The following is a 95,056-nucleotide window of genomic DNA, read 5'->3' as shown; positions in this document are numbered from 1 at the left end:
ATCTTGCCAGTATATCAGTGAACTTATTCGTTGTTGCGGGTGCAAAAGTAGCACCTTTATTCAGTTCTACAATACCTTTCACAAACTATTTTTGCTCTTTTTTAAAACTTTTTCTTAACACTCTGATAACACAAAACTTAGCATACCAACTTTTTTAACAATTCTCAGAATTTTCCGTAGTCAAATAGATTTACTCTAATTTCATCACAGTAAAACCTGCCAGTTTTAGCAACTTTGCATCTTTTTAGCACTCTTTATCCAGATCTTTATACCTTATATAAGGAAGACTCGTCACCCTTTTTAGATGATTGAAAACATAAAGCAACCACAGAGGGTGCTTTTAGACATTCTATGGACCTGAATACTCAATAAAGCTCTCATAAAAAACATACCAACCCAATCTCGATAGTAATAAAAACCCTTCTGCAACAAGGCTTGACACAGATGTGAAACGAACAACAGGAGTAAACTCATAATTACGTAACCTGAATTCCTAAAAAACTTTGACTTCTTATCCAGGTAAAAATTCGATACATATTATATCTACTCAAAAAAGAATCCGCCAGATTACTAAAATCTGGCGGATTGTATATATCTAATAATATAGCCTCAGTTAATCGAAACGAATAGCTTTTACCGGAGAAATTTTTGTGATTATGTAAGAAGGAATCAGCAACACAATAAAACAAACTGTAACAGTAAGCAAATTCAACAAACCAATATAACCCCAGTTTAAATACACAGGAGCCTGGTTCACATAATAGTTTTCAGGGTTTAAATGCACCACTCCAAACTGCTGTTGAATAAGAAGCAATGCAATACCAATCAAATTCCCCCAAAACAATCCGCGAACAATAAGATAAAAAGCATTATAAAGAAATATTTTTCTAACCGCCCAATTATTCGCACCTAATGCTTTTAAGATTCCAATCATCTGGGTACGCTCTAAAATAAGAACTAATAGAGCGACCACCATATTAATAGTAGCCACTAAAATCATGATTGCAAGAATTACAACAATGTTAAAATCAAAAAGCTGCAACCAATCGAATATATAACTGTATTTTTCTACGATTGTTTTTGTATCTAAATTCGATGATGTTTGTTCATAAATTTTATCTCCTGTTGCCTTTATCTCATCAAAATCTTTTACAAAAACTTCAAAGGCTCCAATTTGATCCGAACTCCATTTATTAATTCTTTGTATATGACGAATATCTCCCAATATATAGGTTGCATCAAAATCCTGAAATCCCGAACTAAAAATACCAGCTATTTTAAATCTACGACTATTAGGCATTTTCCCTTGTTCCTCTTTAATAAAAAAGGTATTAAAATAATCCCCAACTTTAAGATTAAGTCGATTCACAAGAAATCTGGAAATTACAACATCTTCATTAAGGGAATTAGAAAAATCAGGCAGTTTACCTTCAACCAGATACTCTTGTATGTTTTTCCATTCGTAGTCTGCTCCAACTCCTTTAAAAACAATTCCCTCAAAAGCATTTTCTGTCCTGATAATTCCAGCCTTTGTTGCGATTGCTTGTATATGACTTACTTCTGGAACTGATTTAAAATTGGGATAAAAATCCTGTTTCTTAGAAATTGGAGTTAATGTAACCTCTGAATTGTTATTATCATAATTTGATATTATAACCTGACCATTAAAAGCAGAAACTTTATCGCGTATTTTTTTTTGCAATCCAATACCGGTTGCAACTGAAATTATCATCATAATAATTCCGATCGCAATCGCCGAAATAGCAATCTTAATAATAGGAGCCGAAATACTGCTTTTAAAATCTTTGGCAGTAATTAATCTTTTAGCTATGAAATATTCTAAATTCAAGTTTTTATTTATCTAAATATTATTAATGAGCTTTTTCATTTCTTTTTTCGAATCAAAAATACGTTTAAAAAAGCAATAAAGAATCAAAACCTTATCCCCTACAAAGGCAGTTTCTTTTTCATTTCTTCTACTATATTAAATGCAGCCGGACAAATTGCGACATTTTTCAAAGTAAGATCAGCAATTTGGTGAAATTTTTTACGATCTGTATGCGGAAATTCTCTACATGCTTTTGGCCGAACATCATAAATCATGCAATAATTCTCATTATCCAAAAAAGTACAGGGCACACTTTTTAGAACATAATCTTTATCTTCATCAATTCTCAAATATTGTTCGATAAATTGCTGTGGTTTTTGCCTGAATGATTTAGCAATTCTTTCTATATCTGCCAAAGTAAATAACGGACCGGTGGTTTTGCAGCAATTCGCACACTGTAAACAATCTGTTTTTTTAAATTCAGCATCATGCAAATCCTGCATCACGTAATCTAAATTCTTAGGTTGTTTCTTTTTGAGCTTATCAAAATACTTTTTGTTTTCGATATGCTTATCTTTGGCTAACTTATTTAAGTTATTTAAAATTTGTTTCAAGTTTAAAATTTAAAGTTGATCTGCAAAATTAAACAACTTTAAACTTGAAACCTTAAACTTTTGAACTAAAATACAATGAAAGATCTTTTTGGAAAAGCGATGTTCGATTTTCAGACCAATAACTCGCCGGAGGATATTATAACAGAAACTTCTATCTCTGAAGAGGATGAAATGAGTATTGATTATCTATTTCGTTCCTATGACGAAATGCCTAAGATAGAACAAAAAGCTCTTCAACTGACCATTGGAAAAACTCTTGACATAGGCTGTGGCGCAGGAAGTCACAGCTTGTCTCTACAAAATGATCGAAATTTAGATGTCATTTCTATTGACATCTCACCAAAAGCAATTGAAACCTGCAACCTTCGCGGTGTAAAAAATGCTAAAGTAGAAAACATCTTAGATTTTGAAGGGGAAAAATTTGACACGATCCTATTATTAATGAACGGAACCGGAATATTTGGAAAACTAGAAAATTGTAACATTTATTTATCTAAATTAAAATCTCTTCTAAATCCTGAAGGACAAATCTTACTAGATAGTTCTGATATAATTTACATGTTTGACGAGGATGAAGATGGCGGAAAGTGGATTCCGTCCAGTAATAATTATTATGGAGAACTCGTTTTCAATATTTCGTATAAAGGAGAAAAAGAAGAACCTTTTAATTGGCTATATTTAGACTTTAATACTCTTCAGAATGCTGCTATCGCAAATGGTTTAAAATGTGAGCTGATTTTAGAAGGAGATCATTACGATTACTTAGCAAAACTTTCCATATTATAAATTTCACTATCATGAATGCATTAGAATTAGAGAATTTAAAATATCCTATTGGAAAATTTAAAGCTCCAAGCGAGTACACTTCTGAATATATTGTTAGAAGTATTAAAACCATAGCCACTTTTCCTGAAAAACTAAAAAATGAAATAATCCATCTAAACGAGGAACAATTAGACACTCCTTACAGGCCAGACGGATGGACAGTTCGCCAGGTAGTTCATCATTGTGCCGATAGTCATATGAATTGCTTTATCAGAATAAAGTGGGCTTTAACGGAAAACAATCCTGTTATTAAAGCATACGATGAGAAATTATGGTCTGAATTGCCCGACAATCTAACAATGCCTATTCAACAAACATTAATTTTATTAGAAGGATTACATTTTAGACTAGCCTATATCATGAAAAATTTATCAGCTTCTGATTTAGAAAAATCTTTTATTCATCCTGAAAATAATTCTGAATATCGTATAAAACAAATAATCGGGAGTTATGCCTGGCATTGTGAGCATCATTTAGCCCATATTACTAATTTAAAAAAGTATAAAAACTGGAAATAAAAAGCATTTAACCTATAATAAACCGCATTTGTAAATAAAAAAAAATCTCTTCATATGAAGAGATTTTTTTTATTCAAATTTTTAAGGAATATTTAAATACTTATGCGTTTGTAAAGAAACTCTCCATTTTGGATTATTCATTACATAATCTACAATTAGCGGTGTCATTTCTTCTTTTTTACTCCATTCTGGCTGAAGAAACAAAATTGCTTTATCATTTACTAACTCTGCCTGCTCTTCTGCAAAAATAAAATCGTGCTTGTTGTAAATAATCACTTTTAACTCATGAGCATTATCATATACTGTTTGAGTTGGTAACTTATTCTTTTTTGGAGAAAGACAAATCCAATCCCAAACTCCTGTTAACGGATATGCTCCCGAAGTTTCGATATGTACTTTTAAATTCTTGTTTTTTAATTCCTGAGTTAATAGACTCATATCCCAGGTTAAAGGTTCACCTCCTGTAATGACAACTGTATCTGCCTGACTTGATGCATTATCTACAATTAAATCAATACTTGTTGGCGGATGCAATTCTGCATTCCAGCTTTCCTTCACATCACACCAGTGACAACCAACATCACAACCCCCAATTCGTATAAAGTAAGCAGCAGTCCCTGTATGAAAACCTTCTCCCTGAATCGTGTAAAACTCTTCCATCAAAGGCAACATTGCTCCTTTATTTACTTCTAATTGTATTTCTTTTGATAACATTATTTTAATTTAAAGTGCAAAGATAGTCAATTAAATACGGAACAAAAAAAGCCGATAGTTTTTTGAAACTATCGGCTTTTTATTTAATAAAATTAAATCTTATTTTAAAGCTTTTACAGATTGCAAAGCATAAGCATTTGCAGGATCTAAAACCAAAGTTTTATTAAAATACTCAATTGCTTTTGCTTTATCAGTATTAGCATAACTAGCTCCAATACTATTGTAAGCTTCTATAACTTTCTTAGCAGTAGCTGGCTTAGCTAGTTCCTCTGCGCCTTTTGCTGTAATTCTTGTAACGTACTCTTCGTAGTTTTTAATAATCAAATCGTCTTTTTCCAACAAGTTGTTAATTCTACCTTTGTACAAGTAAGCTTCATCATATGTTGGAGAAGCTTCTAAAATTCTATCAAAAGCAGCATCAGCTTTACCTAACGCAACAGGATCTGCAGCACCATTTGTTTTATTTGCATTTGCATAATAAAGCGAAATACCATAGTAAACGTTATCATCTAAATAATTTTTAGACTCTTTGTTACCAGTTCCAAGTTCAAAAACTGTAGCTGCCTGAGCAAATTGTTTTTTACCAAATAAAGCTTTTCCTAAATCAGCAAGTTCTTCAACGACTAAAGGCTCTAATTCAGTTGCTTTTTTAATATCTGCTATACCAGCATCAAACGCTGCCTGATCAACAACACCTTCCGCATTAGTTCCTTTTTTAATTTTTGATAAACCTAAATACAAATAATCTCTACCAATTACTTTATTTGAAGGCACCTTGATGTAATCTTCGATAGATTTAATTGCAACATCTACATTACCATTTTCATATGCAGCATACCCTAAATATCTATAAATTCTTGGATTTACTTTATCTTCAGCAATCATTTTGTTTGCTACAGATTCAAGATTTTTATAATCTTTAACCAAGATCAGGAAATCCGCATGACGCATTTTAGAATCTAATGAATAATCTGTTAGACTTAAGTATTTCTCATAGTTAGTAATTGCATTTTGCATATTAACTTTTGAAGTAGAAGGTTTATTTCTTCCCCATTTGTAATATGTTTCAGCTAATTCTCTGTAAACAGGACCATAATTAGCATTTAAAGCAATAACTTCATTAAAAGCTTTAATTGCTTCTTCGTAAGATTTAGCTCCTTTTAACAAAACTCCTAATTGCATTTTTGCTCTTAAAAGTGTTGGATCAGCAGTAAATGCATCACGGTATGCCTTATAAGCATCATTTTGATTGTTTGCCCCATAATACGCATCTCCTATTGCTAAAAGTGCATTTGCATTTTGCGGATCAATTAACAAAGCACGTTTTAAACTTGCAATTGCATTTGTATAATCCGGCGATGTTGAATTCATATAAGCTCTACCAATATAAACGAATTCGTCAACATCTTTACGTTTCATATCTTTTGTAGCCAAACCAAAATTAGCCTGAGCTGAAGCGCTATTTTTTGCATCAAGATCTAACTGACCTAAACCAATATAGTTTAAGTTTTTCTTGTCTGATGCCTGTAATCCATTTAAATAATAAATTTTAGCCGAATCAGCAATAGCCTGGTTTAAATACACATTACCTAAAACAAAATTAGCTTCTCCATCAGAAGGTTTTGCTTTGATGATTGATTTTAGCAATGACTTCGCTTTTTGAAATTGCTCAGCATCGATCGCTTTTTTAGCTTCTTTGATATCTTGCGCTTTTGCAACAGAAGCTGAAGCAACTAAGGCAAGACTAAAAATTTTAAATTTATTCATCTTTAATTGTAATTAATTTATTCTTTATCTCTAATAATTTGATTTCTAATTTTAAGTTTTCTTCCCGGAGTTCTCACTGGCAATAAACTTGATTTTAAAACGATACGCTGTCCGATATCACCGGCAATAAAAGAGGCAAATCCCATTCCCAAACCTGTATATCCCTGACAGTTAATAATAAACAAATCACGTGCCAAAGGATATTTTTTCTCCGCAAGATCATTTTGAGTCGGGCTGTAATATTTATCATCATTCAAACCTTTAACACTCAAAACATGTATATTTTTAACAACATCTGCCATTGCCGGAGAAGGTTGTGAAAGCCAATTTACACCAACTACACCAATCATCCCATCATTTTCTGATACGAATTTAATAACTTCATCGTTAGTTTTAAAAGAAAAAACATTTTTTACAGGAACATCTTTTACTTTCGCCAATTCTTTCATGTATCGTACGGTACTTGAATTTGGATTATCAAACACAAGTCCTTTTATTCCTGAATCGGATTTGCCCTGCATAAAATCAATTACCGTTTTCAACGCAATTAATGTATCATTATTGCCTTTGTTTGAAATAAATGCGATTGCATCTGTTGCAAAAGGTGTTACTCTGGGATTGATTTTATTTTTTTCAAATTTAGCTTTTTCTTCTTCTGTCAGATCTCGTGCCGTAATTACAACCTTTGCCTTCTGGTTCAGTAAATCATTGATAAGTTCTGCCTCAGATTTAGGTTTTATTGTAATTTTAGCATCATAGTAAGTTCCTTCAAAAACAGCAACTTCATCCTCTACAATAGGCTTTATAGTTTCATCAACTGTAATATCAATTGCTCCTTTTAAAATTGTTTCTTTATCTGCTTCACTTTTGCTTTTTTGGTTACACATGGCAAACAAAAAAACAAAAACTACCAAACCTGCTATCTTACTATATTTTAACATTATTTATTCTGCGTTTGAATTAATTAATCTTAGAAAGCGTATACCGGAATAAACGATTAGCAATCCACCAAAAGCATATCTGTATTTTGGCTCCATATCTAATGGCAGTTTTTCCCAAAACATAATCATTAAACCTAGTACAAGATATATTAAAAAAAAGAGTATTCCTAAAACAAGAAGAAATCGCTCTTTGAGCGATTTCTTCTGAATATTATTAAGCATATCTTTTAACATTATTCTGCAGATTGAATAGTAATAGGAAGAGAGTAAAGTACTCTAACTTTTTTACCATTTTGCTCGCCAGGAGTCCATTTTGGACACTTTTTAAGAACACGAATTGCTTCTGCTCCTGTACCGTAACCGATATCCCTTAAAACTTTAATGTCGGTTAATGAACCGTCTTTTTCAACTACAAAAGTAACATAAACTTTACCTTTTAAACCTTCTTCTTCTGGAGTTTTATAATTGTTTCCTACGAATTTGTAGAATTTTTCAATTCCTCCAGGGAAATCTGGTTTTACTTCGATACCTGCAGTATTATAAACATTGTTATCTTCCTGAATGATCTCTGTAACTGGTCCTTTACCAACTGGCTCATCAACAGTTAAAACTGCATCTGGATCTCCTTTGATGGTTTCAGAACCAACTTTTTTATCTTTAAGTTCCTCAATTTTTGGAGGATCTTCTGTCACTTCATTTGCTTTTGCAACCACTGGTTTCACAAACTTAACCTGGTCCACTTTTGGTGGTGGTGGTGGTGGTGGTGGTTCATTAGGCTTTACTTCCTCTTTTTTAGGAGGTAATTTTACTGTCGCAATCTTAATATCTGTATTTACATCTTCTGAATTCGAATCTGGTAAAAAGCTTGCAATAAGAGGAGCTGCAACAGCAAAGCTAAAAATAACAGAACCTATGATAAGTGCTTTTACCGTAGTTTTACCGTTTGCTTTTCTTAACTCATATGCACCATATATCTTATTACGTCCTTCGAATACGATATCAAGCCACTGATTTTTGATTATATCTAACTTCATTTTTTTAGATTTTAGTGTATTAAAACAAAATTACTTTTGTTCAGGCTTATCTATCAATTTTGATTCCTCTGGAGTAAACTCAGGAACAATAGCATAAGTATCAACTCCTGTAATAGCCATCTCATCTAACATATCAACTAAATTACGGTAAGTTGATTTTTTAGTAGGTTTTATAATAACAATGATTCCATTTTTTGGTTTCCCTTTAGAAGCAGAATATTCTAAAACTGATTTCTTTCTTTTAAGCAATTCTCTACGAATTCCATCTTTACCATATGCAATATCTTTAGGACCAGCAATAGGAGTCGCTAACAACCCCATGTAGTAAACCAATTTATTATCTGCCCCCATCATAACAGTCATTGTACGATTCTCATCAACCTTTACAGGAGGAGTTTTATCTATAGGATCTTTATCTGGCAATGACAAATCCATCGATTGAGGTTTTGACAACGATGTGGTTAACATAAAGAACGTGATCAATAAGAATGCCAAATCCACCATTGCCGTTAAATCGACCTTCGAATTCTGCTTTTTACTTCTTACTTTACCACCTTTTCCGCCACCACCGTCGCCGGTATTTAATTCAGCCATTTTAGTGTATCTTTTTTAATTAAAAGTCTTTTCCTCTCATCCCTGTAACTAAGTTAAAGGAATTGATTTTTTGATCTTGTAAAATATCCATAATCTTTTTGATTTGTGGATATTGTTCTTTAGCATCACCTTTTATTGCAATTTGCAATTCTTTGTTATCAAGGTCAATCGCAGCTCTTCTTGAAACCAAAAGCCACTCTTTTAATTGATTATCTAAAGAATCAATTGGAATTCCAGGTTGATCCGCTTTAACTCTATCAGAAGCTTTCATTCCAATGATTTGCTTCAAATTTGCTAATGGCACACCAAAGTCATCCATTAATGCAAATTTAGTTTTATCATCTTCTGAAAAAGTCACACCTAATTTAGCTCCCATTCCTTCAAGACTTCTTTTACGAATCTCTCTTCCTTTGATATCGAAAAATACTTTACTTTTTCCGTCTTTTCCTTTACCTATTGTAATAATAGCTAAATCTGTATCAGGTAATTTACTTTGAACAGTAGAAGAAGGCATATCTACAGGAAGTGCTTCAGGCACCTTAGCAGTAGCGGTCAAAATAAAGAACGTAAGCAAAAGGAACGCAACATCACACATGGCAGTCATATCTGTCGATGTTGACTTTTTTTTCATTTTTATTTTAGCCATTCTCTTTTATTTTATATTTTGATATAATTAATTGTAATTATTAATATCAAAAATTAATTATTGTTTCAAACTCCCTCTGAATCTTCTGTAAGTATTCACGATTGTAGTACCAGCCTCATCGATAGAGTAAGTTAAATCGTCAATTTTAGCAGTAAAGAAGTTGTAAGAAACGATCGCTAAGATAGAAGTAGAGATACCTGTTGCAGTGTTGATAAGTGCCTCAGAAATACCTGTTGCAAGAGCAGCCTGGTCTGGAGTTCCAGCAGAAGCTAACGCACCAAACGCTTTAATCATACCAGATACAGTTCCTAATAATCCTCCTAAAGTTCCTAATGATACTAAAGTAGAGATAATAGTCATATTTTTTTCTAACATTGGCATTTCTAATGAAGTTGCCTCTTCGATTTCTTTGTGGATTACTTCTGAAGCTTCTTCACTATTGAAACCTTCTTTTTTAACATCTTGATATTTAATCAAAGCAGATTTAATTGCATTTGCAACTGAACCTTGTTGTTTGTCACATGAAGCGATAGCAGCCTCGATGTTTCCTTCTTTAATACTTCCTTGTACATTTTTCATAAATGCATCTAAGTTAGCTTTACCAGCAGCTTTACCGATAACGATAAATCTTTCAATAGAAAAAACAACAACCATTAAAAACATACCTAATAATACTGGTACAATAAAACCTCCTTTATATACTTGACCTAATGTATTGATCGGGTGACCTGTTTCTGGATTACCTCCCTCGAAGTTAGATGAATCCCCCATGATTACTTTCCAAATAAACACCCCAACTAAGATACACGCTACAATAATGATTCCTGTAATCATTCCTCCTCCATTTGAAGTGCTTTCTTTTTTAACTTTAACGTTTGCCATTTTTTTTAATTTTAATAGTTTTAAATAATTTTTATTTTTTAGTTATATTTAACTTGTAGAGGAGCAAATTTATACGTTTAGTTTAAATAAAAAAACTTTTTTTAATTTTATTGAAGGAAATTTAACGTCAATTTAAAAAATATCTCATTAAATTGCCGACATCATTTTTTAGATAAAACAAAAAACAGGGCGATTAATGGGAAAATTACAACGTTTTAGTAAATATTCAAACATTCCTTTGATATCTTCTTAAAAAGTTGCGAAATTTTTTTTTATGTTTTTTTCAATCAAAAAAGGCTTTTTCTTACTAAAAAAAACGAACGTAAATTGTTAAAAAACCAAGCAATATTCTTATAATCATCTAAATTACAAATAAAAACATGAATAAAAAAGATAATTTCATTCAGGATATAAACAATGGTTATCAATCTAAGGGTGATAGTATAACCCTTGGAGGCGCTATGCTTGACGGGGAACCACTTGCTGAAGCTCATGTAAAAATCCCGTTAAAAACGTTAAATCGTCACGGACTTATTGCGGGTGCAACCGGAACAGGAAAAACCAAAACCATACAGGTTTTTTCTGAGCAACTTTCTAATGCCGGAATACCTGTTTTAATGATGGATATTAAAGGTGATTTTAGCGGAATAGCTAAAGAAGGTAAAGAAGAAGCTTTTATTACAGAACGTCATGCTAAAATAGACATTCCCTATAATGTTGCTTCATTTCCTGTTGAATTAATGTCGCTTTCTAAACAAAATGGTGTTCGTTTACGAGCAACTGTTTCTGAATTTGGCCCTGTTTTATTCTCCAGAATCTTAGGTTTAAATGATACTCAGGCAGGTGTTGTTGCTGTTATTTTTAAATATTGCGATGACAGCAAAATGCCTTTATTAGATCTAAAAGATATTAAAAAAGTAATTAACTATATTACAGAAGAAGGTAAAGAAGAAATTGCTGCAAATTATGGCAAAATCTCAACTGCTACAACCGGAACTATTTTAAGAAAAATTATAGAATTAGAACAACAGGGAGGTGATTTATTTTTTGGTGAACTTTCTTTTGAAATTGATGATTTAATGCGAATTGATGAAAATGGAAAAGGATATGTAAACATCATTCGGCTTACCGATATTCAGGACAAACCCAAATTATTCTCCACATTTATGCTGAGTTTATTGGCTGAAATTTACCAGCAAATGCCAGAAAAAGGAGATGTAGCACAACCTGAATTGGTTATCTTTATTGACGAAGCACACTTGATTTTTAATGAAGCCAGTAAAGTTCTTCTGGAACAAATTGAAACGATTGTAAAACTGATCCGCTCTAAAGGTATTGGAATTTATTTTGTAACTCAAAATCCAATGGATGTGCCAAGTGGTGTTTTGGCTCAATTAGGATTAAAAATCCAGCACGCTTTAAGAGCATTTACAGCAAATGATCGCCAGGCGATAAAAAAAACAGCTGATAATTACCCAACTTCACCATATTACAAAACAGATGAATTACTGACCAGTTTAGGAATTGGAGAAGCTTTGGTTACAGCGTTAAACGAAAAAGGCATTCCGACACCATTAGTAGCCACTATGATGCGTGCGCCAATGAGCAGAATGGACGTTTTAACTTCTGATGAAATCGAAGCAATCAACAACAAATCTAAACTTGTTAAAAAATATGTAGAGGAAATTGATCGTGAAAGTGCTTACGAAATCCTGAACAAAAAAATAGCTGATGCTGAACAAGCCAATGCAGAGCAGGAACAACAAGCTCCGGCAAGATCTTCAAAGGCTGAACCAAGTACTACAAGTGTTGTAACAAAATCAGTCTTAAAAGTGGTGACCAGTGCTACTTTTATCAGAGGTGTTTTTGGAGTTTTATCTAAAATATTCAAAAAGTAAAAAACAGTTATAATGTCAAAAATCAATATCAATTACAAGAGTAAAAATTGTAATTGATATTGATATTATAATTGATATAAAATTATGCGTTTTGCAACAAATCCAAAATCTTATTTTCGACTTCGGGAGTGTTCCATATCCTTTCGATATTATCAAGTTTTAAAACTTCTTCCATAATTCCGTTCTGAAAATCACCAATAGCTAAAGCTTCGGCATAAGGACGATCACTAAAAGTTACACGGCTATATAATGGAATCCATTTATCCGGATATTTATCAGAAAATGCTTTTTCTATTTTCTTTTGCAACAAGAATTTTTCATCTGCCGTTTTGGTACTCATTTCCATGAAATTTCTATACGAAAGTTCAGCAATGGCATCGGCATTTGGTTTACGTGAGATTTCATATTCAGAAAAAATCTTCTTCCAGTCGTCTCCATATTTCTGAATCATTTCATACAAGACTGAAATATCTTCAAAACCTGCGTTCATTCCTTGTCCGTAAAACGGAACAATAGCATGACAGGCATCTCCGATCAAAGCAATTTTATTTTCATAAGTCCACGGAAAACATTTCATAGTTACCAGAGTACTGGTTGGATTTTTAAAGAAATCGTTTGCCAGTTCCGGAATTACCTCGATCGAATCCGGAAAATTTCTCTCAAAGAAATCCTCTACCATTTTACGATCTGTTAGCGAAGCAAAAGAGTTTTCACCTTCAAAAGGCATAAACAATGTACAGGTAAAACTTCCGTCTAAATTAGGAAGTGCAATTAACATATATTCACCTCTAGGCCAGATATGAAATGAATTTTTATCCAGTTTATGTGTCGCATCAGGGTTTGCCGGAATATTCAATTCTTTATATCCCATATTCAAAAATTCCTGCGAATAGTTGAACATACTCTGACGCTGCATTCTGTGGCGGATTCTCGAAAAAGCACCATCAGCACCAAAAACCATATCATACTTTACTTCCTCCCACTCGCCCCTTTCGGTTTCTCCAATATGAAGAGTTGCATCACTTAGTGTTACATCCCAGATTTTTTGTTCAAAATAAAATTCAGCTCCGGCATTTTCAGCAAGATCAATCATTTTCCGGTTCAGGGTACCTCTTGAAATCGAATAAATCGATTCGCCTTCCTGACCGTAATTCTGAAAATTTAGTTTGTCGACCAAATGAATCGCTCGTTTATCCATAGGAATTGCAATTTCACGAACCGCATCGCCAACGCCAACTCCGTCAAGAGCCTTCCAACCACGATTAGACATTGCCAGATTAATAGAACGACCCGAAAAATTAATTTTACGAATATCAGGGCTACGATCATAAACATGAACGGTATGACCTGCTTTTTTAAGGTAAATTGCCAACAGTGATCCTACCAATCCAGAACCAACAACAGCAATTTTTAGTGAAGTTTGCATCAACGAAAATCTAAATAATAAGATCGTAAAAATAAGTAATAATTCTACAAGAGCTTAAAAATAAAGGAAATATTTATGATTTATATGGGCATGTCCCGCCGAAAAAAGCGGGTCGGGCTATACACTATATTCCCGATTAACAAAAACTACGGCCAAAAAGCCTTGTTTTTCTAAATCGGGAGATACCGTTTCTATCCCTCATGCGACTCCGGTTTTCATAACAAATTTGGTTTTTAAATGATTTATTAGCAATCTGAAAAAGACTACTTTCGTTCGACAATAAAAAAGTATTTCACAGATTAAAACTGATTTGAAAATGATTTACTGTATCAAAAAAGACTTAATCAAAGTAGATTACACACAACTAACCATGAAAAGCGAACTACTACAATCTGATATCATTCTGGAAAACGAAAAAGTTTTATTAATCCCGTTTGAGAATGAAAGAAACATTGAACTAAAAGAAATAATTTTTGATGATGAAATCTGGAAATATATGGGAATGTATGTCCGAAACGATCAAGACTTTGAAAACTATATTCAAAATACTTTAAATCAAAAAGCAGCCGGAATTTGTTATCCCTTCCTTATTATAGACAAAGCCACAAACAAAGTTGCCGGAAGCACACGTTATGGTTATTTAAATTATGCCAACCAAAAATGTGAAATTGGCTGGACCTGGTACGGAAAAGATTTTCAGGGAACAGGATTAAATAAAGCCTGCAAATATGAATTATTGAATTTTGGTTTCGAAAATATTCAATTTAGAAGAATACAATTTAGTGCTGATCTTGAAAACAAAAAATCGCAAAGGGCAATTGAAAAATTAGGATCCGTAAAAGAAGGTATATTCAGAAACAACTATGTTGATTCTGAGGGAATAAGTAAAGATGATGTTTATTACAGTATTATTTTGGAGGATTGGAATCTGACGAAACGAGAATATTTCCATGAATTTATCTAAGACAAGCAGATATTTTTCATCCAAAAAAGCATTACTTTAGCTTATCTTAAAATATGATATTGCTAATGGAATTACAAACTATATATCAAAAAACTATAAAATTTGCAGCTAAAAAACACGCAGATCAAAATCAGGTAATTCCCGGAACTAATTTGCCTTATGTTGTTCATTTAAGTAATGTTGCAATGGAAATAATAATTGCTTCTCAGGAAGGCGAACATTTTGATACCGCATTTACAATTCAGGTAGCTTTATTACATGATATTCTGGAAGATACAGAAACTACATTTGACGAACTTACTCATAACTTTAATGAAGAAATTGCTGTGGCTGTTCTCGCACTGACCAAAAACAGCCAAATTCCGAAAGAAGAAAGAATGAGCGATAGCCTTTCCCGGATTAAAAACTTATCAAAAGAAGTTTGGTCTGTAAAACTAGCAGACAGAATTACTAATTTACAAATTCCTCCGGAGAATTGGAGTCCGGAAAAAATCAAAGAATACCATAAAGAGGCTTTACACATACTAAATTCACTACAAGGAGCTAATGAATATTTAGAAAAAAGATTGTCCGAAAGAATTCAAAACTATTCTAATTGTTATATTGCTAAAGAATAAATTAAAAACATTATTTAGGTACAAAGTCAATCCTTCACAAACCAACATAATAAATCTAAAATGCAATTATACTCAGAATATTATGTAAGCAAAAATTGCGAACGGTTTGTCAATAAAATTTGGTGTCTGGATAACAGCATCGGCGAAAGTCTGATCGAAAACAAACTCGTTTTACCCAATGGCTGTTTTAATATCGCCATTGTAAGCGGTAATGCCATAGAAGTTCACACCAGTAAAAGCAAATACGAAATGAACGAAGGATTTTACTTTTGTTCGCAAATGACCAATAAAGTTCTCGTGAATATTCAGCCCAGAACCAAAGTCACTATTATTCAGTTGCATGCCTGGACACTTTCGATGTTCCCTAATTACGATTTGAGCAATTTTACAGATGCTATTATCAGAATTAATTCCGGTGATTTACCTTTTAAAACAGAAATTAAAACGGATTTAAACAGTGATATTTCTATATTAGTTAACATCCTGAACTCTTATTTTGAGGAATTAAACACTGAAAATCCAAATAAAAATCTCATTGAAAAAATCTGTGACAGTATCAAACTGCATAATGAAGAAATTACGGTTTCGGAAATTGGAAAAAGTTTAAACCTGTCGCAACGTTTGTTGCAAATTAAATTTAAAATTGCAACCGGACTCACCATTAAAAACTACATTCAAATCCTGAAATTCAGAAAATCTGTAGATCAAATGGTACATTCTGATTTAGAAAAACTAAAATTGACTGATGTTGCACTTTACAACAAATATTTTGATCAGTCGCATTTTATCAAAAAGTTTAAGGATGTGACCAAAACTACTCCAAAAATGTTCAATTCAGATTCTTACTTTCTTTCTAAAAAAAGATAATATTCGCATTTATACAATTTTGTGAGCTTTGATTAAACTAATTTTGCGAAATCATTAATCATCAATCAATCACAAAATGAAAATCAACAAATCATTTTTCCGACTAAAAGTAATTTTAGTTGGAATACTACTTTTTCAATTCCATATTGGATTTTCTCAGGAAGAAAAAAACTCCGAACTGTACAAAACCATTATGTCAAAAGACAGTCTTCTCTTTAACATTGGTTTTAATACTTGCGATGTCAGGCAATTCGAAAATTTATTAAGCGATAATTTTGAATTTTATCACGACAAAGACAGCATTCAGGACAAAGCTTTGTTTCTAAAAAAAATTAGAAAAGGTTTATGTAGTTCTACCGAAACCTACCAGGCCAGAAGAGATTTAGTAAAAGGCAGTACAGAGATTTATCCGTTATCCAAAAATGGCGTTTTGTACGGCGCTTTACAAGTAGGGATTCATCAATTTTTTGAACCTGCTCCGGGAGGAAAAGATAAATTTGGAAGTACAGCAAGATTTACTCATCTCTGGATTCTGGAAAATGGAATCTGGAAACTAAGAAGATCTTTTAGTTATGATCATCAGGAAGTTAATACTGTAGGAACCAAATCAAGCATTTTTGACAATGATTCTGAAATCGAAAAATGGCTAAAACAAAATAATGTTCCCACACTTGGAATTGGTGTAATCGATAATGGAAAACTTCAGCAAATAAAGGTATTTGGTGAACTTAAAAAAGGAGTAACAGCACCATACAACACCATTTGGAATGTCGCTTCTTTGACCAAACCTGTAACAGCAATTGTCGCTTTAAAACTGGTAAGTTCCGGAAAATTAAATTTAGACGAACCTCTTTATAAATACTGGACAGATCCGGATATTGCAAACGATCCCAATACTAAACTTTTAACGGCAAGAATTATTTTAAGCCATCAGACCGGATTTCCAAATTGGAGATCTATGAATAAATCCGGCAAACTGGATTTTAAATTTAAACCGGGAACTAAATATCAATATTCCGGAGAAGGATTTGAATATTTAAGAAAAGCGCTCGAAAAGAAATTCAATAAAACATTAACCCAATTAGCAGATGAATTAATTTTTAAACCGTTAAAAATGTCGGATACCAAATTTGTCTGGAACGATATAACCGATGTTTCAAGATATGCTATTGACTATGATAATAAAGGAAATGCTTATGAACCTACAAAAAACAAAACAGCAAATGCTGCCGATGATTTACTGACGACAGTTCAGGATTACGGAACGTTTTTATGCAGCATTATGAATAGCGACGGATTGAGTAAAAAAGTTTTTGACGACATGATGGCACATCAGGTCGAAACAAAGAAAAACAAATATTTTGGATTAGGTTTTGAAATATATGATTTAGGAAATAACAATTTTGCCTTATCACATGGCGGAGCTGACCAAGGTGTACAAACCATTTTTTTATTACTCCCAAAAACCAAACAAGGTCTTCTTATTTTCACCAATGTCGACGATGGTTATAAGGTTTACGAGAAAATTGTTGCTCATTATTTGGGTGAAAATGGCAGAAAAATAATTGATATCGAAACAAAGGAAAACAATTAAAATCATAAGGAAAATGGAAACTAAAAAAGACAAAATCATGACACCTATGATTAATATATTAATACTTTTTATCCTGTTTTTAAGCAGAGAAACCTCTGCACAGTCTAATAGTTACGTTTTAAAAATGGACCTTTTAAAAAAGGAAATTATCAAAATGGACAGTTTGCTTTTTGATGTTGCCTTTAATCAATGTGACACGATACTTTTCAAAAAAATCATTGCTGAGGATATAGAATTTTATGATGATCGTTCGGGATTAAATACTTCTAAAACAAATGAGATAAAGTCTTTAATCTCAAAATGTGTGATGTCGAAAAAATTAATTCGAAAATTAAATTACTGTACTATTGATAAACTAGGTGATTTTGGAGCAGTACAACTAGGCGAACATACATTTTATTTTGATGGCAAACCAACAGGAACAGGAAGATTTGTTCATATTTGGGAACGAAAAGAAAAGGATTGGGTATTAAAAAGAATTGTTAGTTATGAGCATAGACCTATCAAAAAGTAATTTTTGGTCTGTGCTCTAATCTTCATTATTCCGATGAAATGAAAAAAAATGATTTTTCCTGAAACTTAATTTAAAAACAGTCGTCTAACAAAAGACGCCAATATAATCTTAACAGATTATAGAGTTTCAATCATCAATCAAAAATCAATCGTTATGAAAAAACCAATCAAATTACTTGTTCTTAGTATTATTTTTCAGTTCTTTTTCTTAAACATTTCGTTTGCTCAGGACAAAGCCAAACAAATTGACGAACTTTTAAACAAATACAATCAATACGGTCAATTTAACGGATCTGCTTTAGTCGCTGAAAATGGAAAAGTTATTTTAAAAAAAGGTTTTGGTTCTGCTAATATGGAATGGAATATCCCCAACAAACCTGATACTAAATTTAGACTGGGTTCTATTAGTAAACAATTTACGGCTTTCTTAATTGTAAAATTAGCCGAAGAAGGCAAATTAAAACTAGACGTTCCTATTACTACTTATTTGCCGGATTATCCAAAAGCGAATGGCGACAAAATAACAATTCATCATTTGCTGACTCATACTTCGGGAATTCCAAATTATACTTCTGCGCCTAACTTCTTTAAAGATAAAAGCAGAAATCCTTATACACCTGAAGAATTTGTAAAGACATTTTGGGATTTACCTCTTGAATTTAATCCCGGAGAAAAGTTCAGCTATAGTAATTCAGGATATTTTTTATTGGGTTATATCATAGAAAAAACAACAGGAAAATCATATGAGCAATATTTACAGGAAACCATTTTTACTCCTTTAAAAATGGTGAATTCCGGTTATGATCACAGCGATGTTATTTTAAAAAACAGAGCTGCGGGTTATGAGAAAAGAGGTAAAAAAATCGTCAACTCTCCTTATCTCGACATGAGTATTCCTTATGCCGCAGGTTCTTTATATTCTACTGTTGAAGATTTATATTTATGGGACCAATCACTTTATACAAATCAATTACTTTCCTCAAAATCTATGGAATCGTTGTTTAACTCTTACATTAAAGCCGGAAAAGGATTTTATGGTTATGGATGGTTTATAGAAGAGGCCAATAATGGTACATCAGGAAAGGTAAAAGCAATACAGCACGGAGGCGGAATTAATGGTTTTAATACTATCATTTATCGTATTCCTTCTAATAAAAATTTAATTGTTTTACTGAATAACACCGGAGGAACTGCTTTAGATGAAATGACGGAATCTATTCGTGCTATTTTATACCATCAGACTTTTACACCACCTAAGAGATCTTTGGCACTGGAATTACTGGATTCTTTTTCAGAACAAGGAATTACAAGTGGTTTAAGCCTGTATAACAAACTTAAAAACGATCCTACTTATGTTCTTTTAGAAGGAGATATGAATAGAGCTGGATATCAGCTATTACAAACCGGAAAAACAAAAGAAGCTATAGAAGTTTTCAAAATCAATGCGGAAACCTATCCAAAATCAGGAAATGTTTACGATAGTTTAGGCGAAGCTTATCTGGCAAGCGGCAATAAAGAACTGGCGATTACCAATTATAAAAAATCTATAGAACTTGATCCGAAAAACGAAAACGGAAAGAAAACTTTAGAAGAAATTTTAAAAAAATAAAAGACAAAAAGACAAACGCATAAGAGCAGTAATCTTTATCTTACCAACTCTGATAGTTCTGGTTTAAAACCAAAATTATCGGAGTTTTTTTATTTCAAAAACGTATTTCTGATTCCATATTTAGCATAAAAAAACTATTTTAGCACTGCCCAAAAAAAGAAGTATAAAATCCCAAATCAATCTAATTTACAGCCTTTAAAGGTGTAAATCATATTTAATAACCTATGAAAAAATTAAAGAAGCAATCTCTTTTAGTATTCTTATTATGCCTGTTAGTGCCAACAATTTGTTTTTCTCAAACAGCTGCAAAAACAGTTCCGATGCCTACCCAGCAAAATAAAATTATAATCGACAAAATTGTTGACGCTGCACATTACAAAAACTATGTGATCGATTTTTGCCTTGCTACTATAAACGAAGCTGCTTTAAAAGAAAAATGGAATGACCAAAAAACGGTCGAAATCACTGAAACTATTAATTACAAAAACTTTCGTGATGCAGTTTACAATATGTTTGCTTTTTACAACGAAGTAGAATTAGAAGCGTTGTTAAAAACATACAAAGAAGACACTGCTTATCAAACCACAAATGTTATGGTTACAAATGATGCTCTGGGTTATAATTTAGAGATTTTTGCCAATGATATTGTGCGTGGAAAGTATAAATAGGTTCTGAGGTACTAAGTTGCTAAGGTTCTAAGTTTTTATTAAATTTCTTGCTTAGGAAATCTTTGTCAAAGTTTAAAACTTTGACAAAGATCAAATAACGTTAGAATTTTTCACATATAGCTTTGCGAAAAACTTCGCGCACTTTGCGGTAAAACACACATGCCAAAAACCTGAAACTTGAAAACAAAAAACTACTTCTTAGCCGGTTTAAAAATCAGTTTAGTCGACGTTTTCATAATCTCATCTTTATTTAATTTCATTTTTCTGAATTGACCAGCATTGTACATTTCTGCCTGATCGTCATAATGTTTACTAAACGGATTTCCGGATTGTCCTGTTGGCAAAATACTCCAACTGTTTTCTATATCTGAAAAATCAACAATTCTTCTGGTTGAAGGCCCTCCTTTTACGTAATACTTCCCTTCATTATTAAGTCCGAAGAATTGATTGTTAATTACTTCATTTGCTCCCGGAGCACCAAAAGGTCCCACATCAAAAAGCTTACGCAGAGCGGCAATTTTCCCTAACGGATGTTCGTGTTCTACTGTATGTACTTTTCCCCAATTCCAATCGGCAACCTGATCGCCTAATTGTTTTTGAAGTGCTGCTACTGCTTCATGAAATGATTTAGAGACAATTTCGCTTCTGGTTTCTTTTACATTTTTAGTTTTAACATTATCCCACCAAACCGAGTTTTCGTTCTCAATTTGTCTGGCAATAACTTGTTTCCCAACAGATAATCCGAGAAATAAATTAAAATTATCCTCTCCCATTTCATCTTCAAAAGTATTTTTAAGATATAAATAAACCCATTTATTGTAAATCGTAGGTCCAATATCTTCAAGATTATTCGTTCCCTTCCATGCTTTTAAAGCTGCAATTACTTCTTTTTCTTTTGCCGAAAGACTGGCATTATTTACATTCGAAATTAAACTCTGAGCTACACCCGGAGAAACTGGCGAAGTATTATCAAAGATCATTTTACTTATTGCTTCTTTATCCCAGTCAGATTTTGCATCCATTAAACCTGAAATTCTTTTGGCACGATCTTCCGGCAAATAATATCCCGGATACAAATAACCGTCAATGGCTTCCGGCTGGTTATTGGCAGAATATACATAACCCCATTTTGGATTTTCGGCTGACGGATTTTTAGAGAAATCCAGATACTCAGCAATGTCATCTTTGCCACTTGCACCATCCAGGATTAAAAAAGAATTGACTCCTTTATTGTGCTTGTATAATTTTCCTGTAGCCCACCAACCAACATTTCCTTTGGCATCGCCATACATGACATTCAATCCGGGTGCAGCAACTAACTGAACCGCTTTCCTGAAATCGTCTTTGCTTTTGGCATGCGAAAGTCCATAAACCGCATCTAAAATCTGAATAGGCTGTTGCGTATAAATCCACGACATGGCAATAGGATTGTTTTTATCTAAACGCTCTAATAAATCATTCATAATTGGACCATGACGACTTGATTTAACCGTCAAAACTACATCTGATGTATCTTTTACTTTAATCGTTTTGGTTCTGGTTTCATATTTACCAAATCCTGCAGGTGTTGCATATTGGTTTGGATCTCCAACTTTATTTTTTTCCTGATAAAAATCAATATCGTCATTTTCAAACATCGTTAATCCGTAAGCATAATTACGATTGTGTGCCAATAAAGGATATGGAGTTCCTGCCAGATAACAACCATACAATTCAAATTCAGGCGTAATTAAATGTGCTTCATACCAGGTTGCCGGCTGTGAAAATCCTATATGCGGGTCGTTGGCAAAAATTACCTTTCCGTTTTTGGTTTTATTTGGTCCTGCTACCCAGCTATTGCTTCCTACAAATGGTGGAATTGGAGAATTATCCAGCAAAGCCGCAACCGATTTTGCAATTGTAGTATACTCTTCAATATTTTCTTTTGAACTTTTAATTTGCGTGGTATTGAACTCCCCTTCAATTCCTAAATCTTTCAAATATCCGGCACCATATCTGTTGCGAATATCTGTTAATAAAGGATCTGTTTTTTGAGCCATCGCAAAGCTAAAAGACATGTAGCCAAAAATGTTGTAAACGTCTTTTATTGTAAATTTTTCTTTTTTAACACCTACCAAAGTAAACTCAATCGGCGTTACTCCTTCTTCTAAATATTGATTAATACCGTCTAAATAAGCCATTGTCATTTTATAACTCTGACTGTTTTTATCTAATTTGGTAATGGCTTTCGCCGAAGCTTCTTCGATCCCAATTCCTGAGAAAAACTTATCATTTTTAAGCGCTACAGAACCAAAGATTTCAGACAATCTTCCCGGTGCGATTCTGCGAAGCAATTCCATTTGCCACAATCTTTCCTGAGCATGAACATAACCCAGAGCGGTCATAGCATCTTTTTCAGAATTGGCATAAATATGAGGGACTCCAAAATCATCAAAATAAACAGTGGTCGTGGCCTGAAGGTTTTTCAACTCTATTTCGCCTTCATATTTGGGTTTCAGATGAAAAATGTAGGCACATAAGCCTATTCCAAGAATAACAATCAACACAAATAAAACCAACAGGATTTTTTTAATTTTTCTCATATTCAAAAAAGTATAATGATAAATGATTCTGTAATGATGTAACTTAAAGATAAAATCGTGTAAAAAAACATCGCTTTTAAAACTCTAAATTTATGTATTTAAAATCAATACTATAAATGTCAATCTATAAAAAAATAGCGATCGGTGTAATTTCGGTGTTCCTTTTTGTAATTTTTATCAATATTGGTCTCAATTATTGGTTAAAAAAGCAACTCCCTATCATTATCAACGAGAAAAACAAAACGGCTTATCATATTAATTATGAGAAAATCGAGGTTTCGCTTATTTCGAGAAATATCTACGCCACGACTTTATTAGTTCATCCCAAAAATCAGCCTGAAAACAGCAAAACAAAAATTGGAATTTATTCTAAAATTGAATCTATTACCATTAAACATTTTAATATTTGGGATTTAGCTTTTCGCGATATCATTCAGGCCGAAAGCATTATCATCAACAAGCCTCGTGTAATCTTATACAAAAAAGGAGAAAAACTTCTGAACAATAGTAAAAGTATAAAAAGTGAAATTATCGAGCCGTTCCGAAAAATTGTTGCTGTTTCGAATATTTATCTGAACGAGGGAACAGTTGATGTTGTTTCCTTAAACACCAACAAACCAATTCTGAGCGTTAAAAAAATCATCTTAAAACTTGAAGGTATTTTACTTACTGATGCTACACTAAAAGAGAAAATCCCGATGCATTTCGAAAAATATGTTCTCGTTTGCGACAGTTTGTATTATAAGCCCAGCGTATTTTACCACATGAATATTGGTCAAATCAGTACCGAAAATAGTTTTTTAAAGATTAAAAACTTTGCCTATCTGCCCGAATTTAACCGAAAAGAATTTGTAAAAAAATTAGACAAAGAAAAAGACATTTATACCATCAAATTAGATTCGGCACACATTGAAAAAATGGATTGGGGATTTAAAAACGAACGCTTTTTCTTTAAGGCAAATGCATTAATAGCTAATCATGTTGATGCCAATATCTATCGTAATAAAATACCCAAAGATGATTTAAGTAAAAAATATCTTTACAATGCCTTATTGCGAAAAATTAAGTTTCCGCTAGAAATTGATACGATTCAGATTTTAAAATCAAAGCTGGTTTATGAGGAAGAAATTGATTTCTCTAAGGGTCCGGGAATTTTAAATTTTGATCATTTTAACATGCAGGTTACCAATATAAAAAGTGGTTTTGGTTTAAAAAAAACTGCCGATGTAAAAATCAAAGTCAATTGTCAATTCATGAAAACATCACCTTTAGATGTTAACTGGAGCTTTAATGTACTGGATCCAAAAGACAGTTTTCATATTCAGGGAACCATTTCAAATTTTAATGTTGTGGCAATGGAACGATTTACCAAGCCGTATATAAACACATCCTTCACCGGAAAATTCAATAAATACCATTTCAACTTCTACGGAAATGACAATACAGCCAAAGGAAATGCGTCTTTAAACTATGAAGATTTAAAAGTAAAACTGTTTAAAAAGAAACATCCGGAAAAAGAAGCCAAATTAAAAACTGCTGTTGCAAATTTATTGCTCAAAGATGATTCAGGGGAAAAAACAAAAACTGCCGATGTCGAATTAGAACGAATTCAGGAAAAGTCATTTTATAATTTTCTATGGAGAAGCATAGCAGAATCCTTAAAGAAGATTTTGATTTAATATATTATTCTCATGAAGTATGTCATTCCGAGGAACGAGGAATCTTCATAAGGGATTCTACAAAGTATTTCAAATTATTAATTGTAACAATTTATTCAAATTAATAATTGAGAAAATCTAAATCCGGATTAATAGTTTTGATTAATTCTATTTTCTTATTTCTGTTCCACCCTTTTATCTCCTTTTCACGGCCAATTGCTTCTTGAATCCAAGTAAACTTTTCATAATACAACAGAAATTCAACTTTATATTTTGAAGTAAAACTTTTACTCTCTCCTCCTATATTTTCTTTATGTTGACTTAAACGAATTCTTAAGTTATTCGTTACGCCAGTATAAAAAACAGTTTTTGATTTATTTGTAATGATATAAATATAGTAAGTATGATATCCTCCTTGTTTTTCCATTCATCCAAAATAAAAAATTTTAGATCAATCACAATTAAAAAAGAAAGATTATTCTTATTTTGTAAAATATAATTCTATTAGGATTAAAAAAGTCTTTATAATTAACAATACATACAGAGTTACTTGTTAAGATTCCTCGTTCCACGGAATGACAAGATTGAGGAAATAATAAACTGCAAACCTGACAATTATCAGTTTTTTTTAGGTTTTATTTTCCAACATTTGCTTTTATTTTTAATTTAAAAACAAATGACAAAACCACCTTTACACACTTTTCATATTCCTGTAATGGGGCTTGCTTATACTATTGACAGCCCAATTCGCGTGGCACAATATGGAATTTCATCTGTCGTTTCTATAGCTGATGATGATTTGATTGAAAAGATGCGTAATTTTTATAGCACCAAATTCAATATTCCGTATGAAGAAATAACCCAGAAATTTCACGATTATCGTGCAGAAAGAATTACTTCTTACCTGAACTTAGTTGACAAAATCGTAAAAGAGAAATTTGAAAGTTTTAAAACTGAATTGGCAGAAAGTAAAACCGCTCTGGAAAACTTCATGTCAATGTTACCCAATTCATCAGACATCAAAAAAGGTTTTCAGAATTTGCTGGAAGATGGAATCTCTTTTAAGGAAAACATTCAAAATTATATCGAATCACATCTTTTTCCCGGAGATATCGATGTGAATATCATGACCAAATTAGATAAAGATAATTTTGTCAAAAACGAACAGCTACCTCTGGAATTTAATGATGCCCACGCAGCTTTAAGGGGTTTTGCAAAAAGTAATCTTGAATCTTCGGTAGTACTTTCTGCCGGAATGAATCCGAGATTGTTTAGTTATTTTGAGAATTTTTCAGACTTTTTTCCTAATCTTAATAACGAATTAAAAAAGAAAATCATTTTAAAAGTAAGTGATTTTAGATCTGCAATGATTCAGGGTAATTTTCTAGCTAAAAAAGGACTTTGGGTTTCTGAATACAGAATTGAATCCGGATTAAATTGCGGCGGACATGCTTTTGCTACTGATGGACTTTTATTAGGACCAATATTAGAAGAGTTTAAGCAAAAAAAAGATCAGCTTGTGCAATCCGCACACGAACTGATGACTAAAGTTTTGCAGCAAAAACAAGTGCATACGCCAGAAAACCCTTTACCACTTAAAATTACGGTTCAGGGTGGTGTAGGAACTGCCGAAGAACATGAGTTCTTACTTGAAAACTATAAAGTAGATTCTGTTGGCTGGGGAACTCCGTTTTTATTAGTTCCGGAAGCGACATCTGTAGATCCAGTTACCCGAAAATTATTGATAAATGCTAAAGAAGATGATTTATATTTAAGTCATATTTCGCCATTAGGAGTTCCGTTTAATACTTTAAGAGGAACTACAAATGAAATTATAAAGCAAAAAAGAATCGAGGAAAACAAAGCAGGGAGTTCCTGTCCGAAGAAATTTTTAGCGCTAAGCAAAGAATACGATCCGCATGGAATTTGTACCGCATCGAAAAAATTTCAGGATATAAAACTGGCTGAACTGGAAAGTACAAAAGACTCTCTCTCTCCTGAGGCTTTCGAAAAAGCAAAATTTGCGATTACTGTAAAATCCTGTTTATGTGTAGGACTTGCCAATGCTTCGTATTTAGAGAATGATATTAAAATAAAAGGTCAGGCACAAGGTGTTGTCATCTGTCCAGGACCTAATATGGCTTATTTTGACCAGGAAGTTTCTCTAAGTGATATGTTAGGCCATATTTATGGAAATAAGTCTGTTTTAAGGACTAATAATCGCCCCAATTTGTTTGTAAAGGAATTAAAAATGTATGTGGATTATCTGAGAAATGAAATCGAAAATATTTCAGGGGAGATTACCAATGCACAACTTAAAAAATGGAATGCTTTTAAAACAAATATTTTAGAAGGAATTGAGTATTATCAAAATTTACTTTCTCCTGCTTTATACTTTAAAGACGATTTAAACACCATTAAAAAAGATTTTGATTTTTATAAATCAAAATTGTCCGAAATCAGGATTCCAACTTTAGAATTAGTATAAAACGCAAAACCCCGATTTAAATTTAAATCGGGGTTTTTATTTATATCAAAATTGTTTACTCTTTTTTCTTTTTACTATCGATAACAGCACCTGTTCCGGTTCCTAAAGCAGCACCGGCTAAACCACCAATAATGGCACCTTCACCTTTTTTCTTACTCACAATTGCTCCGGTTGCAGCACCAACTCCGGCACCAATTACAGCACCTTTAGCAGTTGCACTCCATCCTTTTTTCTTTTTGGTAGTTGTTGTAGTTGCAGTTCCGTCAGCTTGTTGATGTACTACCACAACTTTTTGAGATTCTATCTTTTGTTGCTCCACCTTTTGCTGTTCTTTCAGGTTTGCCATTTCTGTCTTCATTGAATCAATAACCCTTTGTTTATTAATTTCAACTTTCATCGAATCAATGCTAGCTTGTTTGGCTTTATTAATATCTTCTTTTCCCTGATTCTGACAAGAGATAATTGATAAAGCGGCGAATAATATATATAAGGCTTTCATGATTGTAGTTTTTTAAATTATTACACTACAAAGTAAAGAAGATCCCTTTTATTGAAGTTACATGATTTATACTAAAGGTTACAGAATTTAAAGATTGTGCCTCATTTGAGACGCGGATGAAGCAAGTGGATAAAAAGAATCCCGCAAAGACGCAGAGTCGCAAAGTTCTATTCTCCACAACTTAAAAAAATTAAAATGATTAAAAAATCAGCTTAAATCTGTAAAGTATGCGTGAAACACAAAACTAAGCGACTCTGCGTCTTTGCGGGATTAATATATTTTACTTTGCTAAAATTCCTTTTTTCAGGATTTGTCCAAAATCATACATATCTTCATAAGAACAATACAACGGAACTGGAGCCAGACGAATTACGTTAGGTTCACGCCAATCTGTAATAACACCACTTTTCATTAAATAATCGAACAAGCTTCTTCCTTCTCCATGTAAAAACACAGATAGCTGGGACGCTCTTTCTGTTGGGTTCGAAGGTGTAATAATTTCGAAATTACCTTTAACTTCTTTATCTATTTCATGTAAAATGAATTCTAAATAAGTGGTGATATGATCTCTCTTTTTTATTAAGGCATCCATACCAACCTCAGCAAACATTTCTACTGAAGCTAAATAAGGCGCTAAAGAAAGTACCGGTAAATTACTAATTTGCCAGCCATCTGCTCCATGAACCGGATCAAAATTTGGCTCCATTTTAAAACGGCGTTCTTTATTGTGTCCCCACCAACCTGCAAATCGAGGTAAATCCGGATTATTATGATGTTTTTCATGCACAAAACAACCTGAAGCATTTCCGGGTCCTGAGTTCATGTATTTGTAACTGCACCAGGCAGCAAAATCTACATTCCAATCGTGAAGTTGTAGTTTGATGTTTCCTGCAGCGTGTGCCAAATCCCAGCCTACTTTTGCCCCTGCTTTTTGTCCCGCTTCGGTAATGGTTTTAATATCAAAAACCTGACCTGTGTAATAATTTACTCCGCCAATTAAAACCAGAGCCAGTTCATCGCCCAATTCTTCAATTTTTGCCAGAACATCTTCCAGACGAATATTATGTTCGCCTTCGCGACGTTTGATTTCTACAATAGCATCTTCGGTTTTATAGCCATGAAAATGCACCTGACTCTGAAACATATACTGATCTGAAGGAAATGCTTTTTCTTCGCAAATAATTTTATAACGTTTGCCTTTTGGCTGATAAAAAGAAACCATCAATAAGTGAAGATTAACTGTTAAAGTGTTCATCACTGTAACTTCTGAAGGCAGGGCACCCACAATTTTACTTAAAGGTTCTGCAAATCTTTCCTGATAATCCCACCATGGTTTATCGGCATAAAAGTGACCTTCAACGGCAAGATCTGCCCAATCGTTCATTACTTCATCAATATATGCTTTGGTACGTTTTGGTTGTAATCCTAAAGAATTTCCGGTAAAATAGATTACGCGTTTGTCATTTACTTTAGGAAAAAGAAACTGATCCTGATAATGATTTAATGTGTCTTGCGAATCAAGCTCTCGTGCGAATTCGCGTGTATTTTGAAAAGTCATTGTGTTTTGTTTTGTCTGCTAAAATAACAAATTTTGTTTGTTTTGTTTCATGTCGATATGTTTTGTGTGATTTTTACCGCAAAGTTCACAACGAACGTCAAACTTGAAACCATTAAAAAACAAAAAACCCGACAGGTTTTAAAACTTGTCGGGTATTTTTATATAAGAAAAATCTAATTATAGAATTAACATCGCATCTCCGTAAGAATAGAATTTGTATTCTTCTTTGATTGCTTCTTCGTAAGCTCTTTTCATTAAATCATGACCACAGAAAGCAGAAATCATCATTAACAATGTTGATTTTGGTGTGTGGAAATTGGTAATCATACAATTCGCAATACTAAAATCGTGAGGAGGAAAAATAAATTTATTTGTCCATCCTTCATATGGATTCAATGTATTTTGAGAAGAAACAGAACTTTCGATAGCACGCATAGAAGTTGTTCCTACTGCGCAAATACGTTTTTTCTTTCCTTTTGCTTCATTTACAATATCACAGGCTTCTTGTTTGATGATCAACTCTTCAGAATCCATTTTGTGTTTTGATAAATCTTCAACCTCAACCGGGTTAAAGGTTCCTAAACCAACGTGAAGTGTAACTTCTGCAAAGTTTACTCCTTTGATTTCTAATTTTTTCAAAAGGTGTTTTGAGAAATGTAAACCTGCAGTTGGTGCAGCAACAGCTCCTTCTTCTTTTGCATAAATAGTCTGATATCTTTCAGCATCTTCAGCAGTAACTTCTCTGTTGATGTATTTAGGAATTGGAGTTTCTCCAAGTTCTGTCAATTTGTTTCTGAATTCTTCGTAAGAACCGTCATATAAAAAACGTAAAGTTCTACCACGAGAAGTAGTATTATCAATTACCTCAGCAACCAACGAATCGTCGTCACCAAAATAAAGTTTGTTCCCAATACGGATTTTACGAGCCGGATCAACCAAAACATCCCAAAGACGTTGCTCTGAATTTAATTCTCTTAACAAGAAAACTTCAATTCTTGCTCCTGTTTTTTCTTTGTTTCCGTACAAACGTGCAGGGAAAACTTTAGTATTATTAAGAATTAAAACGTCTCCGTCATCAAAATAATTGATAACATCTTTAAACATTTTATGTTCTATGGTTTGTTTTTGACGATCGATTACCATTAAACGAGATTCGTCTCTATTTTCTGCCGGGAATTCCGCTAAAAGTTCTTTCGGTAAATTAAATTGAAAATGTGATAATTTCATTTGAGAAAGTTATGAGTTATAGATTTAAGTCAGGATTATCTGAATCCCTGACTTTTAATCGTGTGCAAATATACGATTGTGAGATAGGCGTTGTCAAGTGTTTTGACGTTTATTTTCAAAAGTCGCTGATTTAGTGGAGTTTTGACAACATAAAAAATTGCTTTTTTACCATATAAGTGATATAAGTTCATTTAAATTAGAAATCTTTAAAAATTGCTGATGTTTTTATTTGGCTAAAGCCGAGCAGCTTGCGCATAAAAAAACCTCCAGTTAAAACTGGAGGCTATTTAAATTATGCTCATTTAAATGAACTTATATCACTTATATGGTTTAAGCCTACAATTCTGAAACCTGGAAGTTTAAAGCTTTTAAATCATTCCAGAAATCAGGATATGATTTAGAAACCACCTCGGCATCTTCGATAATAATAGGTACTTTTAAAGCTAAAGGCGCAAATGCCATTGCCATACGATGATCGTTGTAAGTTCCAATTTTTACATTATGGTTAATATTTTCTGAAGCCACTAATGTCAGACTATCATTAGTAACCGAAATATTGGCCCCTAGTTTTGTTAATTCAATTCGAAGTGCTTCAAGACGATCTGTTTCTTTAATTTTCAGCGTATGAAGTCCCGTTAAATGACATCCTATTCCTAAACCCAAACATGTTACCACAATAGTTTGTGCAATGTCCGGAGTATTGTTCAGTTCAAAATTTACGGTTTCGTATTTAAAATTGGCTTGTTTTACCAAAGTCATTTTATTATCCTGAAAAGTAGTCTGAACTCCTAGTTTCTCATAAAGCGAAACCAATTCTGAATCTCCCTGTAAGCTGTTCTGTTTATAACTGCTTAATGTTATTGAAGCTGTATCGGCTAAAGCCACTAAACTAAAAAAGTAGGATGCTGAACTCCAATCTGATTCTACAACCATTTCTTTTGAAACTACTTCTGCTTTTGGGAAAACTTTAATTACATTTCCTTCAAAACTGGTTTGAATGTCTAAATCATTTAGCAAAGCCAGAGTCATTTTGATATACGGAATCGAAGTGATTTCTCCTTCTAAAGTTAATTCTAAACCATTTTCTAATTTTGAAGCCACAAGTAAAAGTGCCGAAATATACTGACTGCTTACATTTGCTGCCAAAGTAACTTTTGAGGCAGTAACTTTTTTCCCTTTGATTTTGATTGGCGGATAGCCTTCTTCTTTTTCATAAGAAATCTCTACTCCTAATTGTCCCAAAGCTTCTACCAGAATCTTTATCGGACGTTCCTGCATTCTGCTTGAACCTGTCATTACAACTTCACGACGTTCATTTACTGCAAAATAAGCTGTTAAAAAACGCATTGCTGTTCCTGCATGGTGAATGTCTACAATTTCGTCATTACCAATCAGGGCTTTTTGCATTACTTCGCTATCATCAGAGTTTGAAGTATTCGCCAGTGTAATATTTGGAAATAATGCCTGTAACAACAACAAACGATTGGTCTCGCTTTTTGATCCTGTTACTGCAATTTGTCCTTGTAAATTATGTTGAGTTGTTTGTAGTAGTAAATTCATTTTTCTAATTGTAAATTGTAAATTTATGAATTAGGAATGGTTAGAAACGTAATTCGCCACGCAATTTACCACTCCACACTCATAATTCAAAATTCAAAACTCATAATTCAAAACTTATGAGTGATATTTCACAATTATTTTAATTTATCGTTGTTTTTATGACGATCCTTGTCCCTAACTGATTTTAAGTCCATTTTTTTATCAAAAGCAGCCTGTAAATCAATTCCGGTTTGGTTGGCAAGGCATAAAACTACAAATACAACATCTGCCAGTTCTTCGCCTAGATCTTTATTTTTATCACTTTCTTTCTCTGATTGCTCTCCGTATCTGCGGGCAATAATTCTGGCAACTTCTCCTACTTCTTCCGTAAGTTGTGCCATATTGGTCAATTCATTAAAATAGCGAACACCGTGTTCTTTAATCCAGGTATCTACATCAAGTTGGGCATTTTTCAAATCCATAGTTATATTTTTTTAAGAACAATTTTTTCATTTTGACTTGCGATCATTTTCTGGAAAAGGTCTTTTAATCCGTTGTACTGATCTGCTGCAAAAATACTATTGTTAATTTCTTTTGAACTACTTATTTGAATTTTGTTTCCCTCATTTGAAATATTTAAATAATAAATTATCTCTCTGTTTTCAGATGAAATCTTAACTACTTTAGGCAATGACTCTACCGCATACCCTTCGGGAATTTCAAGATTTATATTGAATTTCTCCAGGGTTGGATATCCAAAATAAACCGGCATTTGTCTTATTTCCTGATTAAAAGGATTTTTGCTTCTTGTAAAAAACAATAACGGATTTATAAAGATTTTACCTCCTATTGTTTCTACTCTATTGTCTGAGACTAATGAAAATGTTTCTACAACAGGATCAGAGAAATTCGTTTTTTGGTTCTCAATTTTGTAATCTGAAATCTTAAGATCTCCTAACCTTTCTTCTAATTTTTCAAGATAATTTTCCTGATTCTTACCTGCATTTTCAACTCTGAAACGATAAGCTTCATAATCTGTTCTTTGTATTCTGATTTTACCTTCGATTTTGCCTTGCTGATCTATTTTAACCAGCATATTCGAAAATTCTTTTGAAGCTGTAGCAGGTATTAGATTAATCTCTTGTGATGTTCCGTCATCTTTAATCAATCTACCTTGCCAGTTCAAAACATTTAAAGGTAAAATTCCCGGATATGTAAATTTATGTGTTGCGTCCAGTAAAATTTGTTTTCCATCAATTTCTGCTGCAGCAATTACATAATTAAATCCTGTTCTGGTGGGATAAACCGGCACTCCATTTTCTGTTGTGCTTACTAAAACCGGATTTACTTCTAATCCTGCCAGCTTTAGCATATTGATCAAAATAAAATTAATTTCGGCTACATTCCCGGTTTGATCTGCATAAGCTTTGATTACACCTTTATCTGTGTAACAATCTTTTTTCTCATTCCCGTTCATTTTGTTCTGAACAAACTTAAAAATGATATTTAATCGTTCTGTTTGCGACTCGACATTTGTCAGTAATCGTTTTACATCTTCCAGCAAAAAACTTTTTTCATTGAGTTCTTTTCCAAAATTTTTATCTTTAAAAATGGTACTCGCCACACCTTCCCAGGTCATAGCATAATCTTTTACAGGCTGATCCGGATAACGGACTCTTTCAAGCTCATGCTGAATTGAACCTTTGTAGTTATCCATGTTATCTACATAAGGTTCGTTTCTTAAAGCGGGAATATCTTTACCGGTATAAAAAGCACTGATTTGTTTGTATGAAATTGCCGTAGATCTGTTATAATCCCCTTCAAAACTTTGGCTTCCATTTGTTAGTTTTGAATCTGTGTCGATTTTGTGGTTGCCTATTAATATCGTTTTATAAATATAGTATTCGGGAATATCAGTTTTATATTCAAAATAATTTACCGGAATATTATACTGAAAATCAAAATCAGGAAGTTTTACAATATTCTCAGATTTTAGAACATATTTATATTCTATAACGGAACCAACTTTTACATTGGGTAATGTTATTGTTTTTTCGTTCCAGAAATTGTTTACTTTTTTCTTAAAAGTTCCCTGATTATCCAGTTTTGTCTTGACAATTGATCCATTTTCTAAGTTGTAAGTAACGGCGTTTGAAAACTCTAACCTATCTTCACTAAGCGTTTCATAACCGATATAAAACCGAACGCTCTGATCAGCCCATTTTAATCCTTCTTTTTTATAAATCTTGATTTTGAACTCATAAACATGATTAGCCGAAAACCCTTTGTCTTTATGAAAAGTAAAAAAGGTTCTTCCTTTTTTAAACAAAATTGCAGCTGCCGCAGTTGTATCCTGAGGATTTGCTTTTTCTTTTAATTCAGCAATAGTTACTTTTCCTAACTCATGATTTTGAGCTTTGGTTTTGTTTAACCCTATTAAAAGAAAAGCAACTATTACTAATTTTTGAAACCTCATCTTTATATTCTTTTTAAAACAATTTTTTCTGTTTCTTTTGCAATCATGCCTTTATAATATTCTTTAAGCATATCATATTGCTCTGTAGAAACAATTGCTTCATTGATTTGATGCTGAATATTAATCTGCAATACATTTTCGTTTGCAGCAATATTAAATTTAAAGCTTCCTAAATTATCCTGCATATTAATTACTACGGGTGCCGGTAAAACTTCTGCTGTAAATCCTTCAGGAATTTTTAAGGTAATATTGTATTTGTCTGTAAATGGAAATCCAAAATCTACCGGATATTCTCTTTCTTCCTGTTTAAACGGATTTTTTTCTTCTGTAAAAAACAACATTGGGCTTACATATATTTTTCCTCCAATTACTTCACATAAATCATTTCCTGTAAACGAGTAGGTTTCGATTGTTGGTAAAAGAACTTCTTTTTCATTTGTTCTGACATAATCACTTATTTCAATTTTTTTATTGTGATTTTCCAGTTTTTCTAAATATTCTTCTTCTTTCACTCCATCGATTCTGCCTCTTGTTAGCATGGCAACATAATCTGTACATTGTCTTCTTGTTTTACCTTTTACTTTTCCGTCAGGATCTACTTCATAGGTCATAAAAATAATATCATTCGAGGCTTTTTTAGGCATCAGATCTACTTCTTCCGAACTTCCGTCTTTTCTAATTAATCTTCCTGACCAGTTTAAGGCTCTAAAAGGTAAAATATTTGGCGTTGCAAACTTATCTGAGGCGTCTAATAAAACATTTCCGTTTGGTGTTTCAACCGCAGCAATTACATAATTAAAAGCAGTTCTGTTTGGAAAAATTGAGATTCCGTTAGAACGTGTACTTACCAAAACCGGATTTGCCGTTAGACCTGCATATCGCAACATTGCCGTAAGCATTAAATTAATATCGGCTATATTTCCTGTTTTTTCTTTATATGCTTTTTTAACTCCGTTATCACAGCTGTAACCTGTATAGTCGTTCCATTTTACATTTGTTTTAACGTGATTAAAAATCGTCATAATCTTTTCGTCAATCGTATTTTTATCTGCTAATAATTTTTTCAGATCTTCTTCAAAGTAACCTGTTTTATTTAATTCAGGCCCAAAATCATCATATTCGTAAATTGTTTTTACGACCGAGTTCCAATCTGTAGAATAGGTTTTTATTTGTGCATTTGGAAATTTTGTCATCGATAATTCATGCTGAATACTTGAGGTATAATTATCAATATTGTTTACATAAGCCTCATCTTTCATCGCTGGAAAATCGGTAGCCAGATAAGTCGTTTGTGTTTCTGTATAATCTATTTTATCTGTAGAAAATTCGGTTCTTGTGGTAGAAAATCCGCCTCCGCTAGATACTCTTTCTTTACTGCTAATCAGAATTGATTTTGGAGCTTTTTCAGTCGTAACTTTAGGAAAAACATACCCTTTTTGCTTTACATTAAATACATAATATTCCGGAACATAGGTTTTAAATTCAGAATAGTTTACAGGAATACTCGTTTGAAAATCCCATCCTCTAATCATTCTGTCACTGGGACTTCTCACCTGATAACTAAATTCTATAACAGAACCTTCCTTAACATTAGGCATTGTTATCTTTTTTTGTCCTCTAAATTTATTGACAACTTCATCAAACGTTCCGTCGCTTTTTAGCTTGGTTTTTTCGATTTTTCCATTTACGAGATTATAGGTTGCCGCATCTGAAAAACTTACCTTTTCTTTAAATCCGTTTGCATAATAATACCAGACTTTTTGGTTCGCCCAGTCATATCCTTCTTTTTTATAGATTTTAATTCTGGTTTCGACTTCTGTAACCGTAATAAAACCGTCGCTTGGATCGTATTCGATTCTGGAACTCCCTTTTTTGTATAATATTGCAGCAGTGGCAGATGAATCTTTTGGATGCACTTTTTGCTCTAACTCTGCAATAGAGACTTTCCCTAATTTAAATTCCTGTGCTGTCATCTTCGACATACACAACAATACAATTAGGCTTAAAATTTTGATTGGTTTCATTTGGTTAATTCTTGGTTAATATAATTTTGGCGTTATCATTTCTTGCTACCTGCTCCATAAACAAACGATAATCATCGTATTCTTTATTGGTATATTTTCCTTTGTATAAATATATAGAGCGTTTGTAGGTTAGTTTATTATTATCCTTTTTGATAATTTCAGTTTTATACTCTCCAAATTTTCCTTTTAACTCAAAGTTTGAAGGCAGAAATTCGATTGTAAAACCTGCCGGCAGATTAATTTCGATTTCATCTGAATCCAGATACCCTCGCTGAATCTGAAATGGATTTTTTCTGTTACGAATTCTTTTTACGTTACCGGAATTCTGATTGAATGCATCAACTATAAAAATCATTTTATTTCCTGAAATTGTGGCGTAATTTATAGCACTAAGCTGAATATCCTCTGTAAAACGAACATTTTCTTTATTGTTGGTAAACGTAATTTTCCCTAATTTAAGATTGTTGATATTATCCCAATATTCTTTATAATGTGCTTCTTTTTCTGTAGGCAATAAATGTTCTACTCTGGCTTTTGAACTGTATTGAGAACCTTCTGAAACTATTACAACCGAACCTGAAAAGTTACCTTTTTCATCAAGAGTGTAACTTCCTGTATCTTTTTGGGTATTGCCATTATCTTCATACACTTTTGTTCTCACAATTTCTCCGCCTTCGGGTTTGATTACGAGAACATCTCTGTCATCTGTAAAAGTTCCCTGATACCCAAAAGGATCGTCCTGACTTGTACATTCTAACCATGTATAATGATTTCCGTTTGGAATTGATAAAATCATATGATTTCCCTGCATCGAAACAAAATCAGATTCTATGTTCGTTTTATAACTATCACCATACAAAACGGTATTGTATGAAGGAACGTCGACTACCTGCAAAAGTGCTTTGGTATAATTGGTCAATGCTTTGCAATCACCATATCCTAATCTGTCTACATCTGTAGCCAGCATGGGTTTCCATCCGCCAATACCAACCTGAATGCTAACGTATCTTGATTTTTTTTGTACAAAATCGTAAACCAGTTTTGCTTTTTTTATAGGATCTTTTTCATCTCCAACTATTGCTTTGATTTTTGCCTTGGTTTCTTCCGGCAGGTCTGTGGTTCCGGCGAGTATTTTCTCTGAATACCATTTCCCAAAATCAGTCCAGTTTGTTGCGGTACCATCAACTCCTTCCAGATGAAAACGTTCCAGGCCCATCATAACTTTAGGAAAAAGGTCTTTATAAGCCGGACTGTAGTCTTCTTGCTTTTGTGCTAAAATATTCGTGGCAACATACGATAGTTGGGTACTGGTATCATTGGTCTTTTTTAGATTAAAACCAGAAAACTGAAATTCTTTCTTTTTAAAACCTAAATCTGCTGGGTAAGTAACATTTAAAGTTGCTTTTTCAATACTGGTATAAAAGCCTCTTAAAGGCATCCATCTTGGAATAAATGCAGTTGACGAAGTTTGGACTTCACTGGTAAATTCAACTGTAAACGGATAAGAAATTGGGGTATAATCTAAATAAATATATCTGCTTTCTGAAAAAAGTGTACTCCCGCCAACCACACTCTGATCTTTAAAATCTTTTCTTTTAATTCTCTTGATTTCCTTGCCAAAAGCATCATAAACTACTGCTTCAATATTTTTTACTGAGGTCGATTTATCATAAAACTCATAAGCTTCTGTAGCATCAAATCCTTTTTCGTTTAAAACAGTTACTGCGCGGCGATTTTTGATATTCATGCTTCGCTGTGAAAGAATTGCAATATCTGTCTGATCAAAACGAACTACGGCATTCGCATTTTCCTTAAGACTATCAGCGATCGTTGTGATAGCATATTCATTTTTCTGAGCAAAAGAAATAAGGGTAAATAGTAAAAAAAATAATACAGAGAACTGGTTTTTCATTAGTAAGTAATTTCGCCAAATATATATTATTTTTAGAAATACTTAACATTTGTTTAGGAAATTTTAGTCTCTATTTTTGCTGTCTATTAAAATAGTTACGGGGCCGTCATTTAGCAAGTTAACTTTCATATCTGCGCCAAAAATTCCGGTTTGTACTTTCTTATTAAATTCCTTTTCTAAAGATTGTACAAAATTCTCATACATGGGTATTGCAAAGTCCGGTTTTGCCGCTTTTATGTACGACGGACGGTTTCCTTTTTTTGTAGAAGCATGCAATGTAAACTGACTAACCACAATGATTTCACCATCGATATCCTGAACCGAGCAGTTCATAATATCATTTTCGTCTCCAAAAATTCTCATCTTAATGATTTTTCCAACCAGCCAGTCAATATCTTCCTGAGTATCGGCATCTTCAATTCCAACTAAGACTAATAATCCTTTTTGTATGTCGGCTGTTTTTTGTCCATCAACCGTTACTGATGCATGGGAAACTCTTTGAAGAACTACTTTCATAGAAATGGTGAATTGTAAATTATTAAATATTGATTTTTCCGGAAAAACGAAGATATTAAAATTGCAGCCAATTATAATTCATAATTAACCATCAACAATTCACAATTACTTTCTCGTTTCATCGCTTGCTGCACGATCCTCGCCATAAGTATCGGTGCGATAATGCTCCTCATCACCTTCGAGAATTTTAAGGTAGCTATTGTAACGTGACCATGCAATTTCATCTTTTTCTAAAGCTGCTTTAATAGCGCAATGCGGTTCTTCTTTATGCAAGCAATTGTTGAACTTACATTGGTCTTTTAATTTGAAAAATTCCGGAAAATAGCCGCTTATTTCTGATGGTTCCATATCAACGATTCCGAAACCTTTAATTCCCGGAGTATCAATAATGCGGGCATTAAAAGATAAGTCATACATTTCGGCAAAAGTTGTGGTATGCTGACCTTGTTTGCTTTGTTCTGAAATTACGGTAGTTTTTAAATGCAGACTTGGTTCCATCGCATTTACCAAAGTTGATTTTCCAACTCCTGAATGACCTGAAAACATACTCACCTTACCTACCATCATTTCTTTCAGCTGGTCAACACCCTTGTTTTCTGTAGATGAAATTCTGAGACATTTATATCCAATTTCGGTATAAATATGCTGTAAATACAACTGATCGTCTAAAGTCTGATCATTTAGCGTATCGATTTTATTAAAAATAAGAATAGCTTCGATTCCGTATGCTTCGGCAGTAACGAGAAAACGATCAATAAAACTTGTCGTTGTAGGCGGATTATCTATGGTTACCAGCAAGAATACCTGATCGATATTCGACGCAATAATATGAATCTGTTTAGACAGGTTAACTGATTTACGAACGATATAATTTTTTCTTTCGTGAATATTAAAAATCGTTCCGGTAACAGCATCTGAAGTTTCTTCGAGTTCATAATCGACTATATCGCCTACAGCAATAGGATTAGTACTTTTTATACCTTTCATCCTAAACTTCCCTTTCATACGGCACTCTATAAAATCTCCTTGTTCAGATTTTACAGTATACCAGCTTCCTGTAGATTTATATACGATTCCTGTCATTCTTTAATTTTAGATTGCTGATTTTAAGATTTTAGATTGATCCTCAAAATCCCTGCAAAGATAAATGAATAATTTTAAACATCCCCCACAGTTTTAACCGTAGGCTACATATTATTAAGAAACAAAAATCCCCATCACTTCTTTCAAAGTAACAGGGATTTTTTAAAAAACAATCTAATTTTAAATGTGTGATATAATAAAATTTAGCAGCAACTTTTAAGTTAACATCAAATTATCTTATATCACTTATATGGTTTAAAGAAAAATTATGCATTGAAAATTTTCTCCTGGTGACCAATACTTTCCTGGTGAATTGCTTTAAACATTCTTAAAACAAACTCTTCAGTAAGACCTTTTTTCTCTCCCTCAAGAATCATTTTTCCTAAGATTTCGTTCCAACGGTTGTTTTGAAGAATTGCAACGTTTGCATCTTTTTTCACCTGACCAATTTCGTCAGCTACTTTCATACGTTTTCCTAATAACTCTAATAAGTTAGCATCCAATACGTCGATGTTCGCTCTTAGTTTAGTCATTTTTTGGCTGTACTCATCTGTAGTATCATCTGTTTTTCTGATCGTCAAATCTTTAATGATTTGTTTCAAAGCGTCTGGAGTAACTTGTTGAGCAGCGTCAGACCAAGCGTTGTCCGGATCGTAGTGCGTTTCGATAATCATACCATCGTAATTCAAATCTAAAGCCTCTTGCGTTACTTCAAAAATCATTTTACGATCTCCTGTAATGTGAGATGGGTCGATGATTAATGGTAAATCAGGGAATTTATTTTGCAATTCGATAGCAATCTGCCATTCTGGAATGTTTCTGTATTTTGTTTTCTCGTAAGTAGAGAAACCTCTGTGAATAACTCCTAATTTCTCGATTCCAGCCATGTGTAAACGCTCAACACCACCTAACCATAAAGCTAAATCCGGGTTTACTGGGTTTTTAACCAAAACAATTTTATCTGTTCCTTTTAATGTATCAGCAATTTCCTGAACTGCAAAAGGGTTTGCAGTTGTACGGGCACCAACCCATAAAACGTCGATATCATGTTCTAAAGCCAGTTTACAGTGCGCTGCAGTTGCAACTTCAGTACCCATTAATAAACCAGTTTCAGCTTTTGCTTTTTGCAGCCATTTTAATCCAATTTCTCCAACACCTTCAAATCCTCCCGGACGCGTTCTTGGTTTCCAGATTCCAGCTCTGAAAACGCTTACTTTTGAATCTTTTAATTCATGAGCGATTTTTAAAACCTGATCCTCAGTTTCTGCACTACAAGGTCCAGCAATCACAAGTGGGTGATTTAAATTGAAATCTTCTAACCACTTTCTCATTTCTTTCTTATTTTCCATCTTAATTCTAATTTTACTTTTTAGTTGTTGTTAATCCGTTTAGTATTTCTTTTATTTTATTTGTGCTTTCCATTTCTTCAAAAATGGCATTGTAATCTTCTTCTTTTAGCAAATCCCTAAACCGACTCAGGTTTGAAATATATGCTTCTAATGTTTCCAGAACGTGTTCTTTGTTTTGCTTAAAAATCGGTGTCCACATTGCCGGCGAACTTTTTGCCAAACGAACCGTACTTTCAAATCCACTTCCCGCCATATCAAAAATATCCTGTTCGTCTTTTTCCTTATTCATTACTGTTTTACCCAGCATAAACGAACTAATGTGTGACAAATGCGAAACGTAAGCAATGTGTTTGTCGTGCGAAACCGGGTCCATATATCGAATCCTCATTCCTATTTCGCTAAAAAGCTTTAACGCCTTTTCCTGCAATTTAAAAGTGGTTTTTTCCACTTCACAAATAATGTTTGTTTTTCCTTTAAACAAACCTCTTATCGCCGCCGAAGGTCCTGAAAACTCTGTTCCTGCTATTGGATGTGTGGCAATAAAATTTCTTCTTTTCGGATGACTTGCCACTGCTTCGCAAATTGGTTTTTTCGTTGACCCAACTTCAAAAACAATTGTTTTATCTCCAACCGAATCCAGAACTTTAGGCAAAACCGTCAGTGCCACATCCACCGGAACTGAAACGATTACAAAGTCGGCTTCTGCCAAATCTTCAAAACTTCCTGCCTGATCAATAACTCCCAAATCAATTGCTTCCTGCAAGTGTTTTTCGTTGCTGTCGATTCCAAAAATGGTCGAATCAGGATGTTGGTCTTTGATGTCCAGCACCATCGAACCGCCTATTAATCCTATTCCTATTACGTATACTTTCATATTTCTTTTTATTTGAAGCTATTTCCTGCTATCCGTTTCAATCTTTTCCGCCGAACCCCGGCGCAAAAGTATTTCCACTTCTATCAGGGCTAGGGCTTCTCGTTTTTCAAGAACTTTATCGTTTTCCGCCTTTTTTGTCATTTCGACGGAGGAGAAATCTTCGCAAGTAGCTCCGCAACGAGAGTCTAATCTTTATCGAGTTACTTGCGGAGATCCCTCGTTCCTCGGGATGACAAACTGTGGCGAAAAAATCTAAAATCTTGATTCTTGATTCTAAAATCTCAATACTTAAAATCGATCTATCGCTTCTTGTACTTTTTCTTCTTTCACACATAACGAGAATCTTATATAACCTTCACCATTGCTCCCGAAGATTGTTCCCGGTGTGATAAAAATATGTTTCTCATATAATATTTTGTCAATGAACTTCTCTGCTGATGCTATTCCTTCCGGCAATTTTGCCCAAACAAAAAGCCCAACTCCCTCTTTGTAAACTTCACAGCCTAATTTTTCTGCTAGTTTTTCTGTTAATTCACGACGGCGTCTGTAAATCTTGTTTTGATCTTCGAACCAGGATTTGTCACAATTTAAAGCAGCAACTGCACCTTTCTGGATTCCGTAGAACATTCCGCTGTCCATGTTGCTTTTTACTTTTAGAACTGCGTCGATAATTTCAGGATTTCCTAAAACCATCCCCACTCTCCAGCCTGCCATATTGAAAGTCTTACTAAGCGAATTCAATTCTAAAGCCACATCTTTTGCGCCTTCAACCTGCAATAAACTCATCGGATTATCATTCAAAACAAAACTATACGGATTGTCGTTGATCAATAATATGTTGTGTTTTTTAGCAAAAGCAACCAATTTTTCAAATAACGCTAAACTTCCTCTTGCTCCTGTTGGCATGTGCGGATATCCCAGCCACATGATTTTTACTTTTTCCAGCTCTAATTTTTCCAGAGCTTCAAAATCCGGTTCCCAGGCATTTGCTTCTTTCAGATCATAATAAACCGGAACTGCTCCTACCAAATTCGTTACTGATGTATAGGTTGGATAACCCGGATTTGGAATTAAAACATGATCGCCTTCATTTAAGAAAGCTAACGAAATGTGCATGATTCCTTCTTTCGAACCCATCAAAGGCAAAATCTCATTATTAGGATTCAACTCAACACCAAACTGATTCTGATAAAAATCTGCCATCCCTTTTCTCAACTCCGGCAATCCCTGATAGCTTTGATAACCATGTCCGTTTTCATCCTGAATTGCTGCAGCGACTGCTTCAATTACTGCTTTGGACGGACTCAAATCAGGGCTTCCAATTCCCATATTGATGATAGATTTTCCTTCAGACTGTAGTTGACGTACTTCTCTCAATTTTGAGGAGAAGTAGTATTCTTCAACTGTATCTAATCTTTTTGCTGTTGTAATCATTTCTATTTTTTATTAAAAAATGCTGTAAGCTTTAGGCTGTAAGCATTAGGCTTTTTCTCTTTTTGACTTGTCACCCTGAGCGAAGTCGAAGGGCTTTCCAATTGGAACGTGGACTTCGACTTCGCTCAGCCTGACAATCTAAAATCTTAATTTGTTAATCTTCAATCTAAAATCAACTTTGCAACTTTAAGACTGACTTAAAGGTTTTGTATTCTTGTATTCTCCCAGAACTTTTAAATATTCTGCCATTATATTTAATAACGATTTGGCTTTTGCAAAATCTTCGTATTTTTCAAATGTTACGTCTACAAAGAATGAATATTTCCATGGCGTTTCAATTTTTGGCAATGACTGGATCTTTGTCAAATTCAGTTTGCAATCGCTCATCACATTCAAAACCGCTGCTAAACTTCCTCTTTTGTGATCTAATTCAAATTTGATTGAAGCTCTGTTGATTTCGTTTTCTGGCAAAAATGAATTTTGCTTTTTAATAATCACAAAACGGGTCATATTGTTTTTGATCGTTTGAATTTCTGGTGCAATGATTTCTAAATCATACATTTCAGAAGCCGTTTTACTTGCTATGGCTGCGATTCCGGTTAATTGCTTTTCCTGAATTCGTCTTGCTGTTTCAGCCGTATCTTTATCTTCAACCAGCTTAATGTTTGGATATTGTTTCAGGAAATCCATACATTGTAATATCGCCATTGGATGTGAATGAACTTCTTTTATGTCTTCAATTTTCTGACCTTTTAAAGTCATTAAATTTTGGTGAATGCTTAAATAATACTCTCCAATAATGTGTAAATTATTCTTGTCAATCAAAGCATAATTCGGAATAATTGGTCCTGCAATCGAGTTTTCAATCGCCATAACCGCCTGATCCGATTTCCCTGAAAGCAGACTATCAATCAGTTCCTCAAAAGACAAACATTCATCAATTTCCACATTTTCAGAGAAATACTCTTTCACTACCTGGTGATGAAAAGAACCTTTGATACCTTGTATTGCAATTTTCGTTGTCATATATTCAAAAAAAAATCCTGATTTTCATCAGGATTGTATATTAGTTTTATTTGTCTTAAAATTTTTCTCAAATAACCATAGCACAATCCTGACTTCTACTAAAGAAGAAATAAAAATTGTTGCTAAAATAAAAACGGTTACTTGCCATTTTGTTTGTGTTTTTCAATAAATTCTCTGCGAATGTATAAATTATTTTTACCGCACCAAAAAAAATAATGCATTTTATGAAACAAAAAAGGATTTCTTAACAAATTTAGGATGTTTTGTATGATAATATAAAAATATCGACTTAAAATGAGATATTTACAATTGAGTTTTTTAAAGGTTCTGAGATACTGAGATGCTAAGGGACTAAGCTTTTTTCGCCACGAATTCACGAATTAGCTCAAATCTTTGCGATAATTTAATTCAAATTACACAGATTTTAAAAATAAAAATTCGTGAATTCGTGGCTATATTTCAATCAAAACAATCCAGAAACCGGTTTATTCTTAATTCCTATTTTAGAATAATCGAAATTCATTTTTTGCTGTAATAATGAAGCATAGACACTTCTAAAATCGGTTTCGTATTTTAAATCGCCATTATCTAAATCTGCTAAGTTTGGATTATTTCCTAAAACTGTTCCTTTATTATTTCCTCCAATAATAAACATTGGCGCGGCTGTTCCGTGATCTGTTCCGTTTCCGTTGTCTTTTACTCGTCGCCCAAATTCTGAAAACACCACTATTGTAACGTTTTGAAGTAATTGTGCTTGTTTTAAATCCTGATAAAAACTGTATATAGCATCATTTAAAGTAGTTAATTGTTTTTCCTGAATCGCTAATTGATTATCATGTGTATCAAATCCGCCAAGTGAAGTATAATATACTTTTGAATTCAGATTTCCTTTTATCAGTCGGCCAATCCATTCCAGATTTTTAGATAAGTCTGTTTTGGGATAGCTTATTTCTGATTTTGATTTTGCCAAGGCTTTCTGAATTTCATCTGATCCTTCTGTAACTGAATTGGCGATTTTTCGAACAAAATCCAATTGCGGATTATCGGATAAGGTTACATTTTCTTCTTTATCTGATTTTACTTTAAATCGGTTTGGATCTTTTACTGTTATCGAATTAGGTTCCATTCCTTTTAATGCCAGATTATCGATTGAGTCCAGATTTATTCCTGCCGTTGCCTGATGTCCGTTGCATTGCAAATCTAAATAACGTCCTAACCAGCCTTCGTTAATATATTTATTCGAGTCTGTTGCGGTTTGCCAGATTTCCTGGCTGCGAAAATGAGATCGAATGGGTTCAGGATAACCCACATTTTGAATGACAGTTAAATCTCCGTTTTGCTGCATTTGTGCAAAATCTTTCAAGGATGGATGAAACGCCATTCCTTTATTCTTGCTGACTACTACATCTTTACTCAAAGCTATTTTTATCCTCAAATCATAATACAACGGATTATCGTACGGAATAAAGGTATTTAAACCGTCATTTCCGCCATTCAATTGTATAAACACGATACATTGTTCGCCGATTACGAGATTATTTTGCGAACCAAAAGCATGTAAAAAATCAGGAAGCACCAGCATTCCACCGGTAAAAGTTCCTGTAAGCGTTAGAAAATTCCTTCTGTTCATAGCTGTAGCTTTCTAAATTAATTGATATTCGGGTAGTTTTGTTATGTAATCAAAGAGCCTTATTACGGCAAAATTGGCGTGCGCTTCTTTGGGATCAAAATCATATTTCAACAGGTTCTCCATGTCTTTTTGCATCGAATCATTTACTTTAAACAACAATCTGTTTGATAATTCTGTGATTACTGTTTTATTATTTCCGTCAGGATCAAAATCTATTTTTACATCGATTTTCTCGAATTCTGTTTTTGGTTTTTCAGTTTCAGGAGTCATGGTATTCAATACTTTTCTGGTAATGCTTCTTCCGCTGCAAAGCAAATCAGATGTGTTATTGCGTTGTAAATAAATTTGTGAAGTCAGCCAGGAGTTTCCGCCGTCCCATCCTTTTACATTTATCTGATTGTATAAATCCATTCCTTGTTGTTTCAGGAAAAACAAAATCATTCCGTCATCCAGATCATCGATATGCAATTCATCCAGAAGTTGCAGAATATAAACCAGCGGATCTTTGATCTTTGCTCCGGAGTTTTCTTTTTTATATTCTTCGGTAAAAATTTTGGTTAATAAGGGTTGTATTTCAAACTTTACTTTTCTAAAATAATCCCCATAATATGTTACCAAATCTTCTGACGGATTATCATAAATAAACCATTTTAGTATTTTTCGGGTAATGAGATAAGGTATATTTTTCTGTTCAAAAATAATATCAACGAGATCATCTGAGTTCCAGTTTCCGGTTTTCCCAAAATAGGTTTTATTGGTATTATCCTGAGCGAGACTTCTGTAAATTGCACCGTCATCTCCGTAGTTTAATCCTGCAAGTGCTCTTGCACCTTCTTTAATATCGTTTTCAGTATAATTCCCGATTCCAATTGTGAACAATTCGAGTAATTCCCGACTTAGGTTTTCGTTGTATTTCCCTTTTTTATTGTCGACATTATCGAGGTATTTCACCATTGCATTCGATCTTACGATTTGTTTGGTGAGTTCTTTGAAATTTCCAAAGGCATGCTCGCGCAAAATCATATTGTGCTGGTAAATCCAATAATTGACTTTTACTTTTTGCGTAGTAGAAACGAAATGATTGTGCCAGAAACAAACCATGTTTTCGCGTAACGGAAATTCGTCGTTTCGCATTTTGGCAATCCACCATTTTTTTAATTCAACAGCTGAATAGATTTCCTGTTTGAGAACTTTCTTTTTAGCTTCAGAATCGGCAGTTTTTATCGCTTCTTTTAACTCTTTGAGCTCAATTAATGTTTTGGGATCATCGTTTAAAAAAGCGGGGAGTTGTGTATCGAATTTTGAATCATAGGAATGTTTTAGAAATTTTTCTAATCCTAATTTTTCTATTGCATCGGATTCTTTTCCGGAAAAACCCAATCGTAAGGACCAAAGATTGCTTTTTTTCATAACGCAGAAATTTTACAATAAGACTTGACTTTCTCTTAAAGGTTTAAAGAGAAGGCTTTAAGTTTCTTAGATGTTAATTACTAAGTTTTAAAAATCTTTGGTAATACTTAGAACGTGGATTTTTTGGGGATATTGTTTATTTCGTATTGAAACAATTATAATCAATATAACCCACGGTTTTAAGCGCAACAGATGTATCGAGATAAACGCATTGTATTCCCACGGCTGAAACCGCGGGCTATGCTATAAAGGCTGACAAAAATAAACGGCATAAAAAAAGCAGCTATCATTACGATAACTGCTTTCTATTAATTAAGAATAATCTTTTCTCTTTATTCTATTTTCTTTCTTCTAAAAAAATTAAGATCCACACATTTCACAATCTTCTGGATCTGCTGCTTGTGCTTTTAATAACATTGCTTTGTAATCTTCAACGCTTATAGATTCTGTTTCTGCAACCAAAGTTGGTGCTGTTTCTTCTTTTTTATCGTTGTTTAAAGTAAACTTAATCGCATCTACCGCAGATTTTGTTCTTAGGTAATACATTCCAGTTTTTAAACCTGATTGCCAAGCGTAGAAATGCATTGACGTTAGTTTAGAATAGTTTGCATCCTGCATGAACAGATTTAATGATTGCGATTGGTCAATGAAATATCCTCTTTGACGTGACATATCGATAATATCTTTCATCGACATTTCCCAAACTGTTTTATAAAGGTCTTTTAAGTCTTGCGGAATAATATCAATATTTTGAACAGATCCGTTATGACGCATAATTTCCTGTTTCAAATCTTCGTTCCATAAACCTAATTTTACTAAATCTTCCAGTAAGTGTTTGTTTACAACGATAAATTCTCCAGACAATACACGACGTGTGTAAATATTTGATGTATATGGTTCGAAAGCTTCATTGTTTCCTAAGATTTGCGAAGTCGAAGCAGTTGGCATTGGCGCTACTAATAATGAGTTACGAACTCCATGCTCCATTACTTCTTTTCTTAAAGATGCCCAGTCCCAACGACCAGATAATTCTTCATCTTTCATTCCCCACATATTGTGCTGGAATTCTCCCTGTGACATTGGCGAACCTTCGAAAGTTGAATATGGTCCTTCTTCTTTTGCCATTTCCATAGAAGCGGTTACGGCTGCGAAGTATAATGTTTCGAAAATTTCCTGATTTAATGCTTTTGCTTCATCACTTGTAAACGGCATACGCAACATGATAAAAGCATCTGCTAAACCTTGTACTCCTAATCCAACCGGACGGTGACGCATGTTTGAGTTTTCGGCTTCTTTTACCGGATAGTAATTTCTGTCGATTACTTTGTTCAGGTTACGGGTTACACGTTTTGTTACATTGTAAAGCGCTTCGTGATCGAATTTTCCGTTTTCAATAAACATTGGCAACGAAATAGAAGCTAAATTACAAACCGCAATTTCATCTTTAGAAGTGTACTCCATAATCTCTGTACACAAGTTTGAAGAACGAATTGTTCCTAGATTCTTGTGATTCGATTTACGGTTTGCTGCATCTTTATACAACATATATGGTGTTCCGGTTTCGATTTGTGATTCCAGGATTTTCTCCCACAATTCACGTGCACGAATGGTTTTTCTACCTTTTCCTCTAAATTCATAATCCGTATACATTGCTTCGAATTCTTCTCCGTAAACATCGTACAATCCAGGACATTCGTTAGGACACATTAAAGTCCATGTTGAATCTTCCTGAACACGTTTCATGAATAAATCTGATGTCCACATGGCGAAGAATAAATCTCTTGCACGCATTTCTTCTTTTCCGGTGTTTTTCTTTAAATCCAGGAATTCAAAAATGTCAGCATGCCAGGTTTCGATGTAAATCGCAAAACTTCCTTTACGTTTTCCACCACCCTGATCTACATAACGAGCGGTATCGTTGAACACTCTCAACATTGGAACAATTCCGTTTGAAGTTCCGTTTGTACCACGAATATAAGATCCTGTAGCACGAACGTTATGAATAGAAAGTCCTATTCCTCCTGCTGATTGCGAGATTTTTGCTGTTTGTTTTAGTGTATCATAAATACCATCAATACTATCATCCTGCATCGCCAAAAGGAAACAAGAAGACATTTGTGGTTTTGGAGTTCCTGCATTAAACAACGTTGGTGTTGCATGCGTAAAGAACTTTTTAGACATTAAATCGTAAATTTCGATTACTGATTTTAAATCATCTAAGTGAATTCCAACAGAAACACGCATTAACATGTGCTGCGGACGTTCTACGATTTTTCCGTTTATTTTAAGCAAATAAGAACGCTCTAAGGTTTTGAAACCGAAGTAATCGTAATTGAAATCTCTGGTATAGATAATGTGCGAATCCAGAAAAGCTGAGTTTTCCTGAATTACTTTAAATACTTCATCCGAAAGTAATGGTGCATCCTGCCCGTTTCTTGGATTTACGTAATTGTACATATCTTTCATCGTTTCTGAGAACGATTTTTTTGTATTTGAATGTAGGTTTGAAATTGCCACACGCGCTGCCAATTGTGCATAATCAGGATGCGCAATAGTCATTGATGCCGCTGTTTCTGCTGCAAGATTATCCAGTTCAGAAGTTGAAACCCCATCATACAATCCTTCGATAACACGCATGGCTACCTTAACAGGATCTACAAGCTCATTTAAGCCGTAACACAATTTTTTGATTCTTTCTGTAATCTTATCAAACATTACGGGCTCTCTGTGGCCATCTCTTTTTACTACATACATAAGCTTACTATTTTAGTTATTGAAAAAATGAAAGACACTGGAATAACGAATTCCGGTACTTAAACATTGCGTGTTTTTAAATTATTTTTTGAGAATTGCAGGATTCTCAATAGTTTTCTGTTTCCAGCCTGAAAAACAGACCGAAAGGGCATTAAAAATTGTCATTGAATCTTCGATTTGGGAAAGAGATTCAACCGTAAAAAATGGTATTGTTTAAAATTTTATTCTTTTAGTGTTTCTTTGGGGGGAACTCTAAAATTATTTTGGTTGTCTAAAAATCTGCATCAAATGAAATTTTCTGAGCATCACTATCTGTGTTCATCACACCAGATTTTTGATACTCTGCAACACGTTTTTCAAAGAAATTAGTTTTTCCCTGAAGAGAGATCATGTCCATGAAGTCAAACGGATTTGCTGACCCATATACACGTTCGCAACCTAATTCTACTAATAATCTGTCAGCAACAAATTCTAAATATTGCGTCATTAAAGTAGCATTCATTCCTATTAAACTTACCGGAAGGGATTCCGTAACAAATTCTCTTTCGATATTTAAGGCATCTACAATGATTTCCTTAATTCTGTCTTTTGGTACTTTATTAATTAAGTGATGATTATGCAAGTGCACTGCAAAGTCACAGTGTACACCTTCGTCACGAGAGATTAATTCGTTAGAAAATGTTAATCCCGGCATTAAACCACGTTTTTTTAACCAATAAATTGAACAGAAAGCTCCAGAGAAGAAAATACCTTCAACGGCTGCAAAAGCAATAAGTCTTTCGGCAAATGAATCAGACTCGATCCATTTTAAAGCCCATTCTGCTTTTTTACCAATTGCAGGAAAAACTTCCAAAGCATTAAACAATTCTGCTTTTTCGGCTTCATCTTTTACGTAAGTATCTATTAATAAAGAATACGTTTCACTATGAATGTTTTCCATCATGATCTGAAAACCATAGAAAAATTTCGCTTCGGCATATTGAACTTCATTTACAAAGTTTTCTGCCAGATTCTCATTTACGATTCCGTCTGAAGCTGCAAAGAATGCTAAAATATGTTTGATGAAATATCTTTCGTCGTCACTTAATTTATTATTCCAGTCTGTCAGGTCCTGGTGCAAATCGATTTCTTCTGCAGTCCAGAAGCTAGCCTCCATCTTCTTATACCATTCCCAAATATCATGATGTTTGATTGGAAAAATAACGAAACGATTTTTATTTTCTTGTAATATTGGCTCGACTTGTGACATGACAATTTTGTTTAATTTTTTACTGATTTTTTTACCATTTCAGTAGACTACAAAGATTGTCATTTGTTGCCAAAAATAAAAGTCAAACTTATTCACAATCGGGCGTAGTTTTTAACAACGGCAAAAATTTGAAATGTTTTTCAGACAATAATTAATTTATTGTAAATGAATAACTTAAAATATAAACTCTACACTTTATATCCCGTAAAATATAGACTTTTTACAATAAAAAGCAAGAAATTTTAATTTGTTTTAAAAAGTTTTTTTTGAGGTAAAAATTTATTTTTTTGAGGTAAAATATATCCGCAAAAAACAGCATTGCTAACGATTACAAATCTTATGAATTTTTAAGTTCCTGAGCCACTTTTTCAAGCTCCATATACCAGTCTTCACCAAAGCGGCGAATCAATGCTTCTTTTACAAATTTATAAACCGGAACTTCTAATTCTTTACCTAAAGAACAGGCATCATCACAAATATCCCAACGGTCATAATTTACAGCAGCAAATTCAGTAAAGTCTTTTACACGAATTGGGTACAAATGACAGGAAACCGGTTTTTTCCAGCTTACGATTCCCTGATTGTAAGCCTGCTCGATTCCGCAAAGTGCCGTTTTGCCATCAAAAATAACGTAAGCACAATCTTTATTATCAATTAACGGCGTTTCAAGATCACCATCAGTTCCTGTAACCCAGGTTCCCTGAGCTTCAATAGCAGCAATACCTTCTTTTCGTAAAAAAGGTTTTACTTTAGGGTAAATTTCTTCCAGGATTTTAGTCTCGGCTTCATTAAGAGGTGCACCGGCATCTCCGTCAACACAACAGGCTCCTTTACAAGCTGACAGGTTGCATACAAATTCTTTTTCCAGAATATCCTCTGAAATAATGGTTTTTCCTAACTGAAACATGATATTAAATACTGAAATTTATAAAGTGCAAAGATAGTCAAAGAAAGCGGATAAAAAATGTACTGCAAAGATTCGCAGAGAACAACATAAAGTTTCACGAAGATTTTCTTGTCATTAAATAGTATTTTAAAAAATATTACTTCGCGAATCTTTGTGAATAATCTTTGCGAAACTTTGTGAGAAAAAGAACAATTGTTACAAATATCACTTTTTTAGTCAAACAAACATGTTTTTATAACAAAAATACATTGTATCAAAAAAACACCTAACTTTATTATCTACTTTTGCAGCAGTTTTTAAACGCTTAAAATCAAAACGATATGCTAGAAATTGACTTTAAAGAAATCATTACAGTAAGCATGGTACTTTTTGCCGTGATTGATATTGTGGGCTCTATTCCGATTATTGTTAATTTAAGAGCAAAAGTCGGTCATATTGAATCCGAAAAAGCTTCGATTGTTGCCGGAGCGATTATGATCGTTTTTCTCTTTGTTGGAGAAGGTTTTTTAAGCCTTATAGGGATTGATGTGCATTCTTTTGCCGTTGCAGGTTCTTTTGTGCTATTTTTTCTGGCATTGGAGATGATTTTAGGAATCAGAATTTACCGTGACGAAGAACCGGGATCTGCTTCTATCGTTCCTTTAGCATTTCCGTTAATTGCGGGGGCAGGAACTATGACTACTTTACTTTCGTTACGATCTCAGTTTCACACCATAAACATTATAATTGCCATTTTGCTGAACATTATACTGGTTTATATTGTACTGAAATCTTCTAAGAAAATTGAAAATTTATTAGGAGAAAACGGACTTGGCGTAGTTCGCAAGACATTTGGAGTCATACTTTTAGCAATTGCTGTTAAATTATTTGCTGCTAATGTTAAAGGTTTGTTTGTCTAACAATTATTTTTATAAATTTACCCCACAAAATTTCAAAACACAAATTAAAGACATTTTACGTCTAAGGGTTCTACTCTATTATTTTAGGCAAACAAACAATCATTATGAAAATCTTTACTTCAATCTTAGTGCTTCTGGCATTAGCTTTAATTGTTTTTAATATTACGTTGCTAGACTTCAAAAATCCTTTTCAGGGAGACAGTATAGTTGCTTTTATTGGAATTGCAGCTTCATTTTGTGCCGTTTTGATTCTTTTGATTTTTAGAATTTCAAAAAGAATCGAAGAGAAAACAAACGGACGTTAATATGTTCGATGTTTTAATTATTGGCGGAGGCGTTTCAGGCATGTCTTGTGCTCTCGTTTTAGGATCTGCTAAAAACAAAGCTTTTGTTACCGATAAAAAAATCGGAATTTTTACACATCAAAAAAGTTCTTCTTTACAGGAAGCTATTTTCTATAACGCCTATGGCATTACACCAGGCAAATTAGGTTCTGAATTGCTTGAAGAAAGCACACAGGATCTGGCTACAACTTATCCGCATATTACTCAGATCGCAAATGAGAAAGTAATTAAAGTTGAAGGCGCTTATCCTGAATTCACTGTTACTACAAACAAAGATTCATACCAGACAAAAAATATTGTTATTGGGATTGGTTCTGCCAATACCTTTGACATCGAAGGTTTAATGCAATATATTGAACCTCATAAAAAAGCATTACCTGAAAAACAACGTATCCAGCTTAAAAACGAAGATCATAAAGTGGCCGATGGCATTTATGTTATTGGAACTTTGGCAGGCTGGAGAAGTCAATTAGCGATCGCTGCCGGAAGTGGCGCTGCTGTCGCTACAGATATACTGACATTATGGAATAACGGTGTGCAGACTCATGCACACGATAGCATTCGATAAAAATTATTAAACCATATAAGTTATATAAGTTCATTTAATGCTTTGCGCATTTTACTATCATGAACTCCTATAACTTATATGGTTTATTTTTTTCTTTCTGAATATTTATTTCACAGAAACAATCTGTTGTACTTTAATATGTTTTTCGTCATCTGTTTTCCAGATTTCTCCTTTTACAGAAACCTCATCACCTATTTTTAGCTGTTTGTAATTTTGAGGTCCGCCTACATTTACAATACTGATGGTTGCAAAATAAACTTCTTTTTTATCGGTTGTGATTTTTGCCGTATAACCGTCTTTCCCTGATTCTATCGAATCTACTTTGCCTGAAATAACATTATTATTATTTTCTTTCATAGTCGTACAGGAAATTACAAAAGTCATTAACAGAACAAGGAAACTTATTTTTTTTAGATTTTTCATGTTTTGAGATTTTAACCGCAAAGTACGCTAAGAATTACCCCATGACTCGCAAGTTTTGTTTTAAGTTACTATTAAATCTCGTTTCAAAATTTATGCCAGTTGCGCACAGCTGCCGGCAATAACTTTTAGATTCCCATCAAATTGTTTCCAGACCCTGATGTAACGAAAAGATCCTTGCAAAGAATTGTTATCGTATGTTCCTTTTAATGAAACTGCCACGCTAACTACGGCAACATCTTCAATTATATTGATAATCTGATCTGAAGCTTCGAGTGTTTCGACTTTCATCTTACCTGAACGATAAGATTCGAGATCAAATTGTTTTGTAATGGTTTGTCCGTCGGGCAGATTAAAAAGCAAATCATCGTGCAGCATTTTATCCAAAGTTGATACATCAGCATATTTAATTGCCGTTAAAAGTTCGATTTCAGCACTTACAATAGTTTCTATTTTCATCTGACACAAAAATTAAAGTTTACTTTTTAGGATTCAAAATAGCTTTTATCATGGCATCATCTTTTAGGATAACATCATAATAATACATTTCACCATATAATTGTCTGGCAAATTCTGCAGTAATATATCGGTTTACCAAGGCTTTGGTTTTATCAAATTTTAAATCTAAACCTGTCATTAAAATGTAGTTTCTGAACTTTTTAAAATAAACATCAGAATTCTTCATTTTCTCCATAAACTCATTAAAATGAAGTCCTGCAAATGCATTTCGGTCTTTATCAAGTTCTTCAAACACAAAATGACCTACAATTCCGGTTTGAAGCAAATATCCAACATTTTCATTTCCGTGTTCTGCTTCCATCGGTACAAAAACATCCGGAACGATTCCGCCACCGCCATAAACAATTTTACCTTTTGGCGTTTTAAACTTTAGTGAATCAGCAACTTTAATACTATCTTTAGCATATAGTTCTCCTGATTTTACACGTAATTCTGATTCTTTATAATACTCTTCATTTCCTTTTTTATAAGGCTTCTGAATAGATCTTCCGGTTGGTGTATAATATCGGGCAACTGTTAACCGAACTGCTGATCCGTCGTTGAAATCCATTTCGCGCTGTACCAGCCCTTTTCCAAAAGAACGGCGTCCTACAATAGTTCCGCGATCATTATCCTGAAGGGCACCAGCAAGGATTTCGCTTGCCGAAGCACTATTTTCATTGATTAAAACATATACTTTTCCGGTTTCAAAACTTCCTGCTTTTGTAGCATAGGTTTTTTCAGTCGTTCCGTTTTTATTTTTTGTAAAAACAATGAGCTGTTTGTCTTTCAGGAATTCATCCGCAATAGCGATTGCTTCTTCCATATAACCTCCGCCATTATCACGAAGATCAATCACAAGCGACTGAATGCCTTTTTGTTTTAATCGCGTTAAACCGGCTTTAAATTCATCAAAGGTGGTTTCTGCAAAACGATTGATCTTAATATATCCTGTATTATTTCCGAGCAATAAAGAGGCATCGACACTTTTTATCGGAATAATATCCCGCTTGATTTTAAACTTTAATTTCTTTTGTTCTGATTTTCTAAAAACAGTCAGCTCAATTTCTGAACCTTTAATTCCTTTTAGTTTTGAAAACAAGCTGTCTGAAGGCAATTTTCTGCCATACAATTTGGTTTTTCCGGCAAACAAAATCCGGTCTCCTGATTTTAATCCCGCTTTCGCCGAAGGTCCGTTTTCGACCGGTTTTATAATCGCAACAGAATCTTTGTACATATAAAAATTGATTCCAATTCCAACAAAATCACCTTTCATGCTTTCTGCCACTTCTGCCTGTTCGCTGGGCGGAATGTAAACAGAATGCGGATCTAATTTTGAGAGGATATTATCTACTGTAAGGTTTACAATAGAATCTGTATTGATGCTGTCAACATATTCATTATTGATAAAATCAATTAGTTTATTGAGTTTGGTTTTGGAGTAATTTTTAGCCAAAAGCTGATCATCGGCAGGAGCATTCATCAGGCTTCCGACTACGGTTCCAAGAGCAAAGGTTGCTCCGATCACTATGGGCAAATATTTAGGATTAAATTTCATTTACTCTTCTAAAACAGGAATATGTTCGACTTCGACACCTGCTTTTATTAAAAACTGAATTCCGGAGTCGTCACGGTATCCGTTATGATACACGACTCTTTTAATACCCGACTGATGTATTAATTTACTACATTCTTTGCAAGGCGAAAGTGTAATGTACAAAGTTGCCCCTTCGCAGGATTGTGTCGATCTGGCTACTTTAAGAATTGCATTTGCCTCAGCATGCAAAACATCCCAACGGGTTAATCCGTCTTCGTCTTCGCAGCAATTTTCAAATCCTGATGGCGTACCATTGTATCCGTCAGAAATGATCATTCGGTCTTTTACGATAATGGCACCTACTTGTTTTCGTTTGCAATAAGAAAGTGATCCCCACTCTCTGGCTATTCTCAAATAAGCTTTATCGTATTTATTTAATTTCTTTTCTTCCATTTATTTTATCTGTTCCAAATTGGGCTTTCGATAATCATCGGAACAACAACTCCAATAATAAAAGCCGACATTACAAGCGCCCAATCGCGTTTTGAAAAGCGAAATACGGTTTGTACAATATATGATAGTATCAATACCACAAATACCACAACTAACTGAGCTGCTTCGATCCCTAATGCAAACTCGCCTAAAGGTAGTAATTTTGAGTTAGCTGTCCCTCCTAAAATGGTCTTGAAATAATTAGAAAATCCAAGTCCGTGTATAATTCCAAAAAATAAGGTTACAAAGAACACCAAATTCAGTCCGTCATTTTTAGAAGTTTTGCCTGCCGTAAAAAGATTAAAAATTGCTGTTATTAAAATTGTTATCGGAATCAGGAATTCGACAGTATTCACTTTTATGGCAATAATTCCGTAAACCGAAAGCAATAAAGCTAAGGTGTGACCAATTGTAAAAACAGAAACCAGCAATAAAATACGTTTCCAGTCTTTAAACAAATAAGGTGTTGTTAAGGCAATTAAAAAAAGAACGTGATCGTAAGCGTTGATATCTAAAACATGCTTTAATCCTATTTGAAAATAAATCCAAAATTCTGACATACGGGTAATACTATTAAATAATTAGGGGTTGTAAACTTACGATTTATTTTGAAAAACTATTAAAGTCAGATCTTAAATCAAAGAATAAAATTAAGTTAAATTTTATGAGAAATTTAAATTTGTTAAATTAAAATAAGATTTATCTTTGCCCGATAAAAAACCCATTAATTATGTCATTTTCAGATTTATTTGATAACGAATTCAAACAAAGAAATAAAGGTCACTTCTCTGCAATTGTACGTGTAGCATTTGCTGACGGAAAAATTAATGAGGAAGAACAAGCCTTTTTGGATAAACTTGCCTCAAGATTAGAAATTACAGACGAGGAGTATAAAGAAATTTTAGCAGATCCTTGGAAACACCCAATAAATGCACCATATTTATATGAGCAACGTTTAGAGCGTTTATATGATTTGGCAAGAATGGTTCATGTTGACCACCATTTAGGAGACCAACAGGAAGTAATGTTAACCCGTATGGGATTAGCATTAGGTTTTACTCCAGGAAACGTAAATTATATTGTTTTGAAAGCATTGTCTTTAATTGACAAAAAAGTAGATTTAGATACTTTCCTTTTCGAAATGGAGAATATGAATAAATAGTAATCAGTTATTATTTTTTTTAGTGTTCAGTCTATAACTGATCCTGAAATTGAAACCTGTTACTAAAAATTATAAACCCGACAGTTTTTAAAAACTGTCGGGTTTGTTATTTATTGTCAAAAGAAAGCCTGATAACAAAAGCTTCTACATCTTTTTAAAGAATTTACATTATTTTGACTGTGTAATTTTTATTCCGTCATAATAATTTCTTCTTTGTATACCTACCTTCAAAATTCTTTCTGTGCCCGTCGAATTTTTATTCATTGTAATTAAAATAGTATTGGCGTCTTTTCTTTTTACCTCAAACTCTGAATTAGTCACTGTAAAACTATTAGAAATTTTATCGACATTCGTTAAATCGACACTTTCCTTATTTAACGCAATCTCATTTAGCCACCAGCCACCATATTTTGTTGTTATTGCAACTGAATTAGAAGCCGAAGTAAAATTGACATCTCTTTGTGAGAGTTTAATATTATCCCCCGATTTGCCATCTTGCTCATTATTACAAGAAACCAAAGCCAATGAAAACACACAAAATAAAACTATCAATAATTCCTTCATAATATTGCTTTCTATTAATTATACCATACATTCAAATGTATTAAAAAACACATATTAAATTTCTTACCATACAATTATTTAATATCAAAGAGCAAAAACTTAACACAAAAAAACCTAACAGGTTTTTAAAAATCCTGTTAGGTTGAGACTGTGACTGAAGACTAAAAAACTGAATACTTTTATTCAGCTGCCATAAACTCTTCAGCTTTTTCTACCATGTTTTTGCTTCCGCAGAAAAAAGGAACTCTTTGATGTAATTCTGTAGGTTTAATTTCCATAATTCTTCCAAAACCATCTGTTGCTTTTCCTCCTGCCTGTTCTGCAATAAACGCCATTGGGTTACATTCATACAATAAACGCAATTTTCCTTTTGGTGCTTTTGAACTTGTTGGATAAATATAGATTCCGCCTTTGATCATATTTCGATGAAAATCAGAAACTAAACTTCCAATATAACGGGAAGTATAAGGTCTGTCTTCTTCTTCTTTCTGACAATATTTGATATAATTTTTTACGCCTTGCGGAAAATGAACATAATTTCCTTCGTTTACAGAATAGATGTTTCCGTTTTCAGGATATTTCATATTTGGATGCGAAAGGTAAAATGTACCAATTGCCGGATTTAGTGTAAAACCATTAACTCCAAAACCTGTTGTATAAACTAACATGGTCGAAGTTCCGTAAATTACATATCCTGCTGCTACCTGATTGATTCCCGGTTGTAAAAAATCCTCGCTGGTTACCGGAGTTCCTATTGGAGTAATTCTTCTGAAAACAGAAAAAATTGTTCCCACAGAAACATTTACATCAATGTTTGAAGATCCGTCAAGCGGATCCATTAAGATCACGTACTTATTATTATGACTGTTGTCGCTCCCCTGAACAGTTATAAAATCGTCGTTTTCTTCTGAAGCAATTCCACAGACAATCTCACGGTTTATTAACGTCTGGATAAATACTTCGTTTGCATATATATCTAATTTTTGCTGGTCTTCTCCCTGAACATTTTGCTCGCCGGCGGCGCCAATAATATCCACTAAACCCGCTTTGTTTACTTTATAGTTTACGACTTTTGCCGCCAAACGTATAGAGTTGATAATTCGGGAGAGCTCTCCCGACGAATACTGAAATGCTTTCTGGTTCTCAATAATAAACTCTCCCAGTGTTTTATTGCGTTCTTCCATTGCTATATCGTTGTAGTTTTATTTTTAAGTCACAAATATCGTTTTTTTTGTGAGAATGATTTAAAAATTATTTTGTTAGTTTGCCACTATTGTATATTTGCTAATTAATAGTAAAAAGCATGTGATAAAAACATACTTTTTTAGCTAATAAACACATAATAATAAGAATATTGAAATTGCCCCTACAAATAGTTCTTACAGGCGAACGATTTTAGAAAAAGGCAATGAAGCAGATTACAAAAACAAAATTTACATCATTATGAATATCAGAAAAGGAAATCCCGAAGACATGAAATCTGTTCTGGGATTAATACAGGAGTTGGCAATATTCGAAAAAGAACCTGAAGCGGTTGTCATAACTGAAGAGGATTTGGTTCGTGATGGCTTTGGTGAAAAACCGCTCTTTCATGTATTTGTAGCAGAAATTGAAAATGACCTGCATGAAAAGGAAATTGTTGGAATTGCATTATACTATTACCGTTATTCTACCTGGAAAGGAAAAACAATACATCTTGAAGATTTGATCGTAAAAGAAAAAATGCGCGGCACCGGTTTAGGATCTGCACTTTATGCTGAGATTATGAAACAGGGAAAAAGAGACCAGGTACGAAGAGTCGAATGGAATGTTCTGGACTGGAATACGCCTGCAGTAAATTTCTACATAAACTCTGGCGCAAAAATTCTTGACGGATGGCAGGTTGTTCAAATGGATCAGGCCGGAATTAATACGTTCTTAGAAAAATTATAAAAAAATATAGTTGCCAATCCCGATAGCTATCGGGATATAACAGGATTAAAATGATTTATAATCTGTGGCAAGTTGCCACGGATTCACAAATTTTTATTCGTAAAGATTAAAAATTAAAATTCGTGAATCTGTGGCGGAAAAAATTAAAAATCTAAAATTAAAAATGAGAGTATTTAAATTTGGTGGTGCATCTGTAAAAGATGCAGAAGGAATTAAAAACGTATACGACGTTTTACAAAAAGTAGGTTATGAAGATGTCATTCTGGTCGTATCAGCAATGGGAAAAACAACAAATGCTCTTGAAGTAGTAATCAAGAATTATTTTGATAAATCATCTGAGCTGAGTTCATCTGTACAGGAAATAAAAAAATATCACAATCAAATATTATTAGATTTGTTTGAAGATGAAAAACACGCTGTTTTTGCTGCTGTAAAAGCGCAGTTTTCTGAATTAGAATATTTTCTGGCACATAATAAATCACCAAACTACAATTTTGTCTACGATCAGATTGTGAGTTTTGGGGAATTGATTTCGACTACGATTCTAAGTCATTTTATGAATTTTATGGGCATTCAGACACAATGGCTTGATGTTCGTAATTTTATTAAAACCAATGCCAATTACAGAGATGCAGAAGTAGACTGGGAAACCACACAACAACTGATTAGTAAAAATGTTCCAAGAAAAATATTAAATATTACTCAGGGATTTTTAGGTGCCGATGAGAATAACTTTACCACTACTCTGGGCCGTGAAGGTTCTGATTATACTGCCGGAATTTTTGCTTATTGCTTAAATGCCGAAAGCGTAACGATCTGGAAAGACGTTCCGGGAGTTATGAATGCTGACCCGCGTTATTTTGAAAATGCCAGTTTATTAAACCAGATTTCGTATCGTGAAGCGATCGAACTGGCTTTTTACGGGGCAACCGTTATTCACCCAAAAACATTACAGCCATTACAGAAAAAAGAAATTCCGTTATACGTAAAATCGTTCATCAATCCTTTATTAAAAGGAACCTGCGTTTCTAAAGGTGTTGATCTGGAGCCACAATATCCTTGTTTTATTGTAAAAAGAAACCAGTTGCTGATTTCACTTTCTTCTATAGATTTTTCTTTTATTATGGAAGAGAACATTAGTGAGATTTTTGCTTTGTTTCATCAGTTTAAGATAAAAGTAAACCTGATTCAGAATTCAGCGATTAGTTTTTCTGTTTGTGTTGAAGATAAATTTGAAAATTTCAATGATTTGAATGCGATCCTTTCGAAAAAATTCAAAGTCGATTATAGCGAGAATGTGACTTTGTATACCATTCGTCATTTTACAGAACAGGCTGCACAAACGGTTGAAGAAAACAAAGAAGTTTTATTAAAACAAGTAAGCCGTGAGACCATGCAAATTGTTACTAAAGAGCTTAACGAATAACATTTTACTGCGTTAATTATTTCAATTCAATTTATATCAGAAAGGCTTCACTATCTAAGTGAAGCCTTTTTTGTTTTTAGTTTTTATCTGTATGCAGATTTCTAATAATGATTTTTAAATCTTTGATTTCTAACTCAAACCTGTTGATTATTTTTCTAAAATCACTAACGGTTACGTGTTCTGTATCTATCATATTTTTATAAGCAACATTTCCTATTTCTTTTTTAACCAACTCTTCGGGTGAAATTTTAAAAAGCTCACAAATTTTATTAAAATGACTTGCCCATGAAGCGTTTTCGCCTCGTTCCATTCTGGCATATGCTGATGGTGAAACACCCAAATACCCTGCTACTTGTTCCTGCGATAAGTCTATAGTTTTACGTAGTACTTTTAAATTATTGCCTACAATTTTATTCATATTAAACCTTTTAACAAAGATAAACATAGTAAATAATCTCCAATTGTTCAAATTTAGGCTACAAATAGCCGCTGAACGGTTGAGATTTTCTTAAGTATATATTTTTTTGTAAGTATAATAATATAAAATTAGATTTTAACCTAAAGAAAAACATTTAACAAATTTTCCGATTAAATCTTATCCGAATAATAAATACTAAAATTTCAGTTTGCATTATTATTGCAGTTTTCATTTATTTTCTAACCGAAAAAAATTACAAAATAACCGCTCAGCGGTTATTTCCTTTTTAAGTGTAATATAATTTTGTAATCGCCAATAAGATAAAATTATATTTTGATCTAAAGACAACATTTAGGAATGCTTCTATTTACGTAGCCTATCAGGATATTAAACTCAAAAATTTCAGTCTGGATTATTATTTAAATTCCTCTTTATTATTTATATGAAAACAATTATAAAATAACCGCTGAGCGGTTGAGACTTTTTTAAAACCCCTTATATATTTGTAAGGATAATAAATCAAATATTAACCAATAAATTTTATTAAAGATGAAAAAATTAGAATTAAAACAAATGGAGGATTTAAGTGGAGGGCAATTACGTAAACTAACCACTAGAGATTATGGTTGTGCTGCATATGGATTATCAGCAGGAATAGCGGCAGGTATTAGTCCACTTGTTGGTGGCTTAACAACTCTCGGTTGTTATCTCCTTACACCTACTTACCAAGTTTCTGAAGAATCAGATGAAATACCAATAATTTAATAAAATTATGAATAATTCAGTATTCATTTTATCTATGCTAGTAATAATAATTGCATTAGGTTATAGATATAGCAAAAAAAAATAATTAAATTATTCAAAACACAGTTGTCTTATTGTATATAATTTATTTGTACTCAATAAGACAGCTTTAAAAAATCAACATTATGGGAAGATTAGGATCTACAGAAATTCTGTTAATTATATTTGTAATACTATTATTTTTTGGTGGAAAAAAAATTCCAGATTTAATGAAAGGGCTAGGTAATGGATTAAGAGAATTCAAAAAAGCTTCTTCTGAGAATGAGAATAAAGATGATGTAAAAAAAGAAAATAATATTTAGATTTCTATTGTTTAAATGAGTAACAATTTGGAAAAACATTTATAATAATATTTTTCATAAACTTTTCACATCACAACACACAAACCACTATATACCAGATAATTACACAACAAATTATTATTACATTAACCACAGTTCATCTAATAATATGTTGAAAATGGGAGCTTCATTATTATGCTAAGCTATAGTCATTGCAATATCCTTCTTAAAATCATAACTAACTTAAAAATTATTCCATGAATAGTACTGTATTGAAGTACTTATTACTCTGCATCCTTTCAATATTCTTAAATGAATTATTGAAGAAAACAGTTTGCTTAGACAAATTATTATACAACTCTCTATCTGAACAACTTACTTCAATACAGATTGAAAAAATTTTTGAGTTTCAAGAAAAATGGCAATGGATTAATTACATATTTCTACCAATATTAATACTAATCAAAACTTCAATAATAGCCACCATTATTTATATTGGTTTATTTTTATCCAATAAAAATCTAAAGTTTAATGTCATCTTAAATATTGTTTTAAAAGCAGAATTTATCTTTTTGTTGGTACCTATTTTTAAAATGATATGGTTTTACTTTTTTCAGACCAATTACACTTTAGAAGATATTCAATATTTCTATCCCCTTTCGGCATTAAATATTACCGGTTATAAAGGTTTAGAAACTTGGTTTATTTATCCTTTTCAGGTTCTTAATTTGTTTGAGCTTATCTATATCATTTATTTAGGATTCGAAATTGGTAAAGTAACCCATACTAATACAGATTCTGGGTTGAAAATTGTGGGGTTAAGTTATGTACCAAGCCTGTTGTTGTGGGTTGCTACTGTAATGTTTTTTACTCTTAATTATGCTTAAAATGACACCAGTCCGAAAAATATTAATCGCAGCTTATATTGTTTTTATTATCATTTACATCATTCAATATTTATTTTATGGCAAAAGTTTGGTCTCTTTTATTTTTGGATTTACTACAATGATACTAATGATATTGGTAATGACACTTTATAAAGGTAATATTAAATGAAAAAACTCTTAAAAACCCTACTTCTAATACTATTTTTAGTGGTGTTGTTGTTTTTAGGTTACCAGATAATCTCTAAAATAAACCATAAAAAAGAAGTAGTACAAAATATAAAAACGATTCCTGATTTTTTGTATCAGGATATAAACAGAAAAAGCTTCACCAATAAAAATCTACAAAAAGCAATCCCGGTTATCTTTATTTATTTCAATACCGAATGCGAATATTGTAATGAAGAAGCTCAAATGATAAGAGAAAATATAGAAAATTTTAAAACTGTTCAATTCATTTTTGTTTCATTTGAAAAACCGGAAAAAATTAAAAAATTCGCTCAAAACCACCAACTCACTCCTTATGATAATGTTCATTTTCTCCATGATAGTAAAGTTACTTTCGCTGCTACTTTTGATGTCAATTCATTGCCTTGTATAGTATTGTATGATAAAGACCAAAATTTAATTGAAAAAATAAGAGGCCAAATAAAACCTGCAATCCTGATTAAAAAACTGAATATTGAATGAATTCAATAAACTTAAAACACATCATTAAAACCCACACTTTACAACTCGATCAATCAGATTGTGGTGCAGCCAGTTTATTGTCTGTCATAAAACTATACAATGGTCATAACGCTATAGAAAAAATTAGAGAATTAAGCGGTACTACAAGACAGGGAACAACAATGCTCGGTTTGTATCAGGCAGCAAATCAACTGGGTTTTACTGCTGAGGGCTGCGAAGCCGATATTCAGGCATTGATCGATCATAAACAGCCTGTTATTTTACATGTTTTAATCGAAAATCAATTACAACATTATATTGTTTGTTACCACTACAATGAAAAAGAAGGTTTTTTAATTGGAGATCCGGCAAAGGGAATTTCTACTTTGTCGATACCGGAATTAGAAAAAATATGGATTTCTAAAACTTGTTTAACACTGAAACCTAATGCCAATTTCGTTACTCAAAAAATGCAGCAAAACTGTCAGAGAAAATGGTTCTTAGATTTACTTAAAGAGGATTATAAGTTAATTTGGATTTCTGTCCTATTGGGCGTTTTTGTTGCCGCATTGGGATTGGCAATGGCACTTTTTTCTCAAAAATTGATTGATGATATATTACCCTCAAACAACATCAATAAATTAATTTCGGGAATTATTTTGTTGACTATTTTACTTTCTGCCCGTGTTGGAATATCTGTTTTAAGACAGTATTTTGTACTTCAGCAATCAAAAGATTTTAATAACCGCATAAACAATTCTTTTTTTTCGTCACTGTTACAATTGCCCAAGCCTTTTTTTGATACCCGAAAAACAGGAGAACTTGTCGCCAGATTAAATGATACTCAACGGATACAAAATGTTATCAAAATGCTTACAAGCACCTTAATAATAGATCTTTTGGTTGCTATAATCTCGTCTGTTTTTCTGTTTTCATATTCCTGGAGGCTGGGGGTAATTTGTGTTTTCAGTCTGCCATTGTATTTTTTCATCATCTATCGCAACAATCAAAAGATCTTATTCTCCCAAAAAGAAGTAATGCAAAGTTCTGCTATAACCGAAAGTAATTTTATCAATGCAATTCAAGGAATTTCGACTATAAAAAATGATAACAAACAAAGTGTTTTCAATCAATTAAACCGGCATCTTTTCGCCAATTATCAGAACCGGATATTTAATCTCGGAAAAATCAATATCACATTATCCTGGCAATCCGGTTTGGCAAGCGTTCTTTTTGTTATTGGTGTTTTAATTTATACTTCTTTACAGGTGTTTAATCATCAAATTAAAGTTGGAGAATTAATGGCTATTTTAGGAATCGTTGGTTCGTTGCTTCCATCAATTGCAAATTTGGCTTTAGTTTCTATTCCGATAAATGAAGCCAAAATAGCTTTTAACAGAATGTATGAATTTGCATCCATAAATAAAGAAAATGAAGAAGGACTTGAAATCGCAGAAATTAATACCATCTCCATCCAAAATCTTTCTTTTCGGTTTGCAGGTCAAAGTGAACTTTTCCATACTATTAATGTAGAAATTGAAAAAGGAAAACTTACCGCTATAGTTGGAGAAAGTGGGAGTGGTAAAAGTACGCTGGGGCAAATATTACAGCGCTTTTACAATTTTGAAAACGGCAATATCATTATAAATGGTATGCACAAACTTCAGGAAACAGAACTTAAAAGCTATAGAAATTTACTAGGTGTAATTCCGCAGGAAATTACCATATTCAACGGAACCGTTATTGATAACATTTTACTCGGAAACATTGATACTCCTGAAAACATGACAGACTTTATCTCTCAATATGGTTTTGAACCTTATTTTAGTCAATTGCCACAGGGATTAATGACTATAGTTGGAGAAGAAGGAATTAATTTAAGTGGAGGACAAAAGCAACTTATTGCTTTAGCAAGAGCTTTATATAAAAAACCTCAGTTCTTAATTCTTGATGAAGCTACTGCTGCCATGGATAGAAATACAGAAAACTTCACAATGGATTTGATTCAAAAAATAAAACCTGCCTGCGCTGTATTATTCATTACTCATCGCATAAACAAACTTAAAAATACTGCTGATCATATTTACATTTTAGAGAACAACACAATATCTCAAAAAGGCAATCATGAAAAACTAATGGAAACTATGAATTTTTATAGTGAGTATTGGAAAGAAAAATAAATAAAAATCTCCCATTACAAAAAAGTATTAATTATTAGAGGAGACAAACAATAATAAATAGAAAGTGCAACTTAAAGAACCTGAACTATCGTTTGTAAGCACTTACGATGAAGAAAAACCATAACAAAATGAAAATGATACAGCTAAAAAAATCAAATAAATTCCTATTTGCAGCGATAATTGGTACTATAATAGGAGTGCTTTTTAAAATTGCAAAATATAAGATTCCAGGAGATGTCTTTCTTGGATTTTCAACATTTATTTGGGTATTTTTTATATACACTTTGATTACATCAAATAAAAAAACAAATCATTAGTCAGATAATCTAGAACTATTTTATTAATCATAAGCAGATCACTCTAGCCATGGTGGTTTGCTTTCAAAAAATACAACAAATAAAATTTATACTTTTAGAAAACAACACAACATCTCAAACAGACAATCATGAAAAACTAATGGAAACCATAATATTACTATTTCAAAATCCGGTTATTATAATTTTATTGATTATAATTTTCTTGTCCAAGCTATTTCCTCCAAAAAATATAAACTCTCTATATGGATACAGAACAGTCAAGTCTATGAGAAACAAATCAAACTGGGACTTTGCGCAAAAATACAGTACAAACCTTTTGTTAAAGCTTCTATCTCTTTTATTCGTTATTCAAATTATATTATACATGGTTTATGGAAGTACACCATTCATAAATATATCAATACTCATAGGGCTGATAATATGTGTAGCACTTGTTTTATACCTAACCGAAAAAAGACTTAAATAAGATAAAGCATGAAATCCAAAACTAAAAAAGAAGCAAAAACTACAAAACAAAAACCTTAATTGTAAAAGCTTCTCAAATGCATGAAGCCTTTTTTATAACTTTCGTTCTTTTCTCAACTCCTTAATTATCTCTTCCAGTTCTTTTATTTGTAGCTCATATTTTCTTATTATTTTTCTATAGACACTATTCAAACCTATTTCGGTTAAACGCTTTTTGTTAATCCATGAATCCGTTTCCTTTCTTACCAGATCTTCCGGAGCAATTTCATAAATCTGACAAAGTTTAATCAGGTGAATTGCCCAGGAAACACTTTGCCCTTTTTCCATTCGCCCATATGCAGATTGCGATATATGTAAAAAAACAGCAACTTGTTCTTGTGACCATTTCTTTCCTTTACGTAATTTTCTCAACCTATTTCCTACTATTGCATTCACTTTTCAAGCCTTTATTATCCCAAAAGTAAGAAACGATTTATTTTTACACGAATTTAGACCTCAAATACCCGATTATCGAATAAGACTTTTTTGAAATTCTCTTTTAGACTTACCTTATCAAATAACTACATTAGATATCAAAACTTTAGGCTGAATCCTGTTTTAATGTTTCTGCTTCTTTTTTAGCTCTTCTATAGTCTTTTGTAACTCTTTTATTCGTCTTTCGTATTGTTGAATCATCTTATTAGATAAAGGATAAAGGTTATTTACAGCATTTATTCTTATCAGATCCAGATCTTCTATATCGTCTATTCTTAATAACTCCTCGGGAGCAATTTCAAAAACTTTACAGATTTTTGAAATGTGAATGGCCCAGGTATGACTTTCACCACCTTCCATCCTCGCATAGGCTGATTGTGATATGAGAAGATATTCTGCCATTTCTTCCTGCGATATCTTTTTACTTTTCCGGAGTGCTTTGATTTTATTACCTACAGCAATATTCATAATTGGTTTGCATATTTACTTACAAAACAACAGAGGACAGTTTTTGATATATATACTCACAAAAAACAGATTATTTTTAAAAATAAAAATAAATCTGTTTTAAAATAATTACAAATTACCCGATAATCGCATAAAATATATGCGCACAAAACAGTAACTTAGTCTTACAAAAACAAATCAATTTTTTTATTCACCAAATCTGAATAAACCAAAACATTAAACCCCAAAAAAAATGATAGATTCAGCATTACTTCTATCTCTTCTTGTAATTATTGTAGCATTAGGATACCGATTTAGTAAAAAACATCCTTAATCAGTTCTAAAGCCACAAATAAAAATAAAACCTACTATTATGAATTCAAATTATAATCCCAATGAAGAACCTGAAAATGAACGGAACAATGATCCGGAAAACTGGATTTGGGGTATTTTCTACTACAATCCGAAAGACAACCGGCTATTTCCTCCAAAAAGAATTAAGGCAATGGGATGGACTATTAATTTTGCAAACCCAAACTCTGTTTTTCTGGGTATCCTTATAATTGCAATTCTTATTATTATAATCGAATCTGTCAAATAACCAAATTCAAAACCATTAGCTGCTTTCGATAAAACGTATAGTAAAAATGAAATTTTTTATATTTAAACATAGTATAGCTATTATAAGCTGTCTTTATTTAGCTTACTTCTTTTACAATTCAAACCGTACAGGCAATATGATAAAAATGGGAACTTCGATTATGTTAGCATTATTTATTTTTGCCTCCATGTTCACTGAAGTAAAAAACAAAAGATAATTTTACTTTAATTCTGGTAAATATACCTGTAACAATATTCAAAGATGATGGAAAATGAAGACGACCCTACCGAAGAAGAAAAGAACAAATGGATTAATGATCCAAACAATTGGGTTTGGGGAATTTTTTATTTTAATCCAAAAGACAAACGATTATTTCCTCCAAAAAAAATAAAAGAGTTTGGATATACAACCAATTTCGCGAATCCTAATTCTGTTTTCGCTCTCCTTATTTTAATGGCGGTTCTAATTATTTTAGGAAGATTCATAAATTAAATTATCAATACACTTTAATTATGACTAAAAAACATATTTCGTTACTTCTTCTAATTATTGGAATACTATTTATAGGCTCAAACTTGATCCCTATAGCATCAAAAGAATTCAAAGACATTACTTTTTCTGATTTTAGACTTTCAATTGGTCCATTCTTAACTTGCATTGCAATGTTTTTAGTGTATAAGAAAGAAAAAAGCATCATAAAACAAGCTAAATAATAACATCAAAAAATTATCTCGCCCTATTATTTTCTGTTTGCTCAATTTCAGATTTCTTATAAGTTGTCTTTTTGGAGTTTCCAAAATTATAAGTTGCGACAAGTTTAAAATAATTACTGGTATAGGTTCTGTGGTAATAAATTTGAGTTTCTCCAACATTATAATCTCCGGAAACCATGAACTTGTGAAAAATATCATTTGCTGAGAAATTGAGTTTTATCGCCTCTTTGAGAAAATTCTTTTCTATTCCTAAAGTTACTGTCGAACGGCTATTTTCACTTCCTAATCCATAACTTCTGTCACTTAAATACCAAGCCAAAAGCTGCAGTTTGAAAAGCTTCGGAATCGTAAATGTATTATTGGAATACAAATAAAACTGAGGTTTTACAGGACTAAAAGCAAATGCATGAAAATTATCTACAGATTTCTGCCAGGTAACACTTATTGTATTGGTAGAGTTCCACCAATTTAGATTGAAAGATCTGGAAAGCGAACTAAAAAAAATATGTCCTTTTTCCAGATTTAAAGCTCTTAAAACATAACTATTTGGCGTATCACCACGCAAAGCGGCGGCTGAAATTGGGTCAATTTTATATGTATATCCTATTTTAAAATCAAACTTTTTATACATCGTACCCACTTCAAAAGCATGAGTTTTTTCCGGAAGCAAATTCGGATTTCCCTCAATTGTAGTAAAAGGATCCTGATACACGATATACGGATTTAAAGCCTGATACCTTGGTCTTGTTATTCTGGCAGCGTACGAAAAATGTCCTTTCCAATCTTCGGAAAAATCAAAATTTAGAAGTGCATTTGGAAAGAAATTGCCATAACTTTTTTCAAATTCCTGAACTTTTTTCGCATCTGTAAATAAGTTATAACTAGTTTTTTCTGCTCTTAATCCAAGTGAAAAATTAAAATTATCATTCCACCTTTTGACATAATTGAAATAAGCTGCAGCAATTTTTTCATTGTATTTAAAATCACTCGAAAGTTCGTCATCTAATTCAAAATCCGAATTATCATCAGAAATAAAGAAATCTGTTCCTGATTTTATAGTAGCATAACTGAACTTTGCTCCTGTTTCCAGCTTTGTTTTTTCATCTATCTTTTTAGTATAATCTGCCTGAATTGCGACAATATTAATCGTGCTTTCAACATTGTTTTTTAAAAATCTTTCCGAATCTGTTTCTTCAACAAAACTATTTTCTTCAATTACATCTCCTATTGTCAGATTGTAATTGGAAAATTGAGATCCGATGAACAATGTTGAACCTTTTTCGGTTGTCAGGTTATAATTCAAATTGATAAACTGATTTAACAAAACATCATTTCTGTCAACATCAGTAGCATAAAAACTATTTCCCGAATTGTTAGTTATCGAATTTCTGCTTTCTGTAATGCCGCCCAAATCGTTCACATTGCCACTATAAGCTAACGAAATATAATCTTTAACAGAAAAATTATACTGAAGTCCAACACCAAAATTAGAGTAATTATTAAATTTTCTTTTCCAGTCTGTCGTCAATTCCGATTTCATAAAATCATCAGGATTTGGGCGGGTTCTAGTCGTATACAACAATTCGCGGTTTCTGCCTAATTGCAAACCGTAATTACTTATAAAAGAGAATTTTCCTTTAGAATAACTAAAATCAAAAAGCGTGTTGTAACTCGTTCCGCCAAATTTAGAAACCGTCACATGCTGGTTTGCTGTACCCATTATACCACTTTCAACATTTTGTCTGGTGATAATATTGATGACTGCTTTTCCTTCGGCATCATATCTGGAAGAGGGATTCGAAATAACTTCAATTTTCGCAATCTGAGAAACGGGAATCGCAGCAAAACGCTCGTAATTTATCAAAACTCCGTTTAGGTACATTATTGCTTCACCTTTTCCGATCACACTAATTTGCCCTTCGGCGACAACCACATTTGTAACCCGGCTCAATAATTCATCTACAGAACTGCTGGTTGCCAATACAGTTCCGTTTACATTGACATCAATATTTCCGTTTGCTCCGTATTTTACTAATGAAGCCTGACTTTTTACAACCACTTCATTTAACTCATTGTGCTCTTTCTCTTTAATAATTACAGTATCTTGAGTAGATTTTAATAACTTTCCGAAGAGCACATCATCACTATAATAACTTTTATCTGTAACTTTTTTTATGCGTTGTGCTTTTATTTCTATTGATGAAAAAATCAGAAAAAAAACATATAGGATAACCAATTTTAGAAATCTCATAAACTTTAACAATTAGCAGTTTGACTTTGATGAAACAAAAGTCAGCTCTTAATTGCTTTATGAGGTAATCGAAAACGAAATCAGGAGTACGAATTTATAATTTGATACTATGTTTATACCTGCAAAGCCTGGGTTTGATAATTTAAAGGCGTAGTTCCTGTATGTTTTTTAAAAGCTGCAAAAAATGTAGATTTAGAATTAAAACCAACATCATAGCCAACCGATTCTAAAGTCAGTTTATCATTTGATGCTATAATTTTGCAGGCTTCGTTTATTCTAAATTCATTGACAAAACTGGTAAAGTTCTTTCCGAGATTGTTATTTAAAAACTGTGATAATTGATGGCTAGAAATATTAATTTCACGGGACAAATCCAGTAAATTCAAATTTGGATTTTTGTACAAACTTTTTTCGTTCATACTCTTTTCAAGTTTTTCAGCTATCAAAACTGCTTCCGCTGATTCGATTTTTTTACCTGAATACTTCGTTCCATTCAATAAAAACAAATCATCTGTTTTCTTTCGGTATAAAAGAATAGAAATAATTAGATACAAAATAAAAGAGAAAACTACTGCACCACTAATATAAGTTGCAGCTGGAGCCCTCATAATCGCTAAAAAATAAAAAAGAAACAATAAAAAATTACCCAGAAAAAGTGTTCCAAACCATATTTCAGACGGACTTGCTTTTTCTTTTGTATTGAAAATTTTCTTTAAAATACCACGAATCACGAATCCAGAAAAAACAATATATAAAAACCACTGAAAGTATATGATTCTAATAAAATAAAAACTCCAAAGTGTTGGATAAGTTTGGTAAGGATATAGCATTCCGACACCAAGAATTAGAATTCCCCAAAAGAGCAGCATTATCTTCCATGATTTTGGCATTACATTGATTTCATAAACTGCCGATCTTAGAAAATAATACAAACATGGACCAATGAAAAAACAAGCCGTAAGCCCTAACTGCAAGTACATTTTTGGCAGTTCTGGATCAAAATAAATAAAAACAGATTTCCCAATTCGGATGCTTAAAGCAAACAAAAGTGCTCCAAGGAAATAATTCGTCAGGTATTTTTTCTTCGTAAAAAAGAAAAAATAAACGCCAAGAATGATTCCGTTGAAAGAACCCAAAGCACTAAAAAAAAATAAAAGCTCTTTGCCCGTATCCATAAATTATGTTGTTTTATACCAAACAAAGCTAAAAAAAAGATTGATTTATGAGAAAATTTTCACTTTAATATATAAATATTTAAAATCAGAAATTAAGCTTAAAACCAGTCAATCCCCTAATAAATTAAAGCTTTACAATTTCTTGATTATAAATACTACTTTTGATTTTTTAGAGTTAAAGTATTTATGTTGAAAAAATTACTGTTACTAACGGTTTTTATTTGGTATTCCGGGCTTCAGGCACAGGAAACGGAATCATCGTACAAAACCAAAAAAGTAATAGCAACACGCGATACGATTCATTTAGAAGAATTCAGTATCAACTCCAGTTTTTTTCAGCTTTTAAACACTAAAAATCAGCCTGTAGATTCGAGTTTTTACAAAGTCGATTTTAAAAAAGGAACTTTAGTTTTAAACGAGAAACTAGGCTCTGCTTCTGATACTTTAATTATAAACTATCTAAAATATCCCGATTACCTGACCAGAGAATACAGCCTTTACAAATCAAATCAGATTGTAACAAATGATATTGGCAGCGAAAAATTATATAAAATAGACAACTCAAATGCGCCAAAAGTCACTCCTTTTGACGGTTTAAATACTTCCGGAAGCATCACTCGTGGTGTTACAGTGGGAAACAACCAAAACACGGTTTTAAATTCTAATCTGGATTTGCAGATTACCGGAAAAATATCCGATAAGGTTAGTCTTCGCGCCTCACTTCAGGACAAAAATATTCCGTTGCAGGATGGTGGTTATTCGCAAAAACTGGATCAGTTTGATAATATCTTTATGGAACTTTTTAGTGACGACTGGAACATTCGCGCCGGAGATGTTTTTTTGGAAAACCGGAAAACTCAGTTTTTAAATTTCAATAAAAAAGTTCAGGGACTTGCTACCAGTTTTAATTTTGGTACAGAAGAAAGCAAAACCAACATCTTTGCTTCGGTTGCTTTTGTAAAAGGGCAATATGCCAAAAGTACTTTTACGGGACAGGAAGGCAATCAGGGACCCTATAAACTAAAAGGTCAAAATGGCGAATTGTATGTTCTGGTTATTTCAGGTTCAGAACGGGTTTATGTAAATGGTGTTTTACTAAAACGTGGCGAAAACAATGATTATGTGATCGATTATAATGCCGGAGAAATTACTTTTACTTCTCTTTTTACGATTACTTCAGAGATGAGAATTAATGTCGAGTATCAATATTCTGAACGAAATTACAATCGACTGGTGACGTATGCAGGTGCTACACATGAAAATAAAAACTGGAGTTTTGGCGGTTATGTTTATTCTGAAAATGACATGAAAAATCAGCCTTTACAACAAAATCTTTCTAAAGAACAGGTTGAAATTCTGAGTCAGGCGGGCGACGATCCTAATTTAATGAAAGCGCCATCAGCCTATATTGATACTTATGCCGATAATAAGATCCTGTACAAAAAAACTTTAGTCAATTCTGTCGAAATTTATGAATACTCAAAAGATGCCAGCGCTGTTTTATATAATGTAAAGTTTAGTCTTGTAGGCAATAATGCCGGGAATTATATTATCCAGAACAACAATTCGGTTGAACGTATTTATCAATATGCCCCGCCCGTTAATGGCATTTTACAAGGAAATTACGAACCTATTGTAAATCTGGTTGCCCCGATAAAATTACAGGTCGCCACTTTTTTAGGGAAATATAATCCGAATGAAAAAACACGGGTTGATTTTGAAATTGCTGTAAGCAACAATGATAAAAATTTATTCTCGAAGATTGATGATGGCGACAATAGCGGGGTTGCCCTTAAAACCAATATTAAAAAACGCCTTTTTACCCGAAACTGGACATTAGATGCTTTTGCAAATTACCAGTTTGTTCAGGCAGATTTTAGATCAGTTGAGCGTTTGTATAATATTGAGTTTAATCGTGACTGGAACTTAAACACTACACTTTCCGGAAATCAGAGTTTATTGGTTACCGGTGTAAATTTTGATTTATTTGCCAAAAAGAAGACTTCGAATATTGGTTTATTTACTTATCAGTTTGAGAAACTGGATTATACCGAAAGTTATTCCGGAGCGAGACACACCACAACTGCGCTTTTTAAATTGCAAAACTGGACGATCGAAAACCAAGGCAGTTTTTTAAATAGTGATGCTACTAATTCGACTTCAAAATTTATCAGAAACCAAACCCGGACCAAATATCATTTTGGCAAAAACTGGATTGGTGCCAGTATGCAGCTTGAAAATAATCAGCAAAAAGATAAAGTTACCAATCAGTTTTCGGCTTTAAGCCAAAGGTTCTCAGAGTATGGTACTTTTATTGGCCGGGGAGACAGCACTAAGGTTTTTGTTGAAATTGGATATTTACAGCGCAGGAACGATAGTTTGCAAAACGGATTATTACAGCATGTAAACAATTCGCAAACTTATTATTTAAAGTCAAAACTGATTCAGAACAAAACAACAGATTTAGCGGTTTATGCCAGTTATCGTAATTTGGATTTTACGGATGCTGCACGCAAAAATGAACCTTCTTTAAATTCCAGAATACTTTACAATGATCGCTTTTTTAATCAGCTCATGCAAATTGGTACGGCTTATGAAACCAGTTCCGGAACTATTGCCCAACAGGAGTTTACTTATGTTGAAGTGCCAACCGGTCAGGGTGTTTATACCTGGAATGATTATAATGGTAACGGAATTCAGGAATTAGAAGAGTTTGAAATTGCAGCTTTCCCCGATCAGGCACGCTATGTCCGAATCTTTTTACCGAATCAGATTTACATCAAAACCAATCAGAATAAATTTTCACAATCTCTTATTTTGAATCCTTTACAATGGCAAAACGATAAAGGTTTCAAAAAACTGATTTCTTATTTTTACAATCAGACTTCCTTTATTATGGATCGAAAGGTAAAAAGTATGGGCGAACGCTTAGAACTCAATCCGTTTAATTCTTCTGAAGAAAATATTTTAGGACTCAATTCAAGTTTTAGAAACAGTTTATATTACAACAGAGGAAAACAAAAACATTCCGTTACTTATACCTACCTTATTAATAAAGGAAAAAATTTGCTTTCGATAGGATCACAAAATGTTACCAATGGTTCTCATCAGTTTCAGTACACCCATTTATATCAAAAAAGCTGGCTGTTTAACTTCTTTACCAAAACGATCAAAACAGATTTGGTTTCTAAAGATTTCACAGAGAAAAATTATGATTTAAAAGGATATCAGCTGGCACCAAAAGTGAGTTATTTGTTTTCGAAAAATACGAGCCTGGATTTTTTCTATGAATTTCAGAATAAGGAAAATCAAATTGGGAATTTTGAAACGCTGGTACAAAACAGGCTGGGAACTTCTTTTTCTTTTGCGGGAGAAAAAAAGGTAACTGTAAATGGTGAATTTTCTTTTTATCAGAACAAATTTAACGGAAATGAGTTTTCGTCTGTCGGTTTTCAGATGCTTGAAGGACTTCAGGCAGGGCAAAATTTAGTCTGGAAACTGCTTTTACAGAAGAATATAACGCAGTTTCTGGATGTAAATTTAAATTATCAGGGGCGAAAAAGTGAGACAGGATCTGTGGTTCACACCGGAAATGTTCAGCTTCGCGCTTATTTTTAACACTTTACGAAAAACCTACGAAAAAATTGATTAATTTTAATTGAAATTTAAACTCTAAACCTTATGAAAAAATTATTATTAATCTGTTTGTTAGTTGTTTTCTCTTCTAATTTCTACGCACAGGAAACAACTGCAAAAGCCGCTAAGAGCAAAACAGAAGCTACCGCAAAAAAAGCAAAAGCTGACGCTAACAAAGCGAAAGCCGACGCAAAAAAAGAAGCTGATAAATCTAAAAAAGCAGCCGACAAAGCTACAGATGCAACAGCAAAAGCCAAAAAAGAAACTGCAGATGCTGCCAAAAAAACAGCAGACAAAGAAGCTGCAAAAGCAAAAAGTGAAGCTGCAAAAGCAAAAAAAACAGCTACGGAAGCCACAAAAACTGACGTAAAAAAAACAGCAACTAAAGCTGACGAAACAGCAAAAGCAGCTAAAAAAGATGCCACAGCAGCTAAAACTTCAGCAACTAAAACGCTAAAAGAAACGAATGAAAAAGCTCCAAAAGTAGCAGACAAAGTTACGGGAGAGTATAACGGGAAAAAAGTATATACAGGACCAAAAGGTGGTAAATACTACATTAATAAAAACGGAAACAAAACATACATTCAGGACTAAAAACAGCTGAATGTTAGATAAAGAGGAACTATAAATAGTTCCTCTTTTTTTTTGCTGTATATCTAAACAAACCAAATATTAGTTAACATATAAGTAACCTTATACTTTGATTCTTACTTTTATCGAACTCTTTTAACGGATTTTCTAGCCTGGACAGGAATATAGAGTTAATAATTTAGTAATATGTGCGAAATAACACAAAAAACATATTTCTTTATCTTCGTTTCCAAAAAGCGTTAAATTATGAGCATTGATTACTCTGCGAACAAAACAATATTAGTTGCTCCATTAAACTGGGGATTAGGCCATGCCACAAGATGCATCCCGATTATAAAAGCGCTTCAAGAAAACAATTATATTCCAATAATAGCTTCTGATGGTGTTGCGTTAGCATTATTACGAAAAGAATTTCCTTACATACAATGTCTTGAACTGCCTTCTTATCATATTGAATATGCCAAGAATGGCAAAAACTTTAAATGGAAACTGATTAAGAACCTGCCTAAAATGATCGTCGCTATTTTAGACGAGAAAAAAATGGTAAAAAGCTGGATCAAAAAACATGGCATAGACGGTATTATATCAGATAATCGTCTGGGGGTTTTTAGCAAAAAAGTCCCATCTGTGTTTATGACGCATCAGCTCAATGTGATGACGGGAAATACAACCTGGTTTACCAGTAAATGTCATCAGTATATTATAAAAAAATATAAAGAATGCTGGGTTCCTGATACCAACGAAAAAATAAATTTAACGGGGGACCTTGGACATCTTAAAACAAATCATCTTAATTTAAAATATATTGGTCCTTTAAGCAGAATGCGTAAAAAGGAAACACCAAAACAATATGATCTGATGATTATTTTATCCGGACCGGAACCTCAACGTACGTATCTGGACGAAAAATTACAAAAAGAAGTTGCTGATTATAAAGGTAAGGTCGTTTTTGTACAAGGAATTGTAGAAAAAACACAAACCAAATGGCAGGCAGGAAATGTTACCTATTACAATTTTATGAACTCCAAACAATTAGAACAAACCTTTAATGAAAGTGATTTTGTTTTATGTCGTTCCGGTTATACTACAGTAATGGATTTGGCAAAACTGGGCAAAAAAGCTTTTTTTATTCCAACTCCGGGTCAATATGAACAAGAATATCTGGCGATAAAACTTCAGGAAGAAAATCTGGTACCGTATGCATTGCAAAACGACTTTACCATTGAAGATCTTTCAAAAGTAAAGTCGTTTAAAGGTTTAACTCAGTTTAACGATGCTATAGACTGGGATTCTTTGTTTACCGTTTTTGAGGATTAATTTTTAGAAATTAAACTGCGCTTGCAATCGCAATAAGTTTCCTTGTTGCCTGTTGATTGGAAGTGCGCTGTCCTCAAAAGTCCTGTCAGCAATTACATATTCTGCCGTAAGCTCAAAAGCTTTGATCGGCTGCCATTCTATTCCAATTTCATAATCTCTGACAACATAACTTCTGGCATCTTTTTCGTATTTTTTTCCTCCGTCATAATACTGAAATTTGGCGAAAGGATAGATATGCTGTTTTTTGATATCCAGTTTATAGTTTAATAATACATAACCTCCGTTCAAATCAGTCTCATCGACTGTGTTCGTTAATGTATTATAACGAGGTCCGCGTCCTACATTGTATTCGGTTTGGATTCCGAAGGGTTTTGGATACAAAACAAAAGTCGCTCCTACTCTCTGGTCTTTTACATATTGCGGATCATCAACTTTTACTCCAGGTGAAATTTCGCCTGTAAAAGCCCATTTTCCGGTATACGCCTGAATTCCGGGTTCGATAATCTGGTTTCCAATTACAAAAGGATAAGTAATTCTTGCCACCACATTGAGATCTCTGTTACCATCCAGTTTATTGGCAATTTGTCCATTGTAAACTCCAAAAGCAAAAACTCCAAAATCGCCGGAACCTTTGTAGCCATCTTTTACCAGCATGGCAAAACGCTCTCTGATTTCGGCCGGAGCCCAATAGAAAAACATACCTAAATCACGTTCATTTAATATGGCGCTGTTCATGGCATCGTTACGATCTAATGTCAATCGCTGAGAACTGGATTGCATATTTTCGAATCCGTAAGGGATTTTACTTTGTCCTACACGTACCCGATATTCCTTTTTCTTATCGAAAGAAAGATCAAAATACAAATCCCTGATCTGAACAAAGTTCTGTATTCCTGTACTTGGCGAACTGGCAAAATCAGGCTGAAAATAGAAAAATACATTTGGGTGAACCTGTCCGGAAAAGACTAAACGGGCACGACGAATAAAGAGTCCGTTGTTGGCTTTGGCATCCGGTTCTGTAGAAGTTGTTCCCCAGGATTTATCACATTGTTCGCAGGAAACTTTATCATTTGTAGAAAACAAACCATTGTATCGTATTTGCGCATATCCCCTTAAAGATATTCTGTCATACCAATGTTCTTCTCCGCTAACTCCTGATTTTGTATCCGGAAGTTTTGCTTTGTTGATCGAATCTAAAATACGCATTACTTCGTTTTTTACATCCTGTTTGTTCAAATCCTGGGCATTTGCTGCAAAATTTATCAGCAATAAAACGGCAACTAATTTTCTTTTTATCATCCTTTCTCTAATTCCCTTAATTTCAAGGTGCAAAGATGACTCACCTATGTTAAGAAATCATTAACAAGATGTTACTATAATAAAAATTTAATGTTACGGAGTCAGTTCGTAAGTTGATAAATTGTTAAAACGCCATGTTTTAAACAATTTCCCTTAAATCAAATTACAATTACTTAACGTCGTTTTTTATGGTTTTATGTGCTTTTTCAAGCGTAAAAGAGAATTCAGAACCAATTCCAAACTCACTTTCTACATATACTTTCTCTTTGTGCGCTTCGATAATATGTTTCACTATTGCCAGTCCTAAACCAGAACCGCCTTCAGAACGCGTTCCGCTTTTATCAACTCTGTAAAAACGTTCAAAAAGCCTCGGAATGTTTTGTTTTTCAACACCTTCTCCATTATCACTAATACGAATCAGGACTTTTTTCTTGGTTAAATTAACGACTCCAACTTCTGTTAATCCGCCTTCTTTACCATATTTAATAGAATTTACAATCAGGTTTTCTAAAACTTGCTGAATTCTGTCCTGATCTCCGCGAATGATAACTGATTGTACATTTTTGCTTTCAAAAGCCAATTTGATTTTCTTTTTATCGGCTTTCATTTCCAATAAATCAAAAACATTCTGGATAAGTTCAACAATATCAAAATCAGTCATATTTAAATCTAAATCACCTGACTCTAATTTGGTAATCATGTCCAAATCTTCAACGATATATATCAATCGCTCTACTCCTTTTTCGGCACGCTTTAAATACTTTTTGCGAATGTGTTTGTCATCCATCGCCCCGTCCAGCAAAGTCGAAACATAGCCCTGAACCGTAAACAAAGGGGTTTTAAGTTCGTGCGAAACATTTCCTAAAAACTCTCTTCGGTATTGCTCTCGAATTTCAAGCATTTCGATTTCCAGTTTTTTATCTGTAGCAAACTTTTTCACTTCGCGTGAAAGTGTTTCCATGTCAGTCGTTATTGGCTGATTGATAAGTGTTGTCGATTCCAGTAAAGAAACCTCATCATAGATTTTTTTAACTCTTCGGTAAATAAAGCGCTCTACGCGGTATTGCAACACCAAAAAAGAGAAAATATAAATTGATATAATAAAAATTATTCCAAATGCAATTTGATGTTCTAATTGATTTTTATAGAATAAATGCATCAGGATCAACACAAATCCTGTCCCAAAAAGGCTTATATATAATGCTGATTTTACAGCGAATTTGTATGTTTTTTTAAAATTAATTTTCATTTAATTATTGAACCATTAAGAGATTAAGAAATAGTAAGCTTAACTCAAAAACCATATAAGAAATTAAAGCTCCTTTGATCTTTAATTCCCTATATGGTTTATATTTTATTGTTTTAAATAAATTCGGATGAGTTTAAATCTTAACTAAAATTCGATAGCCAAAAGCATTAGTATCTTAGTATCTCAGAACCTCAGTATCTTAAAAATTTAAACTTCGAATTTATAACCAACTCCTTTTATTGTTTTAAAAAGGTCTTCGCCTATTTTTTCGCGTAGTTTTCTAATATGAACATCGATTGTTCTTCCGCCCACTACAACTTCATTCCCCCAAACTTTATCCAGGATTTCGTCTCTTTTAAAAACTTTACCCGGTTTTGAAGCTAACAAATAAAATAATTCGAATTCTTTTCGTGGCAAAGCAATTTCGACATTGCCTTTTATGATCTTGTATTCTTCGCGATTTATCTCGATTCCGCCCACATTTAGGGTATCGCTAACAACTTCTTGTTCTTTTAACCTTCTTAACAAAGCCTTTACTTTACTAACCAATAATTTTGGTTTTATTGGTTTTGTAATGTAATCATCTGCACCCGCATCAAAACCAGCAACTTGTGAATAATCTTCGCTTCTCGCCGTTAGAAATGTTATGATAACATTATTTAATTCAGGAATCTTTCTAATGTGTTCGCAAGCTTCCATTCCGTCCATTTCTGCCATCATTACATCCATAATAATTAATTCCGGCAATTCTTTCTGAGCCTTTGCTATAGCTTCTTTTCCATTAGAAGCTGTTACAATCTGGTAGCCTTCCTGAGCAAGGTTATAGCCAACGATTTCTAAGATATCTGGTTCATCGTCAACTAATAAAATCTTGGTTTGTGTTTTTTTCATAAATAGCAAAAATTGAGATTTTTACATCAAATTTTCTTGATTATACATTCGATGTTTTTTATTTCACAGCGTAAATATACTAACAAAATAACCGTTAAAAACTGCGGTTAACGGTAATTTAATCTGGTAACAATTTGATAATCTATAGGACACAAAAACATAACAAGTGCCTAACATGAACTTTACAAGGCGGTTCTTTCTTTGCACAAAAAATAAATCAAACACAACACACAAATGAAATTCAATTTAAAATTTCTAATTATTACACTATTTATTTGTACGATTTCGGTCGCGCAAAACAAAGGTACGATTTCTGGTGTATTAACCGACAAAGAATCTAATAATCAGGCACTACCTTTCGCAAATGTTTTAGTAAAAGGGACTAACATAAGCGCGAACACTGACATTGACGGAAAATATTCGTTGAGCGTAAATCCGGGAAAATACATTATTATTTTTAGTTTCGTTGGATATGAATCTGTAGAGAAACCAGTAACTGTAAAAGCAAACGAAACTATTACAGTAAACCAGGTACTTTCTTCAGGAAGTTTTACTCTAAAAGATGTAGTTGTAAAATCTACTGCGAACAAAGAAAAAGAAACTGCTTTGTTACTTGATCAAAAAAACGCTGTTGTTATCAAACAAAGTATTGGTGCACAAGAAATGTCAAGAAAAGGGGTTAGCGATGTTGAAGAGGGTTTAACCAAAATTACCGGAATTACTAAAGTAGATTCCCGTGGAATATTTGTACGTGGACTGGAAGACCGATATAATAATTTATTGATTAATGATTTGGCTGCACCAACAAACAGCCCATTCACTAAAATTATTGCTTTGGATTTGTTTCCAACGAATATTGTTGGAGTAATTGATGTGTACAAAACATTTAATCCAAATATATATGGTGATTTTGCCGGAGGTACTTTCAACATTCAAACTTCAAAGCCAACAAAAAGCATTACAAAAATAAGTGTTGGAGCAGGTTATACAACCGGAAACAGCTTTAGAGATTTCTTATTATCAAATGATGCAGATACAGCAAAAGGCTTTTTGGGATTTAATGGTAAAGACAGAGAATTACCAGGTTTTCTTGGCAATCAGGCAACGAGACAAACTTACACAACTGACCAGGCTTTAAACTCAGTAAGTAACGATAAAGGTTTTAATGTAAATGAAACTAAAAGCCCTTTAAATACAAGTATCAACCTATTGCATGCCGAGAAATTCAATTTAAGTAACAATCAAGTTTTCTCGTACCTGCTTTCTATAAATTACGACAATAATTTTTCGATAAGAGAAGGGGTTGACAGAACTATTGATTTACAGTCTACCGGATCTAAGTATGTAAACAATTTTATCACCACTGATTATCGTTTCAAAACCACAAACTCAGCATTAGTTGGTTTAAACTACAACAATGACAGGCTTAAGTTATCGTTCAACACATTATACATCAGAACTAACTTAAACTCTATAAAAGATCAGTACGGGGTATCAGGAGGAACAGCTGCTGAAAATGGATTTATCCGTACCAATCAATTAGACAAAAGTGATTATTTGAATGCCCAATTATTGGGTGAATACGCAATAAGCAAAGACAAAAACCAGACTATTAAAGCTGGAGGTTCATTTGCTACTACAAAATATGAGCAGCCAGACAGAAAGTTTTTCTCTGGTCTTAAAACAGGCGATGATATGATAAGCGCTTCTTATGGAGCAAATAATTTCCTGCGTCAATATTTGACTATCGATGGTAATTCTTTTTATTCAGCATTAGCAGAATATAATTTGAAATTCGGGAAAAATGACAAACAAAACAAATTAACAGTTGGATATAATGGCAGCGGATCTAAGATGGAATCTTCATACCGTTTTGTTTCAAGTACCGGAAATGATGGTTTTACTTCAAGCATAAATAATATAGATACTCAAATAACCAACGACATTCTAGCTAATAAAATGTCTTTTAGCGAAAACTCTAATGCTACTTACAAAGTTAAACTTGACGAAATAGCTAATGCAGGGTATGCAAATTTGTTTTTAAAATTTGGAGAGAAACTTGAAGTAAACGCAGGAATTCGATTTGAAAGCACTCTTAAGGAAACTCATTACAGAACATTAGGTTCTTTTGATTCCCCTTTCAGAGTATTAAAATATGATAATGCCTATTTTTTACCATCAGTAAATCTTAAGTATTTACTGACTGACAATGCTAACATTCGTTTTGCAGCAAGCAAAACATACACCAAACCAGTTATCATGGAGGCTTTCCCAATATCTTTCATCAATGCTGACGGAACTTCAACTCAAGGAAATTCAATTTTAAAAAACAGCGACAATTACAATGCTGACTTAAAATATGAGCTATTCCCAACATCTAAAGAAATGATTGCTGTTGGAATATTTGGGAAACACCTTATCAACCCAATTGAAAAAACTTTCATCTCAAACGCAACAACAGGAACAGTTACTACTTTTCTAAATTCTGAAAGTGCCAACATATATGGAATAGAAGCTGAATTACTTGTTGGGTTAGAAAGAATCAGCGAAAACTTAGATAATTTTTCATGGGGATTAAATGCTACTTTGATGTCATCAAAAGTTACTGTAAGCCCAACTTTTGAATCTATCGATGAAGACGGGATAATCACTGTAAAACCTTCTATTGAAACGCATCAATCAAGATCATTGCAGGGAGCATCAAACTGGTTAGTAAATTCAGATTTAAAATATGAATTTAATTTAGGAAAAGACATGACAAATACTATGTCTCTTGTTTATGGTGTTTTTGGAAAAAGAATATATGCTGTAGGAACCAATGGACAAGACAACATCTATGAGTTGCCTGTACAGCAATTGGATTTTGTATGGGGAAGCAAACTTTCTGAGCACTTTGATGTAAAATTCACTGCCGATAACATTTTAAATTCATGGAGAAAACGTGAATTTGGAAACGATGGAACTATAAAAGTAGCTGAAGAATCATTATTGGCTAATAGTTATAAAAAAGGAGTTGGTTTCTCTTTAAAACTAGGATATACTTTTTAGTACCCATCCAAATAAATATAAAAATGAAAGCTCCAGATATCTGGAGCTTTTTTTATTTATACATAATTGAAAAAAATTCATAGCGTTTTTCTGATAATTTAATATTTTTCAGATAACTGTAATGTAATACCTACATAACATGTTGTAGAAATTATCCTGCTAATTTTATCTGGAATTTTAAAAAACAACTTATGAAAAATGTAAAATTACTATTTATGATGTCTCTGCTTTTTTTGGCAGAGATTGGATTTTCTCAAAATTATGTTACCTACAGTCCTATGTCAAAAACTATTGATGTTAATTCTGGAGTAGAAGGAACCGTTGACGTATTGGTTAATTGTTATGGAAGCACTAGCGATCCAGTATTCCTTAATGCATTACAATCATGTGCTAATAATGATGGTATTTTTTCTACAAGCTATACAAATGGGAGTATATTAACACCGGGGCAAAGTACTACCATAAGATACAAGTTTAAAAAAACAGTGACAACCAACACTCAGATTGCTTATAAATTTTCCACCAATGGCAGCTGTTTTCAAGAAGAATCTAAAATGATTAAAATTACTGTTAATTATAAGCCTTCCGCTCCAATAAGTAATAATATCATTTCAGGAAATCAAACCATTTATGAAGGACAGGCTGTAAATACAATAACCGGAGCTACTCCGTCTGGTGGTAGTGGAACTTTTACTTATTCATGGCAGGAAAAACCTGTAAGCGGTTCATGGACTGTTATATCAGGTGCCAACGGCATCAATTATTCACCAGGCATTCTTACTTCAACAAAATCATATCGACGAAATGTTTCATCAGCTGGTTTAACAAGCACAAGTAATGAAGTAACAATTACAACTATTCCTGCACCTCTGATAGAAAACAATACGATCACCATAGATGGGATATGGATTAATGGCAATCCTCTACTTACAGGAGGTTTAGGTCAAAATTCTTATACTTATATTTGGTTTGTAATTGATGAAGATGGAGAATCGAGAGATTTAACTGAAATTACAACTGCAAGTACAAATTTTTCAGCACCTGTTTTCGATAATTATCGAAGATCAACTCATAATTTTAAGCTGGGAAGGATAGTATACTCAGGAAATCAGCGTTCATTTAGTAATTATGTCGATATACCACATATTGCTGATATACAAAACAACACTATTTCAATTAATGGTCGCTACGTAACGGGAAGCATACCTACAGGAGGAATGGGGGATTATACATATTCTTGGGTACTACTTCCTCCAGGAAGTTATATAGAATTGGACGAAACTACCAAAGACCTGGATTTAACTTCTCACCCCATCTATGATAATTCAACAAAATTAATGAGAATAGTAACAGCTGGAATATCTTCGATGAGTAATAAATTAGATCTTAGTGCGCTTACAGTTACAGCTTTGAACAAACAAAATACGGTAGCATCTACTGTTTATCCAAACCCTACATCAGACGCTGTAAATTTCACAACGAGTTTTTCCAGCAACCAGGAAATAGAAATAATTGTTTATTCTGAAGGATTAAGAAATGCTCAATCTGTTTTTAAAGGCACTATTACTCCCAATCAAATCATAAAATGGAATATCCCATCAAACTATACAAAAGGGATATACTATTATAAAATTATATCTGATAATAAAGAAGTTAAATCTGGGAAAATTTTATACCAATAAAATTATAAATCATTTAAAATCAAAGCTCCGAACGTTATTTGGAGCTTTTTTTTATTTATAAACTATTGTAAAAAATCTCTTAACATTTTCTTCACATTTTAGTTTGTTTTTGGTAACCGTAATGTAATATTCAGGTAACACCCGAAAAAGATTTCCGTTCTATTTTTGACAAAAATAAAAACACATAATAACACAACTATGAAAACTAAACTTTTTGCTTTAGCACTTGCTACAGGATTATTTTTAAATTCTTGCTCAAGTAGTGATAATCCAACTCCTGCACCTACACCTGCAACAGGCGAAATCACTGGTCCAATCACTGCAAACAAAACTTATGCTTTTGGTAACTACACTTTAAAAGGTATTGTAAAAATCAACGATGGTGTAACTGTAACTTTTGAAGCAGGATCAACAATTACTATCGATAAAGCTAATGGAGACAACGCATTAGTTGTTTTAAAAGGCGGAAAATTAATTACAAAAGGTACTGCTGACCAACCAGTAGTATTCACAGAAAAATCAAAAGTTCCAGGATCTTGGGGAGGAATCATTATGTATGGTGATGCTCCTGTAAAAGTAGCTGGTGGAGGATCGACTTCGACTTCTGAAGACGGAAATAACATAACTTACGGAGGTGCAAATCCTACTCATAATGGTGGATCATTAGTGTATACAAGAGTGGAATACGCAGGTTCAAAATTAGCTGACGGTCAAAAAGAAAATAATGGTTTTACTTTTTACTCAGTAGGTTCAGGAACAACTTTAGATCACTTAGTATCTTACAAAGGTGCTGATGACGGATTCGAATTCTTCGGAGGAACTGTAAGTATGACTAATGCTATTTCTTATGGTAACTATGATGATTCATTTGACTGGCAAGATGGATGGCAAGGTCAAGCAAATACAAACTGGTATGCTTACCAAATTGACAAAGGAAACTATGGTATGGAAATTGAAGCTTCTTCAAATGACAATGCATTTTTTCCAAAAGTAACTAATATCACTCTAAAAAGAGCTGCAGGTACAGTTACAGAAGAACAAAAAGAAATTCAATTGGATGCTATTCAATTTAAAAAAGAAGGAAATGGAGACTACAGCAATATCGTAATCGATGGTTATGTTAGTCAAACTACACCTACAGCATTTAATGGTGGTGTATTACAAATACTAGATAAAGTTACTTACGATCACCAAGTTGCTGGTGGAAAAATCAAATTAAACAACGTAAAAATTACTAACTCTCCTATTACTTTCATTTCAGGACAGGCTACTTTTACATTATCTGCAGCTAGCTTTATTCCTGCAACAAACTGGTCAACTAGTACTACTGCTACTGGAGCTACATTAACTCCTGGTGCTTGGGCAACAGTTGATGGTGTAAACTTGATCAAATAATTTGAAAATCATATTTCAAACATAAAATGTTAAAAACATCCTAAATTATTAGGATGTTTTTTTTTGGCGTAATTTTTGTAATTTTTTTTGTATATTTACGGTAATCAAATTAATGCGATGGCAAAAAACTACTTTTATATTACTTTTTTATTGGCTTTTTTCTTTACTCTGAGTGTTTCAGCACAAGACAGTAAACAATTACCAAAACCTCAAGAGGGCACTACCATTGAGGGTCTAAGCTTGTACCCTAATCCCGTTACTAGTGGAAAAGTATATATTTCATCTAAAAATGACTCTGAAAAAGAGATCATTATTTTTGATGTTTTAGGAAAAAAAGTACTTCAGACACATATCAGTTCGAGAGAATTGAACGTCTCAGATCTAGTTCCAGGTGTTTATATCATCAAAATAAGCGAAGATAATGCATCAGCAACCCGAAAACTTATCATTCGATAAAATATAAAAAAAGCTCAAATTGGAGCTTTTTTTTAGTTTATAGCCGCAATATCATCATAAGTTTTTAAAACCTCTAATGATCTTGACTGAAAACCAGAATTGAAAATTTAAAACTATTTACAATTATACTTACCTTTGCACAAAAAAAGTTTTGATCACAGCCAACGATATATTTACGATTTCGAGTCAGAAACAATTTGAAAAAATAGCTTTAAAAGTGTTTCGTTTTCAGCATGAGAATAATCCCGTATATCGTGACTTTTGTGATTTTTTGAAAGTAAATCCGCAACAGGTAAAATCACTGGAACAAATTCCGTTTTTACCTATTCAGTTTTTCAAAAGTCATAATGTTGTTTCAAATACTAATCCTGCCCAGGTAACTTTTACCAGCAGTGGCACTACCGGAATGATTACCAGCAGGCATATCGTAACTGATGTTTCATTGTATGAAGAGAGTTACCGTAACGGGTTTTCTCAATTTTACGGTAATATCGAAGATTATGTTGTTTTAGCCCTTTTGCCGTCTTATCTGGAACGAGAGGGATCTTCGCTTATTTACATGGTCGAAGACTTAATAAAACTCTCAAATCAGCCTGAAAGTGGCTTTTATTTACACAATCACGACGACTTAATTAAAAAACTGACCGAATTAGATGAATCCGGTCAAAATGTAATTTTAATTGGGGTCACATACGCTTTATTAGACCTGATCGAAAAACATCAATTTCAGCTTCAGAATACCATTATTATGGAAACGGGAGGTATGAAAGGCAAACGAAAAGAAATGATTCGTGAAGAATTGCACGAACTGCTTTGCAAAGGTTTTGGTGTAAATTCAATTCACTCCGAATACGGAATGACTGAACTTTTGGCGCAAGCCTACTCTTTGGGTGAAGGCGTATTTGAATGTCCGTCCTGGATGCATATTTTAGTTCGTGATCCGGAAGATGCATTAACTTATGTAAAAGACGGAAAAACAGGTGGAATCAATGTTATTGATTTAGCCAATATCAATTCCTGTTCTTTTATCGCCACGCAGGATTTAGGCAAAAAAAATCCCAACAACTCTTTCGAGGTATTGGGACGTTTTGATAATTCTGATATTCGTGGGTGTAATCTGATGGTTCTTTAATGTTTAATCGTTCATTTGGCTAATCTTTTAATCGATAATATGGCTATCGTTAATTCACTGCATTAATCAAACGTTCCTACGGAACGTATGACTACAAACCAAATTTTAATTCTACCAACAAAACATTCCTGTGGAATGATTTTTTTTCAATAAAAAATCCCAACATTCTTTTCGAACATTGGGATTTATATATTTAATTTAAAAGATTCTGACAGATCGATTAAACAATTAACCGATTAAACAGTTAAACCTTTTAAACCACTCTTATCACAAAATAATTTTTCTTTCCACTTTGCAACAACACAAACTGATTATTGATTAAATCATTTGCTGTTAAAACAAAATCTTCTTTGATTTTTTCTCTGTTAACCGAAATTGAGTTTGCTGTTAAAGCACGTCTCGCTTCTCCGTTAGATTTAAAAAAACCTGTTTTTTCGTTTAAAACAGTAATAATATCCAATCCGTTTTCCAGATCTGCTTTTGCGATTTCGGCTTGCGGAACTCCGTCAAAAACCTCTAAAAATGTAGCTTCATCCAATTGTTTCAAATCTTCGGCAGTCGAGTTTCCAAATAAAATATTCGAAGCCTGAATAGCTTTTTCTAACTCTTCTCTACTGTGAACAAATACTGTAATTTCTTCAGCCAATTTTTTCTGTAAAACCCTTAGATGCGGAGCAGTCTGATGTTCTGCAATTAAAGCTTCGATTGTATCTTTATCTAAAAAAGTAAAGATTTTGATATATTTCTCAGCATCTGCATCTGTAGCATTTACCCAAAACTGGTAAAATTTATATACTGAAGTTTTATCAGCATCCAACCAAACATTTCCTCCTTCAGATTTCCCGAATTTAGATCCGTCTGCTTTTGTAATTAATGGCGTTGTTAAGGCAAAAGCTTTTGCGCTCTCACCACCCATTCTGCGAACTAATTCCGTACCTGTGGTAATATTTCCCCATTGGTCAGAACCACCCATTTGCAAAACGCAATTGTTGTTTTTATATAAATGATAAAAATCGTATCCTTGGATTAACTGATAAGTAAACTCTGTAAAAGACATTCCTTCGCCTTCTCCGGCAAATCTCTTTTTAACAGAATCCTTCGCCATCATATAATTTACTGTGATACGTTTTCCAACTTCACGAGCAAAATCAATAAACGAGAATTCTTTCATCCAGTCATAGTTATTTACCATAACCGGAGCATTTGCATCTTTTGAATTAAAATCTAAGAAACGGGATAAAACACTTTTGATTCCCGCAACGTTTTTAGCCAAAGTTTCTTCGTTCAACAAATTTCTTTCGTCAGATTTCCCGGATGGATCACCAATCATTCCGGTTGCACCACCAACTAAAGCAATAGGCTGGTGACCAAAATTCTTTAAATGAACCAATAAAATAATCTGAACCATACTACCAATATGTAGTGAATCTGCCGTTGGATCAAAACCTATATAAGCTGTCGTTACTTCTTTCAGCAATTGTTCTTCCGTTCCTGGCATGCTGTCATGATATAACCCGCGCCACTTTAATTCTTCAACTAGATTCTTCATTTTTAAAATAATTTGTGCAAATATAAGGATTGTGAATTGCAATCTCAAAAATGAATTGAACGCTAAATATTATTTATCTACTAAAACCTATAATCCATTTTGAGAATCACATATCTGGGAAGTATTCTATATTCTGTTTTTGAAGTAACAATATCACTTATAAAAGATTGCCTAAAGGTTTTAGTATTGAATAAATTCTTGCCAGCAAGAGAAAAAGACAATTTATTATTCTTAACCACATAGTTAGCATTCAAATCAAGAAAGTAATATTTTGCATTTTCTTTATCTAAATTTCCAAAGTAGTATCTTTCTGTTTGGATTTGTGCATTTAGTTTTTTGTTTAACACAAATATAAAATCAAGAAAAGAGATATTGTCTGTATTTTTATTAGTTGTTGTTGTCCTAAATTCAGTCATTGTCCACTTAGAGCCTAAATTATAATTGAAGAAACCTTTAAAATTAGACTTTAATTCAGGACCTAGAGCAATGGTTTGAGAATGCACTTCTCGCAAATCACTATCATTTACAATATTTTTGTAATTGGATGCAGAGTAATTTAAATCCAGTTTTACTATTGATGAAATTGAGTTAAATAAAAGACCTAAATCAGTATTTACATTCAACATTGATCTACCTTTAATTATAATTTTTTCTATTTGAGAATAATTAGGCTGAATAATCGAATTTGTAGAATAAAAATCATGATTTTGATAATAATTACAATAAGTATTTAGAGAAAATTTACTATCCCAATCTCCTAATTTATAACTGAGAAATAAAGAATTAGATTGAAGCTGATTTACTTCCCCTGTTCCTTTTTCAAAACTCCTATAAGTGGTTAATACAAAGCCGTCGTAAACATCAAGAATTTTTGCACTTGTTGTATTATAAGAATATGAACTGCTAATTCTATTTTTTTTATTAATTTCCCAAAGTAAAAATATTGATGAATTCACGAAAAACGGATTTTCATGTTGCTTTGTCCTGCTTGTTTCAAGATTTGTAAACAATTGATGAAATTCTAAATTTCCACCAATTCCCAGCTTTCCTAAAACATAATTATACCTTGATTTAAAGTAAATATCCGTTAAAGTATATTTAACTCTATTGCTATAATTTTCAGGAGCATTTGTAATAATATCATTCTCAGAAAACTCCAATGTAGAGTTCAGGTTATCATGTCTGTTTTGGTATCCAGTCTTCAACTCCAATAAATTTCTATTTTCTTTTTTATCTAATAAATGACTTTCGAAACCAAAAAATTGCATCTTATTTTCACTCATTTGCATAACATCATTTGCTGTTATACCTGTTGGTAATAAATCCTGAAATAGAAAAACATTATTATAATATCGTTGTGGAGTTTTTTCGTTAATAAATCTGCCTGTAAAAATTAGAACTTTATTGTCTTTGAATCGGTTTGTATAAACGGCTTTTTGATCAATTAACTGATTATCCTCATTAAGCTTCTCGCTTGTATGTTCATTGTTAAAGATCAGGTTTGTTTTTGTATTATCTTCTTCATGATTGAACTTTCCAATATATTCAAACATTTGATTTTTTGAAATATCATAATTAAAATCAAACTTACCAAAACCAATACTTTTCTTTTTATTTAAAGTATAATCTTCAAAATTTGTAAAAGACATATCGCCTACATGATAAGCATCAATTCCCTTTCGATAAAAATCATTTCCATCAGAATTAAAAAATCCCATTACTTTTAATTTAATCTTTTGAGAAATTGTAAAAATAGAACTTAGAGAAACCAATTCAGCATTATTAAAATTGGTTCTTTCCTCTTTTAAATTTGGCTTAAATCCATTTAGATTAAGCACTTTATCTGCATTTTGATCATCTCCAATATTACTTATATCATCTGTACTCTTTGGTCTTACAATATAATCAACATCCCCTACAGCATCAACACCTACATTATTAAGATTTCCTATTCCATAGTATTTAACCTTTTTTTTAAAAGACATTAAGTTCGTTCTTACGTCATATCGATTTTCAGATGCTACACCATAACCTAAGCTCATATTACCAAACCATTGTGTTTTAATATCTTTTTTTAGCTTAAGATTTAGAGCTACTTTATCACTATTTTCGATCCCTTTTAATAAACGATTGTTAGAGTATCGTTTATAGACTTCAACTTTATCAATTGCAGATGCGTTGAGATTTTTAGTCAGTAATTTATAACCATGTTCAAAAAAATCATCTCCCTCAACCATGACTTTCTCTACTTCTTTATTACCTACTTTTATAGTGCCGTTTTTACTAACATTTAGTCCTGGTATTCTTCTCAACAAATCCTCAACGACTATTTCATTTCCTTTGACAAAAGCTTTTGCATCAAATATTATAGTATCTTTTTTAAAAATTACTGGTTTTTCAGTTTTAACAATAACTTCGTTAAGTGTTGTAGCATCATCTTCTAAAATGGCATTTTGTGTATATTTTTTATTTGTTTCAACCAAAATTTCACTAGTATTCATCTTATAAGACATTCCAGTAAAGGTAATCTCAAAATGACCTGTTTCAGATAATTCTAAATCATATTTTCCTTCATT

At 32.9% G+C, this 95,056-nt stretch carries 84 protein-coding genes (1 of these 84 running past the window's edge); 35 read left to right on the top strand and 49 right to left on the bottom strand.

What is annotated here, in order from left to right:
- Positions 1-613 precede the first annotated feature (613 nt).
- A complete protein-coding gene (locus tag A4F88_RS09370; protein WP_068842299.1) occupies positions 614-1,849 on the bottom strand; it encodes an ABC transporter permease in 1,236 nt (411 codons plus the stop codon).
- Positions 1,850-1,947: 98 nt separating this feature from the next.
- Positions 1,948-2,442 (bottom strand): YkgJ family cysteine cluster protein, encoded by a 495-nt coding sequence (locus A4F88_RS09365; protein WP_068842298.1) that lies wholly within the window; start codon positions 2,440-2,442, stop codon positions 1,948-1,950.
- A 75-nt stretch (positions 2,443-2,517) separates the two neighbouring features.
- Here A4F88_RS09365 and A4F88_RS09360 point away from each other — a divergent pair, with 75 nt between their 5' ends.
- A complete protein-coding gene (locus A4F88_RS09360; RefSeq protein WP_068842297.1) occupies positions 2,518-3,228 on the top strand; it encodes a class I SAM-dependent methyltransferase in 711 nt (236 codons plus the stop codon).
- Positions 3,229-3,239: 11 nt separating this feature from the next.
- A complete protein-coding gene (locus A4F88_RS09355; protein ID WP_068842296.1) occupies positions 3,240-3,785 on the top strand; it encodes a YfiT family bacillithiol transferase in 546 nt (181 codons plus the stop codon).
- 81 nt (positions 3,786-3,866) lie between these two features.
- Here the strand turns inward: A4F88_RS09355 and A4F88_RS09350 are convergent, their stop codons facing one another.
- The 8 genes from A4F88_RS09350 to A4F88_RS09315 form a co-directional block, all read right to left on the bottom strand.
- Positions 3,867-4,499 (bottom strand): 7-carboxy-7-deazaguanine synthase QueE, encoded by a 633-nt coding sequence (locus tag A4F88_RS09350; protein WP_068842295.1) that lies wholly within the window; start codon positions 4,497-4,499, stop codon positions 3,867-3,869.
- A gap of 99 nt (positions 4,500-4,598) precedes the next feature.
- Entirely contained in the window at positions 4,599-6,266 is a 1,668-nt protein-coding gene (locus tag A4F88_RS09345) for a tetratricopeptide repeat protein (protein ID WP_068842294.1), read from the bottom strand.
- Positions 6,267-6,283: 17 nt separating this feature from the next.
- Complete coding sequence (locus tag A4F88_RS09340) at positions 6,284-7,207, bottom strand: PstS family phosphate ABC transporter substrate-binding protein (RefSeq protein ID WP_068842293.1); 924 nt, start codon at positions 7,205-7,207, stop codon at positions 6,284-6,286.
- 3 nt (positions 7,208-7,210) lie between these two features.
- Positions 7,211-7,441, bottom strand: a complete 231-nt coding sequence (locus A4F88_RS25745; RefSeq protein WP_068842292.1) for a hypothetical protein — start codon at positions 7,439-7,441, stop codon at positions 7,211-7,213.
- Positions 7,441-8,241, bottom strand: coding sequence for an energy transducer TonB (locus A4F88_RS09330; protein ID WP_068842291.1), 801 nt, complete (start codon positions 8,239-8,241; stop codon positions 7,441-7,443). The genes A4F88_RS25745 and A4F88_RS09330 overlap by 1 nt, the downstream gene beginning before the upstream one ends.
- 30 nt (positions 8,242-8,271) lie before the next feature.
- A complete protein-coding gene (locus A4F88_RS09325) occupies positions 8,272-8,835 on the bottom strand; it encodes an ExbD/TolR family protein (RefSeq protein WP_068842290.1) in 564 nt (187 codons plus the stop codon).
- Positions 8,836-8,854: 19 nt separating this feature from the next.
- Positions 8,855-9,481 (bottom strand): ExbD/TolR family protein, encoded by a 627-nt coding sequence (locus tag A4F88_RS09320; RefSeq protein WP_068842289.1) that lies wholly within the window; start codon positions 9,479-9,481, stop codon positions 8,855-8,857.
- A 57-nt stretch (positions 9,482-9,538) separates the two neighbouring features.
- Positions 9,539-10,363 (bottom strand): MotA/TolQ/ExbB proton channel family protein, encoded by an 825-nt coding sequence (locus tag A4F88_RS09315; RefSeq protein WP_068842288.1) that lies wholly within the window; start codon positions 10,361-10,363, stop codon positions 9,539-9,541.
- Between the two features lie 380 nt (positions 10,364-10,743).
- Between A4F88_RS09315 and A4F88_RS09310 the strand changes: the two genes are divergently transcribed.
- On the top strand, positions 10,744-12,261 hold the full coding sequence (locus tag A4F88_RS09310) for a helicase HerA-like domain-containing protein (RefSeq protein WP_068842287.1): 1,518 nt from the start codon (positions 10,744-10,746) through the stop codon (positions 12,259-12,261).
- 82 nt (positions 12,262-12,343) lie between these two features.
- Here A4F88_RS09310 and A4F88_RS09305 read toward each other — a convergent pair whose 3' ends face one another.
- Positions 12,344-13,687, bottom strand: a complete 1,344-nt coding sequence (locus A4F88_RS09305; RefSeq protein WP_068842286.1) for an FAD-dependent oxidoreductase — start codon at positions 13,685-13,687, stop codon at positions 12,344-12,346.
- A 316-nt stretch (positions 13,688-14,003) separates the two neighbouring features.
- Here A4F88_RS09305 and A4F88_RS09300 point away from each other — a divergent pair, with 316 nt between their 5' ends.
- The 7 genes from A4F88_RS09300 (at position 14,004) to A4F88_RS09270 (ending at position 20,519) form a co-directional block, all read left to right on the top strand.
- A complete protein-coding gene (locus tag A4F88_RS09300; RefSeq protein ID WP_245179066.1) occupies positions 14,004-14,651 on the top strand; it encodes a GNAT family N-acetyltransferase in 648 nt (215 codons plus the stop codon).
- Positions 14,652-14,716: 65 nt separating this feature from the next.
- A complete protein-coding gene (locus A4F88_RS09295; protein WP_068842285.1) occupies positions 14,717-15,268 on the top strand; it encodes an HD domain-containing protein in 552 nt (183 codons plus the stop codon).
- A gap of 60 nt (positions 15,269-15,328) precedes the next feature.
- Positions 15,329-16,135, top strand: a complete 807-nt coding sequence (locus A4F88_RS09290; RefSeq protein WP_068842284.1) for a helix-turn-helix transcriptional regulator — start codon at positions 15,329-15,331, stop codon at positions 16,133-16,135.
- Positions 16,136-16,211: 76 nt separating this feature from the next.
- Positions 16,212-17,729, top strand: a complete 1,518-nt coding sequence (locus A4F88_RS09285) for a serine hydrolase domain-containing protein (protein ID WP_068842283.1) — start codon at positions 16,212-16,214, stop codon at positions 17,727-17,729.
- A 13-nt stretch (positions 17,730-17,742) separates the two neighbouring features.
- Positions 17,743-18,243 carry a nuclear transport factor 2 family protein gene (locus A4F88_RS09280; protein WP_068842282.1) on the top strand — a complete coding sequence of 167 codons (501 nt, stop codon included), beginning with the start codon at positions 17,743-17,745 and terminating at the stop codon, positions 18,241-18,243.
- Positions 18,244-18,396: 153 nt separating this feature from the next.
- Positions 18,397-19,851, top strand: coding sequence for a serine hydrolase domain-containing protein (locus tag A4F88_RS09275; RefSeq protein WP_068842281.1), 1,455 nt, complete (start codon positions 18,397-18,399; stop codon positions 19,849-19,851).
- Between the two features lie 224 nt (positions 19,852-20,075).
- Positions 20,076-20,519, top strand: coding sequence for a hypothetical protein (locus A4F88_RS09270; protein ID WP_068842280.1), 444 nt, complete (start codon positions 20,076-20,078; stop codon positions 20,517-20,519).
- Positions 20,520-20,710: 191 nt separating this feature from the next.
- Here A4F88_RS09270 and A4F88_RS09265 read toward each other — a convergent pair whose 3' ends face one another.
- Positions 20,711-23,101, bottom strand: a complete 2,391-nt coding sequence (locus tag A4F88_RS09265) for a penicillin acylase family protein (RefSeq protein ID WP_068842279.1) — start codon at positions 23,099-23,101, stop codon at positions 20,711-20,713.
- 116 nt (positions 23,102-23,217) lie between these two features.
- On the opposite strand from A4F88_RS09265, the gene A4F88_RS09260 reads away from it, so the two are divergent.
- Positions 23,218-24,780: a hypothetical protein gene (locus tag A4F88_RS09260; RefSeq protein WP_068842278.1), complete on the top strand. Its 1,563-nt coding sequence runs from the start codon at positions 23,218-23,220 to the stop codon at positions 24,778-24,780.
- 100 nt (positions 24,781-24,880) lie between these two features.
- Here the strand turns inward: A4F88_RS09260 and A4F88_RS09255 are convergent, their stop codons facing one another.
- Entirely contained in the window at positions 24,881-25,186 is a 306-nt protein-coding gene (locus A4F88_RS09255; RefSeq protein WP_068842277.1) for a GIY-YIG nuclease family protein, read from the bottom strand.
- Positions 25,187-25,435: 249 nt separating this feature from the next.
- Here A4F88_RS09255 and A4F88_RS09250 point away from each other — a divergent pair, with 249 nt between their 5' ends.
- A complete protein-coding gene (locus A4F88_RS09250; RefSeq protein ID WP_068842276.1) occupies positions 25,436-27,247 on the top strand; it encodes a hypothetical protein in 1,812 nt (603 codons plus the stop codon).
- Positions 27,248-27,302: 55 nt separating this feature from the next.
- On the opposite strand, the gene A4F88_RS09245 is transcribed toward A4F88_RS09250, so the two are convergent.
- The 19 genes from A4F88_RS09245 to A4F88_RS09155 all read right to left on the bottom strand — a co-directional run bounded on the left by A4F88_RS09245 (position 27,303) and on the right by A4F88_RS09155 (position 52,714).
- On the bottom strand, positions 27,303-27,746 hold the full coding sequence (locus tag A4F88_RS09245; protein ID WP_068842275.1) for a YMGG-like glycine zipper-containing protein: 444 nt from the start codon (positions 27,744-27,746) through the stop codon (positions 27,303-27,305).
- 280 nt (positions 27,747-28,026) lie between these two features.
- A complete protein-coding gene (gene kynU / locus A4F88_RS09240) occupies positions 28,027-29,304 on the bottom strand; it encodes a kynureninase (protein ID WP_068842274.1) in 1,278 nt (425 codons plus the stop codon).
- Positions 29,305-29,481: 177 nt separating this feature from the next.
- Complete coding sequence (gene queA / locus A4F88_RS09235; RefSeq protein WP_068842273.1) at positions 29,482-30,531, bottom strand: tRNA preQ1(34) S-adenosylmethionine ribosyltransferase-isomerase QueA; 1,050 nt, start codon at positions 30,529-30,531, stop codon at positions 29,482-29,484.
- A gap of 336 nt (positions 30,532-30,867) precedes the next feature.
- Positions 30,868-32,091, bottom strand: a complete 1,224-nt coding sequence (locus A4F88_RS09230) for a 3-phosphoshikimate 1-carboxyvinyltransferase (protein WP_068842272.1) — start codon at positions 32,089-32,091, stop codon at positions 30,868-30,870.
- 134 nt (positions 32,092-32,225) lie between these two features.
- Positions 32,226-32,552 carry a nucleotide pyrophosphohydrolase gene (locus A4F88_RS09225; RefSeq protein ID WP_012022600.1) on the bottom strand — a complete coding sequence of 109 codons (327 nt, stop codon included), beginning with the start codon at positions 32,550-32,552 and terminating at the stop codon, positions 32,226-32,228.
- A gap of 2 nt (positions 32,553-32,554) precedes the next feature.
- On the bottom strand, positions 32,555-34,546 hold the full coding sequence (locus tag A4F88_RS09220) for a DUF3857 domain-containing protein (RefSeq protein ID WP_068842271.1): 1,992 nt from the start codon (positions 34,544-34,546) through the stop codon (positions 32,555-32,557).
- Positions 34,547-34,548: 2 nt separating this feature from the next.
- On the bottom strand, positions 34,549-36,570 hold the full coding sequence (locus A4F88_RS09215) for a DUF3857 domain-containing protein (protein WP_068842270.1): 2,022 nt from the start codon (positions 36,568-36,570) through the stop codon (positions 34,549-34,551).
- A 4-nt stretch (positions 36,571-36,574) separates the two neighbouring features.
- A complete protein-coding gene (locus tag A4F88_RS09210; protein WP_068842269.1) occupies positions 36,575-38,482 on the bottom strand; it encodes a DUF3857 domain-containing protein in 1,908 nt (635 codons plus the stop codon).
- A 63-nt stretch (positions 38,483-38,545) separates the two neighbouring features.
- Entirely contained in the window at positions 38,546-38,998 is a 453-nt protein-coding gene (gene dtd, locus A4F88_RS09205) for a D-aminoacyl-tRNA deacylase (RefSeq protein WP_068842268.1), read from the bottom strand.
- Between the two features lie 105 nt (positions 38,999-39,103).
- Entirely contained in the window at positions 39,104-40,081 is a 978-nt protein-coding gene (gene rsgA, locus A4F88_RS09200; RefSeq protein WP_068842267.1) for a ribosome small subunit-dependent GTPase A, read from the bottom strand.
- 266 nt (positions 40,082-40,347) lie between these two features.
- Positions 40,348-41,430 (bottom strand): bifunctional 3-deoxy-7-phosphoheptulonate synthase/chorismate mutase type II, encoded by a 1,083-nt coding sequence (locus A4F88_RS09195; protein WP_068842266.1) that lies wholly within the window; start codon positions 41,428-41,430, stop codon positions 40,348-40,350.
- 13 nt (positions 41,431-41,443) lie between these two features.
- A complete protein-coding gene (locus A4F88_RS09190; RefSeq protein WP_068842265.1) occupies positions 41,444-42,304 on the bottom strand; it encodes a prephenate dehydrogenase in 861 nt (286 codons plus the stop codon).
- 288 nt (positions 42,305-42,592) lie between these two features.
- A complete protein-coding gene (locus A4F88_RS09185; RefSeq protein ID WP_068842264.1) occupies positions 42,593-43,738 on the bottom strand; it encodes a pyridoxal phosphate-dependent aminotransferase in 1,146 nt (381 codons plus the stop codon).
- A gap of 186 nt (positions 43,739-43,924) precedes the next feature.
- Positions 43,925-44,764, bottom strand: coding sequence for a prephenate dehydratase (locus A4F88_RS09180; RefSeq protein ID WP_068842263.1), 840 nt, complete (start codon positions 44,762-44,764; stop codon positions 43,925-43,927).
- Between the two features lie 463 nt (positions 44,765-45,227).
- On the bottom strand, positions 45,228-46,394 hold the full coding sequence (locus tag A4F88_RS09175; RefSeq protein WP_068842262.1) for a DUF1501 domain-containing protein: 1,167 nt from the start codon (positions 46,392-46,394) through the stop codon (positions 45,228-45,230).
- 12 nt (positions 46,395-46,406) lie between these two features.
- Complete coding sequence (locus A4F88_RS09170) at positions 46,407-47,804, bottom strand: DUF1800 domain-containing protein (RefSeq protein ID WP_068842261.1); 1,398 nt, start codon at positions 47,802-47,804, stop codon at positions 46,407-46,409.
- A 360-nt stretch (positions 47,805-48,164) separates the two neighbouring features.
- Positions 48,165-50,558, bottom strand: a complete 2,394-nt coding sequence (locus tag A4F88_RS09165; RefSeq protein WP_068842260.1) for a ribonucleoside-diphosphate reductase subunit alpha — start codon at positions 50,556-50,558, stop codon at positions 48,165-48,167.
- A gap of 271 nt (positions 50,559-50,829) precedes the next feature.
- A complete protein-coding gene (locus A4F88_RS09160; RefSeq protein WP_068842259.1) occupies positions 50,830-51,807 on the bottom strand; it encodes a ribonucleotide-diphosphate reductase subunit beta in 978 nt (325 codons plus the stop codon).
- Positions 51,808-52,144: 337 nt separating this feature from the next.
- Positions 52,145-52,714 carry a DUF3109 family protein gene (locus A4F88_RS09155; protein ID WP_068842258.1) on the bottom strand — a complete coding sequence of 190 codons (570 nt, stop codon included), beginning with the start codon at positions 52,712-52,714 and terminating at the stop codon, positions 52,145-52,147.
- A gap of 320 nt (positions 52,715-53,034) precedes the next feature.
- Between A4F88_RS09155 and A4F88_RS09150 the strand changes: the two genes are divergently transcribed.
- The 3 genes from A4F88_RS09150 (at position 53,035) to A4F88_RS09140 (ending at position 54,525) form a co-directional block, all read left to right on the top strand.
- Complete coding sequence (locus A4F88_RS09150) at positions 53,035-53,613, top strand: MarC family protein (RefSeq protein WP_068842257.1); 579 nt, start codon at positions 53,035-53,037, stop codon at positions 53,611-53,613.
- A 104-nt stretch (positions 53,614-53,717) separates the two neighbouring features.
- Complete coding sequence (locus A4F88_RS09145) at positions 53,718-53,918, top strand: hypothetical protein (protein ID WP_068842256.1); 201 nt, start codon at positions 53,718-53,720, stop codon at positions 53,916-53,918.
- A gap of 1 nt (position 53,919) precedes the next feature.
- Positions 53,920-54,525, top strand: a complete 606-nt coding sequence (locus tag A4F88_RS09140) for an FAD-dependent oxidoreductase (protein ID WP_068842255.1) — start codon at positions 53,920-53,922, stop codon at positions 54,523-54,525.
- Positions 54,526-54,630: 105 nt separating this feature from the next.
- On the opposite strand, the gene A4F88_RS09135 is transcribed toward A4F88_RS09140, so the two are convergent.
- The 5 genes from A4F88_RS09135 to A4F88_RS09115 all read right to left on the bottom strand — a co-directional run bounded on the left by A4F88_RS09135 (position 54,631) and on the right by A4F88_RS09115 (position 58,032).
- Positions 54,631-54,948: a hypothetical protein gene (locus tag A4F88_RS09135; protein ID WP_068842254.1), complete on the bottom strand. Its 318-nt coding sequence runs from the start codon at positions 54,946-54,948 to the stop codon at positions 54,631-54,633.
- Positions 54,949-55,038: 90 nt separating this feature from the next.
- Positions 55,039-55,404: a nuclear transport factor 2 family protein gene (locus A4F88_RS09130; RefSeq protein WP_068842253.1), complete on the bottom strand. Its 366-nt coding sequence runs from the start codon at positions 55,402-55,404 to the stop codon at positions 55,039-55,041.
- Between the two features lie 19 nt (positions 55,405-55,423).
- Positions 55,424-57,001, bottom strand: a complete 1,578-nt coding sequence (locus tag A4F88_RS09125) for a S41 family peptidase (RefSeq protein WP_068842252.1) — start codon at positions 56,999-57,001, stop codon at positions 55,424-55,426.
- Positions 57,002-57,433 carry a deoxycytidylate deaminase gene (locus A4F88_RS09120; RefSeq protein WP_068842251.1) on the bottom strand — a complete coding sequence of 144 codons (432 nt, stop codon included), beginning with the start codon at positions 57,431-57,433 and terminating at the stop codon, positions 57,002-57,004.
- Positions 57,434-57,438: 5 nt separating this feature from the next.
- Positions 57,439-58,032, bottom strand: coding sequence for a HupE/UreJ family protein (locus tag A4F88_RS09115; RefSeq protein ID WP_068842250.1), 594 nt, complete (start codon positions 58,030-58,032; stop codon positions 57,439-57,441).
- 170 nt (positions 58,033-58,202) lie between these two features.
- Here A4F88_RS09115 and A4F88_RS09110 point away from each other — a divergent pair, with 170 nt between their 5' ends.
- A complete protein-coding gene (locus A4F88_RS09110; RefSeq protein WP_068842249.1) occupies positions 58,203-58,634 on the top strand; it encodes a TerB family tellurite resistance protein in 432 nt (143 codons plus the stop codon).
- A 168-nt stretch (positions 58,635-58,802) separates the two neighbouring features.
- Here the strand turns inward: A4F88_RS09110 and A4F88_RS09105 are convergent, their stop codons facing one another.
- Positions 58,803-59,198 (bottom strand): hypothetical protein, encoded by a 396-nt coding sequence (locus tag A4F88_RS09105; RefSeq protein ID WP_068842248.1) that lies wholly within the window; start codon positions 59,196-59,198, stop codon positions 58,803-58,805.
- A 179-nt stretch (positions 59,199-59,377) separates the two neighbouring features.
- Positions 59,378-60,382, bottom strand: a complete 1,005-nt coding sequence (fbp, locus tag A4F88_RS09100) for a class 1 fructose-bisphosphatase (protein WP_068842247.1) — start codon at positions 60,380-60,382, stop codon at positions 59,378-59,380.
- Positions 60,383-60,641: 259 nt separating this feature from the next.
- On the opposite strand from fbp, the gene A4F88_RS09095 reads away from it, so the two are divergent.
- Together A4F88_RS09095 and A4F88_RS09090 are read left to right on the top strand one after the other, a co-directional pair.
- The gene (locus A4F88_RS09095) at positions 60,642-61,130 is read left to right on the top strand and encodes a GNAT family N-acetyltransferase (RefSeq protein WP_068842246.1); all 489 of its coding nucleotides are present in this window, start codon (positions 60,642-60,644) and stop codon (positions 61,128-61,130) included.
- A 163-nt stretch (positions 61,131-61,293) separates the two neighbouring features.
- Positions 61,294-62,556: an aspartate kinase gene (locus A4F88_RS09090; protein ID WP_068842351.1), complete on the top strand. Its 1,263-nt coding sequence runs from the start codon at positions 61,294-61,296 to the stop codon at positions 62,554-62,556.
- A gap of 76 nt (positions 62,557-62,632) precedes the next feature.
- On the opposite strand, the gene A4F88_RS09085 is transcribed toward A4F88_RS09090, so the two are convergent.
- Positions 62,633-62,974 (bottom strand): helix-turn-helix transcriptional regulator, encoded by a 342-nt coding sequence (locus tag A4F88_RS09085; protein WP_162268791.1) that lies wholly within the window; start codon positions 62,972-62,974, stop codon positions 62,633-62,635.
- A 549-nt stretch (positions 62,975-63,523) separates the two neighbouring features.
- Between A4F88_RS09085 and A4F88_RS09080 the strand changes: the two genes are divergently transcribed.
- The 6 genes from A4F88_RS09080 (at position 63,524) to A4F88_RS25915 (ending at position 68,575) form a co-directional block, all read left to right on the top strand.
- Complete coding sequence (locus A4F88_RS09080; RefSeq protein WP_068842244.1) at positions 63,524-63,739, top strand: hypothetical protein; 216 nt, start codon at positions 63,524-63,526, stop codon at positions 63,737-63,739.
- A 164-nt stretch (positions 63,740-63,903) separates the two neighbouring features.
- Complete coding sequence (gene tatA, locus A4F88_RS09075) at positions 63,904-64,080, top strand: twin-arginine translocase TatA/TatE family subunit (protein ID WP_068842243.1); 177 nt, start codon at positions 63,904-63,906, stop codon at positions 64,078-64,080.
- Between the two features lie 236 nt (positions 64,081-64,316).
- Entirely contained in the window at positions 64,317-64,946 is a 630-nt protein-coding gene (locus A4F88_RS09070) for a hypothetical protein (RefSeq protein ID WP_068842242.1), read from the top strand.
- Positions 64,947-65,111: 165 nt separating this feature from the next.
- Positions 65,112-65,633: a peroxiredoxin family protein gene (locus A4F88_RS09065; protein WP_068842241.1), complete on the top strand. Its 522-nt coding sequence runs from the start codon at positions 65,112-65,114 to the stop codon at positions 65,631-65,633.
- A complete protein-coding gene (locus A4F88_RS09060; protein ID WP_068842240.1) occupies positions 65,630-67,792 on the top strand; it encodes a peptidase domain-containing ABC transporter in 2,163 nt (720 codons plus the stop codon). The genes A4F88_RS09065 and A4F88_RS09060 overlap by 4 nt, the downstream gene beginning before the upstream one ends.
- Positions 67,793-68,158: 366 nt before the next feature.
- Entirely contained in the window at positions 68,159-68,575 is a 417-nt protein-coding gene (locus A4F88_RS25915) for an SdpI family protein (RefSeq protein WP_082815729.1), read from the top strand.
- A gap of 92 nt (positions 68,576-68,667) precedes the next feature.
- Here A4F88_RS25915 and A4F88_RS09045 read toward each other — a convergent pair whose 3' ends face one another.
- Together A4F88_RS09045 and A4F88_RS09040 are read right to left on the bottom strand one after the other, a co-directional pair.
- Entirely contained in the window at positions 68,668-69,009 is a 342-nt protein-coding gene (locus A4F88_RS09045; protein ID WP_068842238.1) for a helix-turn-helix domain-containing protein, read from the bottom strand.
- Positions 69,010-69,171: 162 nt separating this feature from the next.
- Positions 69,172-69,516, bottom strand: coding sequence for a helix-turn-helix domain-containing protein (locus A4F88_RS09040; protein ID WP_068842237.1), 345 nt, complete (start codon positions 69,514-69,516; stop codon positions 69,172-69,174).
- A 352-nt stretch (positions 69,517-69,868) separates the two neighbouring features.
- Between A4F88_RS09040 and A4F88_RS09035 the strand changes: the two genes are divergently transcribed.
- From A4F88_RS09035 to A4F88_RS25395, 3 genes are all read left to right on the top strand, one after another.
- Complete coding sequence (locus A4F88_RS09035; RefSeq protein WP_068842236.1) at positions 69,869-70,096, top strand: DUF5808 domain-containing protein; 228 nt, start codon at positions 69,869-69,871, stop codon at positions 70,094-70,096.
- Between the two features lie 261 nt (positions 70,097-70,357).
- Positions 70,358-70,588, top strand: a complete 231-nt coding sequence (locus A4F88_RS09030) for a DUF5808 domain-containing protein (RefSeq protein ID WP_245179064.1) — start codon at positions 70,358-70,360, stop codon at positions 70,586-70,588.
- A 20-nt stretch (positions 70,589-70,608) separates the two neighbouring features.
- The gene (locus A4F88_RS25395) at positions 70,609-70,809 is read left to right on the top strand and encodes a hypothetical protein (RefSeq protein WP_143155018.1); all 201 of its coding nucleotides are present in this window, start codon (positions 70,609-70,611) and stop codon (positions 70,807-70,809) included.
- A gap of 13 nt (positions 70,810-70,822) precedes the next feature.
- Here the strand turns inward: A4F88_RS25395 and A4F88_RS09020 are convergent, their stop codons facing one another.
- Positions 70,823-73,060: an outer membrane beta-barrel family protein gene (locus tag A4F88_RS09020; protein ID WP_068842234.1), complete on the bottom strand. Its 2,238-nt coding sequence runs from the start codon at positions 73,058-73,060 to the stop codon at positions 70,823-70,825.
- Between the two features lie 113 nt (positions 73,061-73,173).
- Positions 73,174-74,235 carry a helix-turn-helix domain-containing protein gene (locus A4F88_RS09015; RefSeq protein WP_068842233.1) on the bottom strand — a complete coding sequence of 354 codons (1,062 nt, stop codon included), beginning with the start codon at positions 74,233-74,235 and terminating at the stop codon, positions 73,174-73,176.
- Positions 74,236-74,421: 186 nt separating this feature from the next.
- Here A4F88_RS09015 and A4F88_RS09010 point away from each other — a divergent pair, with 186 nt between their 5' ends.
- The 3 genes from A4F88_RS09010 (at position 74,422) to A4F88_RS09000 (ending at position 79,779) form a co-directional block, all read left to right on the top strand.
- Positions 74,422-77,853 (top strand): hypothetical protein, encoded by a 3,432-nt coding sequence (locus tag A4F88_RS09010; protein ID WP_068842232.1) that lies wholly within the window; start codon positions 74,422-74,424, stop codon positions 77,851-77,853.
- 63 nt (positions 77,854-77,916) lie between these two features.
- Positions 77,917-78,465, top strand: a complete 549-nt coding sequence (locus tag A4F88_RS09005) for a hypothetical protein (protein WP_068842231.1) — start codon at positions 77,917-77,919, stop codon at positions 78,463-78,465.
- Positions 78,466-78,708: 243 nt separating this feature from the next.
- Positions 78,709-79,779 (top strand): glycosyltransferase, encoded by a 1,071-nt coding sequence (locus A4F88_RS09000; RefSeq protein ID WP_068842230.1) that lies wholly within the window; start codon positions 78,709-78,711, stop codon positions 79,777-79,779.
- 3 nt (positions 79,780-79,782) lie between these two features.
- Here A4F88_RS09000 and A4F88_RS08995 read toward each other — a convergent pair whose 3' ends face one another.
- The 3 genes from A4F88_RS08995 to A4F88_RS08985 all read right to left on the bottom strand — a co-directional run bounded on the left by A4F88_RS08995 (position 79,783) and on the right by A4F88_RS08985 (position 83,218).
- Entirely contained in the window at positions 79,783-81,078 is a 1,296-nt protein-coding gene (locus A4F88_RS08995; RefSeq protein ID WP_068842229.1) for a porin, read from the bottom strand.
- A gap of 169 nt (positions 81,079-81,247) precedes the next feature.
- Positions 81,248-82,327, bottom strand: a complete 1,080-nt coding sequence (locus A4F88_RS08990; RefSeq protein ID WP_068842228.1) for a sensor histidine kinase — start codon at positions 82,325-82,327, stop codon at positions 81,248-81,250.
- Between the two features lie 207 nt (positions 82,328-82,534).
- A complete protein-coding gene (locus tag A4F88_RS08985; RefSeq protein ID WP_017496206.1) occupies positions 82,535-83,218 on the bottom strand; it encodes a response regulator transcription factor in 684 nt (227 codons plus the stop codon).
- Positions 83,219-83,452: 234 nt separating this feature from the next.
- On the opposite strand from A4F88_RS08985, the gene A4F88_RS08980 reads away from it, so the two are divergent.
- From A4F88_RS08980 to A4F88_RS08960, 5 genes are all read left to right on the top strand, one after another.
- Positions 83,453-86,266, top strand: a complete 2,814-nt coding sequence (locus tag A4F88_RS08980; RefSeq protein ID WP_082815728.1) for a TonB-dependent receptor — start codon at positions 83,453-83,455, stop codon at positions 86,264-86,266.
- Positions 86,267-86,457: 191 nt separating this feature from the next.
- Positions 86,458-87,948: a T9SS type A sorting domain-containing protein gene (locus tag A4F88_RS08975; RefSeq protein ID WP_068842227.1), complete on the top strand. Its 1,491-nt coding sequence runs from the start codon at positions 86,458-86,460 to the stop codon at positions 87,946-87,948.
- 198 nt (positions 87,949-88,146) lie between these two features.
- Positions 88,147-89,343, top strand: coding sequence for a hypothetical protein (locus A4F88_RS08970; protein WP_068842226.1), 1,197 nt, complete (start codon positions 88,147-88,149; stop codon positions 89,341-89,343).
- A gap of 117 nt (positions 89,344-89,460) precedes the next feature.
- Positions 89,461-89,799, top strand: coding sequence for a T9SS type A sorting domain-containing protein (locus A4F88_RS08965; protein WP_068842225.1), 339 nt, complete (start codon positions 89,461-89,463; stop codon positions 89,797-89,799).
- Positions 89,800-89,950: 151 nt separating this feature from the next.
- Positions 89,951-90,931, top strand: a complete 981-nt coding sequence (locus A4F88_RS08960; protein ID WP_068842224.1) for a LuxE/PaaK family acyltransferase — start codon at positions 89,951-89,953, stop codon at positions 90,929-90,931.
- Positions 90,932-91,184: 253 nt separating this feature from the next.
- Here A4F88_RS08960 and tyrS read toward each other — a convergent pair whose 3' ends face one another.
- The gene (gene tyrS / locus A4F88_RS08955) at positions 91,185-92,480 is read right to left on the bottom strand and encodes a tyrosine--tRNA ligase (RefSeq protein WP_068842223.1); all 1,296 of its coding nucleotides are present in this window, start codon (positions 92,478-92,480) and stop codon (positions 91,185-91,187) included.
- A gap of 80 nt (positions 92,481-92,560) precedes the next feature.
- On the bottom strand, positions 92,561-95,056 hold the 3' portion of the coding sequence (locus tag A4F88_RS08950; RefSeq protein WP_245179063.1) for a carboxypeptidase-like regulatory domain-containing protein. Its footprint extends 180 nt past the window's final position; 2,496 of the gene's 2,676 nt are visible here — the last part of the coding sequence; its start codon lies off the right edge, out of view — the gene reads right to left on this strand; it ends in the stop codon at positions 92,561-92,563.

Origin of the sequence: Flavobacterium chilense, from assembly GCF_001602525.1 — a bacterium.
Classification (GTDB): Bacteria; Bacteroidota; Bacteroidia; order Flavobacteriales; family Flavobacteriaceae; genus Flavobacterium; species Flavobacterium chilense.
This window is presented reverse-complemented; position numbering and strand designations above follow the sequence as displayed.

Bases quoted from the DNA above. Each gene is read 5' to 3' on its own strand.
- A4F88_RS09360 (WP_068842297.1), top strand. From the start codon at position 2,518: ATGAAAGATCTTTTTGGAAAAGCGATGTTCGATTTTCAGACCAATAAC.
- A4F88_RS09355 (WP_068842296.1), top strand. From the start codon at position 3,240: ATGAATGCATTAGAATTAGAGAATTTAAAATATCCTATTGGAAAATTT.
- A4F88_RS09350 (WP_068842295.1), bottom strand. From the start codon at position 4,499: ATGTTATCAAAAGAAATACAATTAGAAGTAAATAAAGGAGCAATGTTG.
- A4F88_RS09345 (WP_068842294.1), bottom strand. From the start codon at position 6,266: ATGAATAAATTTAAAATTTTTAGTCTTGCCTTAGTTGCTTCAGCTTCT.
- A4F88_RS09340 (WP_068842293.1), bottom strand. From the start codon at position 7,207: ATGTTAAAATATAGTAAGATAGCAGGTTTGGTAGTTTTTGTTTTTTTG.
- A4F88_RS25745 (WP_068842292.1), bottom strand. From the start codon at position 7,441: ATGTTAAAAGATATGCTTAATAATATTCAGAAGAAATCGCTCAAAGAG.
- A4F88_RS09330 (WP_068842291.1), bottom strand. From the start codon at position 8,241: ATGAAGTTAGATATAATCAAAAATCAGTGGCTTGATATCGTATTCGAA.
- A4F88_RS09325 (WP_068842290.1), bottom strand. From the start codon at position 8,835: ATGGCTGAATTAAATACCGGCGACGGTGGTGGCGGAAAAGGTGGTAAA.
- A4F88_RS09320 (WP_068842289.1), bottom strand. From the start codon at position 9,481: ATGGCTAAAATAAAAATGAAAAAAAAGTCAACATCGACAGATATGACT.
- A4F88_RS09315 (WP_068842288.1), bottom strand. From the start codon at position 10,363: ATGGCAAACGTTAAAGTTAAAAAAGAAAGCACTTCAAATGGAGGAGGA.
- A4F88_RS09310 (WP_068842287.1), top strand. From the start codon at position 10,744: ATGAATAAAAAAGATAATTTCATTCAGGATATAAACAATGGTTATCAA.
- A4F88_RS09305 (WP_068842286.1), bottom strand. From the start codon at position 13,687: ATGCAAACTTCACTAAAAATTGCTGTTGTTGGTTCTGGATTGGTAGGA.
- A4F88_RS09300 (WP_245179066.1), top strand. From the start codon at position 14,004: ATGATTTACTGTATCAAAAAAGACTTAATCAAAGTAGATTACACACAA.
- A4F88_RS09295 (WP_068842285.1), top strand. From the start codon at position 14,717: ATGGAATTACAAACTATATATCAAAAAACTATAAAATTTGCAGCTAAA.
- A4F88_RS09290 (WP_068842284.1), top strand. From the start codon at position 15,329: ATGCAATTATACTCAGAATATTATGTAAGCAAAAATTGCGAACGGTTT.
- A4F88_RS09285 (WP_068842283.1), top strand. From the start codon at position 16,212: ATGAAAATCAACAAATCATTTTTCCGACTAAAAGTAATTTTAGTTGGA.
- A4F88_RS09280 (WP_068842282.1), top strand. From the start codon at position 17,743: ATGGAAACTAAAAAAGACAAAATCATGACACCTATGATTAATATATTA.
- A4F88_RS09275 (WP_068842281.1), top strand. From the start codon at position 18,397: ATGAAAAAACCAATCAAATTACTTGTTCTTAGTATTATTTTTCAGTTC.
- A4F88_RS09270 (WP_068842280.1), top strand. From the start codon at position 20,076: ATGAAAAAATTAAAGAAGCAATCTCTTTTAGTATTCTTATTATGCCTG.
- A4F88_RS09265 (WP_068842279.1), bottom strand. From the start codon at position 23,101: ATGAGAAAAATTAAAAAAATCCTGTTGGTTTTATTTGTGTTGATTGTT.
- A4F88_RS09260 (WP_068842278.1), top strand. From the start codon at position 23,218: ATGTCAATCTATAAAAAAATAGCGATCGGTGTAATTTCGGTGTTCCTT.
- A4F88_RS09255 (WP_068842277.1), bottom strand. From the start codon at position 25,186: ATGGAAAAACAAGGAGGATATCATACTTACTATATTTATATCATTACA.
- A4F88_RS09250 (WP_068842276.1), top strand. From the start codon at position 25,436: ATGACAAAACCACCTTTACACACTTTTCATATTCCTGTAATGGGGCTT.
- A4F88_RS09245 (WP_068842275.1), bottom strand. From the start codon at position 27,746: ATGAAAGCCTTATATATATTATTCGCCGCTTTATCAATTATCTCTTGT.
- kynU (WP_068842274.1), bottom strand. From the start codon at position 29,304: ATGACTTTTCAAAATACACGCGAATTCGCACGAGAGCTTGATTCGCAA.
- queA (WP_068842273.1), bottom strand. From the start codon at position 30,531: ATGAAATTATCACATTTTCAATTTAATTTACCGAAAGAACTTTTAGCG.
- A4F88_RS09230 (WP_068842272.1), bottom strand. From the start codon at position 32,091: ATGAATTTACTACTACAAACAACTCAACATAATTTACAAGGACAAATT.
- A4F88_RS09225 (WP_012022600.1), bottom strand. From the start codon at position 32,552: ATGGATTTGAAAAATGCCCAACTTGATGTAGATACCTGGATTAAAGAA.
- A4F88_RS09220 (WP_068842271.1), bottom strand. From the start codon at position 34,546: ATGAGGTTTCAAAAATTAGTAATAGTTGCTTTTCTTTTAATAGGGTTA.
- A4F88_RS09215 (WP_068842270.1), bottom strand. From the start codon at position 36,570: ATGAAACCAATCAAAATTTTAAGCCTAATTGTATTGTTGTGTATGTCG.
- A4F88_RS09210 (WP_068842269.1), bottom strand. From the start codon at position 38,482: ATGAAAAACCAGTTCTCTGTATTATTTTTTTTACTATTTACCCTTATT.
- dtd (WP_068842268.1), bottom strand. From the start codon at position 38,998: ATGAAAGTAGTTCTTCAAAGAGTTTCCCATGCATCAGTAACGGTTGAT.
- rsgA (WP_068842267.1), bottom strand. From the start codon at position 40,081: ATGACAGGAATCGTATATAAATCTACAGGAAGCTGGTATACTGTAAAA.
- A4F88_RS09195 (WP_068842266.1), bottom strand. From the start codon at position 41,430: ATGGAAAATAAGAAAGAAATGAGAAAGTGGTTAGAAGATTTCAATTTA.
- A4F88_RS09190 (WP_068842265.1), bottom strand. From the start codon at position 42,304: ATGAAAGTATACGTAATAGGAATAGGATTAATAGGCGGTTCGATGGTG.
- A4F88_RS09185 (WP_068842264.1), bottom strand. From the start codon at position 43,738: ATGATTACAACAGCAAAAAGATTAGATACAGTTGAAGAATACTACTTC.
- A4F88_RS09180 (WP_068842263.1), bottom strand. From the start codon at position 44,764: ATGACAACGAAAATTGCAATACAAGGTATCAAAGGTTCTTTTCATCAC.
- A4F88_RS09175 (WP_068842262.1), bottom strand. From the start codon at position 46,394: ATGAACAGAAGGAATTTTCTAACGCTTACAGGAACTTTTACCGGTGGA.
- A4F88_RS09170 (WP_068842261.1), bottom strand. From the start codon at position 47,804: ATGAAAAAAAGCAATCTTTGGTCCTTACGATTGGGTTTTTCCGGAAAA.
- A4F88_RS09165 (WP_068842260.1), bottom strand. From the start codon at position 50,558: ATGTATGTAGTAAAAAGAGATGGCCACAGAGAGCCCGTAATGTTTGAT.
- A4F88_RS09160 (WP_068842259.1), bottom strand. From the start codon at position 51,807: ATGTCACAAGTCGAGCCAATATTACAAGAAAATAAAAATCGTTTCGTT.
- A4F88_RS09155 (WP_068842258.1), bottom strand. From the start codon at position 52,714: ATGTTTCAGTTAGGAAAAACCATTATTTCAGAGGATATTCTGGAAAAA.
- A4F88_RS09150 (WP_068842257.1), top strand. From the start codon at position 53,035: ATGCTAGAAATTGACTTTAAAGAAATCATTACAGTAAGCATGGTACTT.
- A4F88_RS09145 (WP_068842256.1), top strand. From the start codon at position 53,718: ATGAAAATCTTTACTTCAATCTTAGTGCTTCTGGCATTAGCTTTAATT.
- A4F88_RS09140 (WP_068842255.1), top strand. From the start codon at position 53,920: ATGTTCGATGTTTTAATTATTGGCGGAGGCGTTTCAGGCATGTCTTGT.
- A4F88_RS09135 (WP_068842254.1), bottom strand. From the start codon at position 54,948: ATGAAAAATCTAAAAAAAATAAGTTTCCTTGTTCTGTTAATGACTTTT.
- A4F88_RS09130 (WP_068842253.1), bottom strand. From the start codon at position 55,404: ATGAAAATAGAAACTATTGTAAGTGCTGAAATCGAACTTTTAACGGCA.
- A4F88_RS09125 (WP_068842252.1), bottom strand. From the start codon at position 57,001: ATGAAATTTAATCCTAAATATTTGCCCATAGTGATCGGAGCAACCTTT.
- A4F88_RS09120 (WP_068842251.1), bottom strand. From the start codon at position 57,433: ATGGAAGAAAAGAAATTAAATAAATACGATAAAGCTTATTTGAGAATA.
- A4F88_RS09115 (WP_068842250.1), bottom strand. From the start codon at position 58,032: ATGTCAGAATTTTGGATTTATTTTCAAATAGGATTAAAGCATGTTTTA.
- A4F88_RS09110 (WP_068842249.1), top strand. From the start codon at position 58,203: ATGTCATTTTCAGATTTATTTGATAACGAATTCAAACAAAGAAATAAA.
- A4F88_RS09105 (WP_068842248.1), bottom strand. From the start codon at position 59,198: ATGAAGGAATTATTGATAGTTTTATTTTGTGTGTTTTCATTGGCTTTG.
- fbp (WP_068842247.1), bottom strand. From the start codon at position 60,382: ATGGAAGAACGCAATAAAACACTGGGAGAGTTTATTATTGAGAACCAG.
- A4F88_RS09095 (WP_068842246.1), top strand. From the start codon at position 60,642: ATGAATATCAGAAAAGGAAATCCCGAAGACATGAAATCTGTTCTGGGA.
- A4F88_RS09090 (WP_068842351.1), top strand. From the start codon at position 61,294: ATGAGAGTATTTAAATTTGGTGGTGCATCTGTAAAAGATGCAGAAGGA.
- A4F88_RS09085 (WP_162268791.1), bottom strand. From the start codon at position 62,974: ATGAATAAAATTGTAGGCAATAATTTAAAAGTACTACGTAAAACTATA.
- A4F88_RS09080 (WP_068842244.1), top strand. From the start codon at position 63,524: ATGAAAAAATTAGAATTAAAACAAATGGAGGATTTAAGTGGAGGGCAA.
- tatA (WP_068842243.1), top strand. From the start codon at position 63,904: ATGGGAAGATTAGGATCTACAGAAATTCTGTTAATTATATTTGTAATA.
- A4F88_RS09070 (WP_068842242.1), top strand. From the start codon at position 64,317: ATGAATAGTACTGTATTGAAGTACTTATTACTCTGCATCCTTTCAATA.
- A4F88_RS09065 (WP_068842241.1), top strand. From the start codon at position 65,112: ATGAAAAAACTCTTAAAAACCCTACTTCTAATACTATTTTTAGTGGTG.
- A4F88_RS09060 (WP_068842240.1), top strand. From the start codon at position 65,630: ATGAATTCAATAAACTTAAAACACATCATTAAAACCCACACTTTACAA.
- A4F88_RS25915 (WP_082815729.1), top strand. From the start codon at position 68,159: ATGGTGGTTTGCTTTCAAAAAATACAACAAATAAAATTTATACTTTTA.
- A4F88_RS09040 (WP_068842237.1), bottom strand. From the start codon at position 69,516: ATGAATATTGCTGTAGGTAATAAAATCAAAGCACTCCGGAAAAGTAAA.
- A4F88_RS09035 (WP_068842236.1), top strand. From the start codon at position 69,869: ATGAATTCAAATTATAATCCCAATGAAGAACCTGAAAATGAACGGAAC.
- A4F88_RS09030 (WP_245179064.1), top strand. From the start codon at position 70,358: ATGATGGAAAATGAAGACGACCCTACCGAAGAAGAAAAGAACAAATGG.
- A4F88_RS25395 (WP_143155018.1), top strand. From the start codon at position 70,609: ATGACTAAAAAACATATTTCGTTACTTCTTCTAATTATTGGAATACTA.
- A4F88_RS09020 (WP_068842234.1), bottom strand. From the start codon at position 73,060: ATGAGATTTCTAAAATTGGTTATCCTATATGTTTTTTTTCTGATTTTT.
- A4F88_RS09015 (WP_068842233.1), bottom strand. From the start codon at position 74,235: ATGGATACGGGCAAAGAGCTTTTATTTTTTTTTAGTGCTTTGGGTTCT.
- A4F88_RS09010 (WP_068842232.1), top strand. From the start codon at position 74,422: ATGTTGAAAAAATTACTGTTACTAACGGTTTTTATTTGGTATTCCGGG.
- A4F88_RS09005 (WP_068842231.1), top strand. From the start codon at position 77,917: ATGAAAAAATTATTATTAATCTGTTTGTTAGTTGTTTTCTCTTCTAAT.
- A4F88_RS09000 (WP_068842230.1), top strand. From the start codon at position 78,709: ATGAGCATTGATTACTCTGCGAACAAAACAATATTAGTTGCTCCATTA.
- A4F88_RS08995 (WP_068842229.1), bottom strand. From the start codon at position 81,078: ATGATAAAAAGAAAATTAGTTGCCGTTTTATTGCTGATAAATTTTGCA.
- A4F88_RS08990 (WP_068842228.1), bottom strand. From the start codon at position 82,327: ATGAAAATTAATTTTAAAAAAACATACAAATTCGCTGTAAAATCAGCA.
- A4F88_RS08985 (WP_017496206.1), bottom strand. From the start codon at position 83,218: ATGAAAAAAACACAAACCAAGATTTTATTAGTTGACGATGAACCAGAT.
- A4F88_RS08980 (WP_082815728.1), top strand. From the start codon at position 83,453: ATGAAATTCAATTTAAAATTTCTAATTATTACACTATTTATTTGTACG.
- A4F88_RS08975 (WP_068842227.1), top strand. From the start codon at position 86,458: ATGAAAAATGTAAAATTACTATTTATGATGTCTCTGCTTTTTTTGGCA.
- A4F88_RS08970 (WP_068842226.1), top strand. From the start codon at position 88,147: ATGAAAACTAAACTTTTTGCTTTAGCACTTGCTACAGGATTATTTTTA.
- A4F88_RS08965 (WP_068842225.1), top strand. From the start codon at position 89,461: ATGGCAAAAAACTACTTTTATATTACTTTTTTATTGGCTTTTTTCTTT.
- tyrS (WP_068842223.1), bottom strand. From the start codon at position 92,480: ATGAAGAATCTAGTTGAAGAATTAAAGTGGCGCGGGTTATATCATGAC.